This window comes from Desulfoferrobacter suflitae (assembly GCF_022603395.1).
Lineage (GTDB): Bacteria > Desulfobacterota > Syntrophobacteria > Syntrophobacterales > Syntrophobacteraceae > Desulfoferrobacter > Desulfoferrobacter suflitae.
This window is the reverse complement of record NZ_JAIBKA010000009.1, coordinates 1-111,355: the sequence shown is the minus strand read 5'-3', so window position 1 is coordinate 111,355 and position 111,355 is coordinate 1. Positions and strand designations below refer to the sequence as shown.

117 protein-coding genes, 1 tRNA gene, 2 other RNA genes, 3 pseudogenes and 1 riboswitch (1 of these 124 cut by a window edge) are annotated in these 111,355 nt (G+C 53.5%); of the genes and pseudogenes, 55 read left to right on the top strand and 68 right to left on the bottom strand.

All coding sequences use genetic code 11. The annotated features are described in order from the left end of the window. On the top strand, nt 1-854 hold the 3' portion of the coding sequence (gene sppA / locus K1V27_RS16165; RefSeq protein ID WP_258931081.1) for a signal peptide peptidase SppA. Its footprint begins 16 nt before the window's first position; the window shows 854 of its 870 coding nt (coding positions 17-870); its start codon lies off the left edge, out of view; its stop codon occupies nt 852-854. A gap of 60 nt (nt 855-914) precedes the next feature. Here the strand turns inward: sppA and K1V27_RS16160 are convergent, their stop codons facing one another. Further along, nucleotides 915-1,529 carry an L-threonylcarbamoyladenylate synthase gene (locus tag K1V27_RS16160; RefSeq protein ID WP_258931080.1) on the bottom strand — a complete coding sequence of 205 codons (615 nt, stop codon included), beginning with the start codon at nt 1,527-1,529 and terminating at the stop codon, nt 915-917. Between the two features lie 356 nt (nt 1,530-1,885). On the opposite strand from K1V27_RS16160, the gene K1V27_RS16155 reads away from it, so the two are divergent. From K1V27_RS16155 to K1V27_RS16130, 6 genes are all read left to right on the top strand, one after another. After that, nucleotides 1,886-2,923 (top strand): Ppx/GppA phosphatase family protein, encoded by a 1,038-nt coding sequence (locus K1V27_RS16155; RefSeq protein ID WP_258931079.1) that lies wholly within the window; start codon nt 1,886-1,888, stop codon nt 2,921-2,923. Nucleotides 2,924-3,040: 117 nt separating this feature from the next. Next, nucleotides 3,041-4,516 carry an IMP dehydrogenase gene (gene guaB, locus K1V27_RS16150; RefSeq protein ID WP_258931078.1) on the top strand — a complete coding sequence of 492 codons (1,476 nt, stop codon included), beginning with the start codon at nt 3,041-3,043 and terminating at the stop codon, nt 4,514-4,516. A gap of 86 nt (nt 4,517-4,602) precedes the next feature. Further along, nucleotides 4,603-6,159, top strand: coding sequence for a glutamine-hydrolyzing GMP synthase (guaA, locus tag K1V27_RS16145; protein WP_258931077.1), 1,557 nt, complete (start codon nt 4,603-4,605; stop codon nt 6,157-6,159). Nucleotides 6,160-6,183: 24 nt separating this feature from the next. Then, nucleotides 6,184-6,942, top strand: coding sequence for a UPF0280 family protein (locus K1V27_RS16140; protein WP_258931076.1), 759 nt, complete (start codon nt 6,184-6,186; stop codon nt 6,940-6,942). Between the two features lie 181 nt (nt 6,943-7,123). Continuing rightward, a complete protein-coding gene (locus K1V27_RS16135; RefSeq protein WP_258931075.1) occupies nt 7,124-7,615 on the top strand; it encodes an HIT family protein in 492 nt (163 codons plus the stop codon). Then, nucleotides 7,612-7,962, top strand: a complete 351-nt coding sequence (locus K1V27_RS16130; protein WP_258931074.1) for a LapA family protein — start codon at nt 7,612-7,614, stop codon at nt 7,960-7,962. The genes K1V27_RS16135 and K1V27_RS16130 overlap by 4 nt, the downstream gene beginning before the upstream one ends. On the opposite strand, the gene cobJ is transcribed toward K1V27_RS16130, so the two are convergent. The 8 genes from cobJ to K1V27_RS16090 all read right to left on the bottom strand — a co-directional run bounded on the left by cobJ (nt 7,959) and on the right by K1V27_RS16090 (nt 15,452). Further along, nucleotides 7,959-8,699: a precorrin-3B C(17)-methyltransferase gene (gene cobJ / locus K1V27_RS16125; protein ID WP_258931073.1), complete on the bottom strand. Its 741-nt coding sequence runs from the start codon at nt 8,697-8,699 to the stop codon at nt 7,959-7,961. The genes K1V27_RS16130 and cobJ overlap by 4 nt on opposite strands. Before the next feature lie 35 nt (nt 8,700-8,734). Next, a complete protein-coding gene (locus tag K1V27_RS16120; protein WP_258931072.1) occupies nt 8,735-9,862 on the bottom strand; it encodes a cobalt-precorrin 5A hydrolase in 1,128 nt (375 codons plus the stop codon). Then, nucleotides 9,843-10,610 carry a precorrin-4 C(11)-methyltransferase gene (gene cobM, locus K1V27_RS16115; RefSeq protein ID WP_258931071.1) on the bottom strand — a complete coding sequence of 256 codons (768 nt, stop codon included), beginning with the start codon at nt 10,608-10,610 and terminating at the stop codon, nt 9,843-9,845. Before cobM ends, K1V27_RS16120 begins: the two co-directional genes overlap by 20 nt. An 87-nt stretch (nt 10,611-10,697) precedes the next feature. After that, nucleotides 10,698-11,984, bottom strand: coding sequence for a precorrin-6y C5,15-methyltransferase (decarboxylating) subunit CbiE (cbiE, locus tag K1V27_RS16110; RefSeq protein ID WP_258931070.1), 1,287 nt, complete (start codon nt 11,982-11,984; stop codon nt 10,698-10,700). Then, nucleotides 11,981-13,255, bottom strand: a complete 1,275-nt coding sequence (gene cbiD / locus K1V27_RS16105; protein WP_258931069.1) for a cobalt-precorrin-5B (C(1))-methyltransferase CbiD — start codon at nt 13,253-13,255, stop codon at nt 11,981-11,983. Before cbiD ends, cbiE begins: the two co-directional genes overlap by 4 nt. A 138-nt stretch (nt 13,256-13,393) precedes the next feature. Further along, on the bottom strand, nt 13,394-13,759 hold the full coding sequence (locus tag K1V27_RS16100; RefSeq protein ID WP_258931068.1) for a DUF2304 domain-containing protein: 366 nt from the start codon (nt 13,757-13,759) through the stop codon (nt 13,394-13,396). Between the two features lie 55 nt (nt 13,760-13,814). Then, nucleotides 13,815-14,489 (bottom strand): glycosyltransferase family 2 protein, encoded by a 675-nt coding sequence (locus tag K1V27_RS16095; RefSeq protein WP_258931067.1) that lies wholly within the window; start codon nt 14,487-14,489, stop codon nt 13,815-13,817. A 453-nt stretch (nt 14,490-14,942) separates the two neighbouring features. After that, nucleotides 14,943-15,452 carry a hypothetical protein gene (locus tag K1V27_RS16090; RefSeq protein ID WP_258931066.1) on the bottom strand — a complete coding sequence of 170 codons (510 nt, stop codon included), beginning with the start codon at nt 15,450-15,452 and terminating at the stop codon, nt 14,943-14,945. A gap of 145 nt (nt 15,453-15,597) precedes the next feature. Between K1V27_RS16090 and K1V27_RS16085 the strand changes: the two genes are divergently transcribed. Continuing rightward, nucleotides 15,598-15,819, top strand: coding sequence for a hypothetical protein (locus K1V27_RS16085; RefSeq protein WP_258931065.1), 222 nt, complete (start codon nt 15,598-15,600; stop codon nt 15,817-15,819). 4 nt (nt 15,820-15,823) lie between these two features. Here K1V27_RS16085 and K1V27_RS16080 read toward each other — a convergent pair whose 3' ends face one another. Both K1V27_RS16080 and K1V27_RS16075 read right to left on the bottom strand, forming a co-directional pair. Continuing rightward, nucleotides 15,824-16,333, bottom strand: a complete 510-nt coding sequence (locus tag K1V27_RS16080; RefSeq protein ID WP_258931064.1) for a DUF3124 domain-containing protein — start codon at nt 16,331-16,333, stop codon at nt 15,824-15,826. 67 nt (nt 16,334-16,400) lie between these two features. Beyond that, entirely contained in the window at nt 16,401-17,495 is a 1,095-nt protein-coding gene (locus tag K1V27_RS16075) for a M42 family metallopeptidase (RefSeq protein ID WP_258931063.1), read from the bottom strand. Between the two features lie 267 nt (nt 17,496-17,762). On the opposite strand from K1V27_RS16075, the gene K1V27_RS16070 reads away from it, so the two are divergent. The 4 genes from K1V27_RS16070 to K1V27_RS16055 all read left to right on the top strand — a co-directional run bounded on the left by K1V27_RS16070 (nt 17,763) and on the right by K1V27_RS16055 (nt 20,773). Next, nucleotides 17,763-18,416: a lactate utilization protein gene (locus tag K1V27_RS16070; RefSeq protein WP_258931062.1), complete on the top strand. Its 654-nt coding sequence runs from the start codon at nt 17,763-17,765 to the stop codon at nt 18,414-18,416. Nucleotides 18,417-19,285: 869 nt separating this feature from the next. Next, entirely contained in the window at nt 19,286-19,798 is a 513-nt protein-coding gene (locus K1V27_RS16065; protein ID WP_258931061.1) for a hypothetical protein, read from the top strand. After that, complete coding sequence (locus K1V27_RS16060) at nt 19,795-20,418, top strand: hypothetical protein (protein WP_258931060.1); 624 nt, start codon at nt 19,795-19,797, stop codon at nt 20,416-20,418. The genes K1V27_RS16065 and K1V27_RS16060 overlap by 4 nt, the downstream gene beginning before the upstream one ends. 61 nt (nt 20,419-20,479) lie before the next feature. Beyond that, nucleotides 20,480-20,773, top strand: a complete 294-nt coding sequence (locus tag K1V27_RS16055) for a hypothetical protein (RefSeq protein WP_258931059.1) — start codon at nt 20,480-20,482, stop codon at nt 20,771-20,773. 232 nt (nt 20,774-21,005) lie between these two features. Here K1V27_RS16055 and K1V27_RS16050 read toward each other — a convergent pair whose 3' ends face one another. Further along, nucleotides 21,006-21,575, bottom strand: a complete 570-nt coding sequence (locus tag K1V27_RS16050) for a tetratricopeptide repeat protein (RefSeq protein ID WP_258927476.1) — start codon at nt 21,573-21,575, stop codon at nt 21,006-21,008. 26 nt (nt 21,576-21,601) lie between these two features. Between K1V27_RS16050 and K1V27_RS16045 the strand changes: the two genes are divergently transcribed. The 5 genes from K1V27_RS16045 (at nt 21,602) to corA (ending at nt 25,871) form a co-directional block, all read left to right on the top strand. After that, nucleotides 21,602-22,282: a DUF6431 domain-containing protein gene (locus tag K1V27_RS16045; protein ID WP_258931058.1), complete on the top strand. Its 681-nt coding sequence runs from the start codon at nt 21,602-21,604 to the stop codon at nt 22,280-22,282. A 38-nt stretch (nt 22,283-22,320) separates the two neighbouring features. After that, nucleotides 22,321-23,877, top strand: coding sequence for a helix-turn-helix domain-containing protein (locus K1V27_RS16040; protein WP_258927474.1), 1,557 nt, complete (start codon nt 22,321-22,323; stop codon nt 23,875-23,877). Nucleotides 23,878-23,882: 5 nt separating this feature from the next. After that, a complete protein-coding gene (locus K1V27_RS16035; protein ID WP_258927473.1) occupies nt 23,883-24,674 on the top strand; it encodes an ExeA family protein in 792 nt (263 codons plus the stop codon). Nucleotides 24,675-24,685: 11 nt separating this feature from the next. Further along, nucleotides 24,686-24,973, top strand: a complete 288-nt coding sequence (locus K1V27_RS16030; protein ID WP_258927472.1) for a CHC2 zinc finger domain-containing protein — start codon at nt 24,686-24,688, stop codon at nt 24,971-24,973. A gap of 100 nt (nt 24,974-25,073) precedes the next feature. Then, entirely contained in the window at nt 25,074-25,871 is a 798-nt protein-coding gene (gene corA, locus K1V27_RS16025; RefSeq protein WP_258931166.1) for a magnesium/cobalt transporter CorA, read from the top strand. Nucleotides 25,872-25,962: 91 nt separating this feature from the next. Here the strand turns inward: corA and K1V27_RS16020 are convergent, their stop codons facing one another. Both K1V27_RS16020 and K1V27_RS16015 read right to left on the bottom strand, forming a co-directional pair. Further along, entirely contained in the window at nt 25,963-26,448 is a 486-nt protein-coding gene (locus tag K1V27_RS16020) for a hypothetical protein (RefSeq protein ID WP_258931057.1), read from the bottom strand. Between the two features lie 76 nt (nt 26,449-26,524). Continuing rightward, nucleotides 26,525-27,295, bottom strand: coding sequence for a S1C family serine protease (locus tag K1V27_RS16015; RefSeq protein WP_258931056.1), 771 nt, complete (start codon nt 27,293-27,295; stop codon nt 26,525-26,527). Nucleotides 27,296-27,578: 283 nt separating this feature from the next. Here K1V27_RS16015 and K1V27_RS16010 point away from each other — a divergent pair, with 283 nt between their 5' ends. From K1V27_RS16010 to ssrA, 15 genes and pseudogenes are all read left to right on the top strand, one after another. Further along, complete coding sequence (locus tag K1V27_RS16010; protein WP_258931055.1) at nt 27,579-28,556, top strand: MDR/zinc-dependent alcohol dehydrogenase-like family protein; 978 nt, start codon at nt 27,579-27,581, stop codon at nt 28,554-28,556. 247 nt (nt 28,557-28,803) lie between these two features. Continuing rightward, entirely contained in the window at nt 28,804-30,144 is a 1,341-nt protein-coding gene (locus K1V27_RS16005; RefSeq protein ID WP_258931054.1) for an NAD(P)/FAD-dependent oxidoreductase, read from the top strand. Nucleotides 30,145-30,183: 39 nt separating this feature from the next. Continuing rightward, nucleotides 30,184-30,369, top strand: coding sequence for a MarR family transcriptional regulator (locus K1V27_RS16000; RefSeq protein WP_258931053.1), 186 nt, complete (start codon nt 30,184-30,186; stop codon nt 30,367-30,369). Between the two features lie 101 nt (nt 30,370-30,470). Further along, nucleotides 30,471-30,608, top strand: a riboswitch (cobalamin riboswitch). 258 nt (nt 30,609-30,866) lie between these two features. Continuing rightward, nucleotides 30,867-32,258, top strand: coding sequence for a peptide-modifying radical SAM enzyme CbpB (cbpB, locus tag K1V27_RS15995; RefSeq protein WP_258931052.1), 1,392 nt, complete (start codon nt 30,867-30,869; stop codon nt 32,256-32,258). A 280-nt stretch (nt 32,259-32,538) separates the two neighbouring features. Continuing rightward, nucleotides 32,539-33,810, top strand: coding sequence for an ABC transporter substrate-binding protein (locus tag K1V27_RS15990; RefSeq protein ID WP_258931051.1), 1,272 nt, complete (start codon nt 32,539-32,541; stop codon nt 33,808-33,810). After that, a pseudogene (locus K1V27_RS15985) lies at nt 33,807-34,304 on the top strand (ATP-binding protein); the annotation flags it as partial. The gene K1V27_RS15990 and the pseudogene K1V27_RS15985, both read left to right, overlap by 4 nt. A 306-nt stretch (nt 34,305-34,610) precedes the next feature. Next, nucleotides 34,611-35,894 (top strand): ISNCY family transposase, encoded by a 1,284-nt coding sequence (locus K1V27_RS15980; RefSeq protein ID WP_435051665.1) that lies wholly within the window; start codon nt 34,611-34,613, stop codon nt 35,892-35,894. Nucleotides 35,895-35,897: 3 nt separating this feature from the next. After that, the gene (locus tag K1V27_RS15975) at nt 35,898-37,412 is read left to right on the top strand and encodes a PAS domain-containing sensor histidine kinase (RefSeq protein ID WP_258931050.1); all 1,515 of its coding nucleotides are present in this window, start codon (nt 35,898-35,900) and stop codon (nt 37,410-37,412) included. Nucleotides 37,413-37,462: 50 nt separating this feature from the next. Continuing rightward, the gene (locus K1V27_RS15970; RefSeq protein WP_258931049.1) at nt 37,463-38,176 is read left to right on the top strand and encodes a response regulator; all 714 of its coding nucleotides are present in this window, start codon (nt 37,463-37,465) and stop codon (nt 38,174-38,176) included. A 79-nt stretch (nt 38,177-38,255) separates the two neighbouring features. Further along, nucleotides 38,256-38,816, top strand: coding sequence for a peroxiredoxin family protein (locus K1V27_RS15965; RefSeq protein WP_258931048.1), 561 nt, complete (start codon nt 38,256-38,258; stop codon nt 38,814-38,816). Nucleotides 38,817-38,819: 3 nt separating this feature from the next. Then, on the top strand, nt 38,820-40,577 hold the full coding sequence (locus K1V27_RS15960) for a rhodanese-like domain-containing protein (protein ID WP_258931047.1): 1,758 nt from the start codon (nt 38,820-38,822) through the stop codon (nt 40,575-40,577). Continuing rightward, on the top strand, nt 40,574-41,053 hold the full coding sequence (locus K1V27_RS15955) for a MauE/DoxX family redox-associated membrane protein (protein ID WP_258931046.1): 480 nt from the start codon (nt 40,574-40,576) through the stop codon (nt 41,051-41,053). The genes K1V27_RS15960 and K1V27_RS15955 overlap by 4 nt, the downstream gene beginning before the upstream one ends. Then, nucleotides 41,053-41,505, top strand: coding sequence for a hypothetical protein (locus tag K1V27_RS15950; RefSeq protein ID WP_258931045.1), 453 nt, complete (start codon nt 41,053-41,055; stop codon nt 41,503-41,505). The genes K1V27_RS15955 and K1V27_RS15950 overlap by 1 nt, the downstream gene beginning before the upstream one ends. A 100-nt stretch (nt 41,506-41,605) precedes the next feature. Beyond that, complete coding sequence (locus K1V27_RS15945) at nt 41,606-41,950, top strand: EF-hand domain-containing protein (protein ID WP_258931044.1); 345 nt, start codon at nt 41,606-41,608, stop codon at nt 41,948-41,950. A 113-nt stretch (nt 41,951-42,063) separates the two neighbouring features. Further along, nucleotides 42,064-42,421, top strand: a transfer-messenger RNA (tmRNA) gene (ssrA, locus tag K1V27_RS15940). Between the two features lie 265 nt (nt 42,422-42,686). Here the strand turns inward: ssrA and K1V27_RS15935 are convergent. The 18 genes and pseudogenes from K1V27_RS15935 to K1V27_RS15855 all read right to left on the bottom strand — a co-directional run. Beyond that, nucleotides 42,687-43,019 (bottom strand): hypothetical protein, encoded by a 333-nt coding sequence (locus K1V27_RS15935; RefSeq protein ID WP_258931043.1) that lies wholly within the window; start codon nt 43,017-43,019, stop codon nt 42,687-42,689. Beyond that, complete coding sequence (locus K1V27_RS15930; protein WP_258931042.1) at nt 43,016-43,216, bottom strand: hypothetical protein; 201 nt, start codon at nt 43,214-43,216, stop codon at nt 43,016-43,018. The genes K1V27_RS15935 and K1V27_RS15930 overlap by 4 nt, the downstream gene beginning before the upstream one ends. 3 nt (nt 43,217-43,219) lie before the next feature. Then, complete coding sequence (locus K1V27_RS15925) at nt 43,220-43,405, bottom strand: hypothetical protein (RefSeq protein WP_258931041.1); 186 nt, start codon at nt 43,403-43,405, stop codon at nt 43,220-43,222. Between the two features lie 132 nt (nt 43,406-43,537). Next, nucleotides 43,538-43,897 (bottom strand): DUF6361 family protein, encoded by a 360-nt coding sequence (locus K1V27_RS15920; protein WP_258931040.1) that lies wholly within the window; start codon nt 43,895-43,897, stop codon nt 43,538-43,540. Further along, complete coding sequence (locus tag K1V27_RS15915) at nt 43,872-45,743, bottom strand: helicase-related protein (RefSeq protein ID WP_258931039.1); 1,872 nt, start codon at nt 45,741-45,743, stop codon at nt 43,872-43,874. Before K1V27_RS15915 ends, K1V27_RS15920 begins: the two co-directional genes overlap by 26 nt. Beyond that, nucleotides 45,743-46,585, bottom strand: coding sequence for a phospholipase D-like domain-containing protein (locus tag K1V27_RS15910; RefSeq protein WP_258931038.1), 843 nt, complete (start codon nt 46,583-46,585; stop codon nt 45,743-45,745). Before K1V27_RS15910 ends, K1V27_RS15915 begins: the two co-directional genes overlap by 1 nt. A gap of 67 nt (nt 46,586-46,652) precedes the next feature. Then, complete coding sequence (locus tag K1V27_RS15905; protein ID WP_258931037.1) at nt 46,653-46,895, bottom strand: DUF4926 domain-containing protein; 243 nt, start codon at nt 46,893-46,895, stop codon at nt 46,653-46,655. Continuing rightward, nucleotides 46,895-47,227, bottom strand: coding sequence for a DUF6883 domain-containing protein (locus K1V27_RS15900; protein WP_258931036.1), 333 nt, complete (start codon nt 47,225-47,227; stop codon nt 46,895-46,897). Before K1V27_RS15900 ends, K1V27_RS15905 begins: the two co-directional genes overlap by 1 nt. Before the next feature lie 33 nt (nt 47,228-47,260). After that, nucleotides 47,261-47,953: a hypothetical protein gene (locus K1V27_RS15895; protein ID WP_258931035.1), complete on the bottom strand. Its 693-nt coding sequence runs from the start codon at nt 47,951-47,953 to the stop codon at nt 47,261-47,263. 893 nt (nt 47,954-48,846) lie between these two features. Next, complete coding sequence (locus K1V27_RS15890) at nt 48,847-49,677, bottom strand: arsenite methyltransferase (protein WP_258931034.1); 831 nt, start codon at nt 49,675-49,677, stop codon at nt 48,847-48,849. A gap of 32 nt (nt 49,678-49,709) precedes the next feature. Then, on the bottom strand, nt 49,710-49,991 hold the full coding sequence (gene hgcC, locus K1V27_RS15885) for an HgcAB-associated protein HgcC (RefSeq protein WP_258931033.1): 282 nt from the start codon (nt 49,989-49,991) through the stop codon (nt 49,710-49,712). A 417-nt stretch (nt 49,992-50,408) separates the two neighbouring features. Next, entirely contained in the window at nt 50,409-51,464 is a 1,056-nt protein-coding gene (locus tag K1V27_RS15880) for a cation diffusion facilitator family transporter (protein ID WP_258931032.1), read from the bottom strand. Between the two features lie 289 nt (nt 51,465-51,753). Continuing rightward, nucleotides 51,754-52,623, bottom strand: a complete 870-nt coding sequence (locus K1V27_RS15875) for a universal stress protein (protein WP_258931031.1) — start codon at nt 52,621-52,623, stop codon at nt 51,754-51,756. Between the two features lie 43 nt (nt 52,624-52,666). Continuing rightward, nucleotides 52,667-53,851 (bottom strand): ACR3 family arsenite efflux transporter, encoded by a 1,185-nt coding sequence (gene arsB / locus K1V27_RS15870; protein ID WP_309574019.1) that lies wholly within the window; start codon nt 53,849-53,851, stop codon nt 52,667-52,669. A 146-nt stretch (nt 53,852-53,997) separates the two neighbouring features. Continuing rightward, the gene (locus K1V27_RS15865; RefSeq protein WP_258931030.1) at nt 53,998-54,537 is read right to left on the bottom strand and encodes a putative zinc-binding protein; all 540 of its coding nucleotides are present in this window, start codon (nt 54,535-54,537) and stop codon (nt 53,998-54,000) included. Between the two features lie 320 nt (nt 54,538-54,857). Further along, the gene (locus K1V27_RS15860) at nt 54,858-55,088 is read right to left on the bottom strand and encodes a thioredoxin family protein (RefSeq protein ID WP_258931029.1); all 231 of its coding nucleotides are present in this window, start codon (nt 55,086-55,088) and stop codon (nt 54,858-54,860) included. Nucleotides 55,089-55,106: 18 nt separating this feature from the next. Further along, complete coding sequence (locus K1V27_RS22865; protein ID WP_353740594.1) at nt 55,107-55,322, bottom strand: universal stress protein; 216 nt, start codon at nt 55,320-55,322, stop codon at nt 55,107-55,109. A gap of 28 nt (nt 55,323-55,350) precedes the next feature. Continuing rightward, a pseudogene (locus K1V27_RS15855) lies at nt 55,351-55,506 on the bottom strand (permease); the annotation flags it as partial. Between the two features lie 34 nt (nt 55,507-55,540). On the opposite strand from K1V27_RS15855, the pseudogene K1V27_RS15850 reads away from it, so the two are divergent. Then, nucleotides 55,541-55,921, top strand: a pseudogene (locus K1V27_RS15850) (type I restriction enzyme endonuclease domain-containing protein); the annotation flags it as partial. Nucleotides 55,922-56,220: 299 nt separating this feature from the next. On the opposite strand, the gene K1V27_RS15845 reads toward K1V27_RS15850, so the two are convergent. The 3 genes from K1V27_RS15845 to K1V27_RS15835 form a co-directional block, all read right to left on the bottom strand. Beyond that, nucleotides 56,221-56,733 carry an ATP-binding protein gene (locus K1V27_RS15845; RefSeq protein ID WP_258931026.1) on the bottom strand — a complete coding sequence of 171 codons (513 nt, stop codon included), beginning with the start codon at nt 56,731-56,733 and terminating at the stop codon, nt 56,221-56,223. Nucleotides 56,734-56,901: 168 nt separating this feature from the next. Then, nucleotides 56,902-57,162, bottom strand: a complete 261-nt coding sequence (locus K1V27_RS15840) for a transposase (protein WP_258931025.1) — start codon at nt 57,160-57,162, stop codon at nt 56,902-56,904. A 3-nt stretch (nt 57,163-57,165) separates the two neighbouring features. Beyond that, nucleotides 57,166-57,459 carry a hypothetical protein gene (locus K1V27_RS15835; RefSeq protein WP_258931024.1) on the bottom strand — a complete coding sequence of 98 codons (294 nt, stop codon included), beginning with the start codon at nt 57,457-57,459 and terminating at the stop codon, nt 57,166-57,168. Nucleotides 57,460-57,492: 33 nt separating this feature from the next. Here K1V27_RS15835 and K1V27_RS15830 point away from each other — a divergent pair, with 33 nt between their 5' ends. The 5 genes from K1V27_RS15830 to K1V27_RS15810 all read left to right on the top strand — a co-directional run bounded on the left by K1V27_RS15830 (nt 57,493) and on the right by K1V27_RS15810 (nt 64,192). Next, nucleotides 57,493-58,713: an STAS domain-containing protein gene (locus K1V27_RS15830; RefSeq protein WP_258931023.1), complete on the top strand. Its 1,221-nt coding sequence runs from the start codon at nt 57,493-57,495 to the stop codon at nt 58,711-58,713. Between the two features lie 5 nt (nt 58,714-58,718). Further along, nucleotides 58,719-60,659, top strand: a complete 1,941-nt coding sequence (locus K1V27_RS15825) for an ABC transporter substrate binding protein (protein WP_258931022.1) — start codon at nt 58,719-58,721, stop codon at nt 60,657-60,659. Nucleotides 60,660-60,744: 85 nt separating this feature from the next. Next, nucleotides 60,745-61,557, top strand: coding sequence for an ABC transporter ATP-binding protein (locus K1V27_RS15820; RefSeq protein WP_258931021.1), 813 nt, complete (start codon nt 60,745-60,747; stop codon nt 61,555-61,557). A 68-nt stretch (nt 61,558-61,625) separates the two neighbouring features. After that, nucleotides 61,626-62,825, top strand: a complete 1,200-nt coding sequence (locus K1V27_RS15815) for a cation:proton antiporter (RefSeq protein WP_258931020.1) — start codon at nt 61,626-61,628, stop codon at nt 62,823-62,825. After that, entirely contained in the window at nt 62,822-64,192 is a 1,371-nt protein-coding gene (locus tag K1V27_RS15810) for a cation:proton antiporter (RefSeq protein ID WP_258931019.1), read from the top strand. The genes K1V27_RS15815 and K1V27_RS15810 overlap by 4 nt, the downstream gene beginning before the upstream one ends. Nucleotides 64,193-64,203: 11 nt before the next feature. Here K1V27_RS15810 and K1V27_RS15805 read toward each other — a convergent pair whose 3' ends face one another. The 3 genes from K1V27_RS15805 to K1V27_RS15795 form a co-directional block, all read right to left on the bottom strand. Next, nucleotides 64,204-64,611, bottom strand: a complete 408-nt coding sequence (locus K1V27_RS15805) for a hypothetical protein (RefSeq protein ID WP_258931018.1) — start codon at nt 64,609-64,611, stop codon at nt 64,204-64,206. Nucleotides 64,612-64,787: 176 nt separating this feature from the next. Further along, on the bottom strand, nt 64,788-65,210 hold the full coding sequence (gene mscL, locus K1V27_RS15800; protein ID WP_353740600.1) for a large-conductance mechanosensitive channel protein MscL: 423 nt from the start codon (nt 65,208-65,210) through the stop codon (nt 64,788-64,790). A gap of 435 nt (nt 65,211-65,645) precedes the next feature. Further along, nucleotides 65,646-66,218: a hypothetical protein gene (locus tag K1V27_RS15795; RefSeq protein WP_258931016.1), complete on the bottom strand. Its 573-nt coding sequence runs from the start codon at nt 66,216-66,218 to the stop codon at nt 65,646-65,648. Nucleotides 66,219-66,475: 257 nt separating this feature from the next. Between K1V27_RS15795 and K1V27_RS15790 the strand changes: the two genes are divergently transcribed. After that, on the top strand, nt 66,476-66,997 hold the full coding sequence (locus tag K1V27_RS15790; protein ID WP_258931015.1) for a hypothetical protein: 522 nt from the start codon (nt 66,476-66,478) through the stop codon (nt 66,995-66,997). A 205-nt stretch (nt 66,998-67,202) separates the two neighbouring features. Here K1V27_RS15790 and K1V27_RS15785 read toward each other — a convergent pair whose 3' ends face one another. The 7 genes from K1V27_RS15785 to K1V27_RS15755 all read right to left on the bottom strand — a co-directional run bounded on the left by K1V27_RS15785 (nt 67,203) and on the right by K1V27_RS15755 (nt 76,003). Further along, nucleotides 67,203-68,066, bottom strand: coding sequence for a universal stress protein (locus tag K1V27_RS15785; protein ID WP_258931014.1), 864 nt, complete (start codon nt 68,064-68,066; stop codon nt 67,203-67,205). A gap of 333 nt (nt 68,067-68,399) precedes the next feature. After that, on the bottom strand, nt 68,400-70,349 hold the full coding sequence (locus K1V27_RS15780; RefSeq protein ID WP_258931013.1) for an ASKHA domain-containing protein: 1,950 nt from the start codon (nt 70,347-70,349) through the stop codon (nt 68,400-68,402). A gap of 163 nt (nt 70,350-70,512) precedes the next feature. Further along, the gene (locus K1V27_RS15775) at nt 70,513-71,724 is read right to left on the bottom strand and encodes an ABC transporter permease (RefSeq protein ID WP_258931012.1); all 1,212 of its coding nucleotides are present in this window, start codon (nt 71,722-71,724) and stop codon (nt 70,513-70,515) included. After that, nucleotides 71,724-72,452: an ABC transporter ATP-binding protein gene (locus K1V27_RS15770; RefSeq protein ID WP_258931011.1), complete on the bottom strand. Its 729-nt coding sequence runs from the start codon at nt 72,450-72,452 to the stop codon at nt 71,724-71,726. The genes K1V27_RS15775 and K1V27_RS15770 overlap by 1 nt, the downstream gene beginning before the upstream one ends. Further along, the gene (locus K1V27_RS15765; RefSeq protein ID WP_258931010.1) at nt 72,449-73,747 is read right to left on the bottom strand and encodes an efflux RND transporter periplasmic adaptor subunit; all 1,299 of its coding nucleotides are present in this window, start codon (nt 73,745-73,747) and stop codon (nt 72,449-72,451) included. The genes K1V27_RS15770 and K1V27_RS15765 overlap by 4 nt, the downstream gene beginning before the upstream one ends. Nucleotides 73,748-73,773: 26 nt before the next feature. Beyond that, nucleotides 73,774-75,267 carry an efflux transporter outer membrane subunit gene (locus tag K1V27_RS15760; protein ID WP_258931009.1) on the bottom strand — a complete coding sequence of 498 codons (1,494 nt, stop codon included), beginning with the start codon at nt 75,265-75,267 and terminating at the stop codon, nt 73,774-73,776. 97 nt (nt 75,268-75,364) lie between these two features. Then, a complete protein-coding gene (locus K1V27_RS15755) occupies nt 75,365-76,003 on the bottom strand; it encodes a DUF6515 family protein (protein WP_258931008.1) in 639 nt (212 codons plus the stop codon). Nucleotides 76,004-76,632: 629 nt separating this feature from the next. Here K1V27_RS15755 and K1V27_RS15750 point away from each other — a divergent pair. Further along, complete coding sequence (locus K1V27_RS15750) at nt 76,633-78,105, top strand: ATP-binding protein (RefSeq protein WP_258931007.1); 1,473 nt, start codon at nt 76,633-76,635, stop codon at nt 78,103-78,105. Between the two features lie 136 nt (nt 78,106-78,241). Further along, a complete protein-coding gene (locus K1V27_RS15745; RefSeq protein WP_258931006.1) occupies nt 78,242-78,931 on the top strand; it encodes a response regulator in 690 nt (229 codons plus the stop codon). Here the strand turns inward: K1V27_RS15745 and yihG are convergent. Continuing rightward, nucleotides 78,904-79,821 (bottom strand): 1-acylglycerol-3-phosphate O-acyltransferase, YihG family, encoded by a 918-nt coding sequence (gene yihG / locus K1V27_RS15740; protein ID WP_258931005.1) that lies wholly within the window; start codon nt 79,819-79,821, stop codon nt 78,904-78,906. The genes K1V27_RS15745 and yihG overlap by 28 nt on opposite strands. A 233-nt stretch (nt 79,822-80,054) precedes the next feature. Between yihG and K1V27_RS15735 the strand changes: the two genes are divergently transcribed. The 3 genes from K1V27_RS15735 to K1V27_RS15725 all read left to right on the top strand — a co-directional run bounded on the left by K1V27_RS15735 (nt 80,055) and on the right by K1V27_RS15725 (nt 82,033). After that, the gene (locus K1V27_RS15735; protein WP_258931004.1) at nt 80,055-80,381 is read left to right on the top strand and encodes a cupin domain-containing protein; all 327 of its coding nucleotides are present in this window, start codon (nt 80,055-80,057) and stop codon (nt 80,379-80,381) included. After that, complete coding sequence (locus K1V27_RS15730) at nt 80,362-81,327, top strand: peptidase MA family metallohydrolase (protein ID WP_258931003.1); 966 nt, start codon at nt 80,362-80,364, stop codon at nt 81,325-81,327. Before K1V27_RS15735 ends, K1V27_RS15730 begins: the two co-directional genes overlap by 20 nt. 235 nt (nt 81,328-81,562) lie before the next feature. Next, nucleotides 81,563-82,033 (top strand): PTS sugar transporter subunit IIA, encoded by a 471-nt coding sequence (locus K1V27_RS15725; RefSeq protein ID WP_258931002.1) that lies wholly within the window; start codon nt 81,563-81,565, stop codon nt 82,031-82,033. Nucleotides 82,034-82,065: 32 nt separating this feature from the next. Here the strand turns inward: K1V27_RS15725 and K1V27_RS15720 are convergent, their stop codons facing one another. Beyond that, nucleotides 82,066-82,605, bottom strand: a complete 540-nt coding sequence (locus K1V27_RS15720; RefSeq protein WP_258931001.1) for a shikimate kinase — start codon at nt 82,603-82,605, stop codon at nt 82,066-82,068. Between the two features lie 76 nt (nt 82,606-82,681). Here K1V27_RS15720 and K1V27_RS15715 point away from each other — a divergent pair, with 76 nt between their 5' ends. The 5 genes from K1V27_RS15715 to cysS all read left to right on the top strand — a co-directional run bounded on the left by K1V27_RS15715 (nt 82,682) and on the right by cysS (nt 86,826). Beyond that, the gene (locus K1V27_RS15715) at nt 82,682-83,359 is read left to right on the top strand and encodes a lysophospholipid acyltransferase family protein (protein WP_258931000.1); all 678 of its coding nucleotides are present in this window, start codon (nt 82,682-82,684) and stop codon (nt 83,357-83,359) included. Nucleotides 83,360-83,472: 113 nt separating this feature from the next. Beyond that, nucleotides 83,473-83,845: RNase P RNA component class A (rnpB, locus tag K1V27_RS15710), an RNA gene on the top strand. Between the two features lie 50 nt (nt 83,846-83,895). Then, nucleotides 83,896-84,597: a 2-C-methyl-D-erythritol 4-phosphate cytidylyltransferase gene (gene ispD, locus K1V27_RS15705; protein ID WP_258930999.1), complete on the top strand. Its 702-nt coding sequence runs from the start codon at nt 83,896-83,898 to the stop codon at nt 84,595-84,597. Nucleotides 84,598-84,649: 52 nt separating this feature from the next. Beyond that, nucleotides 84,650-85,126, top strand: a complete 477-nt coding sequence (ispF, locus tag K1V27_RS15700; RefSeq protein WP_258930998.1) for a 2-C-methyl-D-erythritol 2,4-cyclodiphosphate synthase — start codon at nt 84,650-84,652, stop codon at nt 85,124-85,126. A 212-nt stretch (nt 85,127-85,338) separates the two neighbouring features. Continuing rightward, complete coding sequence (gene cysS / locus K1V27_RS15695; protein WP_258930997.1) at nt 85,339-86,826, top strand: cysteine--tRNA ligase; 1,488 nt, start codon at nt 85,339-85,341, stop codon at nt 86,824-86,826. A gap of 184 nt (nt 86,827-87,010) precedes the next feature. Here cysS and K1V27_RS22860 read toward each other — a convergent pair whose 3' ends face one another. Further along, nucleotides 87,011-87,259: an FmdB family zinc ribbon protein gene (locus tag K1V27_RS22860; RefSeq protein WP_353740593.1), complete on the bottom strand. Its 249-nt coding sequence runs from the start codon at nt 87,257-87,259 to the stop codon at nt 87,011-87,013. A 240-nt stretch (nt 87,260-87,499) separates the two neighbouring features. On the opposite strand from K1V27_RS22860, the gene K1V27_RS15690 reads away from it, so the two are divergent. The 3 genes from K1V27_RS15690 (at nt 87,500) to K1V27_RS15680 (ending at nt 90,334) form a co-directional block, all read left to right on the top strand. Further along, nucleotides 87,500-87,955, top strand: a complete 456-nt coding sequence (locus tag K1V27_RS15690; protein WP_258930996.1) for a bifunctional nuclease family protein — start codon at nt 87,500-87,502, stop codon at nt 87,953-87,955. A gap of 108 nt (nt 87,956-88,063) precedes the next feature. Continuing rightward, the gene (gene rdgC, locus K1V27_RS15685; RefSeq protein WP_258930995.1) at nt 88,064-89,203 is read left to right on the top strand and encodes a recombination-associated protein RdgC; all 1,140 of its coding nucleotides are present in this window, start codon (nt 88,064-88,066) and stop codon (nt 89,201-89,203) included. Between the two features lie 21 nt (nt 89,204-89,224). Continuing rightward, the gene (locus K1V27_RS15680) at nt 89,225-90,334 is read left to right on the top strand and encodes a hypothetical protein (protein WP_258930994.1); all 1,110 of its coding nucleotides are present in this window, start codon (nt 89,225-89,227) and stop codon (nt 90,332-90,334) included. Between the two features lie 242 nt (nt 90,335-90,576). Here K1V27_RS15680 and K1V27_RS15675 read toward each other — a convergent pair whose 3' ends face one another. Next, nucleotides 90,577-90,738: a hypothetical protein gene (locus K1V27_RS15675; protein ID WP_258930993.1), complete on the bottom strand. Its 162-nt coding sequence runs from the start codon at nt 90,736-90,738 to the stop codon at nt 90,577-90,579. Nucleotides 90,739-90,821: 83 nt separating this feature from the next. Here K1V27_RS15675 and K1V27_RS15670 point away from each other — a divergent pair, with 83 nt between their 5' ends. Continuing rightward, nucleotides 90,822-92,042 carry an ISAzo13 family transposase gene (locus K1V27_RS15670; RefSeq protein ID WP_258928282.1) on the top strand — a complete coding sequence of 407 codons (1,221 nt, stop codon included), beginning with the start codon at nt 90,822-90,824 and terminating at the stop codon, nt 92,040-92,042. Nucleotides 92,043-92,059: 17 nt separating this feature from the next. Then, entirely contained in the window at nt 92,060-92,689 is a 630-nt protein-coding gene (locus tag K1V27_RS15665; protein ID WP_258930992.1) for a hypothetical protein, read from the top strand. An 81-nt stretch (nt 92,690-92,770) separates the two neighbouring features. Here K1V27_RS15665 and K1V27_RS15660 read toward each other — a convergent pair whose 3' ends face one another. The 9 genes from K1V27_RS15660 to murJ all read right to left on the bottom strand — a co-directional run bounded on the left by K1V27_RS15660 (nt 92,771) and on the right by murJ (nt 102,543). Then, nucleotides 92,771-93,358, bottom strand: coding sequence for a uracil-DNA glycosylase (locus K1V27_RS15660; RefSeq protein ID WP_258930991.1), 588 nt, complete (start codon nt 93,356-93,358; stop codon nt 92,771-92,773). A 2-nt stretch (nt 93,359-93,360) separates the two neighbouring features. Beyond that, the gene (gene cobO, locus K1V27_RS15655) at nt 93,361-93,882 is read right to left on the bottom strand and encodes a cob(I)yrinic acid a,c-diamide adenosyltransferase (RefSeq protein ID WP_258930990.1); all 522 of its coding nucleotides are present in this window, start codon (nt 93,880-93,882) and stop codon (nt 93,361-93,363) included. A gap of 230 nt (nt 93,883-94,112) precedes the next feature. Then, entirely contained in the window at nt 94,113-94,382 is a 270-nt protein-coding gene (locus K1V27_RS15650) for an FmdB family zinc ribbon protein (RefSeq protein WP_258930989.1), read from the bottom strand. A gap of 160 nt (nt 94,383-94,542) precedes the next feature. Beyond that, the gene (locus tag K1V27_RS15645; RefSeq protein WP_258930988.1) at nt 94,543-96,462 is read right to left on the bottom strand and encodes an ABC transporter substrate-binding protein; all 1,920 of its coding nucleotides are present in this window, start codon (nt 96,460-96,462) and stop codon (nt 94,543-94,545) included. 297 nt (nt 96,463-96,759) lie between these two features. Then, a complete protein-coding gene (gene dnaK, locus K1V27_RS15640) occupies nt 96,760-98,691 on the bottom strand; it encodes a molecular chaperone DnaK (protein ID WP_258930987.1) in 1,932 nt (643 codons plus the stop codon). 98 nt (nt 98,692-98,789) lie between these two features. Further along, entirely contained in the window at nt 98,790-99,365 is a 576-nt protein-coding gene (gene grpE, locus K1V27_RS15635; RefSeq protein ID WP_258930986.1) for a nucleotide exchange factor GrpE, read from the bottom strand. Nucleotides 99,366-99,441: 76 nt separating this feature from the next. After that, nucleotides 99,442-100,485, bottom strand: coding sequence for a heat-inducible transcriptional repressor HrcA (gene hrcA, locus K1V27_RS15630; protein ID WP_258930985.1), 1,044 nt, complete (start codon nt 100,483-100,485; stop codon nt 99,442-99,444). 123 nt (nt 100,486-100,608) lie between these two features. Further along, entirely contained in the window at nt 100,609-100,830 is a 222-nt protein-coding gene (locus K1V27_RS15625; protein WP_258930984.1) for a hypothetical protein, read from the bottom strand. A 171-nt stretch (nt 100,831-101,001) separates the two neighbouring features. Continuing rightward, entirely contained in the window at nt 101,002-102,543 is a 1,542-nt protein-coding gene (murJ, locus tag K1V27_RS15620; protein ID WP_258930983.1) for a murein biosynthesis integral membrane protein MurJ, read from the bottom strand. A gap of 118 nt (nt 102,544-102,661) precedes the next feature. On the opposite strand from murJ, the gene K1V27_RS15615 reads away from it, so the two are divergent. Next, nucleotides 102,662-102,738, top strand: a tRNA-Arg gene (locus tag K1V27_RS15615). 97 nt (nt 102,739-102,835) lie between these two features. Here the strand turns inward: K1V27_RS15615 and K1V27_RS15610 are convergent. From K1V27_RS15610 to K1V27_RS15565, 10 genes are all read right to left on the bottom strand, one after another. Continuing rightward, nucleotides 102,836-104,146, bottom strand: coding sequence for an Arm DNA-binding domain-containing protein (locus K1V27_RS15610; protein ID WP_258930982.1), 1,311 nt, complete (start codon nt 104,144-104,146; stop codon nt 102,836-102,838). Nucleotides 104,147-104,236: 90 nt separating this feature from the next. Continuing rightward, complete coding sequence (locus K1V27_RS15605) at nt 104,237-104,518, bottom strand: helix-turn-helix domain-containing protein (protein ID WP_258930981.1); 282 nt, start codon at nt 104,516-104,518, stop codon at nt 104,237-104,239. 806 nt (nt 104,519-105,324) lie between these two features. After that, nucleotides 105,325-105,678 (bottom strand): helix-turn-helix domain-containing protein, encoded by a 354-nt coding sequence (locus tag K1V27_RS15600; RefSeq protein WP_258930980.1) that lies wholly within the window; start codon nt 105,676-105,678, stop codon nt 105,325-105,327. Beyond that, complete coding sequence (locus K1V27_RS15595; protein ID WP_258930979.1) at nt 105,647-105,925, bottom strand: type II toxin-antitoxin system RelE family toxin; 279 nt, start codon at nt 105,923-105,925, stop codon at nt 105,647-105,649. Before K1V27_RS15595 ends, K1V27_RS15600 begins: the two co-directional genes overlap by 32 nt. A gap of 310 nt (nt 105,926-106,235) precedes the next feature. Then, nucleotides 106,236-107,939 (bottom strand): VWA domain-containing protein, encoded by a 1,704-nt coding sequence (locus K1V27_RS15590; RefSeq protein ID WP_258930978.1) that lies wholly within the window; start codon nt 107,937-107,939, stop codon nt 106,236-106,238. Between the two features lie 75 nt (nt 107,940-108,014). Beyond that, nucleotides 108,015-109,082 carry a DUF3150 domain-containing protein gene (locus K1V27_RS15585; protein ID WP_258930977.1) on the bottom strand — a complete coding sequence of 356 codons (1,068 nt, stop codon included), beginning with the start codon at nt 109,080-109,082 and terminating at the stop codon, nt 108,015-108,017. Between the two features lie 67 nt (nt 109,083-109,149). Then, on the bottom strand, nt 109,150-110,091 hold the full coding sequence (locus K1V27_RS15580) for an AAA family ATPase (protein WP_258930976.1): 942 nt from the start codon (nt 110,089-110,091) through the stop codon (nt 109,150-109,152). 170 nt (nt 110,092-110,261) lie between these two features. Then, nucleotides 110,262-110,501: a hypothetical protein gene (locus K1V27_RS15575; RefSeq protein WP_258930975.1), complete on the bottom strand. Its 240-nt coding sequence runs from the start codon at nt 110,499-110,501 to the stop codon at nt 110,262-110,264. 98 nt (nt 110,502-110,599) lie between these two features. Next, nucleotides 110,600-110,830 carry a hypothetical protein gene (locus K1V27_RS15570; RefSeq protein WP_258930974.1) on the bottom strand — a complete coding sequence of 77 codons (231 nt, stop codon included), beginning with the start codon at nt 110,828-110,830 and terminating at the stop codon, nt 110,600-110,602. Next, entirely contained in the window at nt 110,814-110,960 is a 147-nt protein-coding gene (locus K1V27_RS15565; protein WP_258930973.1) for a hypothetical protein, read from the bottom strand. The genes K1V27_RS15570 and K1V27_RS15565 overlap by 17 nt, the downstream gene beginning before the upstream one ends. Nucleotides 110,961-111,355: the final 395 nt, after the last annotated feature.

Below are 111,355 nucleotides of genomic sequence, written 5' to 3'. Positions count from 1 at the left end.
GCTTACTCATTTCATTGGTGTTCCTGCTGGTTGCAGGAGCGGCATTTTGGCTGATCACTTCCGATCATGCATTGTTGGCGAATCCCAACAGGATTGCCGTGATCGAAGTCAAGGGCCTCATTGACGATGCCCGGGAGACCCTGCGCAGCATCGTCAAGTACCGTAAAGACCCCAATGTAAAAGCCCTGGTTCTGCGGGTCGAATCCCCGGGCGGTGGGGTGGGACCGTCGCAGGAAATTTACCGAGAATTGCAGCGCACTAATGAGACCAAGCCCGTGGTGGCCTCTCTGGGCGCTGTTGCAGCTTCTGGAGGGTATTATATCGCCTCGGCCGCCGGCCGCATCTTCGCCAGTCCGGGGACGGTCACGGGCAGTATCGGCGTTATCGTCTACTACCCGAACCTGGAGGAGCTGTTTGAAAAGATCGGGTACAGCATGACCGCCATAAAGAGTGGGCGGTTCAAGGACTTGGGAAATCCTGACCGGGAGATGACCGCGGAAGAAAAAGCCCTGCTGCAGCAAACCATCGACCAGGTCCATCGCCAGTTTATCGAGGCGGTAGCTGCCGCTCGCAATATTCCCAGGGAAAAGATTGAGGCAATAGCCGACGGCCGAATTCTAACGGGCGAAACGGCAAAACAGTTGGGATTGGTCGATGAACTTGGCAATTTCGAGGACGCTGTCAGGGCGGCGGCCATCATGGGCAAAGTGGAAGGGGAGCCGAAGTTGGTTTACGCAAAGAAAAAAGGGTTTTCCTTACTGGAACTGCTGCTGGGCAATCAATTGGCCGAGCAAATAACGAATTATCCCGTCGGCTTCGCCGGCATCCGTTATCAGGCCCCGTTGGCACCCTGACACGACGGGCTTGGGGTTCATGGCAGGCCGGCACCGGTCGCCCGCCATGACCTCCCTCGTTTATACTTGAAAAGCAGCGACGTCTCCCGCTCCCTCCCGAAGTACTTCGGGAGTGTCATCAATGAGAGAAATAACACTCGACGGTTTGCCGTTGACAATGCCCCCGTCAATGATCAGATCAAGGGCATGCCCCAACTTTGCCTTGATCTCCTGGGGGGTCTCCAGGATGCTGCTCGTTTCCGGATCGGTAGCCGAGGTACTGATGATGGGATGTCCCAATTCCTGAACAATAGCCAAACAGATTTCATGATCCGGCACTCGAATACCCACAGTGCGGCGCTTGGTGAGCATGATTTTGGGGACCAGCCGCGAGCCTTCCAGGATGAATGTGTAGGGGCCTGGCAGGAGCCGTTTCATGGTCTTGTAAGCGTAATTTGTCACTTGAGCGTACTCGCTTATATTTTTCAGGTCACTGCAGATAAAGCTAAAAGGCTGTTGCGCGGATCTACGCTTCAACTGGTAGATTTTTTCAATGGACTCTTTGTTGAACAAATCACAACCGATACCGTAATACGTATCGGTGGGATAAGCTATTACCCCCCCATTGGCCAGAATTTCCGCAACCTGCTTAATCTTTCTCGGTTCAGGATGTTGCGAGTTCATCTCGAGTATCATGGGCAATCCTCTCGGGCTAAAGGTGATTTGTCGTCGCAAACGTGCAGGTCCCAGAGTACCACACTAACCCGCGGGGCGCCTCTCCAGAATGACTTTTGGCTGCTTTCCCGCGGTTCCAACGGACTCCGGGAACCGCCAACCGCATTCCCATGCGGATTCGAAGTTGCAGCAGATTGACCTAAGGCCGGCATTCTCGGACACGCTCCCGGGCTTTGTGTCAGGAGAGGCTGCAGGATCAATCAATGGCATAGCCAAGTAAATAAACCGTTGGTTGTGTTAGGGTTTGCGATTGTTCAGATTTGAAAATAAACTCTTGCAACTGACCCTGTCAAGCTAAGAAAAGGAGCCGGCGGCTGATGACCCGGGCAAATGAGCGTCACTTGAATTTCGCCTCCATCGATATCGGTTCTCACACCATCCGACTACTCCTGGCCACACTGGTGAACGGCGAGCAAATAGTTCCGCGCCGTGTTGAAAGGGCCATCACCCGCTTGGCCAAAAATTACCAGGACACCCGGGAGCTCTCTTCAGCGAGTATGCTCAAAAGCCTTGACACATTGAAAGGATACCAAAGGCTGTTAGATCGCTACCAGGTGGAGGCTGTTGCGTGCGGAGCAACCGGTGTGCTGCGCAGGGCGGTAAACACTCGGACATTTCTCGAATCAATCAAATCCTCGGTGGGGCTGGATGTTTCCATTCTTTCAGAAAGGGATGAGGCCGCCCTATCCGCCAAGGGCATTTTGAGCGTTCTTCCGCCCGGTGAGGGACTGAAATTGTTGTTTGATCTGGGGGGGAGCAGCACAGAGTTTATTCTGGTCGACCCGGAGGCAGGCGTGCCCCTTTGGGTCGAAAGCATTTTCATCGGTGCGGCGGGCATCGCCGAAAAGTATTTGACGGACAATCCGCCCAAGGCGCAACAGCTGCAACGTGCCGCCCGGTTCATCCGGGCCCGCATCGAGCAGGCCCTATCCGGCCTGCACCACGCTCTCGAGCAAACTGGCTCGGGCTCGAGTCTGGACGCACTAATGCTGGTCGGCACCGCGGGAACCGCCACGACACTGGCCTCGATGTACCTGAAAACCAATGAATATCGAGCTCATCGGATTAATGGGACACTTCTAACCGAGGATTGGCTTGCGGGCACGGTGCAGCACCTGGCCCGGCTCACTACTGAAGAAAGGCAAAGCATTCAGGGACTGGAAAGAGGAAGGGAAGATATCATACTGGGGGGGGCACTGATCGTTTTGCAGATTCTGCATGCACTGAACCAACAGCGGCTCACCGTCACCGACGCAGGGCTGTTGGAAGGTCTTCTCCTCTATCTTATTGAAAAACAGAGAGGAATGCCTCATACTTTAGGAACTCCTTTGGAGTGGCTTTGGCCAATTGCATAGGCGCTGGCAGCGCATGGCTACCCCTTGTAGCCGGATGGAGGATACCAGTATTCAACGCAGGGGCGGACCGATCGGCAATGATTTGCAGACCCCTGGAAAAGATCACGGAGAGATTCAATGCAGAATGAACAGTCGGCTATTCAGGAAGCTCTTACTTTTGACGACGTTTCATTAATCCCCAGATATTCCGAGATATTACCACAGGAAACCAACCTTGAAACCCCCTTGACCCGCAGCATAACCATGCGAATTCCTTTGCTCAGTGCAGCAATGGACTCCGTCACGGAAGCGGATACCGCCATAAGCATTGCGCGGGAAGGCGGAATTGGCATCATTCACCGCAATATGTCCGTCGAGCGGCAAGCCCAGGAAGTCAATAAGGTCAAGAAATCCGAAAGCGGAATGATCGTTGATCCGGTCACGGTGGAACCCGACCAGCGCATTTCGGACGTGCTGGAACTGATGGCACGCTATCGCATTTCGGGTGTACCCGTGGTGAAGCAAGGGCAACTGGTGGGAATCATCACAAATCGTGACCTGCGTTTTGAAACCAACGTCAACCTCAAAGTCTCTGAGGTCATGACTAAAAAGAACCTGGTAACGGCCCCCATAGGCATTTCTCTGGAAGATTCCAAGAAATTGCTCCATGCCAATCGAATTGAAAAGTTGCTGGTAGTGGATGAAGCCGGCAAGCTGAAGGGATTGATCACCATCAAGGATATCATGAAGGTCAAAAAATATCCCAATTCGAGCAAGGACCAACTCGGCAGGCTGAGGGTCGGGGCCGCTGTCGGGGTCGGCAAGGGCATGCTCGAACGGGTGCTGGCGCTCAAGCATGCCGGGACCGATTTGATTGTTGTGGACAGTGCCCATGGGCACTCCAGAAATGTCTTGGAGATGGTGAAGCTGATCAAACAGGAATGCCCGGACATGCAAGTCGCCGCGGGCAACGTTGCCACGGCCGAAGGAGCGGAAAGTCTGATCAAAGCCGGGGCGGATGCCATCAAGATCGGAGTGGGACCCGGATCCATTTGTACAACGCGTATCGTGGCAGGAGTGGGCGTGCCACAAATCACCGCAATCCTGGCTTGTGCACCGGTGGCGCGCGCCCACGACGTTCCCATCATCGCCGATGGTGGAATCAAATACAGCGGGGACATTGTCAAGGCGCTGGCGGCTGGAGCAAACACTGTCATGATTGGAAGCCTGTTTGCCGGAACCGATGAAAGTCCCGGCGAAACCGTACTGTATCAAGGACGAAGCTACAAAGTGTATCGCGGCATGGGCTCCCTGGGCGCAATGAAGGAAGGCAGCCGCGACCGCTACTTCCAGGATGAAGTCCTGGAACTCACCAAACTGGTACCGGAAGGCATAGAGGGGATGGTGCCCTACCGCGGGCCGCTGTCGGCCAGTGTACATCAACTCATAGGAGGACTGCGATCGGGAATGGGATATCTGGGCTGCCGCAACCTTGAAGAACTTCGCACACAAGCCCTGATGGTTCGAGTCACTGCTGCGGGGCTCAGGGAAAGCCACGTGCATGACGTCATCATCACCAAGGAAGCACCGAACTATCAGGTGGATCTGAAGTGATCTCAATTACCGACCGGGGCACCGAGCAACCCTTAAAAGACCAGGTGCCGCCCCCCTCAACGCAGTGAACAGGAAAGGAACACCCCATGAAGTGGGATCACCTGCACGAAGAACGAATACTCATTTTGGATTTTGGATCCCAATACACCCAGCTCATTGCCCGCCGGGTTAGGGAAAGCCATGTCTACTGTGAGATTCATCCTTTCAACATGGCAATCCAGGAGATCCGGGCCTTTCAGCCCAAAGGTATTATCCTTTCCGGCGGACCCGCCGGTGTATATCAAAAAGAAGCGCCCCTGCCCGACCCGCTGATCTTCTCTCTGCAGGTTCCCATTCTTGGTATTTGTTACGGTTTGCAGGTCATGGCCCACCAGTTGGGCGGCCAGGTAGAAAAAGCCGCCAGGCGCGAGTATGGCCCGGCGACGATTGATATCATTCATCCGGGTGACCTCTTCAAAAACATCGAATGCACGGACGTGCGGGTATGGATGAGCCACGGTGACCGGGTGCTCACACTACCGGCCGATTTTATCATTCTGGCCAACAGCGACAATTCGCCAATCGCCGCTATGGGGGATTTCGGGCGCCATTTTTATGGTGTTCAATTCCATCCCGAAGTGGTGCACACCCCATGTGGCAAGAACCTGCTGGAAAACTTTCTGTACCGCGTCTGCCATTGTCGCTCGACATGGACCATGAAATCCTTTGTGGAAACCTCCATCCAGGTGATACGCGAGCGGGTGGGAGCAGATCAGGTCATTTGCGCATTGAGTGGCGGGGTCGACTCATCGGTCGTTGCGGCTCTCCTGCACAACGCCATAGGACCTCAGCTTCACTGCATATTCGTCAATAACGGGATGTTGCGCACGGGAGAAGCGGAAAGCGTGCAAACCATTTTTCGCGACCATTTTGAAATGAACCTCATTTACCTCGACGCATCCGAGCTGTTTTTGCAGCGGCTCAAGGGGGTCATCGATCCGGAACAGAAGAGAAAGATCATCGGCAATCTATTTATCGAACTGTTTGAAAAAGAGGCCGGGAAATTACCCAATGTCAGGTATCTGGCACAGGGCACCCTGTACCCTGATGTTATAGAAAGTGTTTCCTTCAAGGGACCCTCGGCCACCATCAAGACCCATCACAATGTCGGCGGACTGCCGGAAAAAATGCAATTGCAGCTGATCGAGCCATTGCGCGAGCTGTTCAAGGATGAAGCAAGACTGGTCGGCAGAGAGCTGGGCCTGCCCGAACGGATCATCATGCGCCACCCCTTTCCCGGCCCCGGATTGGCCATCCGACTGCTGCGCGACGTAACCTCGGAAGACCTTCAAATTCTGAGGGAAGCAGACAGCATTGTGCTTGAAGAAATGCAGGCTTCCGGCTGGTACGACAAAGTCTGGCAGGCGTTTGCGGTTCTTCTGCCGGTCCGCTCCGTGGGGGTTATGGGAGACGAGAGGACCTACGATCAGGTCATTGCCCTGCGGGTCGTGGAGAGTGTCGACGCCATGACCGCCGATTGGGCCAGGTTGCCTTACGAGCTTCTGCAGAAAATCTCCAACCGCATAATCAATGAAGTGAACGGCGTCAATCGGGTCGTTTATGACATCTCTTCCAAACCTCCCAGCACAATTGAATGGGAATAGCTCTGGAATTCCGGCTGTCATCCCATGGCCTTCAAACAAAACACCGAAGCGAGTCGACGTTGCTACCGCTTGAGTCATCAGAGCAAAGCCGGGTGGGTTTCATTTCAGGTCAAGTATCGAGAAACCGATCTTTGGATCCGGGCACGGCAGGACTTGTCAAAGGAAGCGACCTCGACGGTTCTGACCTGCCGTCACCAGCTGGAGCACTACATTGCCCAGCACCCCGAATTCCTCCAGGCAATGGAACCCCTTCCCGGTGACCGGGCTGCGCCGGAGCTGGTTCGACACATGCTGGAGGCCTCCGGCAAGACGGGCGTCGGTCCCATGGCGAGTGTGGCCGGGGCAATTGCTGAATCGGTGGCACGTCACCTCAAGCAGTTCACCAGCGAGGTCGTCGTCGAGAATGGGGGCGACTGCTATCTCGACCTGCAGGAAGATGCCACGGTAGGTGTTTACATCGAACCAGACTCGCCGTTCCATGATAAAGTCGCCCTGCAGTTTACTGCCGACCGGTTTCCCTTGAGCATATGCACTTCCTCGGGAACCATTGGACACTCTATCAGCTTCGGCAGCGCCGATGCCGTTTCGGTTGTGGCCGGGAACGGCGCTTTGGCGGATGCAGCCGCCACGGCTCTGGGCAATCTGGTGCGCGGTCCCGCCGACCTGCCTCGAGCCCTGGAGCGAGCCACGCACATTCCCTCCCTCGAGGGAGTCCTCATCATTGTAAAGGACAAGATGGCCATCTGGGGCAAACTTGAACTCACTTCGCTCCCTCGGCGGTGAGCCCGTTGTCAGACCACACCCAATCCAAAAAACATCTTGAGTTTTTGTGCTTCGTTGCTATAGTGGCAAAACCGCTTAGAAAAAGGCTTTGCACTGTTCGAGGCGGGCAGGATGGGTTTGTGCGGCAGCCTCGCAGGCTATCGCCGCGGCCACATTATTGAACGAATGGCGAGAGAGCCTCATGCAGAACTTATGGGCGCCCTGGCGCATCGAATATATTCTGGGAAAGCGGGAACCTTATTGCATCTTTTGCCCGGAAGGCGATGGTCTTTCAGATGAAGAGCGGCTCATTCTCTATCGCGGTCGGACGACCATGGTCATGATGAACAAATATCCCTACAATAACGGGCACCTTCTGGTTGCCCCCTGGCGGCATCTGGCCGGCTTGCGGGAACTCAGCGAAGATGAAATGATCGACATCATGCGCTGGGTGACCACCTGTACGGTCATCCTGCGGCGGGTGATGCGGCCCGAGGGCTTCAACGTAGGTCTCAATCTGGGGGCAGCCGCCGGCGCCGGGGTCGAGGACCATCTGCATTTCCATGTTGTGCCTCGCTGGCCCGGCGACACCAATTTCCTCACCGTCTTTGCCGACGTCAGAAGCATTCCGGAACACCTCCAGCAGACCTATGCCAAGCTTCGACCTCACTTCGAAAAGGAGAGCAATTCATGAAATTATTCAAGCTCATTACGGGCGGGTTAGTCATGCTGGTCATAGGGCTCTTTTTCTGGCAAAACGTCCCTACCTTTACGACTCCACTCCCGTTCCAACTCAACCTGTATATCAAGGAACACCTGCAATGGAGCCTGCAGGTGTACGTCCTGCTGGTGCTGGCAGGATTTCTGGGATTTGCCGTTGGAATCGTACTGATGCTCAGGCCCTATTTCAACGTGAGGCGTATGCTCGCCCATGAAAGGCAGGAAAAGCTGCAACCGGTGCCGCCTCAGCCAACTCAGGAAGCTCCCCCGGAAAAAGCCCGGGAGAACCTCCAGGAGTCAAAAACCGAATCGGACGGCTAAATCGTCACGCCATATTTGTCGAGATATCCTCGGGGAGTAACCATCCACCCTTTCCACACGTAAGTCGCGCTGTTTCCTACAATCAGCACCGATTGCATATCCACCTCTGCATCAGGGATACGGTCCAGAGTGGTCAAACACCGCCACTGCCCTTCCCGCATTGCGCGGCGCACCAGCGCGACCGGCGTGGTTGGCGGACGGTGCTGCAGAATCACACGCTGTGCCTGGCGCAACAAATGGGGCCGACTCTTGCTGCGCGGATTGTAGATCGCCATAACAAAATCCGCCAGGGCTGCAGCGTTCAGGCGCTTCTCGATGATCTCCCAGGGAGTCAGATGGTCGCTCAAGCTAATGGCTGCGAAATCGTGCATCAGCGGGGCGCCGACCGTCGAGGCTGCAGCATTGAATGCCGCCACTCCCGGAATGACGTCAATGGAAAAGTCGAGCGTTACCGTCGAGGTGTCGCCGCCGTAGGAAACGTTGAGATTCCTTTCGCGACAGAGATCGAAGATGAGCCCTGCCATGCCATAAATTCCGGCATCGCCACTGGAAACGATAACCACGCGCCTTCCGCAAGATGCAGCTTCTATGGCAGCTTCGCAGCGCTCCATCTCTTTGCGCATGCCGCTCGCGTATACGGTTTTGCCCGCTGTCAAGTCGGCAATCATTTGCAGATACAGTTTGTAGCCGACGACCACATCCGCCTGGATCACAGCATCCAGGGCGATGGGCAGCATATACGAGCGATCCCCTGGGCCAAGGCTCACGATGGTCAGCTTACCCGGACCACCGCCACTGTGACATTTGCCGATTTTTTCTTGGGCACAATGATTTTCCCCTGCTGTGCGCTCAACAGCGCCGTTGCTTCGCATACGCTCGGTACTCCCACATGGACCTTGACTAGATTTGATGGATTGGGCACTGATACCTGTTCCAGGTCAGCTTTGCAATAGAACGCTATGGGCCGATCAAACCTTCTCCCTGTTTCCAAAATTGCCTGTTCATCGGCTTTCAGGTCGATGCTGGCCAGGTTCCTGATAGACAATAATGACAGGTTCGCATCCTTGAAAACTCGCTGGATCAGCGCCAACATTTCATTGGTCGGAGTGCCCCGGTTACAGCCCAACCCCACCACCAGATTGCGGGGACGAAGAATCAGACAGCAAAGATCGGTGGGCGGAAGCTGTTCCGAAACCCATATCCCGACACGGGATTGACCGTCGCGCAGGACATTCAATTGCTCTTTGCTATGCCCCTTTTCTCCAGGTCCCGGCATCCTGCCGTCAGAGAGGACATCATCGGTCCAAAGCACATTGCCTTCCTGCTGCAGATGGGGCTTCAAATGCTCGTAAGGATCGAAGATCCAAATGGTCTCTTCTTCCAGAAAGGCTCGGGCCAGACGAGCGACCATGGCTGAATTTTCAATGGCCAGGTTGGCATCCCGGGCAATCAGATCAATAGCAGGCTTTCCACGAACGTCCGAAGCAGTGGTGATGACCGCTTGACCACCGGTCATGCGAGCGATCCGGCGGGCCAGTGCATTGGCTCCTCCCAAATGGCCCGACAACAGGCTGACTACAAATTGGCCTTGCTCATCCATTACGATCACTGCCGGGTCCAGCGCCTTATGCTCCACTAGCGGCGCAAGGTGACGCACCACAATACCGCTGGCCATGATACAGACCAGCGCATGGTGGTTTGACCAGGCATGGCGAACGGCCTCCTCCAGTTTCTCAAAAACAACCATGTTCTCCGTGGCAGGGCAACCAAGCCTCGAGGGCACATAGCACACGCTTCCCGGGAGCTTTTTTAGGATCTCCAGGGCAAGGCCCGCTCCATGGCGAGTGATTGCCAGGATAGCGACGGACAAGCTCGGGATATTAGCTGCTGCGGTAGCCATGGCTGAAGGATTCATCGTAAAGCTTTGATCTTTTGAGCATTCCATGAGAGCGAGCGGCAAATACATCTCCCACCATGATCAGGGCCTGCCGGGAAATGCCGGCCCTCTTCACTGCATCCGCAACATCTTCCAAACTAGTCTCCAACAACCGCTGATCGGGCCATCCCACGCGATACGCCACCACAACGGGAGTCCTGCCCGGATAGGACGACCTCAGCTCGGAGACCACCTTGTCGATCTGCTGAACGCTCAAGTAGATCACCAGGGTGGCGCGATGAGCCGCCAACGAGCCGAGCTGCTCTTTTTCCGGCACCGATGTTCGCCCTGCAAGACGCGTGAGGATCACCGTCTGTGAAACTTCAGGCAGGGTCAGTTCCTGCCTGAGCGCTGCTGCGGCTGCGAACACAGCAGAAACTCCGGGAACCACCCGGTAGGGGATCGCATCTTTTTCCAGGAGCAACATCTGCTCCTGTATGGCCCCGTAGAGACTCGGGTCACCGGTATGCAGGCGCACTACCCTCTCTCCCCCAGCATAACCTTCACACAACAGGGCATGAGTTTCCTCAAGAGTGAGTGAAGCGCTGTTGAAAATAGCGGCATCCGGTTTGCAGTTTTGCAGCAGCGCCCGGGGGACCAGAGATCCCGCATAGACGACGCGATCCGCCTGCTCCAGCAGACGTTGACCTTTGACGGTTATCAGGTCTGGGTCGCCAGGACCGGCCCCGACAAAATAGATGGGATATCTCATTGCATGACTCTCACTCCCTACCGGCCATTGGGGTTGTCGATTAAACGGCGCGCGCCATACGCTGTTTGCAAGCCGCATCACCGGTTCTCAGACGCTGCGGCTGGCGGTCACGATGAACACCGGGTTGAGCGCTTCCAGCCTGATGGTGTTCAAAATAGGTGCAGAGCGGTTAATCTGCACTTGAGCAACTGTCACGTCGAAGGACTTCTCACGCCAAAATTGGCGCACGGCTTCAAGGGTGTCCAGGGTCACGACGGTCTGCACTATTCGCCCACCATCCCGCAGCTTTTCTGCAGCTCGGCTGAGGATAGCGACAAGGTCTCCACCCGCACCCCCAATGAATACTCGGTCGGGATCAGGAAGCCGCTCTAATACATCGGATGCATCGGCGCAAATACTTTCGATTTCAGCACAACCAAAACGCGCCAGATTTTCAACAAGGTCTTGATAGCGATCCTGGTTTCTCTCCACCGCCACCACTTTCCTCAAGGGAACAATGCGAGCGGCTTCGATTGAGACTGACCCACTGGCCGCCCCCAGATCCCAGAGAACAAGATCCGGACGGAGTTGCAGGCTGGCCAGAACAATAGCTCGAATTTCCATTTTGGTGATCAAGCCCGCTTGATGTTGAAATGAAGCTTCAGACATGCCGAAGGTTGTCAGGTTCTGGCCGGCCAACGCCGTGCTCACCGAAGAATTCTCCGCGGGCCGAATCAACGCGATGTTCAGAGGGGAAAAGTCCAGACCCCGGGCTTCGGAAAGAGGAATTTCCCGAATGTTTTCGTCATCCTGCCCGAGATTTTCTCCAACCACCAACACTCTGTCTTGAACGCCCAGCTGAAGCAATTCCCGCGCAACCCTTGCCGGAGTATATTGGGGATCCGTGTACAAACCTATTTTCTTATGGCGCAGCAGCAGGTTCAGCCAGTCTCCGGGTTTCATCGCTTTGCCGCGCCCGTGCAGGCTTACGATCTTAACATCATCCCAGGGCTCCGCCAGGCGGGCGAAGAGATACTGCATGGCGGTGACGTTGGGCAGCACAAGCAGGCGTTCTTTCCCCAGGACCTCTCCCAGCCGCCGCCCGATGCCGAAAAACAGCGGATCGCCTGATGCCAGCACAAGGGTCCTGCGGGATTGGGACACCTGATCGATTTTCTCGAGGGTGTGGTCCAGAGGTGATCCTAAAATGATCTTTTCACCTCGATGCTCGCCGAATTCATCCAGTTGCCGTCGGCCCCCCACCAGGACCTCCGCCCGATCGATCCAGCAGGAGGCGCGCGCGCTGAGGTCGAGCTTTCCCATGCCGATTCCCACCACCACGATGGCGGGAACCTGCCAGACGTCCACGCTCATGGATAAGTTTGGGCAATTCATGAGGATATGTCTACCAACGGTGTGCCGTCATAATTGAATAGAATGACGCGAATTGTCATGGTGTTTTCCGTGATGCGGCGAGAGTTCGACAGGGCAAGTTCTGCCAGTTGCGAAATGACCTCGAAAGCCGCTCGATTCAATAACATTTCGAGGGCGTGTCGCGCCGTGTTCGCTTCCCGGAGCATGGTGCAAAAAAACTCGTCATAGCCCTTCTCTGCAGCCACCCGTGCAATCAAACACAAGTCCAAGGCGGCTTTATGCGCATGCGTGTATGCATGACCATAAGCCATTTTGACCAATTTTCCAAAAAACACACTGTGCACGACCCCTTGAAAATTCATTCTGCGCGCCGCCTGCAAACTGAAAGCGTAAAAATCGGCAATCTGGATGAAAGCCTCGGGAGGCATGTTGGGCAAATAATTCTGTGCCAAACGCTCGCTTTTGCCTCCGGTGCTCAAAACAACCTCTCGGCATCCATTGGATGCAGCTACCGACAGTGCGCTTTCAATGGTCTCCTCATACGCTTCATGGGAAAAGGGCTTGACCAGACCCGTGGTGCCCAGTATCGAAATCCCACCCAGGATGCCCAGTCTGGGATTCAGTGTTCGTTTGGCGAGTGCTCTCCCGTTGGGAACCTGAACCTCGAGTTGCAGCAGAAGGTCCTTCAGACTCTCGGGCAGTCCGGTCAGAGGCAAGAGAATGTGAGGGCTTTCGGGGGGTTTCCAGGTAAACAGGTCGCTCCAACCAAGCTGTTCGCACCCGAGCCACCGGCCGCCCGTCAACTCTTCAACAAGGTTGCGGCACAGCATCCGGCGCGGGACTGGATTGACGGCCGGTTCTCCCACGGCGACGGGCAGCCCGGGCTTCGTGACCACTCCGATCCCTTCCCCCGCAACCAGGCAAACTGTCGCACGACTACCGCCGGGCATCTCACCGCCCAATTGCTGCTGCACCTGCGATGTCCCTCCTGTGGCAGGAGAACAAAACACCTTCAATGCCACCCTCAGCTCGGCCCGATGCGTGACGTCCGGGTCATCTCCCGCGTCCTTGATAACGCTCACCCAGCAACTTTTCTTTCCGGTGCCGCCAGCTTCCATCTTTATCGAAATGAAGCAATCGTTCGGTAAACGCACGGCGACCCTCTCCGGCACGCTGCCGTCGCGACAAAGCCTCAGAGCCGCTCGGGCTGCTGCGACCATTGCCGTGCCGGTGCTGAATCCAGCGCGCAAACGTTTTCTTTTTCCCTGGGGTGGTGATGAAGATCTATACATCCTGATAACAAATATGAATTCAAGCCCGGCAATTCGTCACAAGCCCCCGGAACTGATCGGAACGACTCTTGCCGGTGAAACGCAAGGGAGTCGGCAGGGCAGGAGGGAACCCCCTATGCTCGGGCAAGCTCAAAGCCTCTAGGACTCCTCCTTAACCCCGTCTACGGTTTGTCCTTTGATACTTTCCAGGAGCGCGAGCCGCTGTGCAAGCCGTCTCAATTCCCTTTCCTGCCGCGAGCGCTCCAGATCCATGGTCAGCATCTTGATGAGGATCAGCCCCAGGCAAATGATCACTACCAGGATAGGAGGATAATGCACTCCGAAGGGCGATCCGACAAGGTCGACCAAACCGGGAAAAATCCCCAGAATAAGAACAGCAACCGCCACACACAACCACCATAGGGCATATCTGGTATGAAGATAATCGCGGCGCACCAACACCATGATCACACCGGCAACCAGGAGACCCAGCACTGCCGATGTCCATTTATAAGAAATCAACACAAATTCACCATCTATTTTCGGTGCAGCACCAATTTCATTGTCCGAGCCGATTGCCTCAACGCTTGGCAAGGCACAAAATACTGCTTGCCAACATGTACCTGGCAACGACCCACCATGAATTGAAGATCCTGGAAGCTCCTGACAGTCGGGGGCACATTTCCACTTGCTTCTCAACGATGCTCAGCCCCATTCGGCGTAAGAGTATCAACACCCCCAAATCCTGATAATCCAGCAGCGTCGCCTTGCGGGACGCCAACAGGATCATGGATTTCTGATTATAGGCACGGAAACCGGATGTCAAATCCTCCAGGCCTATTCCGGAAAGCCGGCGGAAGATCATCCAGGCCAAGTGGCGTGCCCTGCTGCCTCGCTTGACACACGCACCGATGACCATATCCGCATCCCCGCATCTAATCGGTTCGATTAGGCCCTTGACGCTGGACGCTTGATGCTGCCCATCGGCATCCATCGTTACGGCGATTCGATAGTCCTTTTTGAGAGCATAGCGCATGCCGGTCTGGATGGCCCCCCAGGCTCCCAAATGAATTGCCAGGGGAAGGACGGTCGCACCGGCCGATCGTGCCGCCTCGATGGTACCATCCGTGCTCACATCGTCAATGACGACAACTTCGCAGTGAAGCTGGGACAATATCTTGCAAACCACTTCTCCTACAGTGGCCTCTTCATTCCTTGCAGGAATGAGAACAACGGGCGATGAACACTGAGTCATTGGCATCCTTTTGACAAAGGAAGAAGTGATCCCGATCCCTTATCCGATCACTCGCACACCGATCCTTATCTATAAACCAGGTGGCATCCTGAGCCAATGGGACCATTAACCCCTTTTCCAAATTCAATCAACTAAAATAAACACTTCAAATCCCACGCTTATTATCGTATTATTTTGATAATATTATAATAAACTTGCAAAAAACGAAGACCCCGCAAGACGCCGCCACGTCTCACCCTCACATTCTCGAAGCCGCTTCCAGCACACTCCATGAGACGTTCCAGCAGGCGTTGAAACCATGCACCATCAACCTCGCGTGCACCTCCAGAGATCTACGCCATGCCGCGAAGCATTTGGTTCAAGGCAGACTTCTCAGTCCCCATTCTGCTGTAAGAATTGGCCCAGGAGACAGGCCCCGCAAAATTAGAGGCGGCGTCAAACGGTCAAACGCGGCTACTGATACTCATAATGCAGGGGCAGGGCGACGGGCAGGGTGAAAGGGATGTAACTCTCTGCAATTTCACTGGCCTCAAACATCTCCGTGAGTTTATCGTAAACGGGCGACCATTGGAGGCATTCTCCACTTGTGAGCTGTGTCGATACGCGCGGGATGTTGCGCGCCATAGAGCCCCCCAGATAGTATTTGCCGCCACACTTTCTGATGAAGTCCACCCCTCCGGCAAAGTAAGGCACACCCACACATCCCTCCGAATCGAAAGTCAGGTTGGTGGCTTCAATCTCGCCCGTGGTTTGCTTGATGGTCGTAAACTTGCCTATCCCCGGGATAAAAACAACCGCCTCATCCTGCATCTTGCCTCTTTCCACCAAGATACCCAAATACTGCCCCGTCGCGTCATACACATGGATACAGCCGGCGGTGTTGGTTTCCTGAGCAACCGCCGGAAACACGAAGGCAGCGGTTACCGCCAAAATGAGGAGGGAAAGGATAAAAAACCGTCGCATATCGATGTGCCTCCTTATGATATCTTCACACTGGAAAATATAATAACATTGTCTTCTCACGGAAACAAAACTATCGGCACTTGCCGCTGCCATATGCCATATTTCGCCCATTCCATTGGCGAAATCAAGAGGGGGGAACGCGCATATGATTTATGAATTCATCTATCCTTCAGGCCATCGACAGATTGTCAAGCCAATTGAATCGGATGCTCCCGGTACTCCCTTTTATCGATGTCACACCCTTTCTCCCGCCGGAGACTCCCTGGAATTCAAAATCCTGAGTGAAGCGCAGCTGCAGCGGACACTAAAACGAGTGTTGAACATGGGCGGCAGCGTTTTGCAAAAAACCACATCAGACGGGGAGTAACGCTTCAGTCAGCGGATGCACGAATCACTTCCCCCCGGCAGACAAAAGAGATTCCTTGAGCCGAGATTGCCCCAATCATCACACTTTCGACTATGGGGCTGCTCACTTTTTGTTCGGCTTTCCATTGAACCACAAAGCTTGCTCCCAATCCTCCGCTCAGGTCTGATTCCGCCACCTGGAAATGAGTAGAAGCCAGTGATGCCAGCTTGATCGGCTTTTCTACATGCTCTTTAATCAGCTTACCGTCGGAATTATAGTAGTCCACTGCCAAAATTTCGATGGCATGAACCAGATCGGTATTGCGGATACTGAGTGTCGCCGTAAGATCTATCTTTTTAAACTTATTTCCGTAATAGATGAACGAATAAATGGGTACATAAACCGTCTGACCGTTATGCGATTTTGCCTCGCCGGCCAAACAGTGGGAAAAGGCGAAAAAACCCATTGAAAGAACCATCCCACCGAGCACGCAGGCAAAGACGATCGAGAAGCTCTTTATCCGAATTCTTTCCATCGATTCCTCCCTCTTGCGGTATCGCATGGCGCACTCTGATCCAAACCGGAAACTCGTATGGCTTTTTTCACAGGATGAATCCCGTGAAATCATTGACCCGTTTTCTGTCCAAATGCTTCAGGAATTCCACAACCAGCTGCAGGGTACTCAGATAATCCTTGAGGTGGATGATCGAGTTGTGGGTATGAATATAGCGTGCCGGTACCCCCAAAACGGCCGTCGGGACGCCCGCACCATGCAGGTGAATGGCCCGCGCATCGGTACCCCCGCTTCTGCGAACCGCCACCTGGTAAGGGATTTGCAACCTTTCGGCGAGATCGATCAGGGATTGGGTCAACTTTCGGTTCATGATGGCGGAAGGATCCATGAGTCTGATTTGCACACCGCGACCCAGGGAGGCCTGCCTTTCATCTTCACTCACCGCTGGTAAATCGTCGGCCGGAGTGCCTTCCAATACCAGCGCCAAGTCCGGATTTACCCCGAAAACGGCGGTTTGAGCCCCGCGCACTCCCACTTCCTCCTGTACCGTTCCCACCGCGCAGACGGTGCCCGCATGCCGGCAGCTTCCCAGCATATGGACGGCCTGGATGACCAGGGCCATGCCCACCCGATCGTCAAACCCTTTGCACAACAGGTAATCGGGATCGAACATGCGAGCAAAGGGGCTGTAAGGCACAATGGGATCCCCCAGACTGATTTGAAACCTTTGGAGGACCTCCTCCTTATTAGCGGCTCCAACGTCGATGAACATGTCTTCGATGTTCACCAGTCGTTCACGTTCATTTTTCTCCAGCAAATGAGGCGGCTTCGCACCAATCACACCAATAATCTCATCACCTTTTCGGGTTCGTATCCTGACACGCTGTGCAAGGAGCGTATGCGACCACCAACCACCAACGGGCATAAACTTAATGAGGCCGCTCTTGGCGACCGATTGCACCACAAATCCAACCTCATCCATGTGCGCTGTCAGCATCACACATGGGCCGTCAGCACTGCCTGCCTGCCTGAAAAAAACATTACCCGTTCTGTCGCTGTAGACTCTATCACCCAATTCTTCTTGAAATATACCACGCACGGAATCCTCATTACCTGCAGCGCCATGTGCTTCACTCAGTTTGGCGAGCAGCCTCAACGCTTCCTTTTCTATTTCCCGGCTCATTGGCACAGCGCCCCTTGTGTTGACGTTTCATATGGCCTTGCGGCGGCCGGTCACCAGCCGCACCGGCGTGCATGATCCGTGTCTGGCAATCCACGTTCAGTTCAACACTGCCGATAATCCATGCATGCTGCGAGGTTGCATTTCTCGATCAGCAAACTTATATAAATTTCCTTGCAAACACAAGCTGCTCCCCGCCCATGATCAGTCGTGGACGAGCAAGGTTTATTACACACTTTAATCTACACGCATGACCGAGAGGAGTATCAAATGGAAAAATTCGCGGAAAACTACTGGCGATTGCGACTGAAAGATCTCAAGGAAACTCTCGAAGCGAACAACTTTGCAGTGTTCATTGCAGAAAACCGGGAAGAGGCAAAAAAAATTGTATTGGAAGAGATGCTCCCCAAGCTGGATCCCAAGACCATCTCCTGGGGAGGCTCGCTGACCCTTGTCGAATCAGGCCTGTATGGGGCCCTGCAAAACAGATCCGGTCTGGAAGTCATCGACACCTTTGATAAGACCATTGCAGCCGATGAAATGGTTGAACGCCGCCGCAAAGCACTGCTGGCGGACGTTTTCATTACCGGAACCAACGCGGTCACCGAAACCGGGAACCTGGTCAACCTGGATATGATCGGAAATCGCGTTGCTGCCATCACCTTTGGCCCCAAGAACGTGATTGTTCTGGTAGGCCGCAATAAAATCGTTCCAGACCTGGAAGAGGCCATGCTGCGCATAAAGAATTACACGGCCCCAACCAACGCCATGCGCCTCGACAAAAAGACTCCCTGCGTCAAGACTTCGTATTGCGAGGAATGCAAGAGCCCCGACAGAATATGCAATTCCTGGACAATTACGGAAAAGTCTTTCCCCAAAGGCAGAATAAAGGTACTGTTAATTAATGAAGCTTGCGGCATTTGAGCCCTGGGCCGGTATCGCCCCGGTTTGCGCACACGCCCTTGAGGTTGAGGCGCCTCACGGAGGAGCGGGATTCAGGTCGAGACAGCGCCCCCTACGTCACCAATCTGTCATGAGCCAATGTTGAACACCGCAGTGAACAGAACGATCCGATGCACGGCCATCGGCATTGAGTGACAGCATAGAGCACATATGTCTATCTTGTTGACTGTTTCTAACTAATTCATTTTCCTGAATGATTTGATAAATTTCAAACTCAGGTGATAGTTTAGTTGACAGAATAGGCAGGAAACCGTCCGGCAGAAATCTTCCCCGGACTTCCTGTAATGTCGACATTTTTTAGTGTCTTCAGCCAGTTAACAAAAACGTTCAAGAACATAACAACACTTTAAGGCCTGGCACAGCTGTTGCTCAGCTTCCAGTCAGACCCTGGGATGCAGGCAGCAAGAGGAAAGGGCCTAAGACCTTGCCTGTTAGGGGTGGCAGGTCGGAGAGGAAACTCTTCGACCTTGTTAATTTTGTAATCATGCCTCCAAAATCAGTGCTTTATGCAAAAGGATTGCTTTTCTCCCAATTCCTCGATTTCTACCCGGGCTTTTTTTCCGGCCCTTCTTCCGCAATCCGCAAACCTCTCATGTCGATCCCGTTACCCCCTTCTCGGCCCGGTCGCAAAGCCTCCCCCATTGCGCACTGATTGGCGCGCCCATGGATTCGACCAGGGGCACGCTGCAGTCAAGTGTGCACAAGACATTGCAAGTAGTTCCATTATCGGCTATTGAAGAACTGCCCGGCAGGGATGGAGTGTGCCTGCTTAGTGCCAGGCTTGTAGACATCCAATGCCGGAATATCCGCAATACCATCAAGGAAGGTTAATGACCTCTGGACCTGAAAAGTTGGGCCGCCGATCCATTGAAGAAAAAATTCGATTGGCGCATGACCTCTCGGCAAGGTGGGGATCGCGCCTGCGTCGAGATGCACGGATCGGTCCCCGCCTTGCTGCAGTGAGAGAAAACGTAGCCGCTTCGCGGCGGGCCATGCTGCAAGTGGGGGTTGCCGCCGCCTGCAGGACGTGCGAAGAGATGGAAGGGGGGAGCTGTTGCGGTAAGGGCATTGAAGACAAGTACAGCCCCACTTTATTGCTGATGAATCTCTTGTTGGACCGGGTTCTGCCCACGCGACGGTATATGGAGAACAGCTGCTATTTTTTGGGCCCCCGTGGGTGTTCGCTGGCGGCACGCCACGTGATCTGCGTGAATTATCTGTGTGGTAAGATCCGGGAAACCATAGCCATGGAAGACATCATTCACCTGCAAACCATTAACGGCCAGGAACTGGATGCAGTTTTTGCTCTGCATGAAGCCATCAAAAGATACCTATGTGCATGAAGTCGACCACTCTCTCTTTGGCTTCCACCCTCGCCTGCATTGCCGATTTTTATGATGGTTGCAAGGTCGGCTGCGAGGGTTTTGAAGGTTACCGCAAGTCGGCCGACTTGACCAAGTTCATCCGCTGTGCAGGCGAGTTGGAAAACGGTCAATTCATCAACCCGCGGCACACGATTTTCGTGGATCTGGGCTGTGCAGACGGGCGAGTCAATCTCTTGATGAGCTATTTTGTCAAAAAATCCATCGGCATCGAGATAGACCCCGATATTCTCGGTGAGTACCAGTCCCATGCCGCAGAGCTTGGCTGCCGGTTGACAGAAAATCAACTGACGGTGCCTCCAGCCAACATCTCCCTTTTTGCCGGCAATTCGCTGGCAGACGAGACGTTCCAGCGGATCCGGGCCCACACTGGAGTGAGCTTCAAAGACGTTGACATCTTCTATACTTACATTACACTACATGACGCATTTGCAGCAAAAATCGCCGCCCAGGCAAAAGTTGGATCCTTGTATCTGGTATACGGCTTCAACAAGATTTTGCCTCGTTACGACGGTCTGGAGCTGCTGATCGCTGACGTGGCTTCCCAGGGGATTGCCACCCTGTACCAAAAAACCGCTTAACTGCCTTGTCTGATTTTGTCGGAACCGGCAACCTGTCTTCCTCTGATAAGAGGTGCACGCCATGCCAAAGTTTATCAAGCGGCGGTCGAAGAAATCCGGACTTGCCCCTGGCACCTTGATCCATATCGGCGAAAAGAGAACCGAGCAATCCAAGATAACCTTAATCAAGTATGACGAGACCTCGTCTCAGGAAAAGCAGGTCAAAACCGTCGAGGAGTGCTTTTCCCTGGAGGACGCTCGAACCATCAAATGGATCAACGTGGATGGAGTGCACGAGATCGATGTCATTGCTAAAATTGGCAACCATTACAACCTGCACCCTCTTACCCTGGATCCTACGTCCCACAATATTTGATTTGAACAGTCCCAAGTAATCTGATCCCGCCTATCCCGCTATACCTCGCCATGCTTTTGCACTTTACCCTGCCTACCCCGCGCGCCGGGCGCTAACCGGTCCCAAGACCACGCCGGATAACGGCTGGGCATCAGCGGGGGCGCCGAAGCACCTCCGGAATGTCAACATTACTGGTTGTCGCAGCGCCACGAGCCTCGCCGACCACCTGCAGGCCATGGCTCGGCTGCAAGATCTATTCTGCTGATGACGATGCAGACTCCAGTTCAGAGGCTTTCTTCAGAGCCCATTCAATGGCTTCGTTGTCAAATCCTGGCCTTGAGCGCATAAAAGCGGCCGCCTTTCGGTAGTACTCAGCGGCCATCCTATTCTGCCCCTTGGCTTCATAGACCGTTGCCAGTCTGTCGAGCCCGTCAACATCGTCCGGATATTGCTCCAATAGCTTGTGACACTGAGCTTCCGCTTCGTCCAGTTTCCCGGCTTGGATGAGATCAATGACACTATTCGATAGGTTGTCCAACTCCTCCATTTGGGCATGGATCTGTTTGAAGACATCTGAAGGAGCCTGCGGCGGCCGTGTCGCTGAGACCTGTTCGCGCAACAAACAGCATTTTTTGTACTTCTTTCCACTTCCACAAGGGCAGGGCGCATTGCGGGATATCTTACTCATGGGTAACGCAACTCCTTTGTTGAAAAACCGTTGCCAAACATAGCATCTGGCGCGTCGGGCGCCGGCGGTTTTGCGCTTGCGGGCGGCGCCAGGTTGGAGTAAACGAACGGCTTTTTCGGAAACCTCTTCGATCATGACTATTCGCTCAAGTGGGAGACGCCATGTTTGCTCCATTTACCCGCTCAGATATTAGAAAATACAGCTTGAATGTGCTGCGAAACAAGATCCGCTGCGGTTTGCCCTCCTGCCCCGTCTGCAATACTCAACCGGATTTGTTCAGGCGGCATCAGGCACGCCCCCGCAAATTCCGCATTCTATGCGACGCATTGGTCCAGGTGGTAAAATGCCTTGTCATTCGGTGGAAATGCCCCGGCTGCCATAAGACCTTCACCGAACAGCCTCCTTTCGCGCTTCCCTTCAAGCGTTACACCAGCGACGCGATACTTCATCGCTCGGCAAGCTATCTGGAAGATGAGACGTCGACCTATCGGAAGACAGTCCTGGAAGAAGGCTCGGAGATCTTCCATGCCTCGACGGACGAAGGAAATACGCCGGTCGATAAAGTCCTCTCCCACACAACCCCTTACCGCTGGATCGACACTCTTGGCCGCTTCAAAGAAATCCCGCGCCGCGCTCTGGACCTCATCTTACAGAAGGATCCGGCGACAAAAGTCTACCGGGATCTCGCCGCGCTAACGATCTCCCCCAATAAGTTCGTGAAAACCGCTCGGGAAGAAACCCTCAAACGCTCTCGCCGGCTCGTCCACCTGGAGGCGGTATTCCGAGTTGTTTTTGGTGCTTCAATTTTCCCCTTCTTTGCAACAGGCTGCGCCTGGCAATGATTTATGCTCGCCTCCAACCATAAAACAAAGGAGGCGTTATGAAGCAAAAAGATGAAAAATGGGCCCTGTTCTGGTGCGATCTCCTTCGCCCCGTTCTCTTCGACGAGGTGGAGCCGGAATCGATCCAGGATTTTCTCAAAGAGATCTCTCAAAAGGAGATGGTCTTTCCCGGCGGACGTACCGGCAAGCCCTCCCTTTCCACCCTCAGGCGAAAGCTGAAGCGCTATCGAACCGGAGGATTCGATGCTCTCGCAAGAAAAGACCGCCATGACCGCGGCCATGCCAGGGCCGCACCCGCAGAAATCATTGCAACCGCCATCGAGCTTAAATGCGAGCAGCCCAAGCGCTCCCCTGCCACCATCAACCGATTCCTAAAGGACCTCTATGGCGTTACGCTCTCCCGCTCTACTTTGTATCGCCATCTTAAAGGTGCGGGCGCAACCCGCCTCAAGCTCGGCGTTGTCAAAAACAAGGTGAGAAAACGTTGGACCAGAGACCATACCCATGATCTCTGGGTTGGGGACTTCGAGGAAGGCCCCTATGTTGTTTTCGGCCGGGAGGTCCTGCCCACCTATCTTTCCGCTTTCATCGACTGCCACAGCAGGTATATCGTCGAGGCCCGCTACTACCTGCGCCAAAGCCTCGATATCCTCATCGACTCGCTGCTGCGCGCCCTGGCCAAGCATGGCGCCCCCGGCGAACTCTACCTCGATAACGCCAAGGTCTATCACGCAATCGGCCTCAAGGCTGCCTGCTACCGGCTCCACATCCGGCTTCGCCACCGGCCGGCCGGGGACCCTTCCCCGGGAGGACTCATTGAGCGCTTCTTTGAGACCGCCCAAGACCGGTTTGAATCCGAGGTGCGGGCACAAGATGCCATAAGCCTCGATGATCTCAACCGAGCTCTCAGCGCATGGATCTCGGTGGATTATCATAGCTCCATTCATTCCGAGACCGGCGAGACTCCCAAGGACCGCTATCATACCGGACTTTCCGTCATCCGCCACGTGGAAATGGACCAGGTGCTCGCTTCCTTCCTTAGAAAGGTCACTCGGGTCGTCCACAAGGATTTTTCCGACATTAGCCTCGATAAGCGGCTCTACCGGGTCGATCCAGCTTTAAGGGGAGACAAGGTCTGGGTCCACTACGATCCCTTCTCGTCTTCAGATAGCGTGAAGATCTTTTCCCTGAAAGGCGAATACCAGGGATCGGGCGTGCTCCATCACCGCGAGGCCGAGCAACCGCCCCTTCCCGCACAAGCTCGGGGAAAACCCAAGCATAACCTCATCGATCTCCTCGTTCGCGAGCACCGGGAGCAGCTCGCCGCAAACACTCGCGGCATCGATTACCGCAAGGTCGTCTCCGTGCGGCCGTGGCCGTTTCATGCCTTTGTCAAAGCCTTTGCCCGGCTGCTCGGAAAAGAAGTGGGCATCTCCGCCTTCACGGCACAGGAGCTCGAAACGCTCAAAAAACTCTACAATCAAAACGTTCAGCTCACAGAATCCGTGCTCACGCAGGCCTTTGCCCGAGTGCCTAACAAGTCGTTCCCCCACCTCGTCGGTGAGCTCAAACAAATCCTACAGCAAAAGGAGTAACCACCATGTTCCTCGATCATTTCAAAATGAACAGCCATCCCTTCCAGGAACGCCCTCCCGTGGAATGGATCCTCAACGACCACCGCATCTCCCAGTCCCTGGCCAGACTCGACTACTTTGCCCGGCAAGGGACCCTGGCCCTCCTCATCGGACCAACCGGTGCCGGAAAATCCACACTCTTAAGGCTCTTCATCCATAACCTCTCTAAAAACCGCTACCGCCCCGTTTATCTCCACTTCACCGGAATCCCGTCATCCAGCCTGCTTCGCCTAATCGTGACTCAGTTGGGAGAAGCCCCCCGGCGAGGCAAGGATCATCTCTTTTTACAAATTCTCGATCGCACCGCAAAAGAAGATCTCTCAACGGTGCTTATCATCGACGAAGCCCACCTTATAGATCCGCAAGCTTTGACCGATCTGCGCCTCCTGGTTAGCTCAGCCCTCGATACCGATACTCCCGTAAAGATCGTCCTCAGCGGTCAGGAGCCCCTCGCCAAGCTCCTTGCCCGTGCCTCTCTTAGCGATCTTGTCAACCGAATCACCGTCCGATGTCACCTCGGCGCCTTAACCTCGGACCAGACCACCTCCTATATCGACTCCAGGATGCGTTTCGCGGGGAGCAACGAGAAGGTCTTCGAGCCCGAAGCCAAATCCCTCATCCATGACTATGCCAGCGGCATCCCAAGGCAGATTAATAACATCGCTACCGCCTGCCTCCTCAATGCCGCCGCCCAAAATCTCAACAAGATCAACGAAGCCCTGGTCACCGACACCATGGCCGAATTCCGCCTTCCCTAGGAGAAGACATCATGACAAAGCTCTATTCCAAGCAAAAACTCCGGATACTGCGTAATCAGATCCCCATCTCCCGGCTCATCTCTGATTTTCTGCGCATCCCCTGCAAAGTATCAGACGGGTATTTTCGCTTTCTATGCCCCCTGTGCTCTGAGTTTCAAACCGCCACCAACCCCAAAACCAACCTGGCCCGGTGCTTCCGGTGCCAGAAAAACTTCAATCCCATCGACATGGTCATGGCCGTCAAATGCTGCAACTTCCGTGAGGCTGTTGAAATGATCGACGGCTTACAAGACTGCTAAAATACTCACGTCTTCCCTCACAAGCTCCCACCAACTTGTGGGGGAGGACATCTTCATCTAAACTGGGACTCTCAGAGTCAAATATTGTGAGACTTAGCACCTGGAAGATGTTCTCAACACAGATCAGCGACCCAAAATCGACGATTATGAGGACTACATCTTCATTGTCCTGAAAATGTTTTACTTCCTTGAAGACGCCGATGAGCTTGCAGTGGAGCAGATCAGCCTGGTCTTCAGGCCGGGCATTGTGATTTCCTTCCAGGAAAAGCAAGGCGATGTTTTTTACCCCATCCGGGAACGGATTAGAAATACCAAGAGCAAAATCACCAGAAACGGCAGTGACTACCTGGCCTACGCGTTGATCGACGCCATCGTCGACCATTACTTTGTGGTCCTCGAGCGGTTGGGAGAAAAGATCGAGCTGCTTCAGGAACAACTGGTTTCCGAGCCCGGTGAACAAACATTGCGAAGCATCCACCGGCTGAAGCGCGAAATGATCTTTCTCAGAAGGTCTGCATGGCCGTTGCGCGAGATCATCAGCAAAATGGAGCGGGAGGAATCGCCGCTCATCCAGGAATCGACGACCGTGTACATCAGGGACGTATATGATCATGTGATGTACGTGATCGATACCATCGAAACCTATCGCGAAATGGTCTCCGGCATGATCGATATCTACCTCACGTCCATGAGCAACAGATTGAATGAAGTGATGAAAGTTCTGACCATCATAGCCACGATATTCATTCCCCTGACGTTTATTTCAGGCATTTACGGGATGAATTTCGAGTACATGCCGGAACTGCGGTGGCGTTGGGGGTATTTCACGATCCTGGCGGTGATGGGAGCCATTTTGATCGGCATGCTCCTCTACTTCAGGAAGAAAAAGTGGCTCTAATCTAATGATCCCCCGGCTGCCCCCGAGAACCCATCTGCTGCAAATTCTCCTTCACCACTCTACGCAGGTCCGGCCGAGCAAAATGCAGCATTCATTGAACAGGGGCTCCCTCGCTCAACATTTTTTCGACTTCGCTCCTGGCCCTGTCATAGAACTCGGTTTCGTCTATCGCACCCTTCACGTATTCGCTCCATGAAGAGAAATCGCGGAAAAAACACGCTTGAATGCCGGAATCGTCGCAAATCTGCTTGTAAATTTTGTTGGCCCGCTTTGCTCGTTCCTTTTTCTCGGTTTCTTGCTGTTCATATTTCTGATCCGTTTTCTCAATGACCAGATATTTACCGAAAGTCTCGGAAAACTGCTGCAATTCGTCCCTGGCCCGCTCAGTCAGATCCGCTTCGCTGATCTTTGCATCAAGGTACTCCTGCCAGGCAGCAAAGCTTTGCCAGGAACACACCCGCATCCCCAGATCATCACAGACCTCCTGATAAATCCGGTCAGCTTCGTTCGCACGGTCTTTCGCCTCCCGTACCGAGGTATCACCTTCCTGCGGTCGTCCTGAAGAAGACTTGATCATCACTTTTCCCTCCACCGTAGCATTGTAATTGAGTTGCGCGGCTTAACCCGCGGTCAACTGAAAGTAGGAAAGAACATTAGTGAACCCCTTTCAGCAACGTGTCAACCTTGTTCGCGGGAATCGCAAAGCCGATGTTTTGGGCGTTTTGAACCACGGCCAGGTTAACTCCCACCAGTTCACCGTCAAGATTGAGCAGGGCTCCGCCACTATTGCCGGGATTGATCGAAGCATCCGTTTGCAACAGGCCCGAACACACGTAACTGCAGCTGTTACTGGAGAAATCCCTGTCTTTGCCGCTGATGACCCCCACGGTCACCGAATTTTCCAACCCCAGAGGGTTTCCGATGGCAATGACCGTCTCTCCCACCATGATGTCGTTGAAATCTGCCAGTTTCGGGCTGTTGACGGCATACGGAAGATCGACCTTGAGCAGAGCCAGATCATCAGGCTGGCTTGCCTTGCTGAGTTTGGCCTCCAAAATGGTCCCATCATTGAGGACCACATAGATGTTCCTGGCCTTCATCACCACATGGGCATTGGTAACCACATAGCCGCTGTCACGCACAATGACTCCCGAGCCGATGCTCTTGTATTTCAGGGTACCTTCAAAGTAGGCTCTACCAAAATATTCACTGAAAAACGTGTCCAACTTGCTGCCGTACTCGCCCCACTCGGGAAGTTCTTTCAAATCCAGCACCGTCTCCGTTCTGATGTTGACCACAGCCGGTGCATAGCGTTGGATAACATGGACCACCGGCGTGTTGCGAAGCGATCCACTGTGCGAACTGGAACATGCCATTAGAGCAATGATCGTGGTGCAGGCAAACAATAGCTTGAGTCTCATCATCGATTCCTTTCGCTGCCGGCAGCTGTCTTATTTGCACGAAATCCAGGTCGACCGTCTCCATGGCTATATTCCGGGGTTGAGGTGAGCCCCGCGGCTCGCTTGATTCAACCCGGCCTGCCCGGGACCCGGAATCCTCTCCCTGAAAACCACAGTTTCCTCAAGATTGAGTAAAATAACTTTAACACATACAATGTAAAATTATACGGGTTGAGCGTAAAAGGGTAAATTTTTGCCAAGAGGCGGGGCGGTGACCCGGCAGGAACAGAGGAGCAAAGAAGGCAACATGAAAGCCGTGACATTCAAGCACAAAAGCCTTTGGCTGACGGACAAATCCAGGCCCGTTGTCGAGCAGGATCAAGTCCTCATCAAGGTGGTTATGGCCGGTATCTGCAGCACGGATGTAGAGCTCTTTGAAGGCTACTATGATTTCTCCGGTGTTCCCGGCCATGAATTTGTGGGAATCGTCCATGAATCGCCGGGCGACCCGCGCCTCGAGGGAAAACGGGTTGTCAGCGAAATCAATTGCGGCTGCGGAAACTGCCGCTGGTGCAAGCTCGCCAAGCAACGACATTGTGCCGCCCGTAAAGTGATCGGCATCAAGGACTGGGACGGCGCCTTCGCAGAGTATGTTCGAGTCCCCCTGGAGAATGTTCACCTCGTAGATGAATCCATCAGCAGCGCGGCTGCGGTTTTCGTGGAACCCCTGGCTGCCGCTCTGCAAGCGAGTCAGCAGGTTCACCTTCGCGCCGCCGACAGAATAGCGGTTCTGGGTGACGGCAAGCTGGGGTTATTGACGGCGATTGCCCTGCGGCACTTCAATCCGGACTTGATTCTCATCGGCAAGCACCAGGATAAGCTGGCCGTTGCTGCAGACCAGGGCGTCAAAACATACCGGAGAGCGATTTTCGGGTCGCCTGCAGAGCAAAGAGAAGTTCTCGGGTTTTTTGACATCGTAGTGGAGGCCACGGGCAAGGCGGAAGGCATCAGCGACGCCCTGGAACTCATCAGACCGGAAGGGACCATCGTGGCGAAGTCCACTCTGCACAAGCCTTCCCCCATCCATATGGCGCGCATGGTGGTCAACGAAATCCACCTGGTGGGCTCACGCTGCGGCGATTTCAACCTTGCCCTGGCCTTTCTTAGAAACCAATTGGTGAATGTGCTTCCGCTGATTGAAAAAGTCTATGACTTCACTGACTTTAAGGCTGCCTTCGAGCATGCCCGCCTCGCGGGCAGCAGGAAAATACTCCTGCGCTATTGACCCGCCCCGTCGTGAAACTTGCGATCGCCGCGACATGCGGGTATACCGGTTAAGCATTAGATGTTTCATTATTTGCAGGCCTTGTCGCTGGGTTTCGTCACGCCCAGGCGTGACGAAACCCAGCAGTGACTGCCGGCATAGGAATGCATGTTTCTTTCGTTAACAAGTATAATTTGTTGGTGTTCTCCTCTCGCAAGCAGACATTCAACCCGCGATCCAGGCGGGCCATGAAGAAGGCAGTGACCCCATGGAATATCAGGTGATCATCGTAGGCGCAGGACCAGCCGGCATTTTTGCCGCCCTCACCCTGGCACAGGCCGGCATCGACCGGGTGCTCGTCATCGAGCAGGGAAGAGATCTGTGCGACCGCCAGAGGTCTGAAGACATGTTGTGCGGCTGGGGAGGTGCCGGTGCGTTCAGTGACGGGAAGCTCACCCTTTCCCCCGAGGTCGGCGGCTCGCTGGGGGATTTCATCGATACGAAATCTTTGTACGCTCTTCTCGAAAGAGCCGATGGGATTTACGTGGAACACGGAGCTCCCGATCGGATGTTTGGTGCAATGTCTCCACGCATCGAGGATCTCGCAGACAGGGCCCGGCTCGCGGATCTGGAACTGGTTCCGGTACGCATCCGCCACATCGGCACGGACAATTGCAGGATCGTTTTGGATCGACTGCAAAAAACCCTGGCGGATCGTGTGGAAATTCGTCCAAGATGTCAGGTGCAGACATTGCTGGTAGAACATGGTCGTATCCGGGGGGTTAAACTGGCAGACGGCCAAATTCTCGACAGTCGCTTCGTAATCGCCGCACCGGGCCGCTCAGGAGCGAGCTGGATGAAAGGTCAGGCGGAGGCACTCGGACTCAAGACCAGGGCGAGTCCGGTTGACATCGGAGTGCGCGTGGAACTGCCGGCGGTGATCCTCAAAGACATCACCGATACCAGTTACGAGTCCAAACTGATTTACTATTCCAAAACATTTGACGATAAGGTGCGCACATTCTGCATGAATCCATACGGAGAAGTGGTGACGGAAAAGAATGGGGAGATCACCACCGTCAACGGCCACAGTTATGCCGAGCGCAAGAGCGCCAACACCAACTTTGCTATCCTGGTGAGCAGTGCCTTCACGGAACCTTTCGACGATCCGATAGCCTATGGACTCTACATTGCACGCTTGGCGAATCTCCTGGGAAAGGGCGCCATCATCCAACGACTGGGAGATCTTCTGGCCGGTCGGCGCAGCAACCACGCACGCATCGCCCGGTGCCTCACGCGGCCGACGCTGGCTGAAGCCATTCCCGGCGACTTGAGTTTCGTTTTCCCGTATCGGCTGCTGTTGAGTATCATTGAAATGCTGCAGGCGCTGGAAAAGCTCGCACCCGGGGTGTATTCGCGACACACGCTGCTGTACGGCGTGGAAGTCAAATTCTATTCCAATCGCATCCATGTGTCCCGTGAAATGGAGACCGAAGTAGCCAACCTGTTTGCCATCGGCGATGGTGCTGGAATCACCCGTGGCCTGCTGCAAGCCTCTGTCAGCGGAATCATGGCAGGGGAAGCCGTTGCTTCTCGATTCAGGCAGTAGCCGACACTTTTCACCAGGTTTAACAAGAAGGAGTCATTGATGCATGAAACCCGGGAACAAAAGGTGCTCGAGGCCATGAAGTCAGCCGGCAAACCCGTCAGACCTGGAGAACTGGCGAAATCGATGGGGATGGAAAGCAAAGCGGTCTCCAAAGCCATCGATGCCTTGAAAAAGAAGGGTAAAGTGGTTTCTCCCAAGAGATGCTATTACGCCCCGGCCGATTGAAGGGGGTAGAAATGACGCACTGTTGACAAATTGCTTGACAACGACCGTCTCTTTTGGCTTATTGAACACCGTTTAGAAAAATCGTCGTTTTTCAGCATCCCGGAACACGGTGCAAATCCGTGACGGTCCCGCCGCTGTGATCGGGGAGGGAATCTGCCTGGAGCTTGTGCTCGGCCACTTTCGAGGCTCACCTCGAGGGGAAGGCGGCAGATTTTTCCATGATCCGAGAGTCAGAAGACCTGCTGAGCAAACGTCGACGGGAACCCGATGGTAAAAGGAACCCGGATGAGCCGGATAACAACCGGCTTGTCCGGGTTTTTTTATTGTGAGCCCATCGATCGAATCAAAATTTCAACAACTCGAAGGAGGATCGTATGCAGAAGAAAGCTCGAATCATTTCTTATCGTCGTCGTTGCACGGATCTCAACCAGGGAACCGGATTGTCCCATTACATTCTGCTGACTGCCAAGAAAACCGAAAAGAAATAGGAAGGATGCATGATCACTGCACAAAGTATTAAAGAAGCGCCCCGTTATGCCAACACGGGATACGGTCCGCAGTTTGCCGTGCTGGAACTCGGCCTTACCGACCGCGTAGCCGTTGTTGAGCCCGATTCGGCCTTTTGGGCTTTGGTTGCGCGAGACGCCTTGGAAGATGTCCTGGCCGGCAGGCTGGTCACCGATTTTCATGAGCGGCAGGAAGACTTTCGGGTGGAAATGCAGCAGTTGCGCTTTGGCCTCAAACCATCGGCCGTCTATTTCAACCCGACCGAGCGCTGCAATTTCAACTGCAGCTACTGCTACTTGCCGGAAACAATGCGGTTGAGCGGTAAGAGCATGAGTAAAGCCGAGCTGCATGAGGCGTTGGAAAGGCTCAAAGACTATTTCGGCGCGATCTTGCCGGATCATGTCAGGCCCCAGTTGATCTTTCACGGAAGTGAGCCTATGTTGGCAAAAGATGCGGTGTTTGCCGGCATCGAAAGGTTCCGTGACGATTTCGCTTTCGGCATTCAGACCAATGCCTCGCTGCTTGACGATGAAGCCATCGCATTCCTGACGGACCAGCGGGTGGGCATCGGCGTATCCTTGGATGCGCCGACCGCGCAACTGGCCAACCTGACGCGCAAGACCTGGCAGGGTGCAGGAGCTTTTGAGCGGGTAATGAAGGTGATCGAGAACCTCTCCGGCTATCCGGCCTTCAACGTCATCACCACGGTGACTGAGAGCAATGTTCGAACCATTTCAACCATGGTCGACTTCTACCATGAGCATGGTGTCGGCACCGTGATGTTCAATCCGGTGCGCTGCACTCAGCCCGGCGGTCATCGGTTGAAACCGGCCAATGACGTGCTTGCCGAATACTTCTGCAAGGCCCTGGACAGAACCGGTGAGCTCTACCAGAGGACCGGCAGGAAGCTGGTGGTCGCCAACTTTGCCAATGTCCTGGCGGGGATTGTCGGCCCCACCACCAGGCGCCTCATGTGCGACCTGTCGCCCTGCGGCGGAGGGCGCTGCTTTTTTGCCGTGTCCGCCCATGGGGATGTCTTCCCGTGCAGTGAGTTCATCGGTTTTGATGCCTTCAACGGAGGCAACCTGTACCGGGATGACCTGTCTGCCATCCTGGCAAGCGAACCTTTCCAGTCGGTCACCAATCGCAAGGTTGAATCCATTGTCCCCTGTTCCGGATGCGCCATTCGACACTACTGTGGAGCGCCGTGCCCGGCTGAAGTCAAAGCCGTTGCCGGAACACTCAACGCACCCAGTCCCTACTGCGAATTTTACGAGGAGCAGGTGCGTTACGCCTTCCGGGTGATCGCCGCAGGGGCGGAACAGGCTTACCTGTGGGACGGCTGGCAGGAAGAGAGCGAACCAAGTTTTTGCTGGATTTGAACCAACCTTGATCGTTGGGCTCAAGCGGCATCGGCCAACCATCGGCCGGTGCCGCCTCGTCTTTCCTTTTCCCATCACTTCACACCCCGTCCCGAGCAACACCGCCGGTCCCTTTCGCAACACCCTTGTTGACTCAAGCGTTCAGAATTTAGTGGAAATGATTTGTAAATGCTTATAATTAGAAAGTATAGAAATTTCCGGTTACTTTTCACAGACGCCGACGGGTAAAGTTTGCTGTTCTGTTCCCGCGCTGTTGTTTGCAAAATCCTGGGAGGCTGGAGTGAAAAAGAGAGCCCTTTGCGTGCTGATTCTGTTGATTTTACTTGCATCGCAGTCCGGCTGTGAGCAGTCCGATCTGGATACCGTTATGCCAAAAGTTTCCCCCGGGGTCACGGATCAGGAAATCGTGCTGGGCTCTTCGCTGGCGCTGCAGGGTCATGCCAGTTTTCTAGGGACTCAGACTTTGCGCGGGGCGCTCTGCTATATTAATTATGTGAACGATAACGGTGGAATTCACGGGCGCAAAATTAACATCACAGCCTACGACGACAGCTACGATCCGCCAAAATGCCTGGCCAATACGCAGAAGTTAATCATCGACGACAAAGTATTCGCTCTCTTTTGTTATGTGGGCACGCCCACTACGGTCAAGATCCTGCCTCTGGTGGAAGAAGCCCGGATTCCTCTGGTGGGCATGTTTACCGGCGCCAATGCATTGCGGGACCCATTCAATGCCTACGTGATCAATGTGCGCGCCTCTTATTATCAGGAAACCCGGGCTGCAGTGGCTCATTTGCTCAAGGATTTGGGCCTCAGTAAAATCGCCGTCTTTTATCAATACGACGCATTCGGCTTCGACGGCCTCACCGGGACCGAGCTCGCCTTAAAAGAATTCAACCTGGCTCCGGTTGCAGGCGGCTCCTACATCCGAGGCACCATGGAAGTGACCGAGGGACTCAATAAGATTATCGGCTCCGGGGCCGAAGCGGTTGTCATGATCGGAACCTATGATCCTTGTGCCAAGTTCATCCGCCTCGCCGTCGAACGAGGATACAATCCGGTCTTTTACCTGGTTTCCTTCGTCGGTGCCGAGGAACTGGCTCGCAGGCTTGCCGCGCAACGCGATATAACGGTGATCATGTCGCAGGTGGTGCCGCCGCCCGAAGGCGGTCAGCCCAAATCGCTGCTGGAAGGGGAAACCGGTTATGTGACTTTGCTCAACAAGTACTTTCCGGACGATAAACCGAACTTTGTGGGATTCGAAGGATATATCAACGCGCGGGTCCTGGTGGAAGGACTCGATCGGGCCGGGCGCGATTTGACCAGAGAAGGTTTTATCGCCGCGGTTGAGTCCATTCAGAATTATGCGCTCGGATCGGATCTCGAAATTTCCTTCGGCAGTGATGACCATCAAGGTCTCGACCAGGTCTATTTCACTTTGTTGGAAAACGGCGAGTTCGTTTTAGTTCAAGATTGGACCGAAATTGAGAAGGAAATTTCGGCGCGCAAACCGGGCGCGGCACCCCCGGAGGAGATTTCTCAACGGCCATGAAACGGTTTGCCGATATCAGCCTGAAGAACAAGTTCTTTTTTGCCAACCTGGTGGTGATCCTCATCATCAGCGCTACCATCGCTTTCCTCGCCCGCTGGATACTGGTTTCGACTCTCATTTCCGAATTGGAATTGAGGGGCGTAGCCATCGCTCGCACCATTGCCGAACGGGGCAGTGGTTACATCCTCGACAAAAACTACCCGGAACTGCTGGGCCTGATATTTGATGAGGCGAAGCTGACCGAACGCCAACATCTTGTTTCCTACATTTTTATCACCGATCAGGACAATGAGGTCATCAGTCACACCTTCACCCGTCCGTTCCCTGCCGAGCTGCGCCACGCCAATCCGGTGCCGGCCGGCGAAATCCGCAGCGTGCGATTGTTTGCCATTGGAGACCAGGCCGCCTACGATATCGCCACTCCCATCACCCAGGGGATCTATCGCATCGGGATGGTGCATGTGGGGCTGAACAAGAGCCATATCGACAGCCTGGTGGCAAAATTGCGCTTCGCCTTTCTCGGCTACCTTTCGGTCATCATTATCATCATATTTGTTCTCAGTCACTGGCTCTCCAAATACATCACCATGCCCATTTCCAAACTGACCAGGATATCCGACGAGCTGAGCCGCGGCAATTTTGATGTTCAGCTGGACAGCAATTCTCATTTTGAAGATTTTGTCCTGGACAGCACGCCCATAGTCGTGTATGCAATTGTTATTTGGACTGTTTTTAGGCCCATAACAATTTGCAGCAGGACTGGAGGGGAGATGTCCAATAAACCGGTTAAATTGGAGACGTTGTTGAGCTTTCTGCGAGCCGCCATTGATCACTTCCCGGATCAGCGAACCGGCAACAATACCACCTATAGCATGCAAGACATTGGTATGGCCGCGTTTTCCGTGTTCTACACTCAGAATCCTTCATTCCTCGCACATCAAAAAGCAATGCGCCAACGCACCGGTAGAGACAATACTCAAACTATTTTTGGTATCCAACAAATTCCTTCCGATAACCACATCCGAGACATGCTTGACCCAGTTGCTCCATCATATCTTTCGCAGGTCTTTGACAATGTGTTCGAAACTCTTAAAACGCAGAATCTGCTCTCGCCTATGCTCTGGTACCGGGACAATTTGGCGATGGCCTTTGATGGTACCTACCATTTTTCATCCAAGAAGATTCATTGCCCGAATTGTTCAACCACTATGCGCAAAGATGGTTCGGTAACCTATCATCATAGTGCCATTACACCGGTGATCGTAAACCCTGCCCACAACGTGGCGATTTCCCTGGCTCCTGAATTCGTTGTCCCTCAAGATGGCAGTGACAAACAGGACTGTGAAACCAATGCCGCTAAGCGGTGGCTGGAAAAGCACGGCGATAAATTCCGTAAAATTGCTGTAACTATTCTGGGCGACGACCTCTATTGTCGTCAACCAATGTGCCGGCTGGTTCTCTCCAAGGGGTTCAACTTCTTGTTTGTGTGCAAGCCCGATTCGCATAAAAGCCTTTATCGATGGGTGGAACTGCTGGAGCAGCATGGAGACCTCAACCAATTTGTTATCACCCGTTGGAATGGGAAGCAGCGGGAGATCTACACCTATAAATACGCCAACGACGTGCCTCTGCGCGACACCGAAGATGCATTGACAGTCAACTGGATGGAGTTGACCATTTCCAAAGAAGACGGTCAAGTGCTCTACAAAAATGCCTTTGCCACCAATTTTAAGATTACCGATCATAATGTGGAGATCCTTGTCGCCGGTGGCCGCAGCCGCTGGAAAGTAGAAAATGAGAACAATAATACGCTGAAGACCAAAGGCTACAATCTCGAACACAATTACGGACACGGCAAGCAGCACCTGTCCTCACTGCTGGTCGCCTTCAACCTGCTGGCCTTTTTGTTCCATACCGTCTTGGAATGGACCGACCAAGACTACCAGCGGCTTCGAAAGATTCTACCGTCACGCAAGACATTCTTCGATGACCTACGGGCCTTGACCCGCTACATTTGTTTTGATAGCTGGCAACACCTCCTGGACTTTATGCTAAAGGGCCTTACGCGCGCTGCACCTGGATAAGCGATGGATTGTAGAGAGGACATCTTCAGCGTATATTGCCCGCCCGCAACACGAACTACAGACAAGATTGAACTCGGAAACGTCTTACCAGAAGACGCAGGCTATATCTTTGCCCTCGCATCACCTGGGAGCAAGTGCGAAAAACTCGACAAAACCCAAAATGAGAATTGCTGTCAGCTGGACCTGCACCAGGTACGAGGAGGATGGGAGCCGCATGACTGCCCTGCTTTTGCCAGCAATGACCTGCCCTGCTGGCACTTCGATCAGGTGGACCCGTTAATCGCCCGTCCCGAAAACGGCAGCGAGGAACTGAGGACTTGTCGCAAATGTGAATTCTATCGCCGGCAGCGGGGCGATGAAGTGGCCCAGCTGGCCGATTCCTTCTACAATATGATTTGGAGCATTCGACTGTACCGCAGGCGCCTGCACGAGTCGGAGGAAAAATACAGGTCTTTATTCGACAGTGGGCCGGACCCAATTTTTGTGGTGGATTGCGGTACGTTCGAAATACTCGATGCCAATCCGCGCGCGGTGGAAGTCTACGGCTATCCCAAAAGCGAGCTGCTTGGCAGGTCTTTCCTCGAACTTGGGCCGGAAAACACCGCCTCCTGCCTCGCTTCGTTCGAAGAGGAGGGAGGCAGCCAGGGATCTGCGTACTACCCGAAGGTGATGCACTACCGTAAAGGAAACAAACCCTTCTTCGTAAGCCTGCATGCCTGCCACATCAGTTACCGGGAAAGGCCGGCCATCATTATCTCTTCTACCGACATATCCGAGATGATTGAAAAAGATGCACAGTTGATTCAAGCGAGCAAGATGAAGTCTTTGGGGGAAATGTCCGCCGGCATTGCCCATGAGCTCAATCAGCCTCTGAACGCAATCAAAATGGGAAGCGATTTTTTGGCGATGGTGAGCGAGCAGAATCTCGAGGTCCCCGGGGACCATCTCCACCAGGTCGTCAGTGAAATCAGCACCCAGGTGGACCGGGCCGCTGAAATCATCAACACCCTCAGGTCGTTCGGCAGAAAGGCGGAACTGGTAACGGAAAAAGTCGATATCAACAAGCCGATTCGCGGAGTGGTCTCCATTGTCAAGAGACAGTTCGAGCTTGAAAACATTCAGATTCAATTGCAGCTTTCCGACCAAATCCCAGCCATTCTTGCTCATGACAACAAGCTGCAACAGATCTTTTTCAACCTGGCGGCCAACGCCCGCGATGCGATTAATGAGAAGGCCGAGACCCACGGCGGAGCGCCCGGTGGTGCGATCACCATTCGTTCTTACCAGGACGGCGACCAGGTGGTGGCTGAAGTCCAGGACACCGGCATCGGCATCCCTGAATCGGTGCGGGACAAGATTTTCGAGCCTTTTTTCAGCACCAAGGAAACCAGCAACGATATGGGCCTCGGTCTCGCCATCACTTACGGCATAGTGCAGGACTACGGAGGCGAGATCCAGGTCATGAACCGGGAGGGCGAAGGAACCACCTTCAAACTGAGTTTTGCAGCGGCGCATTGATGCGGCGTTTTAAGGCGTGTGACTGATAGAATCCACTGCAGGGAGGATGAATGGAAAAAGTACTTGTCATTGATGACGAAAAACCGACCCTCGTTATGTTCAGAATGACCCTGAACGCTTACGGGTATACCGTGTTTACCGCAGAAAACGGCAGAGAGGGGCTGGAAGTTTTCGAGCGGGAACACCCGCCGTTGGTCCTCACCGACATCAAGATGCCGGGCATGGATGGTATCGAGGTGCTCAAACGCATCAAGGAGATCGAGCCAAGAACCGAAGTGATTGTCATTACGGGCCATGGCGACATGGAGCTGGCCATCAAAGCGCTCAATCTTGACGCGACCGATTTCATCAATAAACCCATCCAGCGCCATTTGCTCGAACAGGCCCTGAAGCGAGCCAAGGAAAGAAGACAACTGGCCAAGAACAAGGAAAACGAGATTAGACTGGAACCGTTGGGCACATGTGCCGTGCTGCACATCCAGGGAAATCTGACCTCACACTCGGAAGCCAGGCTGCAGGAAGCTTATAAGCGGGCAGTGGAAATGGACAGGAAGACCATTATCCTTCATTTTCTCGAAAATGCATCCATCAACGGCGCCGGCATTGCTCTACTGACTCAACTGCTGCTCGATAGTCAAAAGCAGGGACAGGAAGTGCTGATCGCCGGACTGTCGGAGAATTTCAGGAAGGTGTTCGAGATTGTCGGCATCTCCAGGTTGGTCAAGTCCCATGAATCACTGGAGCAGGCCTTGAGTGGAGCCTGAATCGGAAACGGCCGCTGTTTTTTTACAGAATCAATCATTGGAGCTCATCCGTTGATGAAATTCCAAAGGAGTGTTACCCATGAAGATGAATCGGCGGAACAAAGGTATGCTCATTTTATTAATTTTATCGTGTTCGGCGTTTTTTGCGGGACCAGCTTTCTGTGACAGTCCTCCTGAAGAAGGGGACACCCTGCCTGACATGGAGCTCACCAGTCCAACCGGGGAGGCCGACCGCCAATACCTGGGGGTGCAGGGGGCCACTTTCAAGCTCAAGGACCTCGATGCCAAGGTAATAGTGATCGAAGTCATTGGTGTCTACTGTCCCTATTGCTATGAGCAGGCGCCGCTTTTTAGAAACCTGTTCAACCGGCTGCAGAAGGGCAAACTGCAGGACAAGGTAAAGATGTTCGGGATAGCTGCAGGGGGTACTGCCATGGAAATAGAGCACCTGCGCAAGGAAGGCCAGTACAATTACCCGCTGGTGCAAGACCCCCGATACAGCGTGCACAAGTCATTGGGGGAGCCGCGCACGCCTTTCACCATGGTGGTTGATCAAGAGGGAAAGCTCCTTTACGTGCATCCGGGCACAATCAAAGACATTGACCCGTTCTACGACAGGATCGGCAAGCTCGCAGAATAGCCCATGCAAATCGATACCTCACAATGGCGCAGTGCGTCTGACCCGGCCCAAAAAACCCGCGGCGAGCTCGACAGGAGGGTATTTTTCCTGGAGACTCTCCTGGAGACTTCACGGGAACTGGACGGCCTGATACAACCCAAACGAATTATGGACGTTTTCCTGCTGATGACGATGGGCTCTTTGGGCATCGGTACAGGATTGATACTGCTGCTCAACACCAGAAGTCGGCAGGGGAGCATGCTTCACAGGGGTATCCCCGAGTCCGAAGCGACCAGTCTTCAGCAGAATCTGTGGCCGATTTATGAACAGTTCTATGCCCAGGAAGCGCACCCCGGCCTGACCTGCTGCGTGCCGAAAATTTTGAATCGCGACAGCCTGCCTGAACATTCGCCACTGCCCGGGCAAACGGAACTTGTTGTGCTGTGGAACATCAGCCAGGAATACTGCGGTCTCTTGGGACTGGGCAGGAAGATATCCGCGCAGCCCTTTGAAGAAGATGATTACAGCCTGCTCTCGAACCTCATCAACATTCTGGTCAGTGCACTGTCCCACGCGCTTTTCACACAGAATATTCAACAGCTCAACGCCGAGCTGCAGAAGCAGAACATCCGCCTGACGGAAACTCTCGAACTGGCTCAGCACGCTCGCGACGACCTGGACCGACGCGTGCATCACCTCAGGAGCCTGTACGAACTGACAGCTGAGTTGAGCCCTATTGCTGAATCCCAGAGGCTGCTGGAGGCGTTCCTGTTGAATATCCTGGGAACATTTGGAGTGAAAGGGGGATTTGCCCTGATCTATGAACGCTCCGCTCAAACGGTCAAAACCGTAGCCCGGGGAACCAGCCGGCAGCTTCATATCGCTGCAAAGGAAGCCGATAAACTGTTCTACAGGTGCCTGGCTGCAGCCGCGAAACGCACAATGGAGCCTCTGACCGTCTCGCGTCTGCAGGATCCGCAAGCGCTTTTCGGCGAGCTCGATCTTGGTATCAACATGCAGACGGCGGCCATGCTTGTTGTCGACCAGTCGGCTCTGGGGCTCGTGGGTCTCGGACCAACCCTGGCCGGTCTGCCCCTGGCGGACGAAGAAGAGCAGCTGTTTTTTGCCCAAGCCGCCAATTTCATGATTTTTTTCAGGAATGTGCGCGCCTTTGAGACCATTCAGTGCCTCAATGAAGATTTGCTGCAAGCCAACCGGGAGCTCAAGCAGACGATTGCCGACCTCACCGAGGCGCGCCACACCATTAAAGTACTGGAAAGAGCGAAAACAGCACTGAAGGGTGTGCTGCAGCGCCAGGCCGATCGCATCGGTCGGGCGAGTGTGCTGGATGTTTCATTGATCCTGCTTGCCGCGCTGATTCTTGCCTGCACTTTTAACTACGCCAATCCCCATGGTATTTCCGTCTTGCCGCAAGCGATTGTTCAGGAGCCGCCTGCCGAAATCGATGCGGTCACGGCGAGAGCGCTGCAGCAGGCCGGACAGGCGGTCATAGTCGATGCCAGACCGCCGGAATTTTATCGTCAGAAGCACATTGCCGACTCGGTGAACGTGCCCGCGGCGTTGTTTGAGATCATCTACAAAATGAAGCTGACAAGACTGGTCAATGCAGAAACCGTTGTGATCGTGTACGGGCGCAACATCAGTCGACGCTATGACGAGCATGTGGGACAGCTGCTGATGGCACGTGAACATGACAAGGTTAGAATACTCTCCGGAGGACTAAGGGCTTGGCAACAGCAGGGATATCCCGTGAGGCCATGAAGTTTTCGGGGCGCCTCTGGAATCTGGTGACTCACCCGTACCTGGTGCTGGCCATCCGCTTGTACATAGGGGGGCTTTTCATTTACGCCAGTATGTACAAGATCAATTATGCGGGAGAATTTGCCGAAACCATTGCCGGTTACCAGTTGGTACCGTACTGGGCGGTGAACCTGGCGGCGCTGGTTATGCCTTGGGCCGAACTGATCTGTGGCCTTTTTCTGGTGATCGGCTTCCGCACCAAGTCGGCCGCTGCGATCATCATCGGGTTGTTGGCATTGTTTGCCGCTGCCATTGCAATAAGCCTGATGCGCAACCTGCCGATTGGATGCGGCTGCTTTCATGCATTGGGGGAGCAGATGAGCTGGAGGACCTTGGTGCGCGACCTGGTTTGGCTGGCGCTGGCCGTATACGTGTACGCGTTCGATTCGGCGCTGCAGATTGAAAAAAACCTTTTTTTGAGTGTCAGGGAGCTCTAATGATCAATCGCGTTTTTTGCGTTTCCTTCGTGCTCCTGCAGTTGCTGGTCGCGCTCTGCTCCTGCGGAGAGCAGCCTGCCCTGGTTGGCACATATGAGGCGACCAATCCACAGGACCCGGAACACGTGGTGGTGCTGGTGCTCCAGAGCGGGGGCAATGGCTCATGGAGCTTCGCAGATGAAGAGGTGCCCGTCCGCTGGGAACAAAGGAAGGAGCAGATCTGGCTGCACCACAAAGGCGGCGGAATCCTGGCAGGCAAAATCAGCGGGGCCGGCGAAATCGAAATTGTGCTGCCCGGCATCGGCAGCATGCTGTTCAAAAGACAGAAGATCACATCAGCTGCCGGATTGCTCAATCGGCTATTCACAGAGCGCGGGTCGCGGGTGTATAGTGCACGGAATTGCGCTCTTGTGTGTTTCAACCGGAACCTGGCGGAGGTTTTTGACCGGTGATCCAATATGTTCCAGGGGCATTAAGGCCCTCTTTTGCGGTATCGAGGTTTTGGATCACGGCCGAAGCATCCGCAAAACCTGCAAAATGAAAGGAGTCGTCATGAAGTTGGCTAAAATTTTGGTTTTATGGATCTTGGGGCTGGTGTTGCTCACCGGCTTGGGCTGTTCTTCGGAGAAGAAGGAAGAAGCGGTAAACGCGCCTCAAGAATCGAGTCAGGCTGAGCAGGCGAGTCCGGTAATGCGGTGTCAGGAAAAATTTGAACAACTGGATACAAGCAAAGATGGCAAAGTTTCCTACGAGGAATTCACCGCGGTTGCGCATCCCGTCGGCAATTCCGAATTGATTTTCAAGGGAAGAGATAAAGACGCGGATGGATTTCTAACTATCGAGGAGTTCTGTTTGGGCAAAGGGATGGGAAGAGGCGCGGGAGCGCGCAGACAATAGCCTTCCGGCTTTCCCGAGGAGCCGATAAAGTCCCGGCCTAATGCCCGTCCGGGACTTGACTAATGCCCACAACACATTACAATTAGCACACCAATAAGCTCATCTTTACCGAAGGGGGCGAAACGGGTTCGACGGAGGTAAAGAAGCTTAAGTTGCATGCCGAGGTCCCGATTCCTCGTAAAACCGTTGGGGCTAAACATAAACGCAGACGATTATGCGTACGCCGTAGCCGCTTAAAGCGGCTACCGTTCCTCCGGTCTTTTCTCGCGAGGCCGGGTTGGAGCGTCGACTCAGCGAGATGGCTCTCAGTACGGCGCCTACAGTGCTGAAGGCGAGAATTCAGTGGGCTAGCCTGACGGGAAGCCTGCCTGTGGGGGTCCCCAAAGGTGAACACCTAAAACGCAGGCTAAGCATGTAGAAGCTTAAGCGGAATGCTTTCGGACGCGGGTTCGACTCCCGCCGCCTCCACCAAATTATTTTAGTAACATCAATAAGTGACAAAAAAACTTTTGTAAGCATGTGAAAAATCACGTTATCGCCCACCTCAAAAATTGAGTCTTTTCAAGATGACTTTCGGCGAAATCCCGCGGTCGAAAACCGGAATTTTTTAAACAAAGATGGCCAACGCTCCGGATAGACTGATAGTACCCGTTGCACCGCCCCCGCTTCACTGAATCTGTCTTCCTGAAACCTATTTAGAAATTGGTTGGAGAGCTTAGCATAATGGATATGCTCTTCAAACATTGAAGGCTCCTACTGAACGCGTACTGCGGATCACATTAACCTGAATTCGCGATTTACTATCGTCAAATCCCTCCTCCCGGATTCGCTGCATGATCTGAACGGCCGAATAGGAGTGAGTTTCCAGCATGCGGATGATGGAGTGTTTGAAAGGATCGAGCTTGCTTGTCCTCCGCGCATAGGATTTTCTTGGGCGGAAGCGCTTTTCCTGGAGCCACTTTTCCACTGTTCGGGGATCAGGTCCGAGCTCTCGTGCAATCTGTGTGGGCTTTAGACCTTCTTGCTCATGGTAGGCTTTGATTTTGGGAAATAGCTCGAAATCTATCATTTGGCTCCTCCCATCATTTGCCTGAAGATCTGTGCAATGGCTACAGGCTGGTGAAGGGGCACCCTATCGGGACGCTCCACCAAAGGCTCCAGGGAGAGTACCTGGTAGAGAGGCTTTTCATAGGCGATGAGCCTTGCCGTGACCAGGTTTTGGCGGGCCTCATTCAGAGCGGGCAAGTCCATGGTAAGCCGTGTCATTAGCTATGCGTCGGAGTAGTAGCCGAGCCCCTGGGAATCGGCCACGGTAACCAGGAACAGGTAGAGGGCAGCCGCCGGATGACTGATCGATTCAATGAATCGGTCACGGACCAGACGGTGATCCACCCAGCTGAACTTGCCGGGGACCTTGCGGATACGCTGTGGACAGATGGGATACTTTTGGATCATGAGTTCCTCCTGGTGCCAGGCATTGCGCGGGTCCGGAAGGAAGAAAACGTGACAGTTCTTGCACTTTGCGAAGAAGAAAGAATCTATACATGGATTGCTTGGAAGAAGATACCGGCGGGGAAACCCGCATGTTCATGCCGCCGATTTTGAGACGCTATCAGGTCGCCGCTGACAGATGGTGCTTGTTCCCGGAAGAAAGTGATCGGCAAAAGCATCCCGAATGGTTCCGACTCCCCATTCGTCGCGGGTCTCCTGCTCTCGGAAAGGCTGAATCATATTCAGCATCTTCTGCCGATCTTCGTCGGCAAAATCAATCCAGCTAAATGATGTGGTGAGCTCTGCTCGTTTTACCTTCATGCCGTTGGCTAACCGATATGCGGCTTCAATGGCGCTTGTGCGCAGTGTTTTGGGCGCATCGACAAGGGCCTTATCCCCGGTTCGTGGCAGGGTGATATCGAAAAGAAGATCAGGGGGCGGAGAGCTTTCTGGCATGTTCCAACGGAATCCTTGCCCGTATCGTATCCCGATCCTCGTAAATTTCCTCGATTTTGCCGGCGAGGCGCCAGAATGGTTGGTCCCCATCCTCCACGATGCCCCGACCGCGGAGCAAATCTTTTACCACAAGCAGGTTGAGCAGCCATTGGGAACGGCCTGTGAGGATCATTGTCTTCATAGTCGCATCGGGCATGACGCTGCACCCTAAGTCTCTGAGATAAATCGAGTTGCTCAGGGTTCTCCAGATGGCTTCCAGAACGATCGGTAGCCTGCCGAAGCTCTTTTGTTCAGTGAGTCTCAGGTAGATGCTGTAAAGATCCTGTGCCGGAATCTCCATGCTGGCATTGCGCTTTTTGGCCAATAGAGCCCGTTCCAGCGCCCGCTGCTCCAATTCATGTTCCGAAAGACTCCCGCCGGCAAGCTCCTCAAACTCATCTCTCGTGACCGGCAGCAGGGAAATCTGCTGGGTTCCGACGACTGCCCCGGCGTCGGCCAATCGTTTCAAAAGACGGTCATAGACGATCTGCTCTGCGGAATCCAGATAACACAGATTCAATACGATGATGGTTTCATGCTTCTGTCCGATTCTATCTATTCGACCGATGCGCTGCTCCACTTTCATCGGGTTCCAGGGAAGATCGAAGTTGACTAAAAAGTCCGCTGTCTGCAGATTGAGACCTTCAGCGGCAGCGTCGGTACAAACCAGCACGTCGATTTCTTCCCGCAGAAACCGGTGCTTGATTTCCTCCCGCTCCACCCCGACCATTCGATGTGTTCCTGGATCCAGGTATTGGCCTCCCTGACCGGAATAGGTTCCAATCAGCAGATCGGGGTCGGCGGTGCGCAGTCGAGCGACAATGTCCGTAAGGGTGTCGTAAAATCGTGTGAAGACCACCGTCTGCCTGATTCTGCCCGTCCCATCGATGCGTCTAGCTCCAAGTACCTTGAGCAGTTCCGTCATTTTGGTCGAAGCTCCGGATATTTCAGTCAAGGCCGACAGCAAATTCTGCAGCTGCCCTTTCTCCCATTTTAAATCTTCGGGAGTTCTATCTTTCAATAAAGCCTGTACGGCCTCGCTATCATCCTCGGATTCTTCCAGCACATCTTCAACATCGAGCTCTTCATCTGTTATGCCCTCACCATTAGTGAGATGCTGAAGGGTTGCCTCAACTTTCGCGAGCCGCCTGAGGGTCTCGCGGATGGCAAAGAGGCTCGACGCAAACCGCAGCCGCAAAAAGCTCAGAATAAATCCTACAAAAGTTCGACGCCGTGTGTCTCCGCCTCCTCCCAGCCGTGCTGCCAGCCCCTGGCAATAGGCCTCCAAAAGATCATAGACCCTGCGCTCCAGATCGTTCATCACGATTTTGGGAATGGGCCAGATCTTTCGCTCTGCCAGGTTGGAGTTCAACTGCCCCTGGTCGCGATAGATCTCGAGCAGCGACCGGTTGTGGCGCAGCATAACTCGAGACAAGGGCGAGCTCACAAAGATGAGTCGCAGCATGCCTTGTCTGTCTCTCCCTCTCGGTACGCGTCCCTGTTCCAACCATTGCCTGGCGGCGAGTCGGATTCGACCATCGATAACGGCATCTTCAGTAAATTCCCGGAAAAAGGGGTCCTGGCTCTTGACGGCCTTGGTGCAGGAACGCAGGAATTCCCATTCATCGGCATCTACTTCTTCTTCATTGACCAGTTTGCCGAGGATCGTATAGTAGCAATGCATTAGAGTCGGATCGAAAAGAAACGGGCCCGCCCTCCCGGTCAGCTGAATTAAGTCCGCCGCCTCTACCGGGTCCAATTGCATCGGGGTAGCGGTTGCCAGCAAAAGACTGCGGCATGCCTGCATTAAGTCCTTCTGCAATACTTTATAAAGGTTGACGGCGGAGCAACTTCCACAGGCGCTGCACTGGTGCCGTCAATCTCCAAGGGGCGACCGGTCAAACTCTCGCCAAATTGAATCAGTCGCCTGCGCACCGCTTCGGGAATGGTCAGAACTCTCAGGGCGGGATTTTGATCGTTCCAGAGGGATTCAAACTCCTGTTCGGCTTCTTCTACTCTCAGCAGTTCCGTATTGCCCTGCCAGTCGCAATGGACATCTATATTCTCGGCGTTAAGAGTGAGGGCGCTCTTCGATTCATTTAAAGAGCCCGAAATATAAAGTCGGCTGCCGAAAGAGTCCGCAAAGAGGCCCCACTTCATGTGGACGTAACCGTCCTCTACCGCGTCTACTGCCAGTGGTTCGCCGGTCAACGCATGGACGCGGAAGGCGACTCGCACTTCCAGGCGTTCTCGGGCAACCATCCACCCCAAGAGCTGGACCCCTCGTACCACCTCCTCCGGCCATGTCTCAAGGCCCTCCAGCTCGTCGTTAAGCCGTTTTTCCAGCCGCTCTTCAGAGCCCTGCAGAATAGCGGCAACATCTTCGTGTTCGAGATCGGCACCCACAATGAGGCGCATTTGACCCTCTCTGCCGGCAAACGCCGAAAACCCTTGGGATGCGGCAGCTAAGGATGTGGAGCGGAAATATCCGGCAACCCGGTCGTAACGGACCGAACGTAGAAGGACGGGGATGTAGAAATCGTGCAGTATATCAACGGACTTGCCATCGGGCTTGACGGCAGAGGTGCGATAGGAAATGCGCCATGGAAATCCTTTGAGCCCCTCGGTTTTATCGCTGGATTCTCTCATAATGATCCGGGCTTACGAGCGTTGGTTCCTAACTGATTTCCTTCCATCAATTCTGTATATCGCAAGGTTATCCCGTTGCCAGGGATCGCACACTGAATACTTCGTCCTCAGTCAACGGTTCAATGAGCGATTCAGCTACTGTCAACACCGCGATGGTGTTCCCCAGAGCGTTGAACACTTCCAGTGAGTATCCATCTTCGGCATCTGGAACAGAATGGTGATCCACAATAGTTGCCACATCACCCTTCTTCAACCTTTTATCGGGAAGGTCCCTGGTTAAGACCACTTCCTCAAATAATTCGTATTTCATTACCTTTTTCCTTTATCCGGGTACATCGTTATAAACTTGGTGATGTTGGTCGCCCTTTCTATCATCCAGATGGTGCATACGGCCAGGCTCCTTCCATTGGGACCCATCAGCTCGCCCGTGATCTCGTACAGGTCGCCGTATGGCGATTTTTCCGTCAGTAAGGCATCCCGCGGCAGTATCTGGTTGCGTAGGTCATCTTCCAGGATCTCCCAGTTGTCTCGGATATATCCCGCTTGACTGAGCCATTTAGATTTATCGTTTCTTTTCCTTGGAGTCAGCAGGTATTTTGTTAATTTTTCGGTGGAAATGAGAGCATCACGGCTCAGTCTCATGGATCTGCCCGCCAATCACTTTTGCTTGAGCGATCAATTCATCTTCAGTCCAAACCGAAGGGTTTCGGCCTCACGACGAAGGTCTGGATCAACCATCTCTTTGGCCCAGACATCCAAAAGATCCAGGATTCTCTCTTCATGGCCTGTAGCGTGCTTCTCGAGGTAGGGGCGGGCGCCGGTAATATCGCTTTCTCGATAGCTCTGAATTAGTCCATGCAGCACGTCCCAATCCGTCAGAGGACTTTCCAACCGTTTGGTGTTGCGCTCTTCAGGGAGCGCTAACCTTAGTTTTGAACCGCTGCGGAGCAAAGGAGCATGGTAGTCGTTATCCCCGGCCGAAGACGCTCGACTGCGGCCTCTACTCCCTCCCGCTTCCTGGTTGATGCCAATCATATTCCCTTCAATTCGATATCCACCTGATTTGGCAGTAAGGACTATGTTGAGGGAGCGTGACAAGTTGAGCGCTTCATCATATGGAAACGAGTTCAATCCCCATATGCCGTATGCGGTGAGGGCCATCGCCGTTTCCGGATCCAAATCCGCCACAGTTAAACGCCCCGAAGTGATTCGTTTGATCTGATTCTCGGCTACGACCCGGCTGGCCTCATTCATGGCTCGGATCGGGCCGACTTCTTCATCTCCGTCCATGACCGGCCATTGTTCGGACAGCACATGCAAAGCTCGTCCATAACAGGCCACCATTTCATCCACGGGATTGAGCTTCAACTCTGCAAACTCCTTTAGGCCCTGCTCCACAGCACTCTGAATTTTATGCTGTACGCCCTGGCCGCCAAGGCCGCTCCAAAAGGCGGGGAACGAATTTGACTCTGATCTTTTGCGACAGGACAGAAAGACGAAACTAGCTGCAGCTGCCATGTCTTTTTGGTGGAGCGATGCCCCTGATTCGGATTCGATGGGGAAGGATGCAGTTATTGTCCAACCGCTGTCGATCAGGGAACGTGTAAGGACTTCCCACCCATCCTGAGTCTTATGGGTGAACATGATTGTCATTAATCCTTCATCCTTTAAAACCCGCCGACATTCCGAGAAAATTTCCTTCATTAATTCTTCATACCTTGTCTTCGCAGAAGCGGTATTACCGTCCCGAACTGGATTTGCAACCGCTTCATCGCTCTTGTTCACCAACCTACGGAAAATATGCCGGGGTAGAGGTCTCCAAGTGTCCGCCGCTGCCAGACGTAGAAGTAGTCCGAGAGCTCACCGTATTGGACATTGTTGTAATAGGGCGGATCCATACAGACTAGTGTGAAGGCGTGGTGATTATACTCCATGTCTAGCTTGAAGACCGCAACCAGAGCCAGATTGCGGCAGACGCGAGAGTCATGATGCTGACAGGAATGCCAACTCGCGCATGAGATAGTGCAGCGTTCCACCAAAATTCCATTTTTCTGCCAAGGTTCCTTCCGGGCTGCCGGCGACTTTCCTGTATTTCGCAGTGATGCCTTCTTTAATTCGCTTTCTGTCTTCCTGACAGAATTTGTTCTCCATACTTGGCCGAACCCTCTGATTCAATAAGACCCTTTCGAGCTGTTCCGATTGTTGAAGAAAAAAGTGCAACAAAGTGGAGAGTCTTTCCAAAAAAGGCCTCCCGCCCTCCTTCAGTTGGGTTTTGCCGCAGAAACTTTGAGGCTTGCGACCGAAGCGGAAAGATCTTTGATTTTTTCAGAAGATAGATCCAAATCCGCGTAGATTGCCTGTAATGTCGGGTCTGCAGAGATGAGCTCGATAGGGTAGATGTCCTCGCCAACCACCTTAATTTCCTCAAATCCTGCATCTTCCATGGCTGCGAGGTACTCCTGCTTCATCAAAGCTCCGGCTATGCAGCCCACATAAGCTTCCACGGATTGGCGGATAATTGGGGGTAGTTCTTTCAGCAGGACCATGTCGGAGACCATCAGACGACCGCCCGGTTTCAACACTCGGAACGCTTCTTGGAAGACCTTTTTCTTGTCAGGGGATAGATTGATCACACAGTTGGAAATGATAATATCGACATGATCGTCGGAAACCGGCAGGCTTTCGATTTCTCCCAGTCGAAACTCGACGTTTGTGAAGTTGCCTTGCGCGGCATTTTGCCTTGCCTTTTCGATCATCTCGGGGGTCATATCCACTCCGATCACCTTGCCTTTAGGTCCTACCTTGGAGGCCGCAAGAAAGCAGTCGAATCCGGCTCCGGAGCCAAGATCGAGAACCACTTCTCCCTCCTTGAGAGAAGCGAGCGCCACCGGGTTGCCGCAGCCAAGCCCAAGGTTTGAGCCGTCCGGCACAGCCTGCAGTTCCTCATTGCTGTAACCTATTCTTTTGCTGATGCCTTCCGCCTGGGCGGTACTTCCGCAGCACGTGCTATTGCTTCCGCAGCAGGGTATATTCTGCAACGCCACCTTCGCATATCCTGATTTCACCGCTCTTTTGATCTCTTCAGCTTTCATCTCAAACATCTCCTTCTGAATGTCCAATCTTATCAGAATCCACTGATACTCTTCAGCACCGGACCGAGGAATTCCTTGACCCGCTCCGCAAGGGCATCAGCTTTAATCAACGTGAAGCAACATATCTCTCCGTCCTTTTGCCAGCTGATGAGGGCAAGCTTATCGCCCGCCCGGATGTTTGCCCTGTCGCGCAGTTCCTTCGGCAAAACCATCTGCCCTCTCTCGTCAACCGCAATGAGCGACTCGATCTTGCAGCAGTCTTGGTCCTTGGCCTCGGGACCGCAACAGGGCTCGATCTTGCTTTTTCTTGCCATGATTTCTGTCTCCACGGAATGCTAAAATAGATTCAGCACATTCAGAATATTCTGCTTGCTCGGACAATATCATGACAATGTTCTTTGTCAAGTCCAAAGATTTGGGCTCAGCTCCCGGCGATGGCCCTCCGAATCAGTTCGCTTGGAGGTATTTTTGAAAGCTGCCCAGCTTCTCCCAAGTAGGTGCGTCATCCCAAGCCGTAGTTCAACGATTTGTCAGCCTCGGGCTCTATGGCGCGGCCATTGACTCGAACCGTGGGCGAGCCCGGGAACTTCAGGGCCGTTGCCTGTTCTGCCGTATCGACGACAATCACATGGAGGCGAACTCAGCAATTCCCGCAACCGGCTTAAAGTCGGTTCTGGCATCACGCTCGCTTGAGACCTTTCGTAAAGTGCGAGGCTCTATTTCAAGGCACTTTACTGTATTACCCAATATTTTTTTGGAATAGGTTGCGCACCGTTGCAGGACATTTCACACAAAAGCCCGCCGTTGCCGCAGGTGGCGGTCTCAAACTGCAGGATGGGATGATCGATGCCGAACCGATGAGAAAGTTTGTGTCGAATCGCTTCCGCCAGGTTTGCCGTCTGGCTGACGGGTTGATCGTCAACCACCACGTGGCAGGAAAACGCGACGCTGGATGAGCTTACATTCCAGGCATGCAGATAATGCACGTTGCAGATGCCGGGAAAGTCCTTCAGAAAAGTTCTAATTTTTTGAATATTCAATCCCTTCGGGGTGGCGTTCATAAGAATCAAGCCGGCTTCCTTCAAGATCGACCAGCAGTTTTTCAGGATGAATAAGACGATGACCAACGAGAGCATCGGGTCCAGCCAATACCACGGTTTAAACATCAAAATCAGGCCGTTTACCAGCACCACAACCGATGTCAAGAGGTCGCCCAGCATGTGCAGGAAGGCGCCGCGGACGTTCAGGCTGTGCTTTGCATCGCGGTGCAGCAGCACTGCGAAAAAGCCGTTGCCAAGCACGCCGATCCCGGCGATCAGCATGACCAGCTTGCCTGAGACGGCTTCCGGGTGATGAAATCGGTGTAGAGCCTCGTAAATGATAAAGCCTGCCGCCCCGATGAGGATGACAATATTAAAACAGGCGGCCAGCACTTCGGCACGCTGATAACCGAAGGTGTTGCGCGGGGAAGCCCCTTTGCGCCCGATCAGGTAGGCGAAGTAGGCTGCCAGGATGGCGGTGAAGTCGCTGAAATTGTGGGCTGCATCGGAACTCAGCGCCACACTGCCGGCGTATATGCCGCCAACCACCTGGGCCGATGGAATGATGAAATTGAGCCCCAGAGTGATCAGCAGCCGCGACCCGCCGGTGCTTTCCACATCGACGTGATGATGCGTGCAGTGAGTGTCGTGGGCATGGAGGTGGTTTTCACGATGACCAGCTGGAAGGTGTTCGCTGTTCGCATGATCTCCACAGCACGAATGGGAACTTTCAGGATGATGCGTCATGGAACCATCCTTTGTCTCCTTTCGTAACATTTTTGCTGTGAGAACCGGCCGAGGCTGCTTCGGTGGGCAGCCCATTTTCCAGCCACACCGTCCAGCCGTTGACCAGCACCTGCACGTTGCTGTAGCCCTACCCGAGAAGCGCCGTCGCCGGTTCTTTACTCAGCCCGCAGCCTGCGGAATGCTTCTCAATTGCATGCAAGTGCGCTCATGAATACCATCCATATTCACCTCGATGGAGCATAGAATCAGTCAGAACGACCGCCATTGAAATGGGAAGAAGTTCTCAAATTCATGCCATTCTTGGAATCAAAAGGACCGGACAGGGGGCGAGCCGGGCGATGTTATAGGCGACGCTTCCCAGAAAAAGTTCAGAGACCAGTCCCTTTCCTTGAGTCCCCATGACCACCAGGGAATAGTCTCCTGTCGTCAGGCACTCCATTATTTTTGGCACAGGATGGCCTTTGAAAATTCTGCCACGAACCTGTGGCACTCCTGAAATCTCCATATCCTTCACCACGGCTTCGATCTCACTTTGACCGGCATTCTCGGGCTGTTTCAGGACGGACCAAGGGGAGATGTAGGTGGTCTCCAACACATGCAAAACGGTAACCTCGGAAAGTCCCTTGGGAACCAGATACTTGAGATATTCAGCAGCGCCGGCGGCCACTTCCGAAAAATCGGTCGGAAAAAGAACGTGGCGCAGCAGCTCCGAAGTGCGCAACTGGCAACTGCCTTCACGCCCTCCTTCCATTAGCCGATCGACATTTACAAGGAGGGTCGGGAATCGGGCATTGTGCAGCACGGCAGCGGATACGGAGCCCAGCACCGCCTCCCGCCAGGCCGATTTACCGTGAGATCCCAGCACAATGAGGGAAGCACAATGCTTTTGCGCCACTTCGTTCAGGGAGAAAGCCGGCAGGCCGATGGGCGTTTCTACAACCACTTCAAACCCCTGGCTTTCCAATTGTGACTTTTGCTCTTCCAGTCTGGGACGGGCTGCCGCACGTGCGGATTCCTCCGCCCCGACCAGGCCTTTGGTGACGATGACATGGGTGAGTATCGCCTGCGAGGCTCCCAGCGCCCGAAGCTCCGCCCCGCAGCCTACGATCAGGTCCCAGTCTGCAGAAAGGTCTGTGGCCAATACCATCTTTTCCAGCATCACTTTTTCTCCTCATCGTTACATATTCAAATCGCTGCCGCACTCAGTGCCTGCCCTTATCCGGTTTGGAGTCCGCATGCAGGGATTCATGTGCGCAAGTGGGGCAAAGCAATACCTCCGCATCGCCTCTGCGGCATTGAAAAAAGAGCGAGCTCCCCGCTTCGGCCCCGCAAGCCGCACACACCGGCGGGGTGAAATACTTCTGCTTGAATTTCAGAGCCACGCCCACCAGGCTGATCAGCACCGGAACCTCCACCAGTGGCCCGATAACGGCGGCAAAAGCTTCACCCGAGTCCACGCCGAATACGGCCACGGCAACCGCTATGGCGAGCTCGAAATTGTTCGAGGCGGCGGTGAAGCTCAAGGTGGTCGCCTGCCCGTAGGTTGCGCCCACCTTGGCCGACATGTAGAAACTCACCAGGAACATGACCACAAAGTAGATGCAAAGGGGGATCGCGATTCGGACAACGTCGAGCGGCAGCTCGACAATGTATTCGCCCTTGAGTGAGAACATCACCACAATGGTAAAAAGCAGTGCAATCAGCGTGATGGGGCTGATCTTCGGGATGTATTTCTGTTCATACCACTCCCGGCCTTTGGTCTTCAGTCCGATCAGCCGCGAGAGCATTCCCGCAAGGAAGGGAATCCCGAGATAGATGAAAACACTCTCGGCAATTTGACCGATGGAAATGTTGACGACCGCACCCGTGATGCCGATCAAGGGAGGAAGCACGGTAATGAAAATGTAGGCATAAACGGAAAAGAAGAGCACCTGAAAAATGGAATTGAAAGCCACCAGACCGGCGCAGTATTCCGTATCTCCCCCGGCGAGATCGTTCCACACGATCACCATCGCGATGCAGCGGGCGAGCCCGATCATGATCAATCCCACCATGAATTCGTGGTGCCCGGAAAGGAAGGCGACTGCCAGCAGAAACATCAGGATAGGACCGACGATCCAGTTTTGCACCAAAGACAGGGTCAATACCTTGACGTTGCGGAAGACCTGGCCCAGTTCTTCATACTTCACTTTGGCAAGAGGCGGATACATCATCAGGATCAACCCGATGGCAATGGGGATGTTGGTGGTCCCCACCTGAAAGTAATTGATCACATTGCGAATGCCGGGATAGAAATACCCGCCGCCGACGCCGACCGCCATGGCCAGAAAAATCCACAGCGTCAGGAAACGATCCAGAAAGGAAAGCCGCTTGGCCACTGATTCCATCTAAACAATCCTCCTTTGTCAGTGAACAGTGAACTGTGATGAGTGAACTGTGAGCAGTTATTTGGCCTTCAGGTATTCAATGAGGCCTAAGGTCATCTTTCTGACATTTTCGATACCTCTTTCCAGGGCAATCGAACTTTCTGTGCTCACTCATCACTCATCACTGCTTCCGGAAGTTTTTCCACAAACACCCTGATTTCGTCGCGTACGCGCCGGTAGTGAGCCAAATTTTCCTCTTCACTTGAACTTCCGGCGGCAAGTTTTGGCGGATCATCAAACCCTACGTGCATCACTTTGGTCTTAGCCGGGAAAAACGGGCACGACTCGTGGGCTCTGTCACATACGGTGACAACGTAGTCAAGACCGATTTGCTCGACCTCAGAGACATCCTTTGATCGATGTTGCGATATGTCTATGCCGACTTCAGCCATCGCCTTGACCGCCCTTGGGTCGATGCCATGTGGCTCCACTCCGGCCTGCTCCAGAGTAGCTTTGGCGCAGCCAAGCTCACAGCCGTCAATGACCACCATCTGCGGAACATCCTTTGCCGATTGGATAAAGCCCTGCAGTTTGCCGCCAATGCCGGCCAAACAAAATATTTTGCCGAAGCCTTCCTGAGTCAGCTCGACGCCAGCCTGATTGGACAACTGCCCCACATTTGAGCCGCCCGAGCAGGCCAAGATCATAATGTTTCCACTCAGCACAACAACTCTCAGCCACTTTTGTCCTCCTTTACCTTCTGAAACTCCAATTTTGCATTTATTGTTGATCACCACAAAGAGCACTGAGAATTACGAAGAAAAGACAAAGAGGTAAATAAATTCCTCTTTGTGATCTTGGTGGCCTTCGTGGTTCAAATAAAATCAACTAATTACGTAAGAAGTGCAAAACCATAGATTCTGAGACTGTCTATAGCCCGGAACCTGACACTTTTGCCCGAAGGCTAAAAGCAAGAGGCTGGAAGCAGGCATCAGCCTTCCCGTTTCCTGCCTCTCGCCTCCAGCATCTAGCTGATCCAGCCTTTGACCTCATCCTTGGTGGGGACTTTACCTACCGACTTGACTATACCATCAATAACTACGGCGGGTGTTCCGAATACGCCGTAGCTGCCGATATCCAGTATGTTGGTGATCTTTTCGATGTTGGCCTGTATACCGGCTTCGCTAACAGCTTCTTTAACCACTTTTTCCGTTTGTTGGCACTTCGGGCAGCCAGGACCCAATACTTTGATTTCCATTTGAATCTCCTTTCTTATTTATCTTTTGACCACAATGACAGGATTCTTGCTGTGCCGGATAACGTGCTCAGAGTCCGAAGTGCTTTCAGCCTCGCTTTGGCTAATGACGTGCAAAAGTATCACCTCTTTTATGCCGCTGCCTTTCATCTCAACCAAACAACTCAGAGCCTTCGAGGACTCTTCAGAAAGATCAGTCGGGTAAAGAATTTTTTTAAACACTTCGGTTACCTCCATTGGAGCCCAAGTGTTTTGAGCCGGTTCCCTAACTGAAATAATGCCCGAAGATCATCCCGCAGATGGTGGACATGACCACCACGAGAATCACAAAAACCAGGGTCTTTTTGCTTCCCATGATACTTCGAATTACCAGCATGTTGGGCAAAGAAAGCGCCGGGCCCGCCAAAAGCAGTCCCGCCGCCAGCACACCGCCAAACAGGAGCGGCGTGAAGTCCCCCGATGAAATGGAAAGCGCCATCCGTCAGCTTGTATCCCGTGCGGTCGCGTCGACAGAGGTGATCGATATTTTCGCGGCGGCAGGCATGGAGAAACCGGACATCTCGATCATGTCGGATGAGTTCCCCGAAGAGGTGCAGGCTCTACCTCAGAGGAACCTGGCCCTGGAGTTGCTGAAAAAACTGATCAATGACGAGATCAGGTCGCGCTCGAAAAAGAATGTGGTTCAGGCCCGTTCCTTTGCGGAGATGCTGGAGCAATCGGTACGAAAATATCAGAACCGCACCATAGAAACCGCAGAGGTCATTCAAGAACTGATCCGGCTCGCCAGGGAACTGCGGGAGGCGGGAAAGCGCGGGGAGACACTCGGCCTGAACGAGCGCCAGGGCAAGGCTCTGGGCTATCTCTTCCAGCACGGCAGGCTGACCATCCAGGACTTTGAAGCCCTCTGCCCGACCGTCAACCGCCGCAGCCTGCAGAGGGACCTGAAGGGGATGCTGGACAAGAATTTGATCACCGCCGAGGGGGCGACCAATCAGTTGGTCTATCGGCTTCCTGGGTGACTTCCGGGGTAGCTTGCGACAAACTCGCGACAAAACTTGCGACAAACTCACGACACGGCTTGCGACATGCCCTGGCTCAACGATCAAGTACCGACCAAGTAACCGACCAAGTAGATTTACGGCTCCATCTCCAGCAGAAACCGCCAGACCGGCACCACCTCGATGGTACCGAAGCCCACGGGGATGGTCTCATCGGTGCGCCAGGTGACGATGGTCCCCTCCGCCACCGCCAGCTCGACCATGGCTTCGGAGAGGGAACGGACCTCACTCTGCTTGACGCGGGGATCGGCCAGCGAGGCGCAGACCTGGACCAGCAGTATGGCTCGTTCTTGTCCCGGCACTGACGGCAGCAGCGCGACAAGGTCCACCTCCCGGCCCGTCTTGGTCTTGTGATAGAAGATTTCCGGCGTCACCCGGCGCAGCGCGGTGAACACCAGGTTCTCCAGCAGGCTGTCGCGGTTGGTGAGGATGCCGGAGCTGACCGAGGCCGCCAGGCCGTGGTCGATGCAGTATGCCTTGCGGGGATTGAGGCTGATGCGGGTCGGCGAGTTGGAAAAGATGTTCACGCTGAACAGCAGCCCGGCATTTTCGAACGCGACGAGCCAATCGACCACCGAGCTTTTGCGCACCCGGTGTCATTCATGCTTGGCCTGCCGGAAAAAGCAAATGGTTTGCCGAAGAGGCTGGCAATTCTGTTTGATTCGTGGTTGGGAACCAAACCGCCGTCCGAAATCTTTGACAAGAGCAATCCCGCTTTGCGGAAAACGGGCGCGGATGTTACATAGAGGAAGTGTGGTTTACGCCGCTTCCCGCTCGTGCCAGGCGACGATGCCGCCGAGCCGCTCCTGCCGTTTGACCGATCCTGCGGATGTGCGCCGGAAATCGGCGCAGATGACGTTGTTGCCGGTGCCCTGGCGGGAACGCTGGGTGTGGTAGTAATCGAGCCAGGCGCGGTTGATGTGGGCCAGTTGGCCGAGCCCGAAGCAGATGAAGTGGTTCAGGCACTGGTGCTTGCAGGTGCCGATGAAGGATTCGCAGAAGGCGTTGGCCTGCTGCATCACTCAGGCCTCACCGGGATGAAAGGTCGGCTGGCTCATGTAGACCCGGCGGCTGCCCGGATGCAGGAAGACCAGCACATAGGCGTCGAACTTGCCGCGCACTGTGTAGACCGGCTTGGTGAAGAAGTCGCAGGACACCAGCGATTCCATGTGGGCGCTGACGAACTTCGACCAGGGAAGGGCGGGCTTGCTTTTGGTCTTCTCGGGAGGTGGCGGGCAATCGGAGCGCTTCAGGATGTCGCGGATGGTGGTGACCCCCACAAATGAAGTGATGCAACACCGTGGCATGTCGTCCATTGAGTGATTCAACCGGCTGTGGAGGGAGAACCCATGTTCCGTTGTGACATTGAAGAAGATTTGGGGATAAGATGGATCAAGGTGGAAGGACGAATCGACAGTTTGAATGCTCCACTGCTGCAGCGCGAAATGCACCGCTTGATCACCTCCGGAGAACGGATTCTGGTGGCCGATTTGAGCCGTACGAGCTACCTCAGCAGCGCCGGTTTGCGCGTTCTCATGGAGGCCTTCAAACAGCTGAAAAAGGTGGAAGGGGTAATCTATTTCCACCGAATCTCGGCGCCCGTCAGAAGCGTATTTGAAATGAGCAACCTGACGGAAATATTCATCTTGGTTGAGGGAATGGAGGAAATTCAAGAACGGTTGCACGGAGGCAAATCTCCGCTGTCGGTGGTGTCCTCAGAGATGGACGGAATCTCGGTCGATGCTTTGGAGCGTGACTCCGTTTCCCCGGGTGAATTCTTCACGTTCGGTTCCCCAGACAAACTGTCAAGCGCTTCCTATTGTGAAAGTGACGTGGCGACGGTCACCTCGGATGAGGTCCGGTTCGCCACAGGTCTGGCGGCATTGGGCGAACATTACGGCGAATACAAGGACCTCTTTGGCGAAGCCATGACCGTACAGGGCAACTTTTTCTACTACCCTGCCGTGAATCGTCCTGCAGTGGACTATATGCTCTGTTCGCAAGGGAAAGGGAGCTTCGCCTGCAAGTATTTGCATGGCTTTGGTTTCAACGGCGACTACCGCCGCATTCTCTCCTTTGAACATGGGGAGCGTTTTGTCGATTTGAGCAAACTGGCGCAGCTCTGTGTTACAATCAGTTCGGCCGACTTGCTGGGGATCGTTTTACTGGCGGAAAGTAAGGGCTTTTGGGGAATGCACCTGAAACGGTCTCCCATTAGCGAGAACCGACCGGCCAATGGAAAAGACATTTTTGCCGCGGAAAATTTTACTCAATGGGTCAATTTCCCCGTGGAACCGGGGGAAATTGACCACATCATCGTCGCTTGCGGGATCGTGGCGCGCGACGGGAAAAAGGCGTCTGCGCGGGTGCAGCAGGTGGTGGGGGAAGGCAAGAATTTCCATTTGCACGCCGGGGTCTTCGCCCGGGAACCGCTCAACAGAAAGATTGAATCGTTTGACCAGGAGTTGTCCCGCATCATCACCGAGCTGCCGATTTATAAGGTCCAGCATGCACTGGGGCGCACCTTATTCAGCAGAGGAATGGCGGGAATCGTTGAACTGCAAGGATAAAGCCCATGGAACTGTGGATTGGTGCACTGAATCTCGGATTCCTGTATGCCTTCATGACGATGGGCGTATTTCTGACCTTTCGCGTTCATGACTTCCCCGATATAACGGTCGACGGCAGTTTCACCTCCGGAGCAGCCCTGGCGGCGGTGCTCATCGTGGCCAAGGTACACCCTCTCATTGCGCTGCTGGCGGCATTCGCCGTGGGGGCCGCGGCAGGCGCAGCAACCTCCTTCATCAACACGCGCTTCAACGTCAACGGTCTGCTCGCCGGAATTCTGGTCATGACCGGTCTTTATTCCATCAACTTGCACATCATGGGGCGGTCGAACATCCCGCTGTTGGATCAGGCCACTTTTCCAGACTATCTGGAGGCAGTCAATCCCGGTCTGCACCCGGAAGCCTGGATCACTCTGATATTGCTACCGGTGATGCTGGCTTTCTGGCTGCTGACAGGGTTGTTTTTCAAAACGGATTTAGGAATTTCCATGCGTGCTACAGGTAACAACCCCATCATGGCTGCCGCTGCCGGAGTCGATGTGGCACGCATGAAGACCTTCGGCGTGGCGCTGGCCAACGGCCTGGTGGGCGTTTCCGGCGGCCTGGTTGCCCAGTACCAGGGATTTGCCGATATCGGCATGGGTATGGGAACCATTGTGATCGGCCTGGCTGCCGTCATCATCGGAGAATCCCTGATCCGCAGCCGGTCGCTCTATGCCAAAGTTTTGAGCGTGATCGTCGGCTCGATCATTTTCCGCATGCTCATTGCGGGAGCTCTTTTTCTCGGCATGAACCCGATCGATCTGAAACTGTTGACCGCCGTCTTTGTGCTGACCACTCTGGTGGCATCCAGGGCTTTGACGCACGGGACGGGCCTTACAGAAGACCGCCGTCGTTGGAGCCTCTCGCAGCCGATATGGCGGCGGATTGGCTTGGGAGCTGCGGCATTGCTGACGGCAATGGTTTTGGTCTGGACGTACCGCACCCCCGGTGGCGTCCCCAACCCGTCCAGCCGTACCGCTAAAATCGGCGTCTTACAGATCTCGGATCATGGTCTGCTGAACATCACCCGAGACAGTCTGATCGAGGAGTTGGCCAGGCTTGGCTACAAGAACGGCGACCATTGCACGATCGATCTGGCAAATGCCAACGGCGACCTGCCCACCGTCAACACCATTCTCGACAAGTTCATCCAGGATGGGATGGATGTCATCGTACCCATTTCTACGCCCTGCACGCAGGCAGCCATCAACAAAGTCAAGGATAGACCCGTGGTTTTTGCCACGGTCGCCAATCCTTTTATCATCGGCGCCGGCCGATCCGCAACGGATCATCTGTCCAATGTCACCGGGGTATACGGCTGGGTGCCGATGGACAAGACCATGGAACTGGTACGATCCATCATTCCCGGTCGCATGAGAATAGGTTCTATCTGGGACCCGGCCCATGCCAATTCCGTATTCAATGTCACACTGCTGGAGGATGCCATACGTGGGAACCCGGACGTGACCTTGATCGGGGCCACCATCAGCAGTTCCTCGGAGGTCTACCAGGCGGCATTGTCTCTCGTTCAAAAAGACATTGACGCCTTCCTCCTGGTTCCGGACAACATTGTCTATTCGGCCTTTGAATCGGTCGTCAAGGCGGCCCGGCCCAAACACATCCCGATTTTCCTGAGCGATGTGGAGCGGCTGGGCGACGGGGCGCTGGGCGCCCTCGGGTATGATTACACAGCCAGCGGCATCCAGGCGGCGCGGCTGGTGGAACGTGTGCTCAAAGGAGAAAACCCGCGCGACATCCCATTTGAGAGGTATCACCAACTCACTGTGGGAATTAACCTTAAGGTCGCCAAGGAACTGGGCATGACCATCCCGCAGGGGGTACTCGAAAAAGCCACCCGCGTGTACGGCGGCGATAACTCGCGTGCGGTTCTGGATGCCGCCCAATAGACGGGAGGGGAGTCGTTCGTCCTGAGCAGTCATGGCGGGATGCCGCTATGCGCTTGCGTCGATGGGGCAACATGACGAGGAAGTGATGATCCGAATAACGCAACTGCACAAAACCTTCAATCCGGGCACGGTCAATGAAGTTCATGCCCTCCGGGGAGTCAGCCTGCAAATGCGGGCGGGGGAGTTTGTCAGTCTCATCGGCACCAACGGTTCCGGCAAATCCACCCTGCTCAACGGAGTGGCCGGCACTTTTCTGCCGGACTCCGGGACCGTTGAAATTGCCGGCGAGGATGTGTCGTGCAGGATGGATTATCAGCGGGCCAGGCATGTTTCGCGGGTATTCCAGAATCCGTTCATGGGCACCGCAGCGGACATGAGCGTCGTTGAAAATCTGCACATGGCTTACCTGCGCGGTAAAAGGAGCTACCCGAAGGTGGGATTGACCCGGGAACGACGCGAGGTGTATCGAGAGCAAGTGAAACTGCTGGAGATGCAACTGGAAGATCGTTTGGACGATGTCATCGGGACGCTTTCCGGAGGTCAGAGGCAGGCCCTGACTCTCCTCATGGCGATCATCAGCAAGCCAAAGGTGTTGTTGCTGGATGAACACACGGCGGCACTGGATCCCAAGTCGGCGGCTCAGGTGATTCACCTCACCCGGCGATTCATCGCCGCGCAACAGCTCACCACCCTCGTAGTGACGCACAGCATGCAACAAGCCCTGGAGCTCGGCGATCGGACCGTCATGATGAACAAAGGAGAGATCATTGACGACATCTCGCGGGAAGAAAAACAGCACCTGACAGTAAACGATCTGCTGGATAAATTTGCGGAACTGCGCAAGGCGGAGCGATTGACCGAGGATATGCTGGAAGCATTGCGCCGCGAATATCTGTAGACCCAACGGTGGCAAAGGATGCATCGAGGAGGCTCTGCACGAGAGCGCCTCGAGCACATGGTCGACCCATGAAGATCATTTTTGCACTGCTCCTGATCATCTTCCTGGCGTTCAGCGGATATCACCTCTCCTTTCGAAACTTCAAATTGCCGCTTTTTGCGCGCCACTTCTACATGACGGGGATCGAGTTCATTTTTCTGGGACTCCTGCTCGGCCCGCGTTATTTGAACATCCTGGACAGCAAAACGCAGAGCGGGCTGGCTCCCCTTGCTGCCCTACTGCTCGGATGGATCGGGCTGCTGTACGGTTTTCAGTTCGAAATCAAGAAACTGCGTCGCTTTCCCCTGGAATATCTGGCGGCAGCCAACCTGCAAGCAGGGATCACTTTCTTTCTGGTGCTCTTTGGAGCCTACTTCACTCTACCCTATTTTCTTGCAATACCGCCCTCCCAGAAAATGGTTGTCGCCCTCACCCTTGCGGCCGCCGCCGCTTGCACCGCTCAAACGGGACTGGCTCTCATGTCTCCGGATTTTCCGGGGCGCAGGCACGAATTCACTCGGTTCTTGCGCTACATTTCCAGCATTGACGGTCTTGTTGCTCTGGTCATCTTTGGATTCGCTTATGTCTTGCGCCCATCGGTCCTGACAGACGCTTCCGTTTGGTCGAGCCTCCCCCGGGCGGCCATTGTCAGTCTTGGCGTATGTTCGGTCCTACTCATACTGTTCAGCCTTTTTCTGCAGAAATTTCCAAACGATGACGAGCTCGCCCTGATCGTGGTCGGGATGGCGATTGTGATCAGTGGCACGGCTTCGATCCTGAATTTTTCCCCATTGCTTGCCACCTTTTTCGTCGGCTTCGGGCTGGTGAACTTTTCCAGAGACAAAGAGCGCATTTACCGCATCCTGATCAGCATAGAAAAACCTTGCTATCTGCTTCTGATGGTTTTTCTCGGGGTACGATGGGAGCTGGAAACCGCCTGGATTTTGTTGCTGGCCGCCGGCTACTGGCTGTGGCGCTTCATGGGTAAGGTGGCGGGCGGGTTTGCCGTAACACGAATTGTCGTACCACAAAAAAAATGGCCGGCCAATCTGGGATTTGGGCTGGTCGATCAGGGCGGACTGGCCATGGTCATCCTGTTGGACTTTGCCCAGAGCTTTCCCTTTGAAATATCCGGTCAAGTGATCAGCCTTGCACTGCTGGCCATCGTTTTGAGTGACACAGCAAGCCCCCACCTGCTGAGAATACTGTTGCACAGGAGCCGGGCATGAAACGTTCGCGAAAATCCCAAACCACTCCTTTTAAACCTTACGTGCTGGCCTTCCTGCTGCTGTCCGGGCTGGCACTATGGCTGCAGAAGGTTCCGTTGGAATCGAGCTGGCAACATGCCGGCATGACAGACTTTTCTCTGGGGATGGTGCTACTGGTGGCTTTCGTCACCGGTCAAACGGCCAAAGCCATCGGCCTGCCCATGATCAGCGGTTACATTTTTGCGGGCATCGTGGCAGGACCATATGTCTCCGGCTTCCTCAGTGCGGGCATGGTGGATGATTTGCACCTTATCGATGATCTTGCTCTCAGTTTCATAGCTCTCACGGCGGGGGGCAGCCTGCACTTGGATTTCTTAAAGAAAAGAGTCAAAGCCATTGCACTTAACGTAGCTGCTCAGACTCTGGCTGTCTTTGCACTGGTAGCCTCTTTTGTTTACGCCCTGGCTGAACAATTTGCGTTTACCAAAAACCTCTCTCCGGTCGAAGTGGCCACTCTCGCCATCCTCCTGGGGGTAGTCTGTATCGCCCGGTCACCTTCTTCAACCATTGCGGTCATTAGCGAATGCGGAGCCCGCGGGGTATTTACGGAAACCGTGCTGGGCGTGACGGTAGTGATCGACGTGATCATCATCATCCTTTTCACGCTCGCCCTAACCGTCTGTGAAATGCTGCAATCAACCATTGCCGCCATGGATCATACGGTGTTTGCGGCACTCACCGCAGAAATCGTCGCATCCATCGTTGTGGGTGCCATTGCGGGCAAAGGGATAGCGCTCTACATCGAGCGAATCGGCCATGATCTTGCACTCTTTCTTCTATTCTTTGGCTTTGGAGTGACCCGGTTGTCTCTGTGGCTGAACCAATTCATGCAGGCGCAATTCCAAGTCGCGCTGCATCTCGAACCATTGCTCATCTGCATGAGTGCGGGATTGACGGTGCAAAATTTCAGCACAACGGGCGGGGCGTTTATGGAGAGCCTGCACCGATTGTCCCCGCCCATTTATGTTTTGTTTTTCTCTCTGGCGGGCTCCTCGCTGAATCTGGCAGCTCTTGGGCAAACCTGGCTGCTGGCTTTGTGCCTTGCCACCGTCAGAGCCGCAGCCCTGTTTGTGGGTGCCTGGTTGGCGGGAACCGCGAGCAGAGACCGTCCCTTGCACAACCGCCTTGCGTGGATGGGATATCTTGCTCAAGCGGGCGTTTCGCTGGGGCTTGCGCAATTGGCAGCACGTGAATTTTCCGTCATCGGTGATTACTTCTGCACCATCGTGCTCGCCGTCATTACTCTCAATCAGGTGCTCGGCCCGATAACCTTAAGATGTGCCCTGAATTTGACCGGCGAAGCACCGCCAGGCCAGCGGCCGGCATGATCACAAAAGCCCTACGGCTGCGAAGCGTCCTTCACAGCCCGTCCCAGCTTCTTTTCAATGTGCAGCCGGTGCTGTTTGGGATCCACTTCGAGCCCCAGCTTCCCCGCACGGAGCAACGGGAGCACACAATACATTCCCATGTGTGGTCGGCCCGCGTCGTGGAATAGGGCCTCCAGGTAAGCTACCGCTTGATCCAAAATCTGCCGGCGGTCAATGGCGGTAAAAATGGTCTTGTTGTGCGTCATACCGCCGCTGGTCAGGGTTCGAAAACCTGCGAATATGGGTACGTGATGGCTGATCAGCTGAAGCAGGTCGGTTGATTCCACGACGGTGGCTCCGGTGACGCCGATATCCAGCCAACCGGTCATGAGCTCATCGAGCAGTTCCTCATCGTTGATCACAGCCAGCAGCAGATACATGCAATCTTCTCATATGGTGCGCCCACGTGTGCACTGTTTGTGATGCCTGAATTCAGTGACCTCTGCCAAGCAAAAATCGCCCAATTCAGCCGATAGTCTATAATTGTTAATAAGTTGCAAAGTAATGAAGCTTTCCTCAGTTGGGCAAAACCGCACCCCCCCCGCCTGCGACGATTTCACACGGTCGGGAGCTCAGACGTGCAGTTCGGGCAGCGTGTCGCCTTGACGGGAATGGCGGTGAAGCACTTGGGGCAATCTTTGGTGGTGGGCTCAGCAACGGGCTCTTCCTCTTGGCGCTTGAAACGGTTCATTTGCTTGATGACCATAAATATTGCAAAGGCTACGATGATGAAATCCAAAACATTATTGATGAATACCCCGTAATTGATGGCGACCGCATCGGCCGTTGCGGTCTTCTCCCTGAGGGTGACGGCCAGCTGCGAAAAGTCGATGTTGCCGAGAAGCAGACCGACAGGCGGCATGATAACGTCGTTCACCAGTGAGCTGACAATTTTTCCGAAGGCAGCACCGATAATAATACCCACAGCCATATCGACGACATTGCCGCGCATAGCAAATTCTTTAAATTCCTTAATCATTCCCATTTGTTTTCTCCTGATGCCTTAGCCATGAGGTGATCTGTACACTGTCCGCTTCTTTCAATTACTTCACATCCTCCTTTCCGGAATCCTTAGTGTCTTGAACGTAAGCTGTTTTCCTCCAAGCAGTCTCAAAGCATGTGCCGCGGCACCGATTGTGCCTACCGATTTCTCATCCAGTTTCGCACTGCAACCGGTGCACAAGTTGGTCTTCATGCCAAAACGTACCTGCAGCACCCATTCTGTCAGCCATCATCCGTTACCCGGACATTGCCGTGTCCATTCTGATCAGGCGGGATTCGGCAGGGTTGGATACGCAGACCTCCAGCGCTTTCCGAAAGCCGCTTTCAGCCTCAATTGGGCGATTGCGGCGCTCGTCACAATGGCGGACCAAACTCAATCGCAGACAAGTACCCAGACAAAAAAATCCGCATATTAAAAAAGGCGTGCGAACAGCACCACGCCAATGGTGAAAGCAACCAACCCCCACAGACGCGTCGCCGTTTCTTCCGCACTGTCAAACCACCATACCAACAGTGAATTGATTTGAGCCGGTCGAGCCAACGCCAGGTACGCGCCCTTGGTCAACGCAATGACCCCAATAATCAGGGCCAGCCAGAAGACTTCCGTTACCATGAAGGCCCCAGCCACGAACAACAGACCCACAACCGTGGGCACGATGGCCCACAGCCTCAAGTTCATTGCAAAAACAAGCCCTTTCAGGAAACTTCGCATCTGCTGAGTGTAAAGAACAATGGCCGCACCCAAAGCAACCCAGACAACTGAAAAAACCAAAAAGAATCCCCGCATCTGACTACCCCCTGCTGTAGATGAACCTGATACGCTGCAAAGCAGACCCTGTAACGGTTCCTCTGGTTCGCCGGCTGCTGTGTTCCGGCCGGAATGCCAGTCGGTATGAATCCGGCCGCTCGACGGGCCGCCGTTTCCACCTGTTGGATCGAACCCGATTGTTTCCAATAGAGACGACTTTTGCAAGATGAAATTCACTTTCTGTGCCGGCGTTTACATTCACCATTGGGCATGAACGATCCACGGATCACCCATTCTTCCCCAGTGTCAATCCAACACACCCTTGAAAAGCGATACGATTCAAATGTAAAATCTTTTCGTTCGTTGATGGAAATTTGCCTTGCACAAGCGTTCAATTTGTGTGAGAAGCCGTGAAAGATCTCTTGTAGTATCGACACCCCAGCCCATAGAAATGTTTTCGAACGACCTGGACAATTTCGCTTGCAGGAGCTGTTATGGAACATTTGACCGAGATCAGAGCCAACGCATACGTCGTCAACCTATCAACATTTGAGGAGAGTGAATTGGCTAAACGCAAGAAAAAACGTGCTCAGGCACCCAAGGCAAAGGACAAACCCAAATCTGTCGCGAAACCCGAAACAGTACCGGAAATTGCAGCGCAGGAAACACCGCAGGCCCCCGCAGCAACCGAAGCAGCACAGGAGCCCGCAGCGGTACGGGAACCAGAAGCAGTACAACAGCCTGCGGGGGTGCAGGAACCTGAGGGTTCGCCGCAGGCTGCAGCGATAACGGCTTCCGAAGCGGTACCGCAGGAAGGTGCGCCGGACATTGAGGGAACCACCGTCACCATTGGTCAGGTGCAGGTCTCCTACGATGAAGGCACGAGACTGTATGCGCTTCAGTTAAACGGGGAATTTTATGACGACAGTCCGGATTTGGACAGGATAACGCGGCTTGTAAAGCAGCTTGTGCCCGACGCGGCGGAACACCAGCTGAGCTCGCTTAAAAAACTGTAAGAAATGACGGCCGTCTTCGCAAAATGCCTGCCCCATGAGGCCTTGACAAGGTGCCGGAAAGAAGCCGGGGCCTGCCGGGGACTCCTGTCGGGCAGGCCTGCCAAGGCCAACGATTACCAATCTGCACCGTTCAAAGGTGGAACCACTCAACGGATGAATCCTGACTCCTGACTGTTTTTTGGGGTTGCCTTGATGCGGCAGGAACTCACCAGGTGATCCACAAGGCGGCCCCCGTAACGTGTTTCAACAACTTTACGGGAATCGATCCGATATAGTCACCGGCAGGCCGCTTTTTTTCACTGAGCCCCAGCCGACCGACCACCACCGCCGCAACCTGTCTCTTGTCCGCTTCTGCCAGGATTGCTGCCGCCGGTACCGAATCCTTAAGGATGATGCTCTCGATGCGTTCTTCAGGAATACGTCCCGCCAGTCTCTCTACGGCATCCTGAATAACCCGCTCGGGATCGCCGCTTTCCTTCCTGGGCACATGCACCAATACGAGGCTATGATCCTCCTCGCTATCCAGTACGAAGGCAGCATGATCGGCAGCGCGCAGACTCGCTTCTGATCCGTCGACACAGAGCAAAACGTTGTTTCGCCTGGCATCAGGATTCCTGCAAATCCAAATGGGAAAGTCTATGCGCAGTCTTATGATTTCATCCGTTACGCTGCCGGAGAAAGTCTTTTCAAAGATGGAGAAGCTGCGCCTTCCGAGCACTACCGTTTGATAGTGTCCCAGTTTGGCGTATTCAACGATGTCTTTGACGGTGCTTTGCATACGATGCATCACCTTACAGGTGATCGTCTTGGGTGAAAAACCGGCGTCTTTTAAAATCTCTGCGCTTAGAGTCAGCGCTTCTTTCCCCATTTTCGAGTAGATTTTCGACAGCCCCCGGGAGATATCCTGCAGTCTCGTGTCCTGATCTGTATCCGGGGCATCGAAGCGCGGCGCAATGTACAGAAGGTCCAAGCGTATGTTCTTCTTGTTTTTGAAAAATCCGGCAACGTATTTGACGCCGAAAAGAAACTTGGGATCATCGCCAATCGTTATCAGGAAGTGCTTTTGCATGAGCGCCTCAAAGTCCTGAAAGATCTGTGTCACGTGCAGGGAAGATTGGATCGCCCGGCGACATCATGGATGAACGGTTGAAACTTGATGCCAACAGGTAACAAACATTTTAACATCATTGGGGATCACCTCAAAGCATCATTGGCCCTTCCGTTGAGAATGACATTGCGGCACGGCCGCACTTTAGCTGCAGTCTCCAGGATGGTCCCCAGGCGCCAAATTCTTTTTTTAAAAACGCTGACTCCTCCTGCACCGGGGAAGAGGACTCGTGCCCGAGCTGTGAGCAACGGCTTTGGGGGAAGCAGGTTCCTTTGCCGTCCTTGTCGCCGGCGTTCAGCTCTTGTGCCGGCTGCGCAGCTTCAGTCTGTCCTTAAGTTTGGGAAAAAGGCTCATATCGGTATGCGGCAAAAAGAGCGCCGCCACATAGTGGTCCATGTAGGAGGGTGTCTCAGAAAGTTCGAAGTTGGTCATTTTCCTGGTCACTTCCACCACATCCTTGCGCAGGCGATTGGTCAGGGAGCTCATCCGGCATCCCATCAGCGAACCATTGCCAATGTAGGTGATCCTGTCTGCGTCGATTTCCGGCAACAGTCCGATGGTCATCGCTCTTTCCAGGTCGACGTAGCTGCCAAACCCCCCCGCCAGAACAATCTGGTCGATGTCTTCGATACGCAGGCCCACTTCTTCAAGCAACGTCTGGCAGCCGCTGAAAATGGCTCCCTTGGCACGGATGAAGTTGTCTATGTCCACTTCGCTCAAAGTAATGTCGCGATCAATTTGTGTCTCCGCCGCCCACACCAGCACATATTCGTAGACTCCGTCGGCTTCCCGGATGCGCTTGGTTTTCAGATCCCGATCGAATTTACCCCGGTTGTCGATGATTCCCATTTCAAACAGCACGGCCACCAGGGTGATAAGCCCGGAACCACAGATGCCCTTGGGCGGAACATTGCCAATGGTCATGATCATTGGTTCCAAAGAGACGGGATCGATGGAAAAATCCTCGATTCCTCCCTTGGCCGCCCGCATACCGAACTTTATGCCTCCCCCCTCGAAAGCGGGGCCGGCAGAACATGCCGCGCAGGCAAACCAGTCTTTGTTCCCGATCACAATCTCCGCATTGGTGCCAATGTCCAGATAGAGAGTGACCTCATCGGCAAGATAGAGTCCGGCACCCATGACTCCGGAAACAATGTCGCCTCCCACATAGCTGGATACCGCCGGATAAACCAGGGCGGTCACGTGATCGCTCAATTCCAGACCAAGCGTTGCCGCCTGAATGGGCGGGAACAAGGTGGAAACCGGTACGTAGGGAGCTCTGCGGATATAACGCGGATTGATCTTCAAGAACAATTGGGTCATGGTGGTATTGCCGGCCAGGGTAATACTCGATATCTCGTCAAGCACAACGTCCGTCTGTTTGACCAGCCGGCGGATGATCTTGTTGATGGTTTCAATCACCACCTGGTGGAGCTTTTCCAGCCCCCCCGACTTCTCTGCAAAGACGATGCGGCTGAGCACATCTTCTCCGTAGCTGATCTGGCCGTTGAATTCACCGTGCTGGGCCAGCACTTCGCCCGAGTTGAGGTCGATCAATTGCCCGTAGACGGTGGTGGTGCCGATATCTACAGCGATGGCAAAGTTGCGGTTGGTGGTGTCACCCGGTTCTATGTTGATGATGTGCGTCTTGCGACCTTCGTGCACCGGCCGGGCAAGGGTGGCGGTCACCTTGAAATCATTACTGCGCAATACATCGGGAATCTTTCGTATAACGGGAAGACGGACAACCAGCCGATGTTCATTGTATTTGGCTTTCAAAAAGCTTATCAGCCGGGTGACATCGGGCAGACGGTCGTTTTCGCTTGGCGGGGGCAGCTCCAGATAACGCTTTTCCACAGGCGGTATGAATAAGCCCTTCTCCTTGAGCTCTTCGAAATTCACCTGGCGGATACGGGCGGTCTTGCGGGGAGTTGCCAATCGGTTGAGGACGCTGACGTCCACTTCCGACTCAACCGGGATACGCACCTGAAGGTCGCTTCGAATAGTGCTCTGGCAGGCCAACCGGTATCCCTGCGCCAGGTCTTGAGCGCTGAGCTTCTCCGTAATACCGCCCTCGACAACCCCACTCTCGATCAAAACCCGACACTTGCCGCACACACCTCCCCCGCCACACGAAGCATTGATATGCACCCCTGCCTCCATGGCAGTACGCAGGAGGTTGTCGCCGTCGACGACCGTGACCGTCTGATTATGGGGATAAAAAACCACTTTGTATGCGCGCATGAAGGCATTCCTTCCTCGGGTTGACCGAAACAGAACAATTCACCGGGGCGCTATTGCGTGCCCCCTCAACGATCGGGTCAGGCACGCATCGCTGTACGCGCACCCGTAATGCATCTCGTATATTCTAATCATTCCGCGGCCAAGTCAATCGCTTCACACAGGATCATTCGTGTCTGAGAGCTTCGATGGGGTCGAGCCGGGCGGCTTTGCGCGCCGGGAAATAGCCGAAAACGACGCCAACCGCCGCAGAAAAGACAAAGGCGACGACCACGATCCCTGGATTGAAAACGAACGGCACTTTAAGCGCCTGGGCCCCTGCCGCCGCAGCAACCAATCCGAGCACGATACCGATGATGCCGCCGAAGCAGGAGAGCACCACGGCTTCAATTAAAAACTGCAGCAAAACTTCCTTTTCGACAGCGCCTATGGCCAGTCGGATGCCGATTTCCCGCGTTCGTTCCGTGACGGAAACCAGCATGATGTTCATGATACCGATTCCTCCCACCAGCAGGCTCACTGCAGCAACAGCGCCGAGCAGGGCCGTGAGGACCCGCGTCGTGCCGGTGAGCGTATTCATGATCTCGCGCATATCATGCAAGTGGAAGTCGTCTTCTTCGCCGTTGACTATACGCCGACGCTCACGCAGAAGTCGCTCGATGTTGTGCTTGATGCTCTCGACCGAGCCGCTTTCCTTCGTCGAAATAAAAATGGTGCTGACATCAGTGCTCCCCGCTATGCGCCGCTGGAAGGCGCGCAATGGGATCAGGACGAAATCGTCCTGATCGGCACCGAAGCTGGATTGTCCTTTGCTTTGGAATGCTCCGACCACCTGGCAGGAAATCTTCTGCAGACGAATCGATGCTCCGATTGGGTCGCGATCGCCGAACAGTTCTTTACGCACCGTGGAACCCAGGATACACACGGCCTTCCCCGTCCGCAGCTCTGCGTCAGTGAATTGGCGCCCGGATTCGAGCAGCCAGTCGCGGACCAGAAGGAACCCGTTGGTGCTGCCCACTACGCTGGTGGACCAATTCGCATTTCCGTAGATCGTTTGGATACGCTGCGAAGCATTGGGCGCCACAGCCTCCAGGCCGGAGATTTCCCGGGCAATGGCTTCCGCGTCTTCCACCTTGAACATGTCGGCCTGGGCCCGCGTACCACCGGGGCCTCGACCTCCCTGGCCGGTGTGGACCTGCAGCAGATTGGTGCCCAGGCTGGAAATTTCCGTGGCCACCTGGGCCGTGGCACCGCCGCCCAACGTCACCATGGTGATCACAGCGGCAACCCCGATAACGATGCCAAGGATGGTCAAAGAAGAACGCAATACATTGCGGCGGATCTCCCGTTGAGCCAAGAGAATGGTTTCCCATACCATCAGAGGGTGTCCTCTCTCGAGCTGCGGTTGCCGATCAGCCCATCCTTGAAATAGACCTGGCGCTTGGCATAGCTTGCCATACCGGGTTCATGCGTGACCATGACAATGGTGATGCCCCTGTCTCGATTAAAAGCCGTCAGCAGTTCCATGATCTCGCGACTGCGAGCGGAATCGAGGTTTCCCGTCGGTTCATCGGCGAGCAGCACCCTGGGATTCGTGACGATCGCCCGGGCAATGGCCACCCGCTGCTGCTGACCACCGGAGAGCTCTCCAGGGGTATGTGCTTCCCAGCCCCTGAGCCCGACAGCATACAAGGCTTCCAGAGCCATGGCGCGCCTTTTATCAACAGGGGTGCCGCGATAAATCAGAGGAAGCTCGATGTTTTCGAGAGCCGACGTCCGATTGAGGAGATTATAGCCCTGGAATACGAAGCCCAAATAATGGCGGCGCAGCATGGCGCGCTGATTGCGGTTCAATTTGCCCACAGCGATCCCCTGGAACAGATAATCCCCGGAGGTGGGCGTATCCAGACAACCCAGAATGTTCATGCAAGTCGACTTTCCCGATCCGCTCGGTCCCATGACAGCGACAAATTCCCCTTGCGCGATGGTCAGATCGATGCCGCGCAGGGCACGCATGGCTGCCCGCCCCATTCCGTATACTTTGGTAACCGCGCGCAATTCGATGAGCGGCCCATTTTCGCTTTTTTCGCCAACAGTCGGCTTCATCGACCTGAACTTTCGACTTCAACCACCAACTCCATTCCAGGCTCAACCTCTCCGGCCGCAACCTCCGTCATAATTCCGTCCGTTGCACCGGTGGTGATCGGTATGGCCGTGAGTTGTCCTTTGGCAATCGTCCAGACCTGTTGCCGGTTACCGGCACGATGGGCATCCGCCTTCGCCTTGGGAGGGGAAGGACGCCGGCGTGGTATGAGCACGCTCATAACGCCGCGACCGCTCGCGCCATCCCGTTCCTGTGATTCCGGAGGGGCAAACCGCAGCGCTGCATTCGGAACCAGCACAGCGTCGTTCACATTCCTGACCCTGATGTCCGCAGTGGCGGTCATCCCCGGTCGCAGCGCCAGATCAGAGTTGTCCACCTCCAACACGGTCTCATAGGTGACCACTCCCTCCACGGTCTTGGAACCATAGCGCACCTGCTTGATTTTTGCTGGAAAACTGCGATTGGCAAAAGCATCGACAGTAAAGGTGGCCTGCTGGCCCTGCCTGACCTGCCCCACATCAGCTTCATCCACATCCACATGCAACTCCATCTTGGTCAAATCTTCCGCCAGAGTAAACAGCACTGGCGCCTGAAGAGAAGCCGCCACGGTCTGGCCCGGCTCGACTGCCCGGGTGAGGACAACTCCATTGATGGGCGATCGAATACTGGCTTTGGAGAGATCGGTCTGATTGAGCTCGAGAGAAGCCTGAGCCTGAGAGACCGCAGCCCTGGCTCCGGCCTCTTCGGCTTTGGCGCGGTCCAGTTCCGCCTGCGCAGCGTCCAGGTCGTGTTGCGATACCGCCTTGTTGTTGCTCATCTTGCGCACTTCCTGCAAACGCTTCAACTGGTTGCGCGCTTCCTTGATGGTTGCCTGTGCCTGCAAAACTTTGGCGCGGGCCGATGCCAGCGAAGCTTTGGACTCGAGAACCTGCACTTCGAGCTTGGACGTATCAAGCTTTGCCAAGACCTGATTGACTCCCACCCGATCGTTGTAGTCCACTTCCACAAACTTGATGATGCCCGAAAGTTCGCTGCCCACATCCACTTGATTGGTTGGCTGCAGCGTGCCGGTGGCGGTCACCAGCACCGTAAGATCGCCGCGCCGCACCGGCTGTGTTTTGTACTGCAATTGATCGGCGCTGTTGCTGCCGCCCCATTTAACCGCAATGAACGCTGTTGCAAGCCCAGCCATGCCCCAAATCATCCAACACCGCACGCGCCTGGTGCGTCTGTTGGAACCATCAAGACCCAGATTTTCGGCTATGGGGTGTTCGTGTTCCGTTTGTTTATGGGCCATAGTGACACATCCTGGTTTTTTCCAATCTACTGCGTTGCGGCCCGGGCCAGTGAAGTCCATCCGCCCCCAAGGGCTTTGTAGAGACGAATCAAGTTGGAAGTAACCGTACCTTGGCTCTCGGCCAGTTGATCCTGAAATGTCAGCAGGGAACGCTGCGCATCCAGCACATTGTTAAAGTCGATCAAGCCCGCCTCAAATTGAGTTTCAGCTAACTGAACCGCTATTTTTGCCGCCTGCGCCGACTCGGCCAGGGCCTGTCGCCGATTCTGCTCCTGCACGTAGGCAACCAGTGCATTTTCCACCTCTTCCAGGGCACTGAGTACCGTGCCCTCGTATTCGCCCAAGGCCTGCTCCTGCAAAGCGGATTGCGCTTCAATATTGCTGCGAATTGCACCGGCATTGAAGATCGGCCAGGAAATTGAGGGTCCAAAGCTGTACGTTCGGCTGCCCGGCACAAACAAATCACTCACGGTCAGCGATTCAACTCCGATAGACCCGAGCAAGGTGAGCTTGGGATAAAGTTCGGCGACAGCCACGCCCACCCGAGCCGTCTGCGCGGCCAATTGACGTTCCGCTCGACGCACGTCGGGTCTGTGACGCAGCGTGTCCGCCGGTACCCCGACCGTAACTTCCATCCGCGCAGCGGGTATCGGCCGCGGCTCCTCAAGTATTTTGTGCAGAGCGCCCGGATGCCGACCCAGCAGCACGGCAATGCGGTTCATGGCCCCTTCCAGGCCGGTTCGCAAAGTGGGGATCTGCGAACGGGTCGATTCCAGATTGTACTTCGCCTGCTGCACCGCCAAATCCGTCGTAAGGCCGGCCTGGCTGCGCCAGGACGTCAATTGGTAAGTCTCCTGCTGTGCTCGCAGGTTCTGTTCCGCAACTGCCAGGCGGACCTGAAAAGTGCGCGCTTCCACGTAGTTGAGAGCAACTTCCGCAAGAAGCGTCACCAGAACATCGTGCAAATCCTCGCTAATCGCCTGCAGATCTGCTGTGGCGGCTTCAACGGAACGTCGTGTGCCGCCAAAAATATCCAATTCCCAGACAGCATCGAAGCCCACCGCAGAAAGGTCGGTTTCCGTGCCACTCCCGCTGTTTTCGCTGCTGCGGCTCTTTCTGAAGGACCCCACCGCATCCATTGTCGGAAACCAGTTGGCCTGGTTGATCCTTCGATTGGCGCGCGCTTGCCGAACCCTGGCCCGCGCTACCTTGAGGTCGAGATTACCGACCACCGCCTGGCTGATCAGACTGGAAAGGACAGGGTCATTGAGAACCGACCACCAATGTCCCAAAGTTTCGGGATCGACCGGTTTTGCCCTGAGGCCGCCCTCCAGTTCGGCATGCCATGCTTCGGGTGCTGAGAGGTTCGGCGACGCATAATCAGGTCCCACCGTCGCGCAACCGAGATTCATAAGCATTATGGACAGCACCGGTAGTAACGCCCAATGCGCAATCTTTTTCGATTTCCATTGAGAACTCATCACCTGCATCTTTTCCAGCCGTTGGTAACAAGGCACCATTCAAATCTTCAGCCGGCATATGCGGTTTCCGACCGGCAGCGAGCCCCGGTGTCATCCGTTAGCCGATCCCTTTCTGCGGCATTTGAGCAAGTATAAGTCAGCCGCCGGCACGAACCAACTGCGCTGTCGTGTATTCAGTCATGACCCAGCCGAACCGCCCATCGGGCAATTGCACGTAGAGCCAGCCCGGTATCTCGTCCTGGACGAACAACTCATCACCCTGATTGACCTGCCTCACGACCGGGTGATCCACTCCAGGCCCCGAGCGAACATTCAGCACCGGTATATTGACCCATACCCGCTCGCCGCCCATATAGGCCGGCGGAGCCTGCACGGGAGGCTCGATCACCTGATAACCGGCCGGCACTCTGCGATAGTAGACGTTTCCCCAATGGTAATAGCTGACGCCGCCAACCACCCAGTGACGATAACCCATGGGAAGACTGACCACGACAGCGCCTCTGGGAGGTCGGACCACCACATACCCGTGCGGCCCTCTCTTGTAAAAAGCCCCTCCGTGATAGAAATACTTTTTCTTGCCGACCCATGCTGGACGATGCCCTGGCGGCAGATGTCTGACAACCTTGCCGTGGCGGGGGCCTTGGTAAACAACGCCTCCCTTTTTATGTTTGCGTGATGCCTGAGCATCATTTGCGGTCGTCATGAAAGCAATCAAAATCACGGGAAGCACAGCCAGGGCTACAAGTAGACGTCTGGAAAAAGTAATCTTCCTCATTACGGCCTCCTTTTCAACCCAGACCCAGCTTGGTTCTTGACCAACCTGGAAGTCCCGGTCAGGTTTCAGTACATTGCCCCATAAATGCTGAACGTGTACACAAGGAAAGCGGCTGCAATGACAGCAAGCCGCAGCACTGTGTCAATAAGGCTTTTCACCAACTCTCCCATCACATCCCTCCATCGCCCGGTGGCCGCCTTCAAAGCGCCTTCAGCTGGGCAAAACAAAGCTGATTGGCGACTTTGAATTCTTGAATAACAATTGATTGTGGAGAGAATATGAAGAAACTATGTTGAGAAAATGATGTTACAGTGCAAATTGTGAACAAGATGTGGAGAATCCATGGGAAGATTGTGAACGGTGGCAAAATCCCCTGCCAATGGGATAAAAATATGTTGATTGTTGAGCGTTCTGTAAAAGTCTTCTCATATCATTCTGGGGGATGATGGAAACCAGGTTCTGCGGAGTTTTCCGGATCGCTGCCGCCGGGGCGGTATTTCACCGGGATGACGGTTTTGCTCGGGCTTACAAGAGACGCTTTCAGTCCCTGAGTGTTGCCGGACTCGGGCTCATATCGCAATGCCGGCATGCTTTTATGCGCGGACCAACTTGAATCAGGGAGTTTCCAGGTGAGAGTAAAGCTCTCCTATAAAATCTTCGCCGCTCTGCTGCTCACATCGTTTGCCATCGCCGCCTTGACGATAGGCGCCCTGCACTTTCTGGGACGGCGCATCTTCGTCAACTATGTGAAGAAAATGCAGATGGAAAAACTTGCTGAGTTGACCGATCTGCTCATCTCCGAATATGAGACCACCGGGGGGTGGAATCAGTTGGCGGCTGATTCCGACCGCTGGCGCAAAATGATCCGGTCAGCCGGACGTAGGAGTCGTGAGCTTGAACAGGCGCGCTCCGTTCCTGGTGCCGGTTCTGAACAGGAAGGCGACAGCCCGGGGTCCTCCAGCAGACCGGTGAGACATCCATTTGATCTTAGAAGTCAGGTATTCCTGCTGGATGCAAACAAACGTCTGGTTGCAGGCCGCGCAAAAGAGTACGAAGCGTCTTCACTGCGGGAAATTGTTGTGAACGGTAAATTGATCGGCTGGCTGGGCGTCAGCAAGCGAGAGCCCAGTTTGACTCCTCTGGAAGCCGCTTTCCTGCGGGAACAAAACAAATTGTTCTACCTGATAGGAGGCGGTATTTTTCTATTGACCGCCGCCGTTTCGTTTTTCCTTTCCCGGCATCTGCTATCGCCCATCAGGAAATTGGCCGAGGGGACGCAAGCGCTTGCTTCACGCGAGTTCAACACGCGCATAGAGGTCCGATCTGGGGATGAGCTGGGTCAGCTGGCTTTGGATTTCAATACCATGGCTCAAACTCTCGAACACTACGAAGAGATGAGAAAACAGTGGATATCCGACATCTCTCACGAACTCAGAACACCCTTATCGATTCTTCGCGGAGAAATCGAAGCGATGCAGGATGGAGTTCGTGAGGTCAATCGTCAGGCACTCGATTCCCTCTATGCGGAAGTGCTCCATCTGAACAACATTGTGAACGATCTCCATGAGTTATCCATGGCTGACGTAGGAGCCTTGCGCCTGGACCCGCAACCTGTCGACCCAATTCAGGTGCTGGAAGAGACTCTGGAACTGTATCGCAACCGGTTTGAAGCAGCCGCAATAGACCTTCAGGTCCCGCCGCGATCAGCCGCTAAAGTTGCTGTGCTGGGCGACGCCGGCCGGCTTGGTCAGCTCTATGGCAATATATTGGAAAATGTTCTGCGTTATGCCGATGCACCCGGAGCCTTGAAGATCTGGCAGAACTTCACCTCTCAACAGGAACTTTCGCTCTTCTTCGAGGATTCGGGACCGGGAGTGCCGGAGCAGTCGGTGAACCGTTTGTTTGATCGGCTGTACCGTGTGGACTCGGCAAGAACGCGCAATAAAGGCGGCAGCGGCCTGGGCCTGGCCATCTGCAAAGCAATTGTCGAGAGCCACGGGGGAACGATTGCCGCTGCAAACGGCACCACGGGCGGTCTTAGAATAGAGGTCCGACTGCCTCTGGCCAAATCGGCTTCCATGCGGCAAACCGCTCCCTGCTGAAGAACAGGGCATATCACTCCCCCTCACCTGACCTCTTTGCCACGAGGGGAGAGAAACTATGGAGCTTCAGCAGGGTAACTCACTATGCGGGATCAGCAAAGTCGCAATGTGTTGATTTGAGAATCCGGGGGATCTTATGGTTGATCAAACCATACTGGTGGTCGAAGACGAACAGAAGATTTCAGCCCTTCTGAGAGACTATCTGCAAGGGGCGGGCTACAAGACTTCACACCTGGAACGTGGAGATGAGGTGCCGGGCTATGTGCGCAGGAACCATCCTGATTTGATTCTGTTGGATGTAATGCTGCCCGGGATGGATGGTATGGAGGTGTGCCGGGAAGTGCGCAAGTTTTCCAATGTGTCCATCATCATGATCACGGCGCGGGTGGAAGAGATCGATCGGCTCATCGGTCTGGAATTGGGAGCCGACGATTATATCTGCAAGCCCTTCAGCCCACGTGAGGTGGTGGCACGGGTCAAAGCAGTGCTGCGCAGGGTTCGTGCCGAACCCGCAGAGGACTATATCCGCATCGGCCCCATCTCCCTCAATATGGAAACGCGACAGGTAACCGTTGACGGTCAAGCACTGGAATTGACGCCCAGTGAGTTCGGGTTACTGAAGGTTCTTATGGGCCATCCGAACCGGGTCTTTTCGCGCAACGAACTGCTGAACCAGGTGCAAGGCTATGACTTTGAAGGGTATGATCGGACCATCGACACCCATGTAAAGAATCTTCGCAAAAAGATTAATGAAAAACTTCCCAACCAGGAATTCATCGTTACGGTCTATGGCGTAGGCTACAAATTGGCCGTACCGGATGTTTGAACCCGGATATCCTCGATCAACCGCTCCTTGTGCTGCCACACCTGATTGACCCAGGTCTGGAAGCGCACGCGGAAATCCGCATCGGTCAGGTAATCTTTAATTAAAGCCTCCTGGGGGATTGCCAGGCGATCCACGCGAACTTCAATGCGGGGCAGCCGGCCGCTCAGCATATGCCAGAAACTGAAATTGCGCACCGGATAGACAATGGTAACATCCAAAATTTCTTTGAAGCGTTCTCCCATTGCCGAAAGGACAAAGGCGATACCGCCCGCCTTGGGTAGCAGCAGATGACGAAACGGTGAATTTTGCTGCACCCGTTTTGTCTGCGAGAAGCGGGTGCCCTCAAGGAAATTGAGGATCGTTACCGGCGTGTGCTTGAACTTCTCGCAGGCACGACGGGTCGTTTCCAGGTCTTTGCCCTGCTTTTCCGGATGCTTTTTAAGGTACGCTTTCGAATAGCGCTTCATGAAAGGATAATCCATTCCCCACCAGATAAAGCCGAGCAGAGGAAAATACAGGAGCTGCTGTTTGATGAAAAACTTGGGAAAGGGAATTCTGCGATTGAACAGCGTCTGCAGGACAATGATATCGGCCCAGGAACGGTGGTTGGCAATAATGAGATACCAGCCGTCCCGTTTCAAATTCTCGTGCAGACCTTGGACACGCCATTCAATCTTTTGCGTCAGATGAAAAATCAACGTATTGCCATCAACCCAGGTTTGCACCAGCGATTCAATTAATCCATAACTGAAGTGCTTGAATTTTGCGCCGGGCAGGGCAACCTTGAAAGGTACGATGGCCATCACCAGGATTGCGAAAAACAGAGTATTCACGGTGAGCAAGACAAAAGTGAGTGTGCCCAAAACGGGCGGTGGCAGCAGGTGCAACATGTTCGTTCTGTCCAATCTGGAAGATGTGGGAAGGATAAATCCCCTGGGTATCCTGTCGCTTCAGTATCCTCTAATTGGTGGTTTGTGTCTCAGGCCGGCGCATTTCCCAGCCCCCTGCCCATCATAACCCAAAGCTTGCCGAATTACAGACTTTCAATTATTGTTCACCGCGATTCAAAAACCAAATCTATCACACCAACGACACTGTATGCTATCGAGGAGTTGCATCGGCCATGATGGTCAACAACATCTATTCCGGAACGACTGGAGGCCGTTCAGAAGACGAAACGTTGGAACTGCTGGCCGGTTCGGAAAATGTTAAAATCAAAAAAATTATTTCCGAAGGGCATGCCAGCCCGAAAGGGTTCTGGTACGATCAAGACGTGGATGAGTGGGTTGTTTTGCTCACGGGGAGCGCCGGGTTGGCATTTGCAGGAAGCCATGACGTCGTTGCTTTGAAACCGGGCGACTGGATCAATATCCCGGCTCATGTCAGGCACCGGGTGGAATGGACGGATGCTGCTGAGAAGACCATCTGGCTTGCAGTCTATTACCGTTGACTGGTTGCCGTTCATCGCCGAAGGCTATCGAAAAATTGCGTTGAAGAGTTTATTCAGCCTGTTCTTGTTCGTGCTCCATGCAGCATCCGCTCCCCTGAGTACTGCCGAAACCGTCCTGCAAGACAAGCACTTGATCGTGATTTTCGAGAGGGGAACCAGTCCGGCCGCAGACCACTTTCTGAAACAATTCCCTCACATAAAGATCGAGCTGGAGCAATCCCTTGGACTGCAACTGCGGTCCCGTCCCATTTTGAAACTGGTAGAAAGTCCTGAAGACTTCGCAGCCATGAGCGGCAGTCCGCACTTCATCGCGTTTACCGTTCCCGCCAGCAATCTCATCGCCATGCGCGTCTCACCTGCGGATTTTACAAAACCCTGGCAACTCAATGACATGCTTAAACACGAGCTGTGCCACCTCATGCTCCATGAGAATATAGAAGACTCCAGATTACCCAGGTGGCTGGACGAAGGGGTGTGTCAGTGGGTGAGCGGGACCGTCGGAGAATTCCTTGCACTGGGAGATGTTGCGCCGGTTGATTTCAGCCGTGGTGAAATGCCTCTGGCACGTCTCAGCAAGAGGTTCCCCGCAGAAAAACGGCAACTTGCATCGGCATACCGGCAGAGCAGGGATTTCGTGCAGTATGTGAGCGCCCATTATGGCAGGGAGAGTGTCAAGCAGATACTGCAGAGCCTGAAGAATGGAGAAGACATGGACAGCGCGCTGATGTACAACCTCAACAGCACCCTGGCAACCCTCGAATCCGAGTGGCGCAGCAGTCGCAATGGCATGCGCCTATTGTTCATATGGCTCGGTCACTATCTCTACGAAATTATTTTCTTTATTGCAGCATTGCTGGCAGTCGTTTCTTTCATCCGGCGCAAGGCCTTCATCGGCAGGAGAGACGAGGAGCAGGAAGAGGATGAAAACGAGGTCGAGCTGTCCTGATTCAAACCGAAGCCGATGGCTGCGATCTGATAGTTGGACAGACCTGAGCCCGTGTGTGGAGTGCAGGGTGTCAACCCGAGCAATTCCAATGTGTCGGGTTCTATCAGGTGTAAAACGGGAACCGACTTGCCCGGGAATCGGCACCCGGAACTTGTGCTCTCGGGTCGCGTGTCAGCAATGGCCTGGTTGAGAACCATTTGACTGACCCTCGCAACCCTGCTAAATACAAGCCATTATGAAAATTTGGGAGCGTCTTCAAGCCGACGAGATATATCTGGATATGGACTTGCGCGACAAGGACTCTGTGATGCGCTTTATCGCAGAGGCTTTTGCGCGCGCCGGCATCGTAGAGGACGCTGTCAAGCTGTATGACGGCCTGCAATCGCGCGAAGCAGTGCTCAGCACGGGCATAGGCAATGGCATCGGCATTCCCCACACCACCAGCGATGAAGCTGACAGGGGAGCGATGCTGTTGATACGTTTGGCAACCCCCATTGAATTTGATTCTTTGGATGCTTTGCCGGTGGATATCGTTTTGGCGTTGGTGGTTCCAGCTCAAGAGACGGTGCTCCACCTGCAAATTCTTGCCGGAATCGCCAGACTTTGCCGAAATCCCCGCTTTCTTCAGCTGATCAGAGGAGCAGCCGATTCCCAGGATCTTTTGAACCGCATCAGGGAGTTGGAAGAAGAAATGGCCTTCCATTGAGAATGGGCCTGCCCTGCCGTCTGGTTGCACTATCATCCATCCTTGCACTGGCCCATCCCCTCCACAATTTGCTCGGTCACTTCCTCCACGGAGGCGTTGTCAGTCGCAAAGCTTACATCGGCAGACTCTTCATAAAGGGGCAAGCGTTCGCGAAGCAGGTGATCGATTTCATCCTCAAGGGGGAGGTCGGTGAGAGGAGGTCGATTGACATGGGTGGTGCGGCGATCGTCAAGCAATCTGGAACGGATGGTTTCGGGAGTGGCTTTCAACCAGATGACATAAAAATATTTTTTCAACAGCGTCCGGTTGCCTTCAGACCCGATCACGCCGCCTCCGGTGGCAATGACCAATTGCCTGCAGCCGGCAAGCTCCTTGAGAAGCTCGGATTCAGCGTATCTAAAAGACTCCCAGCCATGCCCCCGCACCCAATTGTGGATACTCTGGCCGAACGCTTTTGTCAGCTCACTGTCCATATCCACAAACTGGCGTTGCAGCACTTGTGCCAGCCTCTCACCAATGCTACTTTTGCCAGTAGCGCGAAAACCGATCAGGGCAATATTGGATTTTTCCATGTGCTGGATTGTACTCTTGCGGGTTAACCGCTATGATGTGGACAATGCCGTTCAACCAACGAGGCTGTCAAAAAATATGCGCAAAAAAAACCCTCGGCTCGTCTTGGACAAGCTGCCTTTTCTACCGCAATCCGCAGCCATGATGATCCGACTGCTGCATCACACCTGTCACTTTACAACATTTGGACAGGAATATGAAGAAGCCGCTTTAAGCGCCGGGAAATCCATAATCTACACTGCCTGGCACTTCGCCTTTCCCGGTGTCGTTTATTATTTTCGTGATCGCAACGGGCTGCTCATGGTCAGTCCCAGCCGCGACGGCGATTGGGCCTCACGCGTTCTCAAGCACCTTGGATATCAGTCCGTGCGCGGCTCTTCGGGAAAGGGGGGCAGTTTGGTGCTGCGACAGATAATAGCGCACCTGCGATCAGGTGAGCCGGGGGGGTTCATTGCCGACGGATCGAGGGGACCGGCTCGAATTGCCCAAAAGGGCATTCTAGTGTTGGCCCGACATGCCAAAGCCCCCCTTGTGCCTGTCAGCATGGCGGCCAATCCCTGCTGGCGCTTTCGCAGCTGGGACCGCACCATGTTGGCGAAACCTTTTGCGCGAGTCGCCTTTATATACGGTCCCCCCATATGGATCACCGGAGAAATGTCCGCGACAGACCTCGAGGTGATGAGGCGCGAGTTACAAACAACGCTCAACCGTTTGACCCTGAGGGCGACAGAGATTGTGGGCCTGACCCCGGATTAGAATGTTGCAAAATGTTGGCGGCTTTGTTATTTGGCTGTTGCACGCCGAACTTGAATGGTTAGAATGTTTGCGTGCAGTCGATTGTTGTCGTTTGGTAATAAAGACGGGAATTTGGAGTAGGGCAAATGGTCGCTGGTCCGCGCGCAGGATCGGAGGAAAGTCCGGGCTCCACAGGGCAGGGTGCTGGATAACATCCAGTCTCGGCGACGAGCAGGAAAGCGCAACAGAAAGCAGACCGCCCCGTGCTTCGCGGGGTAAGGGTGAAACGGTGAGGTAAGAGCTCACCAGTCTCGGTGGTGACACCGGGAGCTGGGCAAGCCCCACCCGGAGCAAGACCAAATAGGAGAGCGTTTGAGGGCGGCCCGTCCGAGCTCTCGGGTAGGTTGCTTGAGCCCTTCGGTAACGGTGGGCCTAGAGGAATGACCATTGCCTTTTCTGTTGTATAGCAGAAAAGGAACAGAACCCGGCTTATGACCTGCTCCAAATTCCCTTTCCAATGAATCGGCTTCATTTACAAGAAGAGCGGCACGGATTCGGTGAAAAAATCTTGCGAGAAAACCATTGCCATTGTTCCTGCAGCGGGACGCGGCGTTCGGATGGGAAGCAAACAGCCCAAGCAGTTCTTAATGCTGGCAGGAAAGCCCATTTTGGTGCACACCATCGAACGGTTGTCGCAAGCCCCCTTCATCTCCGAAATGCTCCTGGTTGCGCCTCCCGATTTGGTCGGCGCGAGTGAAAAGATGGTGCACAAGTATTGCTCCGGCTGTAGCCTCTCGATCCACGTGATCGCCGGCGGCAAAGAGCGCCAGGACAGTGTTTTTAATGCCCTGCAACAACTGCCCACGGAGTGCTCCTGGGTGTTGATACACGATGCGGTACGCCCGTTTGCCTCGGTCAAATTGCTCAAGGAGACTTGGCAAAGGGCCCGTAAGAACGGCGCCGCCATAGCCGCCGTCACGGCCACGGACACCATCAAGCGTGTACATAATGGACAGGTGCGGGAAACGCTGGCAAGGGACCAGATCATCCTTGTTCAAACCCCTCAGGTTTTCCATCGAGACTTGATTCAGGATGCCTATCGGCAAGCTCAACAGCGCGGGTGGACCGGCACCGATGACGCCTCTCTGCTGGAACGTCTGAATAGACCCATCGATGTGGTCGCAGGCGAATTCTTCAACATTAAGGTGACAAGACCTTCGGATCTTTTTTGGGCGGAATGGTTTCTTGCCAAACGATAAGAATTTTAATGATATGGCTGCGGATGACACTGTTGTTTTTCAGGAGTAATGGGTGCGGGTGGGATTTGGTTACGACGTGCACGCATTTGCCGAAGGGCGTTCACTGATTTTGGGTGGAGTGGAGATCGGGCATGATCGCGGTCTGCTTGGACATTCGGACGCAGACGTATTGCTCCACGCCATGTGTGATGCTCTTTTGGGAGCCGCCGCCATGGGTGATATCGGGCAGCACTTTCCCGACAATAACCCTGAATATCGGGGCATCTCGAGCATCATTCTGCTGGAAAAAACAGTCGAGTTGCTGGCAGAACAAGGTTTTACCGTTGTCAACATCGACACTACCCTGGTAGTGCAAAAGCCGCGCATTGCCGGATACATACCTAAAATGATTAAAAAGATATCGAGCACCTTGAAGATTCCCGCAAACTGCATCAGTATCAAAGCGACGACCACTGAAAAACTGGGGTTCGCCGGCCGCCAAGAGGGCATCGCCGCCTATGCCGTTGCGCTCATAAACAAAACAGGGTAAGGCTCTCGCCGGCACTATGTTTTAACTCTTCATATGTTTGACCAGGAGGCCGTCCGAAAACGTGTTCAGCCCGTCATTCGGCCGGAAGTAGAAGACCGGAAGGGCGGGGGAATGCGGGATGCCCGGCACTTTGGCAAGGTTTCTCCGGCATGAGGAACGGGGACAACGAGTCAATCTTCGAACAGCCTCGGTTGGGACGAGGACCAACATTCATGAGTTTACAGGTCTTTAACACGCTCAGCAAAACCAAGGAGTCGTTCACCCCGTTGGAACCGGGTAAAGTGAAATTGTATGTCTGCGGGGTGACGGTTTACGATTACTGCCATATCGGCCACGCGCGTTCGGTCATCGTCTTTGACGTCATTTATCGCTACCTGAAACACCTGGGCTACGAAACAACCTATGTGCGCAACTTCACCGATATTGACGACAAGATCATCCGTCGGGCAAACGAAGAGAATACCGACTACCGTGCCGTTGCGGACAAGTATATCCATGCCTTTCGCGACGATATGGAAGCGCTGGACGTGTTGCCGCCAACCATGGAACCCCTGGCCACAGAAAATATCCATGAAATGATTGAGCTCATCAGAATATTGATGGAAAAGGGGATTGCCTACCAACCCGCACCGGGGGCGGATGTCTATTTTGCGGTAGAACGGTTTGCCGATTATGGCAAGCTCTCGGGGCGAATGCTTGACGATATGGTCGCGGGCGCGCGCGTGGAGGTGGATGCAAACAAACACAACCCGCTGGATTTCGTTTTGTGGAAGGCAAGCAAACCCGGAGAGCCCGCTTGGGAGAGCCCATGGGGGCCGGGACGACCAGGCTGGCATATCGAATGTTCAGCCATGTGCAATCGCTATTTGGGAACAACTTTGGATATTCATGGAGGCGGCAAGGACCTGGTCTTTCCACATCATGAAAATGAGAAAGCGCAGAGTGAAGCTGCCTTTGAAACGCCATTTGTGCGTTATTGGCTGCACAATGGCTTTGTCAACATCAATAATGAAAAAATGTCCAAATCGCTGGGAAATTTTTTCACCATCAAGGACGTGCTGCGGCAGATCCATCCAGAAGCATTGCGTCTGTTTGTTTTGAGCAAACACTACCGGAGTCCGGTGGACTTTACTGATGAAACCATTGCCGAAGCCGAGCGCGGCTTGGAAAAATTGTACACCACTCTGGCAGCAGTGATGGAAAGAGCGCCGGAACCGCAGGGTGATTTCCCGGAGAAAGCCCTCCAGGGGCAGGACAAAGAGCTGTACGAGGCGGTTGAATCGCTGCCACAAGCATTCCATGAAGCAATGGACAACGACTTCAATACTGCTCAGGCCATAGGCCATATGTTCGCTCTACAGCGCCACCTGCAAAGATTCCTGGACCGCTTCGGCCGGAAAAAACTGAAGGGTGCCGCCGCCCGCCTGGCCTTAAAGGGAAGTTCTTCACTGCAGCAGCATGCAGCGGTTGTCGGGCTCCTGGGCCGGGACCCTCAGGTGTTTCTTGCCGAACACAGGACCTTGAAGCTGAAATCCACCGGATTGACCGCGCAGGACATCGAACAATCCATTGAACGCCGCAAGCAAGCGCGAGAAGAAAAAAATTTCGCCGAAGCCGATCGGATACGGGATGAACTGGAACAAAAGGGCGTCCAACTGGAAGACAGCCCCGATGGTACCCGTTGGCGAGTCATTGTCTGATCGCCTGCCTGTCAGGCCAGCTGCGCGGGCATTCACGAGATATTGCGCCGCGGCGTCATCCGCAGAAATCTGCACCCGGTCCCGGAACGCGCACGCACTGCCGCACGGGTCAGGGTGAGGAGAGCAGCTCTCAAACCCTGCACTGTAATGCTGGTAATGCGACCAGGCGCCCTTTCCGGGTCTCTCAGGCCTTTCCGCAACAAGTGCCGGGAACGCAGCCCTGGGTGCTCGGCCTGGACCCGCAGCACCCGGTATCTCCCGCTCCGGCAATTCTGCTCTGATCTTTTGCTCCGGACGCACTGGACGTAGCAGACAAGAGTTTTTTCAATTTTTTACCCTGACAGTTGGGGCACGACAACGTCTCCCCATCAGCAAACACCAGGTGCTCCGCAACATTTCCGCAATCCAGACAGACATATTCATAAATTGGCATGTCGATTTCCATCCTCTACAGGTTCCCGTCGGTAAAACAACTGTTCCATCATGAATTGTCAGTTTAAAAGTATAATGTCAATGATTAGTCTAATGGTGCTTGGTGATTTTAGTAGGCAAATTGCTTTATAAGTTTTTCGGATCCAACTGTCAATCAGGCCCCTGTGCGCTTGGTTTGAAAATGCTCGGCAACATGCTATAAAGAATGGCCAATCAACGGACTAACTGTCAGGAGGAGAGCATGGCATCCACCGATTTCATCAACGTGAAAGAAGTATTCATCAAGACTGATCGAATTCAGGGCAATATGGTTGTTCTCAAAGAGTCTGAAGGAGATCCAAGTTACTTCCTGATGTTCGTGGGAGACGCTGAAATCACAGCCATCGCAAAGGAAAAAGGATTAGTCGAGCCCAAGCGTCCACTCACGCACGACCTCTACCTCTCGGTGTTGAACCGCGCAGGCATTAAATTCGACCGCATTGAAATCTTTGAAATGCAGGAAAACACCTATTATGCTAAAGTCTATGCGCGCATTGGCGATGAGGAAGTGGAATTTGACAGTCGACCGAGTGATGCGGTAGCGCTGGCTCTTCACGAGAAATGCCCCATCATGGTCTCCAGGAAGCTGCTTCGCCGCGAACTGAGTACCGAAGAGGTGCAGGAGTACGAAGCCATCGTCAGAACCGTCAAATTTTAGCGAAACAGTGCACTCATCATACTGAGATCTTACTGCACGAGATGCGAGTGCAGCCTTTATTGTGATCATTCTTGCCACACGCATACGACAGGAGCGGGATAAACATCCATGGGAATTCAGTCCGCAAGCGCCACCTTCACACGTTTTTTTGTACCGGATCCGGTTACCGAAGATTTTTGGACTTACGTTGACGAGGGACTGCGAGCCGGTGCCTTCAAGGAATGCGAAGCAGGGCAGGAACTGGCCGTGGGCTTCTCATCCTGGGATGACTTTTTCGACTCCGGCTTCAATTTAGGCACCTACCACAAAGGCGAATACGTTGCTTTCAATTTTCGCATGGACCAGCGCAAAGTACCTGCGGTTATTCTCAAACAACACTCAAGGCAGGCCATCCAAGACTATCGGGACAAGAACGAAGGAAGATGGCCATCAAGACACGAGAAGCTCGAAATCCAGGAAAACGTTCAAAACTGGCTCATGAATCGAGTTCTGCCACAGCCGTCCCATTGTGAAGTGGTGTGGAGCCCGGCCGCAAAATGGATGCTTCTGGGGACCACCAGCAGCAAAATGATCGAAGCGCTGTTGGAACGTTTTGAGGCGCAATTTAAACTCTACCCTGTTCCCCTTTACCACGTGCATTGGGCCCTCAACATGACGCCTCCCCTGGACGCCAGACAGAAGGATGTCCTGACCTCGTTGGTGTCCGTCAAGTCCCCGCAGGCTCTAAGCGACGGGCGCTTTCTCGGCTATGAGTTTCTCACTTGGCTGTGGTTTTTTTCCGAGCAATCCCAGGGGAAATTCTCAATATCCGACAAAATTTCCGCGGAAATTTTTCTGGGAGAGCGGCTGGTTTTGAGTATGCCGAGCGATGGAAAAGAAAAGGTTATCTGTACGACCCAGGCCAATGCCTTGCATGAAGCCCGGGTGGCCCTGCAGCAGGGCAAACTGGCCGAGGAAATACAATTCTATCTAAAAATCGGGGACAATGATTACTATTTCACACTGGACAGTTCCCTGTGGAGCCTGAAAGGACTCAAGACTCCCAAGCAATTGCCCGATTACGAGGAAGAAGACGCCGACGGCAAGTTCCTTGAAAAAATGTTCTTTATCGAGGAAGTCAACTCTGCTTTGAACGCACTTTATGCAAAGTTCCTTTCCTATCGGCTGAGCCCCGCATGGGACTCCGACGTTCTGCCCGTTTTCAGAAAATGGATTGCGGGAAAAGAGCAGGATATCGCTCCGTTCTGATTCCGACTACAAGCGGTTTCCATGGAATCCTTCCTGCAGACCGAAGTTTTCTTTGACGAACTGCGCAGGCACTGGATTAGTGCGCTGTTCGTACTATTCACGGTCCTGACCATAACGGTGCTGGCATCCTTGCGCTGGTACCTGAGACGGCGCTGGCAAAGACTTCTGGAGGACCGACTGGATGAAGAGCATGAGCTTGATTTTCTTCCTCCTCTCAGCGCAAAGGATCGGGACGCTCTTGCACTGGTCAAACGTTTACGCCGCCAGGTCTGGGAAATCCCCGAAGTCGAACTGCGCCTCACCATAGAATCCTTGAGCCAGCAGGCCATTGATGTCGTGAGGTCAATAGCCGCAGTCTACCATGAGCAGGCGCCTGTTCCCGAGTACGAAGCATCTCTGAAAGAATCCCTTCAACTGGTGCAACGAGTCACTGCCCGCCTCAATCGACTCGCCTCCATGAATCCATTCAGACTCCTGGGCGAACAAAAGATAAGCGATTATCAACGCTACTATCAAGTTTACAGGAAGATCAATGAAAACCCGGTGCTGCAGCTGCTGAAGCGGCACCGCCGCATTTATCGACTCGCCCGCTGGGCAGTGGATCTAAAAAACCTGGGTAATCCTTTTTACTGGGCAGGCAGGGAAATCAGCCGGGAGGGCTATTTTTTTATGTTGCGCTGGTTTTACCTGGCATTCATCGGTCAAGTGGGCAGGGAAGCCATGCGGCTCTATAGCGGCCGCCGTTTTCAGAGAGAGGAGGAACGTGATGCGGCCCTTATCTGTTATCGTTTATTTGCCCTGACCAAGCAATGGGGAGGGCCTTCCCCTCAAGACTGGACGGTGTTGGTGAGCTTCATCGCAAACGAGATCAGCCTGGAATCGGAAATCAAGCTTGATATTCTTGCAAAGTGCAGCACTGACAAGTATCCCCGGAACCTCGACGAGCAAGCCCTGCAAACGAAAATGGGCCAAAAGTGGTATCGAAAGGGGCTTGAAAAGTTGCTGAAGCAGGCGACCGACGATCATCCTCACAGGGCCGGCGTCATCCAGCACGAACTGGACAAAGTGACGGGCACCTCAACGAACCTGCATTTCGCCATTGACAAGTCCCGACGGCCCAACGAAAATTGATGACAAAGTCGGCTTGTTCAAGCATCGCGCAATCTTGTAGCGCAACGCTGAGCTTCATCTTCAGCTCGATGATCCAGCTTTTGAACGGAGTCCTGTGCCGTTTTCCCGATCACACCAGCTGCCATCTTTCTCCGCTGCATTGAAAATCGGCCGACCGTGGCGTCGTTACGCTCCCAAATCACAAATCAACAACCGGGCTTTCGCGGAGGTGAACCATGGCAAGAGTGCCTTTCACAATGTCCTTACGCAAAGAGTACGAGAACCTTTTCAACGGGTGTCGAATACGTCCCGAACGGTTGAATGAGGTCGAAAGCATCATCGCCAAGCTTCAGGCGAATAAGAGCCGCTATCAGAATGTCGGGGGCGGTCTCGGGATTCCCTGGTTCTTTGTAGCAGCCATACATAATATGGAATCCAGCCTTAGCTTTGCTAAGTGCCTGTCACGAAATAAACTTTACACTCTTTCTTGCCATGATATACTGCTGTCATGGAGAAAGAACTGATCAAAAAACGATTTGAATTTCTGGCTCCACTGCTCAACGAGAGGCAGCTGCGACTCTACGTGGCTGCCGAGGCGCTGGTTCTTGGCCGTGGAGGCATCTCCGTGACGTCTCAAGCGACAGGGATCTCGCGGCCAACGATCACTATGGGGTGCAAAGAGCTTCTTGATGAAACGACAAAGGAGGCTTCTGCGAAGTCCTCTGCGGTGCGTGTGCGCAAGAAAGGCGGAGGACGAAAGCGTACCATCGAAGTTGACGAGACACTTCGAAGTGACTTGGAAGGACTCATTGAACCCGTCACAAGAGGAGATCCCGAATCGCCATTGCGATGGACGGCTAAGAGTGTGCGTAATCTTTCCGATGAATTGAAGAAAATGGGACATAAGACCAGTCACCGGATGGTTGCCGAGCTCCTTCCCGCGATGGACTATAGTCTGCAGGCGAACCGAAAGACCGCTGAAGGAGGCAAGCATCCGGACCGGAATGCCCAGTTTGAGCACATTCACGGGAAGGTCAAGGAGTTTCAGTCTTGTAACCAGCCTGTTATTTCGGTGGACACAAAGAAGAAGGAACGTGTGGGTGACTTCAAGAACGGTGGACGGGAGCTCCGACCAAAGGGCAACCCGGAAAAAGTCCGCGTCTACGATTTTGAGATCCCCGAACTTGGAAAAGTGGCCCCCTACGGGATTTACGACCAGACCCGCAATACCGGATGGGTCAATGTCGGAACCGACCATGACACTGCAACGTTTGCCGTGGAAAGCATCCGCAAGTGGTGGATTACCATGGGACGGGAAGCTTATCCGAAGGCGGCTCGCCTTCTGATTACCGCTGATGGTGGCGGCAGCAACGGGGCGAGAGTTCGACTCTGGAAGATCGAGTTGCAGAAGTTCGCCAACGAAACTGGTCTTGTCATATCGGTTTGCCATTTCCCACCGGGCACCAGCAAGTGGAACAAGATCGAGCATCGACTCTTTTCCTTCATCAGTCAGAATTGGCGGGGTAAACCTCTTGTGAGTCATGAAGTGATCGTCAACCTCATTGCTTCAACGAAGACCCGCACAGGCCTGACAGTCAAGTGCGAGCTCGATACCAATAAGTATCCCAAAGGAATTAAGGTTTCGGACAAGGAGTTGCGCCAGGTCAACATCGTCCGTGACGAATTCCATGGCGAGTGGAACTATGCTATACGCCCACAATCCGCATAAACTGTAAATGTTATTTTGTGACACGCACTAAACACCTCCACAACGGCGATCCGCTCACCAGGCGCACCATACATATCCCCAAGGGCAGACCCAAAAAAGGGAGCCCTCCCTTTGCCTGGGAAGAAAGCGCCGAAGATGCGCTCACCATGAGGGGCCTTGGAGCACAAACAGACTGGAGCCTGGCGGGGACGCTCTACCAGCTTGAGGGTTACAACGGTTGGGGATATCGCCTATATCATTCGCATGTGCTTTCGCCCTATCTGTGGAGCTTCTCCAATCATTACACCAGCGGCAAATACACCGCCGACGGCACCTGGTCGGATGTGGCGGTGTCCAGACAGTGTGGAGCGGCGGTGCTGTTGCGACGCATGGCCGAGGCAAATTTGATCGATTTCTCTGATCAGCCGGCCCGCCGTCCAGACGCAGAACCGATGATCGTCACCTATGCGATGACCAGGTCGCAAGATCCGGCCATCGCCTTGCGCGCAGAGGAGCTGCAGCGATGGCTGAACACCTACCCGGGCATTTTCGTTATGGTAGACGGCGTCCCCGGCAAGCGTACCTCGGAAGCATACAAGAAGGTTACCGGGTACTATCTGCCGGGAGATCCCAGGGGGCAGTCCATACCCAAGCCATTCGAAGCATAGTGACGTCCCATAGCCGTGCGTAGAGGAGAACAGCCGGCTGGCCTCAACTGACTTTCTGTAATTTGGCGAGCGGAGTGTGATTCAAACATTATCGATAAACTGCTTCAACCTCATGAAAGCCGTCTGCATGGCTTCTCTTTTTGCCGCAATCATGTAGTTCAAAGGGGAAGGATGATACGTCACCAGCAGTCTCAGACCATGTTGCGTATACAGGGAGGCGTTCGCCTTTTGCATTGTCAATTTGGATTGCTGCAACAGGGCTTTAGCCGAGGAAAGCCCCAAACAAACCACTATCAACGGGTTAAGGATATTCAATTCCTGCAGCAAATACGGCAAAGCGATACGCCTCTCCCGGGCTGTCGGGCTTCTGTTGCCATGATTCTTGGTCAGAGGGCGATACTTTATGAGGTTGGTAATAAATACCCGCTCACGCGAGAGATGAATCTGATCGAGCAGCGAATTAAGGTGCTTGCCGGCAGGACCGACAAAAGGTTCACGGCGCTTTTCTTCTTCCTTGCCCGGAGCCTCCCCCACCAGAACGATGGGTGCGTTTTCAGTCGTCCCCATGCCTGGCACAAAAATGTTACCCATGGCAGCCGTTCTATAACTCTCATCATTTTGGATGAGACGGTACAGGCTCTTCAGCCCGTGTGCCTTGGTGGTTGCCATAACTAGAATTCGATTCCCTGCTGCGCCTTGATACCCTGATCCACGTAATGATGTTTAATGACTCTCATCTCGGTAGCGCAATCGGCTTCTCGAATCAAGTCGTCAGGAGCATTTCTACCGGTTACCACCACATGCAGATGTGGCGGACGGTTTCTAAGGGTTTCCAGAACAAGATCGAGGCGGAGCAATCCATAAGACAACACGTAGCACAGTTCATCCAGTACGATCAGATCATAGTCCCCATGCAGAATTTCCCTCCGGGCCTTTTCCCAACCGAGACGCGCGAGCTCCCGATCTTCATCAAGACTCTCCTTTTGCCAGGTAAACCCGCTGCCCAGGGGTTCAATGGACACCCCGTCAAGATGAGTCAACGAAGTCAACTCGCCATACTTCATTGCCCCTTTGATAAACTGCAAAATGCGGATCTTCATAGCGTGGCCGGCACCCCTCAAGGCCATTCCCAGTGCTGCTGTCGTTTTGCCTTTGCCGTTCCCGGTAAAGACAATAAGTAATCCTCTCCGCATGACTCATTCCAATCTCTTCAGGATATGCAGTGCGTGTTTCAAAACAGCGCGACTAAAGCAAGTCTGCACCCGCTGCCCCCCTATTTCGGGATACAATTAGAGACAGATGCGCAGGCAAAACCAGTTACCGTGTTTGTGCAGTTCCCCGTAGCGAACAGATCCTGTCTCTGAAAACAAAAAGAGCAGGCCAGATAACCTGCTCTCTTCGAATATCCTTTGAATGCGGCGTATTATTCGGTGGAACTCTTACTTTCTTTTTTGGGGCTTTCGGCCTTTTCGGTAGCCGTTGATTCGGTCTTACTCGAGCTCGTACTCTGGTTCTTGCCGGCATAATCAGTTGTGTACCAGCCGGAACCCTTAAGATGGAAAGTGCTCATGGAAACCAGCTTGCGTAACCCACCACGGCATTCGCAGCATTCAACCAGCGGGGGATCAGAAAATTTTTGCATCGCTTCGGTCACTTTTCCACACTTGGTGCATTCATACTCGTAAATTGGCATCTCCTGCGCCTCCTTTACATTTTATGACATCAAACAGCAACGTATTAGAGCATATTTAGTCAATCAGTAAGATTATAAGCCCGGCAACTCTGATGTCAAGCTTTTATGCGAGCTACCAGTTGGCAACGAAGACTCTGGCGCACCGATCCCCGCGCAGATATCACGGGTTAATTTGTACAATCCGCCCATTCTTAACCTGCAATAACACGTATTGTTTCTGCATTTTACCATCCGGGGAAAATGAACAAATCCCGGTGACGCCCCGATAATCTCGAAGCTCCAGGAGCCTCTGCAACAAGGCGGTTCGTTCGATCGAAGCGGGCGAAAGCAGGTAGCGGGCCTGCAGCAAGATCATGAGCGCGTCATAGGCTTGCGCCTCCAAATAACCGGGAGGGCTGCGGTAAAGGCTCTCGTATTTTCGGCGAAATTCCTGGGTCTCTCGAGACTGTGCATCCACAGAAAAGGACGTCGCAAAAATCGCATTTTCCACATAGGCTCCGCCTTCCTTGGGGAGCGGTGCTTCCCCCCAAAGGTTGGTACCCAGCAATGTGGCACCGACAACATTGTAATATGGCAGTTGTGGTGCAATCAAAGCAACTTCCCGCACCTGGTCCGGTATGAATAAAATCTCAAACGGGGTAACGTCCAGGCCAGAAGGTGGCGAATTTTTCTTAGCCGCATCCATGAGCTTCCGAATGGGCTCTTTGAAATCGGTGCTGTTGGGCTGATACGGAACGCTTGCCAGCAGGCTGAAGCCCTGGTCTCGAAGGACGTCAGAGAAAATTTTGGATAGCCTCTGCCCGTACCGGTCATTAGGATAAAGCGTGGCATACTTGGTATAGCCCATCTTTTCCCGGCAGAAACTCACCAAAGTTTCCACCAAATCCCGATTATCAAGAAAAACATGAAGCACGTAGGGATTACTGGAAGCTTCCTCATCCTTCTGAGACAACGCCAAAAGCGGCATATTCCAGTTGTTGGCCGAGGGAAATACGGCCTTTGCAGACTTGACACCCAAAGGACCGATAATAGCCAAGACCCCTTCGTTCTTAGCAAGATCCTCGAACGACTTCTTAGCCATTTCGGGTTCTGCCCGTGTGTCCCTGATGACCACCTGAATTTGTTGATCCGGATGGGCTTGGTTCCATTCTGCTTCCGCCAGTGTGATTCCCCTTAAAACACTGCTGCCATAGTGCCGATACGGCCCATTCAAAGGTATCAAACATCCAATGCGATCCGCATGCAGAGGGAGGCTCACCCCGGAAGGCATCCCCCGTAAACTGGCCTGAATTTCCATCGCCAGTGGATGCGTCGGATTTTGCTGCAATAAAGAATACAAAACCTGGCGATTGCTGTCCGTAGGGTCTCTTTCCAATCGAATCCGAGCCGTGCGATAATCCAAAAATAACCGCATGAACGCGTTCGGATTTGTTTGCAGTAATCTGTTGATGGACGTTTCATCAGCCTGATTCAGCAGGCCGACGGTGGCTTCTGTGAGCATCTTCCTGTGCTGTTCCGTTGTTGCAGCATTGAAACCTTGCTGCGCCCAATCAAAGCCTTTATCAACGTCGCGTTTGTCCTTGGCAATATCGATCATTAATTGAGCCAACTGGACTCTAACTTCTGGATTCTGTGGAGAAGATTCCACCAAGTCCCCGGCTTCTCGTTCCGCTCGTTTTTTCTCCCCTTTCGCCCATAGCACTCGCAATTGACCAACCCTGGCAAGATCAACATTCTCCCACTGGGGGTACGCGTAAATCACATAATCAAAATACTGCAGGGCACGATCCATCTGCCCCGCCTGCATATAGGCGGCACCCAACTGGTAGAATGAATCTGCAGCGATCGCATTGTTGGGGTAGGATTGGGCAATTTGTTCCCATGAAGCCATGGCCGCCCGCAGGTTGCCTTGCTTCTGTTGCTTGGCGGCCTGATCCCAGAGGGCCTTTGCTTGTGGAGGCGGGGGCTGGTGAAGCTGGCTACGGGGAATTAAAGCGGGACCACTGCGTTGAACAGTCGAACAGTTGACGACAAGAGCAATAACCGGCAATATTGCAAGCCAACAGCCATATTTTTTCATAGAAAGCCTCTTGCAGGGCGATCAAACAGCCGTGAAATGACCTCGGGAGAAACTGCACGAATTTTTACTATACCTTAAAAAACTATTAAGGGCACATGAAAATTCTCATGCACCCTCAATGTTGTTCACATCCCGTTTCGTGAGCACAGATCGTCACTGCCATCCGGTCGCCCAATACTTGACCGCCACATCCGGGCACGTGCACAGGCGGTTTGCACCTGCTCCATTCCCTGACTCCCATAGCTGCCGTGGGCACTGTGTTCCAATGGCCGTCAGCCAAGGGCAAAACTGCCGGGATTATTGTTCTTTGTTCTCTTTCACCTCTTCGAAATCTGCATCCACCACATCATCATCGGCACTTCCCTGGGTTCCAGATCCAGCCTGACCTGCAGCGCCTTCTGCAGCACCTGCACCTGACTGTTCAGCCGCCCGTTTGTAAGCTTCTTCGGCAACTTTGTGAGAAATTTGCATCAATTGATCCATCTCCTGTTTGATCAATTGCTGATCCTCACCTTCCATCGCCTTCCTGACCTTCTCGATCTGTGCCTCAATGTCCTGACGGGTTTTGGCATCGAGCTTGTCACCCATGTCCCGCATGGTGCGCTCTGTGCTATAAATGAGGCTGTCCGCCTGATTGCGTGCTTCCACCAGATCTCTCTTCTTGCGGTCCTCTTCGGCGTGCGTCTCAGCTTCTCTAACCAGATTGTTGATCTCTTCCTCGGAAAGCCCGCTGGAAGCCGTTATTTGGATGGATTGTTCCTTTTGTGTCGCCAGATCCTTTGCCGACACGTGAACAATGCCGTTGGCATCGATGTCAAAGGTCACCTCGATCTGGGGGACACCGCGTGGAGCCGGCGGAATGCCGACCAGTTCAAAACGACCCAGAGTCTTGTTGTTTGCGGCCATTTCGCGTTCGCCTTGCAGCACATGGATGGAAACCGCCGTTTGGTTGTCGGCCGCGGTGGAAAAAATCTGGCTTTTGCGGGTGGGAATGGTGGTGTTCCGCTCAATGAGCTTGGTCATTACGCCGCCCAGGGTCTCAATGCCCAGAGAAAGGGGCGTCACATCCAGCAACAGGACGTCTTTCACATCACCCTTCAGAACTCCCGCCTGAATGGCAGCACCAATGGCCACCACTTCATCGGGATTCACCCCCTTGTGCGGCTCCTTGCCAAAAAATTCCTGTACTTTTTGCTGCACTCGAGGCATCCGGGTCATGCCTCCCACCAAGATCACCTCATCGATGTCCTTGCGGCTCAGCCCCGCATCCCGCAGGGCATGGTCCATAGGGGCTACGAGGCGATCGATGAGGTCCTCCACAAGCGATTCAAACTTCGCTCGGGTCAGTTTGATGTTCATATGTTTGGGGCCGGATGCATCGGCCGTGATAAACGGCAGGTTGATCTCCGTCTCCATGGTTGTGGAGAGCTCGATTTTGGCCTTTTCGGCGCCTTCCTTGAGCCGCTGTAAGGCCATTTTGTCATTGCGCAAATCAATTCCGTAATCCTTCTTGAACTCGTTAGCCAGCCAGTCAATGACGCGCTGATCAAAATCTTCTCCGCCCAGGTGTGTATCCCCATTGGTCGCCTTCACCTCGAACACACCCTCGCCGATTTCAAGAATAGAAATGTCGTACGTACCGCCGCCCAAATCGAATACCGCTATCTTCTCGTCCTTCTTCTTATCGAGTCCATAGGCGAGCGAAGCCGCCGTCGGTTCATTGATTATTCTCAGAACATTCAGGCCGGCAATCTTACCCGCATCCTTGGTAGCCTGACGCTGGCTGTCGTTGAAGTAGGCCGGTACGGTAATAACCGCCTCGCTTACTTTTTCGCCCAGATAATCTTCGGCTGTCTGTTTCATTTTTGTCAAAATGTAGGCGGAGATCTCTGTGGGGCTGTAGTCTCGGCCCCGTGCCTGAATATGGACATCGCCGTTGGACGCCTTCACTATCTTATAGGGCAGGATTTTTACATCGTTTTGCACCACTTCGGAGTCAAACTTGCGGCCGATAAGGCGCTTAACGGCAAAAATCGTGTTCTCAGGATTGGTTATTGCCTGCCGTTTGGCAACCTGTCCTACGAGACGTTCACCACTTTCGGTAAAAGCTACCATGGAAGGCGTTGTCCGCCCCCCTTCGGAGTTGGTCAGAACTTTTGCCTCTTTCCCTTCCATAATGGCAACTACCGAATTAGTAGTCCCCAAATCAATGCCGATGACTTTACTCATGCGAATTGCCTCCTTGGATAATTTATAGGTACTTCAAAGCTAAATCTTGGAAGTGAATTTTTCCATAGATGCTTGGATTTTCTTTGATCCAAAGCGCCTCACTGGCCTCGGTCGGCAGCTTTGGAAACCACCACCATTGCAGGTCGCAGCAATCGATCGTTCAATCTATATCCCTTCTGCAGTTCCTGCAGCACAACATTTTCCGGTTCGTCGGCCGCTTCTTGCTGCATGACCGCTTCATGAAGGTTTGGGTCAAAAGTTTCACCCACCGATTCAAAGGGCTTACAACCGAATTTGGCAAGGCTGTCCAAGAGCCCCTTATGAATCATGCGTATGCCTTCGAGCAAGCTGTCTGCTTCGGTTCCACTTTCAGCGTGTTGTATGGCGCGTTCGAAATTGTCGAGCACTCCCAACAATTCACGCATCAGGCTTTCATTGGCAAAGCAGATCCCTTCAGATTTCTCGCGTTCGAGCCGTTTACGGGTGTTTTCCATTTCCGCTGCAAGCCGTAAAATTCGGTCCTGCAGCTTAACGACTTCTTCTTCCTTTTCATGCAAGAGTTGTTCACACTCTTTTTCTGCGCTGTCCGATTCTGCGGGCGTATCCGTCCCCTCGTCACTCTCCCAGTCCACATCAGAATCCAAATGCTCTTTCTCCTTTTGTTCCTCAGACATCTATATCAAGCCTCCCTCCGGGTAGCCTCAACGTGATCGCACTGCGTTTTGCAGATCATACTGCCACCCGGGCGATCTATTCTTCAACGGGTTCCTCCAGAAGCTCACTCAGTAAATCGGCGGTGAATTCCACCACTGGAATGATTTTCGAATAATCCATTCTCAGCGGGCCAATAACACCCAGCGCACCAAGCAAAGTGTCGCCCCTGCGGTATGGAGATGAGATCAGTCCTATTTCATGCAGTTCCTTCAATTCCATTTCGGGACCCAGGATTATTTGTACACCTTCCGACACATTGAGGGTCATGTCCAACAGTCTGATGATCCTGGACTTGTCTTCAAAAGCCTCGAGGATGCGCCTCAACCGCTGGACGTCGGTGAATTCCGGACTATTGAGCAGATTGATTTGTCCTTCGATGTAGATATCGCTGTTTTCAAAGCCGGCCTGGAAGACCTGTTGCGTCATTGCCAGAGCGCGTGAGTATAATTCATCAAACAGCACTTTCTCCTTGTGCATCTCGTTGAGCACTCGCTTTTTGACTTCCCCGAGAGGTATGTCTTCGAGCAGTTCGTTCAAATATCGACTGAATTTGTCCAGCTCATCCTGCGAAATATCCTCATCCCAGTGGAGGGTGTAGTGCTGCACCAGGCCAGACCTGGAAATGAGTATCACCAAGATTTGGCGCACTCTTATTCGAATGAATTCGATGTGCTTGAATCTTGTTAATGCAAGCCTCGGCCAAAGCACCACTGCCGCCTGCTTGCAGAATTTGGACAAAACATGTGAGGTTTTGCGCAGCAACTCCTTGAAATCTCTTGTACTTTCCTGAAAAGCCCGGCGAATGAGGGCGCGCTCCTTGCTCTCCAGTTTCTTGAACTCGGCGATCGAGTCCAGGTAGAAACGCAGTCCTTTTTCAGTAGGCACACGACCCGCCGAAGTGTGCGGCTGATAGAGCAGTCCCATCTCCTCCAAATCGGCCATGACGTTACGGATGGTCGCAGAACTTACGTTCAAACCGTGTCGTTTGGAAATTACCCGCGAACCTACCGGTTCACCGGTTTTGATATAATCATTGACAACGGCCTCAAGAACTTTTTGGTCGCGTTCGCTGAGCTCCATCCGAAGAAATTCTCCTCCCATTTATCAGCACTCATTTCCCTTGAGTGCTAGCGTAACTTAGCGCTGACCCCGCTCTTTGTCAAGTCGATGAGGAGAAATTAAAGGGCCTCGCAGCCAAAAAATTCAGTTTTCAGACACCATGTCAAAGTCTTCAAAATATTTAATAAAGTCCTGTGAAAGCCGAAACCCCGCCATGCGCATGCCACTCTCTGACTGGTTGTGGAAAATGAGGATCAGGCGCAGATTATCCTTGGGATCTTTTTCAACGCGGCCGATTTCCCCCAGTTGTTCAATGAGCGCATTCTTATCGGTAGTGGGTTTCAGTTGAATCCACATCTTTTTCATCGTTCATCTCCTCTTCACATGGATCCTTGACTCAATCCTATCCAAAATCCATTTTATTCAGTGAAATTAAGGCATAACTTCACCCTGGCAAGAGTTTCGATCCTGCTTAGCATGAACTCCGACAAAGAACAAGCAATACCGCAATACCGCATGTGCTCCAACGACCGTGCCTCAACGGATGAACCGGGTGCCAAGGGGCCCGAGCTTGCGCAAAAAGGGCCTTATCAGCGCAGGTAGAAAATAGCCTGCCAAAGCGAGAAAAATAATAGAGAACATCAAGCCGCTGGCTGCGATGGTATACAAGGCTTCCAAATACGGATGATTGTGCCAATGGGGAATTCGCAAAGTCGCCAGAAACGTTGCAGGGCCGCAGGCGACAACAGAAACGATGGCCACTTTCACCACAATCTCACCCAGACCGGCGAAAGATTCTCCTCCAAAACGATACAACCACCACAGAAACAGAGCCGCCGTGTAGAGAGCGACGGAAATTGCACTGGCCAGGGCTACGCCGACGGCCTGGTAGTGTTGGGTAAGGACATAATAAACGGGGAGCGAAATCAACATAACGATGGTTCCAAGAATAGCCGGTGTGAGAGTGTCCTGACAGGCATAGAACCCGCGTCCAAGAACCTGCTGAAAACCCCAGCAGAAGACTGCCGCAAGAAGGATTTGCAGCAGCAGGGCGGTCTGTTCAGTGTCTTGCCAGCCAAAATGACCCTGCTGAAATATCAAGGTGATGGTGGGCCTGGCCACGACCATCATCCACAAAGAAACGGGGATAAGCAATGTCAGGACACTTTTCAAAGCCTCGTTCAGCGTCTTGTGAAACTGGGTAAAATTTTTCTTGGAAAATAGATCGGCCAAGAAGGGGAAGGAAGCGACACCCGCTGCCTGAGCCACCACTCCCACCGGCACCAGCATAATGCGGCGCGCATAGCTGAGCCAGCTTATGGCTCCCACTCCGGCGAGCGACCCAAACACCCGGACAAGTTGCTCGTCCAGCACCACGATGGACTGCCCCAGCATCAGGGGCAGTGCCAACACGATGAAACGCTTAAGACCGGGATGGTACAGGGAAAATCGGAGTCGCAGTCCGCCTCCCCAACGCACCGCCAGGTAGGGCAACAGCAGGTTGCCCAGTAAGGCTCCCGCCAGTACTCCCCAACAGAATCCTACGATTCCCCAGCCGTGTAGCAAAACACCGCCGGCGATGATGGACAAATTGTAGATGAGGGGAGTCAACGCGGGCACGGTAAATTGCTTCCTGAGATATAATACGGCCGAAAGGCATGAGCCCAACAGGAAACAGATTTGCGCGGGCAAGATAATGCGCAGGAACCAGGCGAGGCGTGTCAGATCCTCCTCCTGCAGGCCGGGAGCGGCAATATGAGCCAGTTGCGGAGCCAATATCATGGCCACTCCGGTGAGGACCGAAATGATCAACCCGATCCAGGTAAAGACCGTCGAAAAAAAGTGCCACCCATCCTGTTCATTATGGTCGAAATAATCGGCAAGGAGGGGTATCAAGGTGATGGAAAAGTAAGCACCAGCCAATAGATAATTGATGAAGTCGGGGATGACGAACGCCGCGAAATAGAGGTCGGATTGATTGCTGGCACCGAAAAAATATGAAATGGTCTTGTCCCGAATCAATCCCATGAAACGCGATACGAGGATGCTTGCCCCCATGATGAAAGCGGCCCATCCCATCTGCACTCTTCTGTTCCAAAAACCACTCACGGAATCAAGTCTTTCCCGTCTATTACCGGTTTAGTTTTGCCCTTGCTAAGACAAGCAAACTTTGTTACATAGTCTGCGTTTGAACGTTGCGCCCATAGCTCAGCTGGATAGAGTGCCGGACTACGAATCCGTAGGTCGGAGGTTCGAATCCTCCTGGGCGCACCAAGTAATTTCAGGGAGTTAGCCGAAATTGGCTAGCTCCTTTTTACGTTTCTGTGGGAATTTTTGCCAAAATTTTGCCAAAAATGGCCGTTACCTATCATTACCCGTTGCTACCTTTGCCACCCTGCAGAGTGTTATTGAGAAAACCACCGTCCTCTGCTCCGCGGGCATTCGCGATATACTTGCTGTAAACCTTGATGATCATGCCCGAGTCCCGGTGGCCCATCACGCTCGCGATCCAGAGAGGGCTCTCCCCGCAGGAGAGCGCAATGGTTGCAAAGGTGTGACGCGTCTGCTTCATCTCCCGGAATTGCAGGCCTGCGTTCTTTAAAGCCGGAATCCAGACACGGTTTCGCAGGTTGCTAACGTTTACCTGCGCGCCACTGGTCGTACAGAAGAAATATTCACTCATAAATCGGTCATGGATTTGTTTTTGCTCCTTAAGAGCGTTTAGCATGATCGGAATGAGCTTGATGGTTCTACGGCTGTAGCGGTTCTTGGTTGTTCCCACAACTTTCTTGCCATCCTCATCCAATGTCATCGCTCTGCGGATGTTGAGAAGGCCCTGTTTCCAGTCGATATCTTCCGACCTAATGGCGATCTGTTCGCCCGGTCTCAGGCCGGCGTAGAATGCAAAGCGGAAGTAAGGCTTCCAATGATCCGGCAGGTGGTCGATCAACTGCTGCTGCTCCTCAACGGAGAAAGGAAAAATGTCCTCGTAGGGGTCATCTTCCGGAAGTTTCTTGAAACCAAAAAATGCATTGTAGCTGCTGCCCCATCCGTACTCGATCGATGCGCTTTTGCAGATCATCTTTAGAATCGTGAAGCACTTGTTGATGGTATTGCCGGAGATTTCTTTCTCCCTGTAGCGCTGCTGCCTTGCCCATGCGACGAATTTCTCGAACGTGCTGGCATTGAAGTCTGCAAACGTCATTTTTCCAAAAAAGGGGCTAAGGTAAAGCTCCATATACCTTTTATATCCCAACAAGGTGCGTCCCGTTACCCGTTTGGATCCCTTCACCAAATCAATCCAGTTGTCGAAGTAACCCTTGCAGCCAACCTGTTCCGGCGTCTCCTTGAGCCTGTAAACTTCCCGCTCCTTGGCGGTGAAGTGATCGCGATTCTTGCTCTCGGGAAAGACCTCTGCAAACCTGAAGGTCGCCGACTTGATGGCTACGATAATCTTGTCGAGCTGCTCTCTGACAGTCTTCGCATTCTTCTCGTTCCAAACCAGTCCGGAAGATTCCCTCACTCTCTCATCCAGATACATGAAATCCACGTAAACCTTGCCGTTAATCTTGCGAACCGATCCTTCTCTATTCCGATTCAGGCCAGCCTTGCGCGATTTTTCACCCAGTCTCTTGTTCCGAGGAAAAGTTACAACCCTGGCAAGTGATGCTTTTTCTGCCATTCTATGCTCCTCTCATCGCAACACCTCCTTCCGCTGATTTTCACACCCAATTATTCTAGCAGAAGAATGAGTGCTTGAGTTGAAAAGACTTCAGATCCGAATCAGACTCGCTATTTTTTTCTCATGAGAGACGGCAAGGTTCACGTAGCCATCGCTTTGTTCCGAGTTGCTTGGAATCTGGCAATCTTCTACACTTCCCTTATTCTCAACCCAACGCAACATCTCAGTCCATTTGAACAGAATCTTTTTGGGAGTCGGTTTGACAAAATGTTTTCCTGCGATAAGAACTCGTTTGTGAATCAGATTATAGACCGTTTGTTTCCGGTACTTGATTCGATCACATAGTTCGTCGGTCGTGAGGTACTCTTCCATTCTGTCTATCCTTGCTGACGCTTTCAGATCCAATCACTCAGCTTTAAAAGGCCTGAAGGCGACCGAGGTTATGAGCATGGACGCCCGTTAATGTTTGTGTTCATTTCTTTTGAAATTGGTGACATTCTAGGTCGAAACGGAAAAACATCACAAACCCGTGGTGTCGAAAACACAGGTTCAAAATCCATTTTTTCCCAAATTTTGAGGCCATCCATCTGCAAATGAAAAACCTCCGGATTGTGTAAGCCCCTCTGTCGAATCTTGTAGGAACAGCCTGGTGGAGGTGTCTTGGTTTGCAGTTCGAGTATCAAATCGGCTTCATTAGGGGTCGTTGTTTTGAACCGACCGGTTGATCTGCTCCTTTATTAACCGGTTCATTCTATGTTTCATAATGTCGGACCGCGTACCGTGACATTTTTTTATCAAAGCCTGTCTGGATTGCAGTTGACGAGTTTCAGGAAATGGAAGCTTTGGAGTCAAAAAGAAGAATTGAGGGAGTGTTCCGTGATATGTTTACAGAATATTTGAGAGATTTGTAACCGTCTACCTGGGCTCCAAACGCCACATGCTCAGAGTTACGTATGAGTATGAAAGTGGCATGCGTCTCTCATCTTGGTTCGCAGCATCCCCATTGTGATTGGCAGATTTGAGGAGAAGACATTGAAGATTAAGCGAAGTTCATCTTCTGACATGCCGCTGGCACTGAATTACTTCAGCTCGCATGCGTAACAAAGCTTGCCGAGAACAAAGAAAGGGGAAGGTGTGACCACCTTCCCCTCTCTGCGTGTCTGATTCTGTTCAAGACCCTATAACAGCATCCTATAATCGGTATTCAGAGCTTGTGCCAGCTTTCTGGCATTTTCTTTACCGATGGGACGGCGGCCATTCTCCATATCAGAAATATGGCGACGGGGAATACCGGTAAGTTTGGCAAGCTGTTCCTGGGTGAGACCCTCACGCACGCGGTATGCTCTGACAGCTATCTGTTGTTCCTTCCCGGCAAACTCGGGAAAGGCATCGCGATAGTCAATAGTATCCTCAATGTCGGCAAGGCCCAACGAAGCTGCAAACTTTCTTACCTCCCGTATTTTATCAGGTGGGCCGATGAACCTCACCATATCCGATGTTTCAGTATGGCGCGTTTTCGTGTGTGCCCGCATATATTACCTCCACAAGTCTAATTTCGTCTTCGCGCTCCACCCACACAGCAACGTAAGTAGGCCTGCCTTTTTTGAGGTGGCAGTGATGCCTGCCCTCGCCGAGCTTTGAATAATTCGGCCAGTTTCCGCGTACAGGACCCGACAATTCAACTTCGCGGAGCAGCTGAAACAGCAGCTCTCTTATCGTTTTAGGCAGCTTGGCAGCCTGTTTCTCTGCCTTCTTTGTCAGTCTGGAACGCCAAGCCATGCCTGACTCCTTGCACTAAATATTAGTGCAACATAAATTGAAAGTAAAGTATGCCTTACCCTCTTTGTTACCATCAGTTATTTCCAGATAGGAAGCGACTGATCATTCGGATCAGCTCAATTACCCCGTGCAGTACAATAGATTTTCTCAACATGCTCAAATAGTACCTTCCGAAGCGACAGGTGCCCATGTATGTTATCATTGATGCCACGGGAATCCCTTCTCGGATTTTTGTATGCACCTCACTCCTTCTGTGGAGTCAGAGAGAAAAAGCATATTCCCTCTGACGTGGTCGAGGATACTTCATCGTCTATAGAAACGTCTTCTCGATGACGGACATCATGGCGTCTGTTACGCCGTAGATGTTTGTGATGACCGAAGCATTTTTCGGGGTGAAGAGTTCATCCATGTGGATCTTCATCTTAAGGATCTCTTGCTCCATCCCCGCTGTCGCGATTCCAATCCCATATGTTTCGAACCCGACATTGCGCGCAAGAGACGCCATTTGCCGAGCTGTTTCAGGCTTGTTCGGACCTCCATCGGTAACGACAATAATGATCTTCCTTTTCTGGGGAAGCCGAATGAAGTTCCGGATGACATACCACAGGGCTTCGGTCAAAGGAGTACCTCCAGTCGCCCCTATGGTAAAAGCATCGGGCTTTACCGGACTATTGTGGGGAACTATCAAGTTTGCTTCATCACGGCATGCTGCAGGAAAAACACTGACGCCCAAGCTCACGCCCTTCGCACCGTAAAGTGCTGTCGCTATTGCAAGAGCACTTTCGCAAAGGGGATTCATTTTATGTTTCATACTGCCGGACCGATCCATCAATACATGTACTGCCGTATCGAAAGAACGCGTCTGGCTCTTGCCAACGAAGATTCGTGGATCGCCAACGAGTATCCGCGACAGACTATGACGTTCCAATCGCAGTCCAAAACGTCTAGCGTATATCCGTCGATTTGCACTTGCCTGTAACATTGCCAGGACTTTCGCGCGAATTGTATCGGCAACTTTCCTGACTCTCCCCATATCGAGCGTGGTCTGTCCGGTTGTAAGAACTGCGTTTTGCCCCCCGGCACCGCCACCGCCGTTTTCCCATCCAGGGTCGAAAGATGCGTTTGCCTGATTTACCGAGGTGGAATGTTTTGCGACAGCGGCCTGCAGTATTTCGCCAAGGCCCTTTAAAAGTTCTTCAGAATTCGTTTTCTCCAATTGTGCTTTGCTGACTTGGGACGATTTTGTCCCGTTTGTACCGCTCTGGTTCCCCTGTGATGAAGGAAGGCTTCCGCTTGAAGGAGACGATTTGTCTCCTTGTTTTCCCATGGTACCTGAGCCTTTGTCTTGGTTTGAGCCCTTCTCTGGTGCTCTTTTGGGTTGTTCCGGTGGAGTCTGGTTCGGACGTCCATCTCCACCCATGAGTGTCAACAACTCCCGAGCTATGCTCCGGCATTCTTTTGATGACTTCGCTTTTGGTACTTTCTCCAACAGCATCTGTTCAGCCGCAACGGTCAGCGCGTCACCGAATACATGGCGAACCCCAGATTTCGCGGTCCTCGCATATCCATTAAGAGCTTCCTGGTTCAATACTACCGCCCTCAACATGTAGAGAGTCCACATGTCCAGGGCAGCCCCCGGGGACGTGGCGAGCTCCCCTGGGTCGGACAGCAGTCTCTGCTTGACCAACTGAGTGACGAGCCGGTCGAGGTTCTTTGCAGATCCAGGATAGATCTCTCCCAGTTCCCGTTCGCAACGCACATCTTCGATACTGTTCCAGATCGATTGCTCCAAAGCTGATCCGAATTGAAGACTAAAATCTGTCAGGCGAACGTGGGAGGCCTCATGGTCAATGAAACCGCTTGCAAGGATCGCGGATTCCGGGCTGTCGTCAAGTGTGGGGAGGTAGATCACCTTCCCGTCAGTCCGTGGTTTTTCGTTGTCGCCAACGACCACACGGACTCCGTAATGACGGCCAAGAGCGGCCGCAATGATTGGGAGTGCTCCCTGTGTCATGTACATCTCCTTTTGCTTTGCTTGCAGGCAGGAGACAACCTTCGTGGCTGTTCCCACCCACTAGCTTGGGGTTGGTTAGAAAAACCATTCAGCAGGCTGTACCGGCTCCGGTCTCACTGGCGGCGGCATTTCAAAAGAGGAGATGAGGGGAACTGTGTCGATTGACTCGTCATGGTCAAATTCTTCCCGAACTTCCTCGTCAACATCAGACACAAGTATCTGTTCCTCCAGGCTCGGGACTTCCACCCAAACCAACTCGTTAGGGTCGCCCCCATCGAGAATAGCCTGGCCGTGAGCCGCCATCTTTTCTGAATCGGACAAGATGAACAACAATCCATGAAGGGCCATGAGGTCGCGGCCCTCGATCTTTCCCGTTTTGGGCAGACCGTTCAAGACGCTGGTAATGCACTCGCAAATGGGTACAACCTTAGGATCGACAAACGCCAATCCCTTAAGCTTTTCCAACATCTTCTTGATCGGGGATAAAGCTCGCCGGGTAACGCTGTCTCTTCCTTGAAAGGTTTTTTCCCACGCACCCTGCGCACTGTCAGCGATTTCAGTAAACAACCGGTTGCCCAAGTTCTGGAGCTCCTCGATGAGAGGTTCGGGTTCGCCTTCCTGCTCTCCTTTATCCATAGCTGCGTTGTCGCTATCCTTTATGGGTTCTGAATCACGCACTCCGGAAACACGATATGGGATCCACGAGAACCGGAATTTACTCCTGACCTTCTCTCTCGATTCTTGAGCATCGAGAATAATGTGTGCCCACGCCGGGTGCTGTTCCGCCCATGACTGCACAGCTGTATCGAAACGACTCTCAAAGGCATCCGCCTCTTTCTGGAACTCCGCTTTGAGTCCGTCCAGGATGATCGCCGCCTCGTCAAATTTCTCATCGGGAATTCCCCATCCGCCCAAGAACCGAAGTCCCGTATCATCGAGGTGTCGTTCCGCTCGTTTTTTGAGGGTATGGAAAATTCTTAAATCCTCGGGATTGACGACCTTCTTGTTCCCCAAGGATACTATTTCAGCTGGAGGGAGCTCACTGGGGTCATTCACTCCGGTGTCCTCGATAGCCAGCTTTTTTCTTCCGGACCAGATTGAAACGTCCAGGCCAATGCAGATGATTCTGTCGAGTGTCTTCATCGAACATTCTCCTTCTTTTTCAAAGAGCGAAAGCGATGTCTTTTGCCCTTTCAGTTGGGTGGTTGTGCTAGAAACCGAAGACCCGCTGAACAATCCCCTGGATTGCCTGGCGACTTGTTTCGTTGCTTCGAAACAGCAGAGCCCGATCCAAGGCATGCAGGAGGGGGTTCTTCCCCTTCTTGGCCACACCTTGGTAAAAGACGGACATGTTTGCCCATCTAATGAGCGTCCTGGAAGACATTGTGACGTCCACTGTGGTCTCGTAAGAACCGTTTGTGAACAGAGCTCTTATTTCGTTTGCCGTATCCACAAATTTTTCATGCATTCCATCGGGAACGTGAGGTACACATGATTTCAGGATGCCTATCTCGTCGTTTCTTTCCGGATAATCAACGTGTACGATCCAGAAGCGGTCCATGAATGAGATATTCTGTTTCATGGTACCCTGATAGTTCCCGGTGATATCACCGGTACCTTTGGTGTTGCCGGTTACCACGAAGCGAAAATCGGGGTGGCGTCTGATGATCTCACCCCCTTTTTCGGGAATGACAAGCGGCGTTCCTTCGGCGATTCCGTTAAGGCCTCCTGTGTTGGCAGGGTCCAGGAGATCCAACTCGTCAAGGAGAAAGATTTGTCCCTCTTTCATAGCAATGGCGAGTGGTCCGTACTGAAACTCCGTATTGCCGTTTACCGCTGCGTAATGGCCGACGAGCTCGGGGATTTCAAGACGACCGTGTGCTGTTACGCGTTGAACCGGGAGGTTCAAGCGGGCAGCCACCTGGCAGATAATCGATGATTTTCCCGACCCGGTTGGGCCGGTTAGCAAAAGACCTTCCCCTTCGCCCATCTTGATCCAGGCGAGGACATCCGACAGGATGTCTGTCCTGAACTCGTAGTTTGGGTCCAGGTCCGGTGTGAACAGGCTTGGCGATGCAAAGCCCTGAATGGTGAGATTAGCGGGAGCGGCAACGCCGAAGGTCGCCGCGATTGGGTACTCTTTCTTTTCCATGGGTTCTCCTCTTGTTTGAGGGGATGAACCCACACCTCCCCCTGGGGAATGTGATTCATCCCCTCGGGTAGGATTGGAAGAAAGTTGTCGTAGTTAGCTGCAGGCGGTTACCGCCCTGGCAGCTTTATTTTACTGACATTGCGAAAGTATGGCATCGGTGAGCCACAAACCTAAAACAAATCCAGCGATAACCAGCTCACGTTGGGGTCGGTGTCGCCGGCAATCTTGATGGAACATCCCCAGCTAAGATAGCTGTGAATGCATCTGGCTAAAGACTCGCAGGAAATGATCCATCTGGCCGACCGGCAATACCAATGGTGGTTTCTTCTTTCCCACATCGTGATCCTGCCAAACGGTTTTCGGACTTCAATGATCTTAACCGTGGCCAAATCAATTGATATTTGCTGCATGCGTCTCCTTCTTCTTTTTGGCAGAGAGGAAGACGCAATCCCTCCACCACCGGGGACGTTTCGCTCCCCACCGGGGAGTTTCCTTGTCTGCAGATCCATCAACTGCAGCAGTTGAACACTTTTTCAACCAGATCCACGTTCAACTCACTCTCGGGATAGCGAACAAAGACCTCTCTCCCGTTGAGTTCCTGGATCTCATCATCGTCGGCGCCCTCAACATCAAGATCGATGAGAATTACATCCAGATCGGCATTTGATAAAACCCGCTCGATCTGTCCACTATCGCCTCGGACGATGACAACCTTCAAGGCATCATTGCCATTTCTCACAATAAGCCTCCCATTCCTGGAAAAAGTCATTTTGCATTTCGCTCAGGTCATCCACGACCCTGAACTCCTTCGTCACATCGCCGCAGGTTTGCTCAACCGCGACTCGCAAGAGCTCAACGAAATCCTGCATCCTCTTCCTCCTTCTTTTGGGAAGGACGAGGAACGGAAGGCCGCACGAATCCCCCGGAGGGGGTAATGAGGCTTGATCCATTCCTCCCCCTTCAGGGATGTGTTCATTTCGCTGCAGCCTGGTATGCCCTCACGCGGACATCCCGGTGCGTAACCCGGGAACGAACAGCGAACGCAAATTAACTAAATATGGTTTTCAAAGAACGTGGTTTCGATTTTATGGGGATGGCCGGAAAGTGTTCAACTGCGTGGGATGTAAAACGATGCTTCGAAATGCAGTCTTTTCTGAGAATCGGGGCAATATTTGACCCCACCGTATGGAAGGGAACATTTTAACCGGCTCTGCAGCGGATATAGATGTCCCCCCTCCAGAAAGAGGGCTAGTCTCCGGAAGGG

What these genes read in the sequence shown, in the direction of transcription:
- K1V27_RS16160 (WP_258931080.1), bottom strand. Translation starts at nt 1,529, where the DNA reads ATGATACTCGAGATGAACTCGCAACATCCTGAACCGAGAAAGATTAAG.
- K1V27_RS16155 (WP_258931079.1), top strand. Translation starts at nt 1,886, where the DNA reads ATGACCCGGGCAAATGAGCGTCACTTGAATTTCGCCTCCATCGATATC.
- guaB (WP_258931078.1), top strand. Translation starts at nt 3,041, where the DNA reads ATGCAGAATGAACAGTCGGCTATTCAGGAAGCTCTTACTTTTGACGAC.
- guaA (WP_258931077.1), top strand. Translation starts at nt 4,603, where the DNA reads ATGAAGTGGGATCACCTGCACGAAGAACGAATACTCATTTTGGATTTT.
- K1V27_RS16140 (WP_258931076.1), top strand. Translation starts at nt 6,184, where the DNA reads ATGGCCTTCAAACAAAACACCGAAGCGAGTCGACGTTGCTACCGCTTG.
- K1V27_RS16135 (WP_258931075.1), top strand. Translation starts at nt 7,124, where the DNA reads ATGCAGAACTTATGGGCGCCCTGGCGCATCGAATATATTCTGGGAAAG.
- K1V27_RS16130 (WP_258931074.1), top strand. Translation starts at nt 7,612, where the DNA reads ATGAAATTATTCAAGCTCATTACGGGCGGGTTAGTCATGCTGGTCATA.
- cobJ (WP_258931073.1), bottom strand. Translation starts at nt 8,699, where the DNA reads ATGCTGCCCATCGCCCTGGATGCTGTGATCCAGGCGGATGTGGTCGTC.
- K1V27_RS16120 (WP_258931072.1), bottom strand. Translation starts at nt 9,862, where the DNA reads ATGGCTACCGCAGCAGCTAATATCCCGAGCTTGTCCGTCGCTATCCTG.
- cobM (WP_258931071.1), bottom strand. Translation starts at nt 10,610, where the DNA reads ATGAGATATCCCATCTATTTTGTCGGGGCCGGTCCTGGCGACCCAGAC.
- cbiE (WP_258931070.1), bottom strand. Translation starts at nt 11,984, where the DNA reads ATGAATTGCCCAAACTTATCCATGAGCGTGGACGTCTGGCAGGTTCCC.
- cbiD (WP_258931069.1), bottom strand. Translation starts at nt 13,255, where the DNA reads ATGTATAGATCTTCATCACCACCCCAGGGAAAAAGAAAACGTTTGCGC.
- K1V27_RS16095 (WP_258931067.1), bottom strand. Translation starts at nt 14,489, where the DNA reads ATGACTCAGTGTTCATCGCCCGTTGTTCTCATTCCTGCAAGGAATGAA.
- K1V27_RS16090 (WP_258931066.1), bottom strand. Translation starts at nt 15,452, where the DNA reads ATGCGACGGTTTTTTATCCTTTCCCTCCTCATTTTGGCGGTAACCGCT.
- K1V27_RS16085 (WP_258931065.1), top strand. Translation starts at nt 15,598, where the DNA reads ATGATTTATGAATTCATCTATCCTTCAGGCCATCGACAGATTGTCAAG.
- K1V27_RS16080 (WP_258931064.1), bottom strand. Translation starts at nt 16,333, where the DNA reads ATGGAAAGAATTCGGATAAAGAGCTTCTCGATCGTCTTTGCCTGCGTG.
- K1V27_RS16075 (WP_258931063.1), bottom strand. Translation starts at nt 17,495, where the DNA reads ATGAGCCGGGAAATAGAAAAGGAAGCGTTGAGGCTGCTCGCCAAACTG.
- K1V27_RS16070 (WP_258931062.1), top strand. Translation starts at nt 17,763, where the DNA reads ATGGAAAAATTCGCGGAAAACTACTGGCGATTGCGACTGAAAGATCTC.
- K1V27_RS16065 (WP_258931061.1), top strand. Translation starts at nt 19,286, where the DNA reads ATGACCTCTGGACCTGAAAAGTTGGGCCGCCGATCCATTGAAGAAAAA.
- K1V27_RS16060 (WP_258931060.1), top strand. Translation starts at nt 19,795, where the DNA reads ATGAAGTCGACCACTCTCTCTTTGGCTTCCACCCTCGCCTGCATTGCC.
- K1V27_RS16055 (WP_258931059.1), top strand. Translation starts at nt 20,480, where the DNA reads ATGCCAAAGTTTATCAAGCGGCGGTCGAAGAAATCCGGACTTGCCCCT.
- K1V27_RS16050 (WP_258927476.1), bottom strand. Translation starts at nt 21,575, where the DNA reads ATGATCGAAGAGGTTTCCGAAAAAGCCGTTCGTTTACTCCAACCTGGC.
- K1V27_RS16045 (WP_258931058.1), top strand. Translation starts at nt 21,602, where the DNA reads ATGTTTGCTCCATTTACCCGCTCAGATATTAGAAAATACAGCTTGAAT.
- K1V27_RS16040 (WP_258927474.1), top strand. Translation starts at nt 22,321, where the DNA reads ATGAAGCAAAAAGATGAAAAATGGGCCCTGTTCTGGTGCGATCTCCTT.
- K1V27_RS16035 (WP_258927473.1), top strand. Translation starts at nt 23,883, where the DNA reads ATGTTCCTCGATCATTTCAAAATGAACAGCCATCCCTTCCAGGAACGC.
- K1V27_RS16030 (WP_258927472.1), top strand. Translation starts at nt 24,686, where the DNA reads ATGACAAAGCTCTATTCCAAGCAAAAACTCCGGATACTGCGTAATCAG.
- K1V27_RS16020 (WP_258931057.1), bottom strand. Translation starts at nt 26,448, where the DNA reads ATGATCAAGTCTTCTTCAGGACGACCGCAGGAAGGTGATACCTCGGTA.
- K1V27_RS16015 (WP_258931056.1), bottom strand. Translation starts at nt 27,295, where the DNA reads ATGATGAGACTCAAGCTATTGTTTGCCTGCACCACGATCATTGCTCTA.
- K1V27_RS16010 (WP_258931055.1), top strand. Translation starts at nt 27,579, where the DNA reads ATGAAAGCCGTGACATTCAAGCACAAAAGCCTTTGGCTGACGGACAAA.
- K1V27_RS16005 (WP_258931054.1), top strand. Translation starts at nt 28,804, where the DNA reads ATGGAATATCAGGTGATCATCGTAGGCGCAGGACCAGCCGGCATTTTT.
- K1V27_RS16000 (WP_258931053.1), top strand. Translation starts at nt 30,184, where the DNA reads ATGCATGAAACCCGGGAACAAAAGGTGCTCGAGGCCATGAAGTCAGCC.
- cbpB (WP_258931052.1), top strand. Translation starts at nt 30,867, where the DNA reads ATGATCACTGCACAAAGTATTAAAGAAGCGCCCCGTTATGCCAACACG.
- K1V27_RS15975 (WP_258931050.1), top strand. Translation starts at nt 35,898, where the DNA reads ATGGATTGTAGAGAGGACATCTTCAGCGTATATTGCCCGCCCGCAACA.
- K1V27_RS15970 (WP_258931049.1), top strand. Translation starts at nt 37,463, where the DNA reads ATGGAAAAAGTACTTGTCATTGATGACGAAAAACCGACCCTCGTTATG.
- K1V27_RS15965 (WP_258931048.1), top strand. Translation starts at nt 38,256, where the DNA reads ATGAAGATGAATCGGCGGAACAAAGGTATGCTCATTTTATTAATTTTA.
- K1V27_RS15960 (WP_258931047.1), top strand. Translation starts at nt 38,820, where the DNA reads ATGCAAATCGATACCTCACAATGGCGCAGTGCGTCTGACCCGGCCCAA.
- K1V27_RS15955 (WP_258931046.1), top strand. Translation starts at nt 40,574, where the DNA reads ATGAAGTTTTCGGGGCGCCTCTGGAATCTGGTGACTCACCCGTACCTG.
- K1V27_RS15950 (WP_258931045.1), top strand. Translation starts at nt 41,053, where the DNA reads ATGATCAATCGCGTTTTTTGCGTTTCCTTCGTGCTCCTGCAGTTGCTG.
- K1V27_RS15945 (WP_258931044.1), top strand. Translation starts at nt 41,606, where the DNA reads ATGAAGTTGGCTAAAATTTTGGTTTTATGGATCTTGGGGCTGGTGTTG.
- K1V27_RS15935 (WP_258931043.1), bottom strand. Translation starts at nt 43,019, where the DNA reads ATGATAGATTTCGAGCTATTTCCCAAAATCAAAGCCTACCATGAGCAA.
- K1V27_RS15930 (WP_258931042.1), bottom strand. Translation starts at nt 43,216, where the DNA reads ATGACACGGCTTACCATGGACTTGCCCGCTCTGAATGAGGCCCGCCAA.
- K1V27_RS15925 (WP_258931041.1), bottom strand. Translation starts at nt 43,405, where the DNA reads ATGATCCAAAAGTATCCCATCTGTCCACAGCGTATCCGCAAGGTCCCC.
- K1V27_RS15920 (WP_258931040.1), bottom strand. Translation starts at nt 43,897, where the DNA reads ATGCCAGAAAGCTCTCCGCCCCCTGATCTTCTTTTCGATATCACCCTG.
- K1V27_RS15915 (WP_258931039.1), bottom strand. Translation starts at nt 45,743, where the DNA reads ATGCAGGCATGCCGCAGTCTTTTGCTGGCAACCGCTACCCCGATGCAA.
- K1V27_RS15910 (WP_258931038.1), bottom strand. Translation starts at nt 46,585, where the DNA reads ATGAGAGAATCCAGCGATAAAACCGAGGGGCTCAAAGGATTTCCATGG.
- K1V27_RS15905 (WP_258931037.1), bottom strand. Translation starts at nt 46,895, where the DNA reads ATGAAATACGAATTATTTGAGGAAGTGGTCTTAACCAGGGACCTTCCC.
- K1V27_RS15900 (WP_258931036.1), bottom strand. Translation starts at nt 47,227, where the DNA reads ATGAGACTGAGCCGTGATGCTCTCATTTCCACCGAAAAATTAACAAAA.
- K1V27_RS15890 (WP_258931034.1), bottom strand. Translation starts at nt 49,677, where the DNA reads ATGAAAGCTGAAGAGATCAAAAGAGCGGTGAAATCAGGATATGCGAAG.
- hgcC (WP_258931033.1), bottom strand. Translation starts at nt 49,991, where the DNA reads ATGGCAAGAAAAAGCAAGATCGAGCCCTGTTGCGGTCCCGAGGCCAAG.
- K1V27_RS15880 (WP_258931032.1), bottom strand. Translation starts at nt 51,464, where the DNA reads ATGACGCATCATCCTGAAAGTTCCCATTCGTGCTGTGGAGATCATGCG.
- K1V27_RS15875 (WP_258931031.1), bottom strand. Translation starts at nt 52,623, where the DNA reads ATGCTGGAAAAGATGGTATTGGCCACAGACCTTTCTGCAGACTGGGAC.
- arsB (WP_309574019.1), bottom strand. Translation starts at nt 53,851, where the DNA reads ATGGAATCAGTGGCCAAGCGGCTTTCCTTTCTGGATCGTTTCCTGACG.
- K1V27_RS15865 (WP_258931030.1), bottom strand. Translation starts at nt 54,537, where the DNA reads ATGATCTTGGCCTGCTCGGGCGGCTCAAATGTGGGGCAGTTGTCCAAT.
- K1V27_RS15860 (WP_258931029.1), bottom strand. Translation starts at nt 55,088, where the DNA reads ATGGAAATCAAAGTATTGGGTCCTGGCTGCCCGAAGTGCCAACAAACG.
- K1V27_RS22865 (WP_353740594.1), bottom strand. Translation starts at nt 55,322, where the DNA reads ATGGAGGTAACCGAAGTGTTTAAAAAAATTCTTTACCCGACTGATCTT.
- K1V27_RS15840 (WP_258931025.1), bottom strand. Translation starts at nt 57,162, where the DNA reads ATGCAGCAGGCCAACGCCTTCTGCGAATCCTTCATCGGCACCTGCAAG.
- K1V27_RS15835 (WP_258931024.1), bottom strand. Translation starts at nt 57,459, where the DNA reads ATGGACGACATGCCACGGTGTTGCATCACTTCATTTGTGGGGGTCACC.
- K1V27_RS15830 (WP_258931023.1), top strand. Translation starts at nt 57,493, where the DNA reads ATGTTCCGTTGTGACATTGAAGAAGATTTGGGGATAAGATGGATCAAG.
- K1V27_RS15825 (WP_258931022.1), top strand. Translation starts at nt 58,719, where the DNA reads ATGGAACTGTGGATTGGTGCACTGAATCTCGGATTCCTGTATGCCTTC.
- K1V27_RS15820 (WP_258931021.1), top strand. Translation starts at nt 60,745, where the DNA reads ATGATCCGAATAACGCAACTGCACAAAACCTTCAATCCGGGCACGGTC.
- K1V27_RS15815 (WP_258931020.1), top strand. Translation starts at nt 61,626, where the DNA reads ATGAAGATCATTTTTGCACTGCTCCTGATCATCTTCCTGGCGTTCAGC.
- K1V27_RS15810 (WP_258931019.1), top strand. Translation starts at nt 62,822, where the DNA reads ATGAAACGTTCGCGAAAATCCCAAACCACTCCTTTTAAACCTTACGTG.
- K1V27_RS15805 (WP_258931018.1), bottom strand. Translation starts at nt 64,611, where the DNA reads ATGTATCTGCTGCTGGCTGTGATCAACGATGAGGAACTGCTCGATGAG.
- mscL (WP_353740600.1), bottom strand. Translation starts at nt 65,210, where the DNA reads ATGATTAAGGAATTTAAAGAATTTGCTATGCGCGGCAATGTCGTCGAT.
- K1V27_RS15790 (WP_258931015.1), top strand. Translation starts at nt 66,476, where the DNA reads ATGGAACATTTGACCGAGATCAGAGCCAACGCATACGTCGTCAACCTA.
- K1V27_RS15785 (WP_258931014.1), bottom strand. Translation starts at nt 68,066, where the DNA reads ATGCAAAAGCACTTCCTGATAACGATTGGCGATGATCCCAAGTTTCTT.
- K1V27_RS15780 (WP_258931013.1), bottom strand. Translation starts at nt 70,349, where the DNA reads ATGCGCGCATACAAAGTGGTTTTTTATCCCCATAATCAGACGGTCACG.
- K1V27_RS15775 (WP_258931012.1), bottom strand. Translation starts at nt 71,724, where the DNA reads ATGGTATGGGAAACCATTCTCTTGGCTCAACGGGAGATCCGCCGCAAT.
- K1V27_RS15770 (WP_258931011.1), bottom strand. Translation starts at nt 72,452, where the DNA reads ATGAAGCCGACTGTTGGCGAAAAAAGCGAAAATGGGCCGCTCATCGAA.
- K1V27_RS15765 (WP_258931010.1), bottom strand. Translation starts at nt 73,747, where the DNA reads ATGGCCCATAAACAAACGGAACACGAACACCCCATAGCCGAAAATCTG.
- K1V27_RS15760 (WP_258931009.1), bottom strand. Translation starts at nt 75,267, where the DNA reads ATGGTGCCTTGTTACCAACGGCTGGAAAAGATGCAGGTGATGAGTTCT.
- K1V27_RS15755 (WP_258931008.1), bottom strand. Translation starts at nt 76,003, where the DNA reads ATGAGGAAGATTACTTTTTCCAGACGTCTACTTGTAGCCCTGGCTGTG.
- K1V27_RS15745 (WP_258931006.1), top strand. Translation starts at nt 78,242, where the DNA reads ATGGTTGATCAAACCATACTGGTGGTCGAAGACGAACAGAAGATTTCA.
- yihG (WP_258931005.1), bottom strand. Translation starts at nt 79,821, where the DNA reads ATGTTGCACCTGCTGCCACCGCCCGTTTTGGGCACACTCACTTTTGTC.
- K1V27_RS15735 (WP_258931004.1), top strand. Translation starts at nt 80,055, where the DNA reads ATGATGGTCAACAACATCTATTCCGGAACGACTGGAGGCCGTTCAGAA.
- K1V27_RS15725 (WP_258931002.1), top strand. Translation starts at nt 81,563, where the DNA reads ATGAAAATTTGGGAGCGTCTTCAAGCCGACGAGATATATCTGGATATG.
- K1V27_RS15720 (WP_258931001.1), bottom strand. Translation starts at nt 82,605, where the DNA reads ATGGAAAAATCCAATATTGCCCTGATCGGTTTTCGCGCTACTGGCAAA.
- K1V27_RS15715 (WP_258931000.1), top strand. Translation starts at nt 82,682, where the DNA reads ATGCGCAAAAAAAACCCTCGGCTCGTCTTGGACAAGCTGCCTTTTCTA.
- cysS (WP_258930997.1), top strand. Translation starts at nt 85,339, where the DNA reads ATGAGTTTACAGGTCTTTAACACGCTCAGCAAAACCAAGGAGTCGTTC.
- K1V27_RS22860 (WP_353740593.1), bottom strand. Translation starts at nt 87,259, where the DNA reads ATGCCAATTTATGAATATGTCTGTCTGGATTGCGGAAATGTTGCGGAG.
- K1V27_RS15690 (WP_258930996.1), top strand. Translation starts at nt 87,500, where the DNA reads ATGGCATCCACCGATTTCATCAACGTGAAAGAAGTATTCATCAAGACT.
- rdgC (WP_258930995.1), top strand. Translation starts at nt 88,064, where the DNA reads ATGGGAATTCAGTCCGCAAGCGCCACCTTCACACGTTTTTTTGTACCG.
- K1V27_RS15680 (WP_258930994.1), top strand. Translation starts at nt 89,225, where the DNA reads ATGGAATCCTTCCTGCAGACCGAAGTTTTCTTTGACGAACTGCGCAGG.
- K1V27_RS15675 (WP_258930993.1), bottom strand. Translation starts at nt 90,738, where the DNA reads ATGTATGGCTGCTACAAAGAACCAGGGAATCCCGAGACCGCCCCCGAC.
- K1V27_RS15670 (WP_258928282.1), top strand. Translation starts at nt 90,822, where the DNA reads ATGGAGAAAGAACTGATCAAAAAACGATTTGAATTTCTGGCTCCACTG.
- K1V27_RS15660 (WP_258930991.1), bottom strand. Translation starts at nt 93,358, where the DNA reads ATGGCAACCACCAAGGCACACGGGCTGAAGAGCCTGTACCGTCTCATC.
- cobO (WP_258930990.1), bottom strand. Translation starts at nt 93,882, where the DNA reads ATGCGGAGAGGATTACTTATTGTCTTTACCGGGAACGGCAAAGGCAAA.
- K1V27_RS15650 (WP_258930989.1), bottom strand. Translation starts at nt 94,382, where the DNA reads ATGCCAATTTACGAGTATGAATGCACCAAGTGTGGAAAAGTGACCGAA.
- K1V27_RS15645 (WP_258930988.1), bottom strand. Translation starts at nt 96,462, where the DNA reads ATGAAAAAATATGGCTGTTGGCTTGCAATATTGCCGGTTATTGCTCTT.
- dnaK (WP_258930987.1), bottom strand. Translation starts at nt 98,691, where the DNA reads ATGAGTAAAGTCATCGGCATTGATTTGGGGACTACTAATTCGGTAGTT.
- grpE (WP_258930986.1), bottom strand. Translation starts at nt 99,365, where the DNA reads ATGTCTGAGGAACAAAAGGAGAAAGAGCATTTGGATTCTGATGTGGAC.
- hrcA (WP_258930985.1), bottom strand. Translation starts at nt 100,485, where the DNA reads ATGGAGCTCAGCGAACGCGACCAAAAAGTTCTTGAGGCCGTTGTCAAT.
- K1V27_RS15625 (WP_258930984.1), bottom strand. Translation starts at nt 100,830, where the DNA reads ATGAAAAAGATGTGGATTCAACTGAAACCCACTACCGATAAGAATGCG.
- murJ (WP_258930983.1), bottom strand. Translation starts at nt 102,543, where the DNA reads ATGGGATGGGCCGCTTTCATCATGGGGGCAAGCATCCTCGTATCGCGT.
- K1V27_RS15610 (WP_258930982.1), bottom strand. Translation starts at nt 104,146, where the DNA reads ATGGCAGAAAAAGCATCACTTGCCAGGGTTGTAACTTTTCCTCGGAAC.
- K1V27_RS15605 (WP_258930981.1), bottom strand. Translation starts at nt 104,518, where the DNA reads ATGGAAGAGTACCTCACGACCGACGAACTATGTGATCGAATCAAGTAC.
- K1V27_RS15600 (WP_258930980.1), bottom strand. Translation starts at nt 105,678, where the DNA reads ATGCGGGCACACACGAAAACGCGCCATACTGAAACATCGGATATGGTG.
- K1V27_RS15595 (WP_258930979.1), bottom strand. Translation starts at nt 105,925, where the DNA reads ATGGCTTGGCGTTCCAGACTGACAAAGAAGGCAGAGAAACAGGCTGCC.
- K1V27_RS15590 (WP_258930978.1), bottom strand. Translation starts at nt 107,939, where the DNA reads ATGACACAGGGAGCACTCCCAATCATTGCGGCCGCTCTTGGCCGTCAT.
- K1V27_RS15585 (WP_258930977.1), bottom strand. Translation starts at nt 109,082, where the DNA reads ATGAAGACACTCGACAGAATCATCTGCATTGGCCTGGACGTTTCAATC.
- K1V27_RS15580 (WP_258930976.1), bottom strand. Translation starts at nt 110,091, where the DNA reads ATGGAAAAGAAAGAGTACCCAATCGCGGCGACCTTCGGCGTTGCCGCT.
- K1V27_RS15575 (WP_258930975.1), bottom strand. Translation starts at nt 110,501, where the DNA reads ATGCAGCAAATATCAATTGATTTGGCCACGGTTAAGATCATTGAAGTC.
- K1V27_RS15565 (WP_258930973.1), bottom strand. Translation starts at nt 110,960, where the DNA reads ATGCAGGATTTCGTTGAGCTCTTGCGAGTCGCGGTTGAGCAAACCTGC.